This window comes from Nocardiopsis sp. L17-MgMaSL7 (genome assembly GCF_003182025.1).
Classification (GTDB): Bacteria; Actinomycetota; Actinomycetes; order Streptosporangiales; family Streptosporangiaceae; genus Nocardiopsis; species Nocardiopsis prasina.
This window is the reverse complement of the sequence record NZ_QGTF01000013.1, coordinates 1-99,677: the sequence shown is the minus strand read 5'-3', so window position 1 is coordinate 99,677 and position 99,677 is coordinate 1. Positions and strand designations below refer to the sequence as shown.

Annotated in this window: 97 protein-coding genes, 1 pseudogene and 2 CRISPR repeat arrays; of the genes and pseudogenes, 53 read left to right on the top strand and 45 right to left on the bottom strand. The window is 71.4% G+C overall.

What is annotated here, in order from left to right; all coding sequences use genetic code 11:
- Both BDW27_RS21475 and BDW27_RS21470 read left to right on the top strand, forming a co-directional pair.
- The coding region (locus BDW27_RS21475; RefSeq protein WP_233515871.1) for a sensor histidine kinase at positions 1 to 838 on the top strand (838 nt) is incomplete at its 5' end.
- Positions 790 to 1,437, top strand: coding sequence for a response regulator transcription factor (locus BDW27_RS21470; protein WP_017543193.1), 648 nt, complete (start codon positions 790 to 792; stop codon positions 1,435 to 1,437). The genes BDW27_RS21475 and BDW27_RS21470, both read left to right, overlap by 49 nt.
- Before the next feature lie 51 nt (positions 1,438 to 1,488).
- Here BDW27_RS21470 and BDW27_RS21465 read toward each other — a convergent pair whose 3' ends face one another.
- The 5 genes from BDW27_RS21465 to BDW27_RS21445 all read right to left on the bottom strand — a co-directional run bounded on the left by BDW27_RS21465 (position 1,489) and on the right by BDW27_RS21445 (position 7,453).
- Positions 1,489 to 3,492, bottom strand: a complete 2,004-nt coding sequence (locus BDW27_RS21465) for an AMP-binding protein (protein ID WP_110051355.1) — start codon at positions 3,490 to 3,492, stop codon at positions 1,489 to 1,491.
- A 142-nt stretch (positions 3,493 to 3,634) separates the two neighbouring features.
- Positions 3,635 to 4,891, bottom strand: a complete 1,257-nt coding sequence (locus BDW27_RS21460) for a multidrug effflux MFS transporter (RefSeq protein WP_233515870.1) — start codon at positions 4,889 to 4,891, stop codon at positions 3,635 to 3,637.
- A gap of 210 nt (positions 4,892 to 5,101) precedes the next feature.
- Positions 5,102 to 5,530: a DUF3037 domain-containing protein gene (locus BDW27_RS21455; protein WP_110051354.1), complete on the bottom strand. Its 429-nt coding sequence runs from the start codon at positions 5,528 to 5,530 to the stop codon at positions 5,102 to 5,104.
- Positions 5,527 to 6,294, bottom strand: a complete 768-nt coding sequence (locus BDW27_RS21450; protein ID WP_017543189.1) for a HipA family kinase — start codon at positions 6,292 to 6,294, stop codon at positions 5,527 to 5,529. Before BDW27_RS21450 ends, BDW27_RS21455 begins: the two co-directional genes overlap by 4 nt.
- A 442-nt stretch (positions 6,295 to 6,736) precedes the next feature.
- On the bottom strand, positions 6,737 to 7,453 hold the full coding sequence (locus BDW27_RS21445; RefSeq protein WP_110051352.1) for a hypothetical protein: 717 nt from the start codon (positions 7,451 to 7,453) through the stop codon (positions 6,737 to 6,739).
- Positions 7,454 to 7,637: 184 nt separating this feature from the next.
- On the opposite strand from BDW27_RS21445, the gene BDW27_RS21440 reads away from it, so the two are divergent.
- The 5 genes from BDW27_RS21440 to BDW27_RS21420 all read left to right on the top strand — a co-directional run bounded on the left by BDW27_RS21440 (position 7,638) and on the right by BDW27_RS21420 (position 12,372).
- Positions 7,638 to 8,705, top strand: coding sequence for a MoxR family ATPase (locus BDW27_RS21440; protein WP_026128999.1), 1,068 nt, complete (start codon positions 7,638 to 7,640; stop codon positions 8,703 to 8,705).
- Between the two features lie 21 nt (positions 8,706 to 8,726).
- Positions 8,727 to 9,695 (top strand): DUF58 domain-containing protein, encoded by a 969-nt coding sequence (locus BDW27_RS21435; RefSeq protein WP_017543187.1) that lies wholly within the window; start codon positions 8,727 to 8,729, stop codon positions 9,693 to 9,695.
- Positions 9,696 to 9,783: 88 nt separating this feature from the next.
- A complete protein-coding gene (locus BDW27_RS21430) occupies positions 9,784 to 10,731 on the top strand; it encodes a VWA domain-containing protein (protein WP_017543186.1) in 948 nt (315 codons plus the stop codon).
- Positions 10,732 to 10,861: 130 nt separating this feature from the next.
- On the top strand, positions 10,862 to 11,596 hold the full coding sequence (locus tag BDW27_RS21425; protein ID WP_110051350.1) for an HAD family hydrolase: 735 nt from the start codon (positions 10,862 to 10,864) through the stop codon (positions 11,594 to 11,596).
- Entirely contained in the window at positions 11,593 to 12,372 is a 780-nt protein-coding gene (locus BDW27_RS21420) for an NUDIX hydrolase (protein WP_110051348.1), read from the top strand. The genes BDW27_RS21425 and BDW27_RS21420 overlap by 4 nt, the downstream gene beginning before the upstream one ends.
- Positions 12,373 to 12,443: 71 nt before the next feature.
- Here BDW27_RS21420 and BDW27_RS21415 read toward each other — a convergent pair whose 3' ends face one another.
- Complete coding sequence (locus BDW27_RS21415; protein ID WP_110051347.1) at positions 12,444 to 13,706, bottom strand: APC family permease; 1,263 nt, start codon at positions 13,704 to 13,706, stop codon at positions 12,444 to 12,446.
- Between the two features lie 300 nt (positions 13,707 to 14,006).
- A complete protein-coding gene (locus BDW27_RS21410; RefSeq protein WP_017543182.1) occupies positions 14,007 to 14,510 on the bottom strand; it encodes a dsRBD fold-containing protein in 504 nt (167 codons plus the stop codon).
- Between the two features lie 138 nt (positions 14,511 to 14,648).
- On the opposite strand from BDW27_RS21410, the gene BDW27_RS21405 reads away from it, so the two are divergent.
- The 4 genes from BDW27_RS21405 (at position 14,649) to BDW27_RS21390 (ending at position 18,674) form a co-directional block, all read left to right on the top strand.
- On the top strand, positions 14,649 to 15,296 hold the full coding sequence (locus BDW27_RS21405) for a class I SAM-dependent methyltransferase (protein ID WP_110051345.1): 648 nt from the start codon (positions 14,649 to 14,651) through the stop codon (positions 15,294 to 15,296).
- A gap of 197 nt (positions 15,297 to 15,493) precedes the next feature.
- A complete protein-coding gene (locus BDW27_RS21400) occupies positions 15,494 to 16,054 on the top strand; it encodes a TrmH family RNA methyltransferase (protein ID WP_017543180.1) in 561 nt (186 codons plus the stop codon).
- Positions 16,055 to 16,284: 230 nt separating this feature from the next.
- The gene (locus BDW27_RS21395) at positions 16,285 to 17,667 is read left to right on the top strand and encodes a hemolysin family protein (RefSeq protein WP_017543179.1); all 1,383 of its coding nucleotides are present in this window, start codon (positions 16,285 to 16,287) and stop codon (positions 17,665 to 17,667) included.
- Complete coding sequence (locus tag BDW27_RS21390; RefSeq protein ID WP_110051343.1) at positions 17,664 to 18,674, top strand: hemolysin family protein; 1,011 nt, start codon at positions 17,664 to 17,666, stop codon at positions 18,672 to 18,674. Before BDW27_RS21395 ends, BDW27_RS21390 begins: the two co-directional genes overlap by 4 nt.
- A gap of 89 nt (positions 18,675 to 18,763) precedes the next feature.
- Here the strand turns inward: BDW27_RS21390 and BDW27_RS21385 are convergent, their stop codons facing one another.
- The 3 genes from BDW27_RS21385 to BDW27_RS21375 form a co-directional block, all read right to left on the bottom strand.
- Positions 18,764 to 19,192 carry an organic hydroperoxide resistance protein gene (locus BDW27_RS21385; protein ID WP_110051342.1) on the bottom strand — a complete coding sequence of 143 codons (429 nt, stop codon included), beginning with the start codon at positions 19,190 to 19,192 and terminating at the stop codon, positions 18,764 to 18,766.
- Between the two features lie 71 nt (positions 19,193 to 19,263).
- Positions 19,264 to 19,749 (bottom strand): MarR family winged helix-turn-helix transcriptional regulator, encoded by a 486-nt coding sequence (locus tag BDW27_RS21380; protein ID WP_017543176.1) that lies wholly within the window; start codon positions 19,747 to 19,749, stop codon positions 19,264 to 19,266.
- 157 nt (positions 19,750 to 19,906) lie between these two features.
- Positions 19,907 to 21,454 carry an aldehyde dehydrogenase family protein gene (locus BDW27_RS21375; RefSeq protein ID WP_017543175.1) on the bottom strand — a complete coding sequence of 516 codons (1,548 nt, stop codon included), beginning with the start codon at positions 21,452 to 21,454 and terminating at the stop codon, positions 19,907 to 19,909.
- Positions 21,455 to 21,688: 234 nt separating this feature from the next.
- Between BDW27_RS21375 and BDW27_RS21370 the strand changes: the two genes are divergently transcribed.
- The 3 genes from BDW27_RS21370 to BDW27_RS21360 all read left to right on the top strand — a co-directional run bounded on the left by BDW27_RS21370 (position 21,689) and on the right by BDW27_RS21360 (position 25,447).
- Positions 21,689 to 22,804 carry a pyroglutamyl peptidase gene (locus BDW27_RS21370; protein ID WP_110051340.1) on the top strand — a complete coding sequence of 372 codons (1,116 nt, stop codon included), beginning with the start codon at positions 21,689 to 21,691 and terminating at the stop codon, positions 22,802 to 22,804.
- A 178-nt stretch (positions 22,805 to 22,982) separates the two neighbouring features.
- Entirely contained in the window at positions 22,983 to 24,575 is a 1,593-nt protein-coding gene (locus tag BDW27_RS21365; protein ID WP_110051338.1) for a polysaccharide deacetylase family protein, read from the top strand.
- A 158-nt stretch (positions 24,576 to 24,733) separates the two neighbouring features.
- Positions 24,734 to 25,447, top strand: coding sequence for a polysaccharide deacetylase family protein (locus tag BDW27_RS21360; protein ID WP_110051337.1), 714 nt, complete (start codon positions 24,734 to 24,736; stop codon positions 25,445 to 25,447).
- A 5-nt stretch (positions 25,448 to 25,452) separates the two neighbouring features.
- Here the strand turns inward: BDW27_RS21360 and BDW27_RS21355 are convergent, their stop codons facing one another.
- A complete protein-coding gene (locus BDW27_RS21355) occupies positions 25,453 to 26,862 on the bottom strand; it encodes an aldehyde dehydrogenase family protein (protein WP_110051335.1) in 1,410 nt (469 codons plus the stop codon).
- Between the two features lie 59 nt (positions 26,863 to 26,921).
- On the opposite strand from BDW27_RS21355, the gene BDW27_RS21350 reads away from it, so the two are divergent.
- Complete coding sequence (locus BDW27_RS21350; protein ID WP_199560727.1) at positions 26,922 to 27,563, top strand: TetR/AcrR family transcriptional regulator; 642 nt, start codon at positions 26,922 to 26,924, stop codon at positions 27,561 to 27,563.
- 21 nt (positions 27,564 to 27,584) lie between these two features.
- Here the strand turns inward: BDW27_RS21350 and BDW27_RS21345 are convergent, their stop codons facing one another.
- The 4 genes from BDW27_RS21345 to BDW27_RS21330 all read right to left on the bottom strand — a co-directional run bounded on the left by BDW27_RS21345 (position 27,585) and on the right by BDW27_RS21330 (position 30,559).
- Positions 27,585 to 27,761 (bottom strand): hypothetical protein, encoded by a 177-nt coding sequence (locus tag BDW27_RS21345; protein WP_199560726.1) that lies wholly within the window; start codon positions 27,759 to 27,761, stop codon positions 27,585 to 27,587.
- 144 nt (positions 27,762 to 27,905) lie between these two features.
- Positions 27,906 to 28,583, bottom strand: coding sequence for a methionine ABC transporter permease (locus tag BDW27_RS21340; RefSeq protein WP_110051331.1), 678 nt, complete (start codon positions 28,581 to 28,583; stop codon positions 27,906 to 27,908).
- Positions 28,583 to 29,638: a methionine ABC transporter ATP-binding protein gene (locus BDW27_RS21335; RefSeq protein WP_110051329.1), complete on the bottom strand. Its 1,056-nt coding sequence runs from the start codon at positions 29,636 to 29,638 to the stop codon at positions 28,583 to 28,585. Before BDW27_RS21335 ends, BDW27_RS21340 begins: the two co-directional genes overlap by 1 nt.
- Positions 29,639 to 29,641: 3 nt before the next feature.
- Positions 29,642 to 30,559: a MetQ/NlpA family ABC transporter substrate-binding protein gene (locus BDW27_RS21330; RefSeq protein ID WP_110051327.1), complete on the bottom strand. Its 918-nt coding sequence runs from the start codon at positions 30,557 to 30,559 to the stop codon at positions 29,642 to 29,644.
- Positions 30,560 to 30,869: 310 nt separating this feature from the next.
- Here BDW27_RS21330 and glsA point away from each other — a divergent pair, with 310 nt between their 5' ends.
- Both glsA and BDW27_RS21320 read left to right on the top strand, forming a co-directional pair.
- Positions 30,870 to 32,144 (top strand): glutaminase A, encoded by a 1,275-nt coding sequence (gene glsA, locus BDW27_RS21325; protein WP_110051325.1) that lies wholly within the window; start codon positions 30,870 to 30,872, stop codon positions 32,142 to 32,144.
- 89 nt (positions 32,145 to 32,233) lie between these two features.
- Entirely contained in the window at positions 32,234 to 33,304 is a 1,071-nt protein-coding gene (locus BDW27_RS21320; protein ID WP_110051324.1) for an Rv2578c family radical SAM protein, read from the top strand.
- Positions 33,305 to 33,342: 38 nt separating this feature from the next.
- Here BDW27_RS21320 and BDW27_RS21315 read toward each other — a convergent pair whose 3' ends face one another.
- The gene (locus tag BDW27_RS21315; protein ID WP_110051322.1) at positions 33,343 to 34,581 is read right to left on the bottom strand and encodes an MFS transporter; all 1,239 of its coding nucleotides are present in this window, start codon (positions 34,579 to 34,581) and stop codon (positions 33,343 to 33,345) included.
- A gap of 124 nt (positions 34,582 to 34,705) precedes the next feature.
- Between BDW27_RS21315 and BDW27_RS21310 the strand changes: the two genes are divergently transcribed.
- Positions 34,706 to 35,251 carry a CGNR zinc finger domain-containing protein gene (locus BDW27_RS21310; RefSeq protein ID WP_110051320.1) on the top strand — a complete coding sequence of 182 codons (546 nt, stop codon included), beginning with the start codon at positions 34,706 to 34,708 and terminating at the stop codon, positions 35,249 to 35,251.
- Positions 35,252 to 35,556: 305 nt separating this feature from the next.
- Positions 35,557 to 35,862, top strand: coding sequence for a YrhK family protein (locus BDW27_RS21305; RefSeq protein ID WP_017543165.1), 306 nt, complete (start codon positions 35,557 to 35,559; stop codon positions 35,860 to 35,862).
- A gap of 38 nt (positions 35,863 to 35,900) precedes the next feature.
- Here BDW27_RS21305 and BDW27_RS21300 read toward each other — a convergent pair whose 3' ends face one another.
- From BDW27_RS21300 to BDW27_RS21250, 11 genes are all read right to left on the bottom strand, one after another.
- Entirely contained in the window at positions 35,901 to 37,706 is a 1,806-nt protein-coding gene (locus tag BDW27_RS21300) for a PASTA domain-containing protein (RefSeq protein ID WP_110051318.1), read from the bottom strand.
- A 407-nt stretch (positions 37,707 to 38,113) separates the two neighbouring features.
- Positions 38,114 to 38,788: a DNA alkylation repair protein gene (locus BDW27_RS21295; RefSeq protein ID WP_110051317.1), complete on the bottom strand. Its 675-nt coding sequence runs from the start codon at positions 38,786 to 38,788 to the stop codon at positions 38,114 to 38,116.
- Between the two features lie 121 nt (positions 38,789 to 38,909).
- Positions 38,910 to 39,295: direct repeats of the CRISPR family, unit length 29 nt; unit sequence CGGTCCATCCCCGCGTGCGCGGGGCTCAC.
- Positions 39,296 to 39,329: 34 nt separating this feature from the next.
- Complete coding sequence (locus BDW27_RS21290) at positions 39,330 to 40,727, bottom strand: hypothetical protein (RefSeq protein WP_110051315.1); 1,398 nt, start codon at positions 40,725 to 40,727, stop codon at positions 39,330 to 39,332.
- A 390-nt stretch (positions 40,728 to 41,117) separates the two neighbouring features.
- A complete protein-coding gene (locus BDW27_RS21285; RefSeq protein WP_110051314.1) occupies positions 41,118 to 41,909 on the bottom strand; it encodes an SAM-dependent methyltransferase in 792 nt (263 codons plus the stop codon).
- 129 nt (positions 41,910 to 42,038) lie between these two features.
- Positions 42,039 to 42,659 (bottom strand): TetR/AcrR family transcriptional regulator, encoded by a 621-nt coding sequence (locus BDW27_RS21280; RefSeq protein WP_110051312.1) that lies wholly within the window; start codon positions 42,657 to 42,659, stop codon positions 42,039 to 42,041.
- The gene (locus BDW27_RS21275) at positions 42,607 to 43,233 is read right to left on the bottom strand and encodes a hypothetical protein (RefSeq protein WP_110051311.1); all 627 of its coding nucleotides are present in this window, start codon (positions 43,231 to 43,233) and stop codon (positions 42,607 to 42,609) included. The genes BDW27_RS21280 and BDW27_RS21275 overlap by 53 nt, the downstream gene beginning before the upstream one ends.
- Before the next feature lie 136 nt (positions 43,234 to 43,369).
- On the bottom strand, positions 43,370 to 44,584 hold the full coding sequence (gene fahA, locus BDW27_RS21270) for a fumarylacetoacetase (RefSeq protein ID WP_017543158.1): 1,215 nt from the start codon (positions 44,582 to 44,584) through the stop codon (positions 43,370 to 43,372).
- 27 nt (positions 44,585 to 44,611) lie between these two features.
- Positions 44,612 to 45,457 (bottom strand): hypothetical protein, encoded by an 846-nt coding sequence (locus BDW27_RS21265; protein WP_110051309.1) that lies wholly within the window; start codon positions 45,455 to 45,457, stop codon positions 44,612 to 44,614.
- Positions 45,454 to 46,671 (bottom strand): homogentisate 1,2-dioxygenase, encoded by a 1,218-nt coding sequence (locus BDW27_RS21260; protein ID WP_110051307.1) that lies wholly within the window; start codon positions 46,669 to 46,671, stop codon positions 45,454 to 45,456. The genes BDW27_RS21265 and BDW27_RS21260 overlap by 4 nt, the downstream gene beginning before the upstream one ends.
- Positions 46,672 to 46,722: 51 nt before the next feature.
- Positions 46,723 to 48,363: an FAD-dependent monooxygenase gene (locus tag BDW27_RS21255; RefSeq protein ID WP_110051306.1), complete on the bottom strand. Its 1,641-nt coding sequence runs from the start codon at positions 48,361 to 48,363 to the stop codon at positions 46,723 to 46,725.
- A gap of 75 nt (positions 48,364 to 48,438) precedes the next feature.
- The gene (locus tag BDW27_RS21250) at positions 48,439 to 49,401 is read right to left on the bottom strand and encodes an MBL fold metallo-hydrolase (protein ID WP_017543154.1); all 963 of its coding nucleotides are present in this window, start codon (positions 49,399 to 49,401) and stop codon (positions 48,439 to 48,441) included.
- A gap of 260 nt (positions 49,402 to 49,661) precedes the next feature.
- On the opposite strand from BDW27_RS21250, the gene BDW27_RS21245 reads away from it, so the two are divergent.
- The 3 genes from BDW27_RS21245 (at position 49,662) to BDW27_RS21235 (ending at position 52,216) form a co-directional block, all read left to right on the top strand.
- Positions 49,662 to 50,201, top strand: a complete 540-nt coding sequence (locus tag BDW27_RS21245) for a MarR family winged helix-turn-helix transcriptional regulator (RefSeq protein ID WP_017543153.1) — start codon at positions 49,662 to 49,664, stop codon at positions 50,199 to 50,201.
- Positions 50,202 to 50,247: 46 nt separating this feature from the next.
- On the top strand, positions 50,248 to 51,084 hold the full coding sequence (locus BDW27_RS21240) for an aminoglycoside phosphotransferase family protein (RefSeq protein WP_110051304.1): 837 nt from the start codon (positions 50,248 to 50,250) through the stop codon (positions 51,082 to 51,084).
- Positions 51,085 to 51,160: 76 nt separating this feature from the next.
- Positions 51,161 to 52,216: an aminotransferase class V-fold PLP-dependent enzyme gene (locus tag BDW27_RS21235; protein WP_110051448.1), complete on the top strand. Its 1,056-nt coding sequence runs from the start codon at positions 51,161 to 51,163 to the stop codon at positions 52,214 to 52,216.
- Positions 52,217 to 52,254: 38 nt separating this feature from the next.
- Here the strand turns inward: BDW27_RS21235 and BDW27_RS21230 are convergent, their stop codons facing one another.
- From BDW27_RS21230 to BDW27_RS21215, 4 genes are all read right to left on the bottom strand, one after another.
- A complete protein-coding gene (locus tag BDW27_RS21230) occupies positions 52,255 to 52,713 on the bottom strand; it encodes a nitroreductase family deazaflavin-dependent oxidoreductase (RefSeq protein ID WP_017543150.1) in 459 nt (152 codons plus the stop codon).
- Positions 52,714 to 52,811: 98 nt separating this feature from the next.
- Positions 52,812 to 54,116 carry a GNAT family N-acetyltransferase gene (locus BDW27_RS21225; protein WP_110051303.1) on the bottom strand — a complete coding sequence of 435 codons (1,305 nt, stop codon included), beginning with the start codon at positions 54,114 to 54,116 and terminating at the stop codon, positions 52,812 to 52,814.
- 197 nt (positions 54,117 to 54,313) lie between these two features.
- Positions 54,314 to 54,463, bottom strand: coding sequence for a hypothetical protein (locus BDW27_RS27285; protein WP_158543594.1), 150 nt, complete (start codon positions 54,461 to 54,463; stop codon positions 54,314 to 54,316).
- Positions 54,464 to 54,799: 336 nt separating this feature from the next.
- Positions 54,800 to 56,083 carry a GNAT family N-acetyltransferase gene (locus BDW27_RS21215; RefSeq protein WP_110051300.1) on the bottom strand — a complete coding sequence of 428 codons (1,284 nt, stop codon included), beginning with the start codon at positions 56,081 to 56,083 and terminating at the stop codon, positions 54,800 to 54,802.
- Between the two features lie 169 nt (positions 56,084 to 56,252).
- On the opposite strand from BDW27_RS21215, the gene BDW27_RS21210 reads away from it, so the two are divergent.
- The gene (locus BDW27_RS21210) at positions 56,253 to 57,245 is read left to right on the top strand and encodes an N-acetylglucosamine kinase (RefSeq protein ID WP_110051298.1); all 993 of its coding nucleotides are present in this window, start codon (positions 56,253 to 56,255) and stop codon (positions 57,243 to 57,245) included.
- A 120-nt stretch (positions 57,246 to 57,365) separates the two neighbouring features.
- Positions 57,366 to 58,184: a siderophore-interacting protein gene (locus BDW27_RS21205; RefSeq protein ID WP_110051296.1), complete on the top strand. Its 819-nt coding sequence runs from the start codon at positions 57,366 to 57,368 to the stop codon at positions 58,182 to 58,184.
- A gap of 7 nt (positions 58,185 to 58,191) precedes the next feature.
- Here the strand turns inward: BDW27_RS21205 and BDW27_RS21200 are convergent, their stop codons facing one another.
- Positions 58,192 to 59,550, bottom strand: a complete 1,359-nt coding sequence (locus tag BDW27_RS21200) for an NAD(P)/FAD-dependent oxidoreductase (protein WP_110051447.1) — start codon at positions 59,548 to 59,550, stop codon at positions 58,192 to 58,194.
- 311 nt (positions 59,551 to 59,861) lie between these two features.
- Between BDW27_RS21200 and BDW27_RS21195 the strand changes: the two genes are divergently transcribed.
- Positions 59,862 to 60,494 (top strand): trimeric intracellular cation channel family protein, encoded by a 633-nt coding sequence (locus tag BDW27_RS21195; RefSeq protein ID WP_110051294.1) that lies wholly within the window; start codon positions 59,862 to 59,864, stop codon positions 60,492 to 60,494.
- 3 nt (positions 60,495 to 60,497) lie between these two features.
- On the opposite strand, the gene BDW27_RS21190 is transcribed toward BDW27_RS21195, so the two are convergent.
- Together BDW27_RS21190 and BDW27_RS21185 are read right to left on the bottom strand one after the other, a co-directional pair.
- Positions 60,498 to 60,947 (bottom strand): VOC family protein, encoded by a 450-nt coding sequence (locus BDW27_RS21190; RefSeq protein ID WP_233515881.1) that lies wholly within the window; start codon positions 60,945 to 60,947, stop codon positions 60,498 to 60,500.
- A 66-nt stretch (positions 60,948 to 61,013) separates the two neighbouring features.
- Positions 61,014 to 61,931: a LysR family transcriptional regulator gene (locus BDW27_RS21185; RefSeq protein WP_110051291.1), complete on the bottom strand. Its 918-nt coding sequence runs from the start codon at positions 61,929 to 61,931 to the stop codon at positions 61,014 to 61,016.
- Between the two features lie 125 nt (positions 61,932 to 62,056).
- On the opposite strand from BDW27_RS21185, the gene BDW27_RS21180 reads away from it, so the two are divergent.
- The 4 genes from BDW27_RS21180 to BDW27_RS21165 all read left to right on the top strand — a co-directional run bounded on the left by BDW27_RS21180 (position 62,057) and on the right by BDW27_RS21165 (position 64,780).
- Positions 62,057 to 62,980 (top strand): threonine/serine dehydratase, encoded by a 924-nt coding sequence (locus BDW27_RS21180; RefSeq protein ID WP_110051289.1) that lies wholly within the window; start codon positions 62,057 to 62,059, stop codon positions 62,978 to 62,980.
- Positions 62,981 to 63,132: 152 nt separating this feature from the next.
- Positions 63,133 to 63,804, top strand: a complete 672-nt coding sequence (locus BDW27_RS21175; RefSeq protein WP_110051287.1) for a 1-acyl-sn-glycerol-3-phosphate acyltransferase — start codon at positions 63,133 to 63,135, stop codon at positions 63,802 to 63,804.
- 287 nt (positions 63,805 to 64,091) lie between these two features.
- Positions 64,092 to 64,385, top strand: coding sequence for a helix-turn-helix transcriptional regulator (locus BDW27_RS21170; RefSeq protein WP_017543138.1), 294 nt, complete (start codon positions 64,092 to 64,094; stop codon positions 64,383 to 64,385).
- Positions 64,382 to 64,780, top strand: a complete 399-nt coding sequence (locus BDW27_RS21165; RefSeq protein ID WP_110051286.1) for a VOC family protein — start codon at positions 64,382 to 64,384, stop codon at positions 64,778 to 64,780. The genes BDW27_RS21170 and BDW27_RS21165 overlap by 4 nt, the downstream gene beginning before the upstream one ends.
- 16 nt (positions 64,781 to 64,796) lie before the next feature.
- On the opposite strand, the gene BDW27_RS21160 is transcribed toward BDW27_RS21165, so the two are convergent.
- The 5 genes from BDW27_RS21160 to BDW27_RS21140 all read right to left on the bottom strand — a co-directional run bounded on the left by BDW27_RS21160 (position 64,797) and on the right by BDW27_RS21140 (position 68,555).
- Positions 64,797 to 65,321, bottom strand: coding sequence for a copper chaperone PCu(A)C (locus BDW27_RS21160; protein ID WP_110051284.1), 525 nt, complete (start codon positions 65,319 to 65,321; stop codon positions 64,797 to 64,799).
- A 28-nt stretch (positions 65,322 to 65,349) separates the two neighbouring features.
- Positions 65,350 to 66,582 (bottom strand): Dyp-type peroxidase, encoded by a 1,233-nt coding sequence (locus BDW27_RS21155; RefSeq protein WP_017543135.1) that lies wholly within the window; start codon positions 66,580 to 66,582, stop codon positions 65,350 to 65,352.
- On the bottom strand, positions 66,579 to 67,190 hold the full coding sequence (locus BDW27_RS21150; RefSeq protein ID WP_110051283.1) for an SCO family protein: 612 nt from the start codon (positions 67,188 to 67,190) through the stop codon (positions 66,579 to 66,581). Before BDW27_RS21150 ends, BDW27_RS21155 begins: the two co-directional genes overlap by 4 nt.
- Positions 67,191 to 67,255: 65 nt before the next feature.
- Positions 67,256 to 67,822: an RNA polymerase sigma factor gene (locus BDW27_RS21145; RefSeq protein WP_017543133.1), complete on the bottom strand. Its 567-nt coding sequence runs from the start codon at positions 67,820 to 67,822 to the stop codon at positions 67,256 to 67,258.
- 166 nt (positions 67,823 to 67,988) lie between these two features.
- Complete coding sequence (locus BDW27_RS21140; RefSeq protein WP_199560725.1) at positions 67,989 to 68,555, bottom strand: hypothetical protein; 567 nt, start codon at positions 68,553 to 68,555, stop codon at positions 67,989 to 67,991.
- 121 nt (positions 68,556 to 68,676) lie between these two features.
- On the opposite strand from BDW27_RS21140, the gene BDW27_RS21135 reads away from it, so the two are divergent.
- Both BDW27_RS21135 and BDW27_RS21130 read left to right on the top strand, forming a co-directional pair.
- Positions 68,677 to 70,047, top strand: a complete 1,371-nt coding sequence (locus BDW27_RS21135) for a hypothetical protein (protein WP_110051279.1) — start codon at positions 68,677 to 68,679, stop codon at positions 70,045 to 70,047.
- 186 nt (positions 70,048 to 70,233) lie between these two features.
- Positions 70,234 to 71,199, top strand: coding sequence for an SDR family oxidoreductase (locus tag BDW27_RS21130; RefSeq protein WP_110051278.1), 966 nt, complete (start codon positions 70,234 to 70,236; stop codon positions 71,197 to 71,199).
- Here the strand turns inward: BDW27_RS21130 and BDW27_RS21125 are convergent.
- A complete protein-coding gene (locus BDW27_RS21125; protein WP_233515869.1) occupies positions 71,187 to 71,588 on the bottom strand; it encodes a hypothetical protein in 402 nt (133 codons plus the stop codon). The genes BDW27_RS21130 and BDW27_RS21125 overlap by 13 nt on opposite strands.
- Before the next feature lie 33 nt (positions 71,589 to 71,621).
- Between BDW27_RS21125 and BDW27_RS21120 the strand changes: the two genes are divergently transcribed.
- The 10 genes and pseudogenes from BDW27_RS21120 to BDW27_RS21075 all read left to right on the top strand — a co-directional run.
- Positions 71,622 to 72,239: a hypothetical protein gene (locus BDW27_RS21120; RefSeq protein ID WP_110051274.1), complete on the top strand. Its 618-nt coding sequence runs from the start codon at positions 71,622 to 71,624 to the stop codon at positions 72,237 to 72,239.
- Between the two features lie 71 nt (positions 72,240 to 72,310).
- Entirely contained in the window at positions 72,311 to 72,952 is a 642-nt protein-coding gene (locus tag BDW27_RS21115; protein WP_017543127.1) for a GTP cyclohydrolase II, read from the top strand.
- Complete coding sequence (locus tag BDW27_RS21110; protein WP_110051273.1) at positions 72,945 to 73,592, top strand: CDP-alcohol phosphatidyltransferase family protein; 648 nt, start codon at positions 72,945 to 72,947, stop codon at positions 73,590 to 73,592. The genes BDW27_RS21115 and BDW27_RS21110 overlap by 8 nt, the downstream gene beginning before the upstream one ends.
- A 3-nt stretch (positions 73,593 to 73,595) precedes the next feature.
- Positions 73,596 to 74,573, top strand: coding sequence for a zinc-binding alcohol dehydrogenase (locus BDW27_RS21105; protein WP_110051271.1), 978 nt, complete (start codon positions 73,596 to 73,598; stop codon positions 74,571 to 74,573).
- A gap of 45 nt (positions 74,574 to 74,618) precedes the next feature.
- Entirely contained in the window at positions 74,619 to 75,017 is a 399-nt protein-coding gene (locus BDW27_RS21100; RefSeq protein ID WP_017543124.1) for a 6-carboxytetrahydropterin synthase, read from the top strand.
- Positions 75,014 to 76,102, top strand: coding sequence for a glycosyltransferase family 4 protein (locus BDW27_RS21095; RefSeq protein WP_110051270.1), 1,089 nt, complete (start codon positions 75,014 to 75,016; stop codon positions 76,100 to 76,102). The genes BDW27_RS21100 and BDW27_RS21095 overlap by 4 nt, the downstream gene beginning before the upstream one ends.
- Positions 76,103 to 76,323: 221 nt before the next feature.
- A complete protein-coding gene (locus tag BDW27_RS21090) occupies positions 76,324 to 77,862 on the top strand; it encodes an MFS transporter (RefSeq protein ID WP_199560731.1) in 1,539 nt (512 codons plus the stop codon).
- A 111-nt stretch (positions 77,863 to 77,973) separates the two neighbouring features.
- Positions 77,974 to 78,774, top strand: coding sequence for an SAM-dependent methyltransferase (locus BDW27_RS21085; protein WP_110051267.1), 801 nt, complete (start codon positions 77,974 to 77,976; stop codon positions 78,772 to 78,774).
- 149 nt (positions 78,775 to 78,923) lie between these two features.
- Positions 78,924 to 79,784: a class I SAM-dependent methyltransferase gene (locus BDW27_RS21080; RefSeq protein ID WP_110051265.1), complete on the top strand. Its 861-nt coding sequence runs from the start codon at positions 78,924 to 78,926 to the stop codon at positions 79,782 to 79,784.
- Positions 79,781 to 80,611, top strand: a pseudogene (locus BDW27_RS21075) (YbhN family protein); the annotation flags it as partial. The gene BDW27_RS21080 and the pseudogene BDW27_RS21075, both read left to right, overlap by 4 nt.
- 15 nt (positions 80,612 to 80,626) lie before the next feature.
- Here BDW27_RS21075 and BDW27_RS21070 read toward each other — a convergent pair.
- Both BDW27_RS21070 and BDW27_RS21065 read right to left on the bottom strand, forming a co-directional pair.
- Positions 80,627 to 81,406, bottom strand: a complete 780-nt coding sequence (locus tag BDW27_RS21070) for a creatininase family protein (RefSeq protein WP_110051263.1) — start codon at positions 81,404 to 81,406, stop codon at positions 80,627 to 80,629.
- Positions 81,407 to 81,539: 133 nt separating this feature from the next.
- Positions 81,540 to 82,325, bottom strand: a complete 786-nt coding sequence (locus BDW27_RS21065) for a MurR/RpiR family transcriptional regulator (RefSeq protein ID WP_017543118.1) — start codon at positions 82,323 to 82,325, stop codon at positions 81,540 to 81,542.
- A gap of 198 nt (positions 82,326 to 82,523) precedes the next feature.
- On the opposite strand from BDW27_RS21065, the gene BDW27_RS21060 reads away from it, so the two are divergent.
- The 6 genes from BDW27_RS21060 to BDW27_RS21035 are packed head-to-tail and all read left to right on the top strand — an operon-like array spanning position 82,524 to position 89,032.
- Entirely contained in the window at positions 82,524 to 83,702 is a 1,179-nt protein-coding gene (locus BDW27_RS21060; protein WP_110051262.1) for a C45 family peptidase, read from the top strand.
- Between the two features lie 40 nt (positions 83,703 to 83,742).
- Positions 83,743 to 85,377 (top strand): ABC transporter substrate-binding protein, encoded by a 1,635-nt coding sequence (locus BDW27_RS21055; RefSeq protein WP_233515868.1) that lies wholly within the window; start codon positions 83,743 to 83,745, stop codon positions 85,375 to 85,377.
- On the top strand, positions 85,374 to 86,327 hold the full coding sequence (locus tag BDW27_RS21050) for an ABC transporter permease (RefSeq protein ID WP_110051259.1): 954 nt from the start codon (positions 85,374 to 85,376) through the stop codon (positions 86,325 to 86,327). Before BDW27_RS21055 ends, BDW27_RS21050 begins: the two co-directional genes overlap by 4 nt.
- Positions 86,324 to 87,193: an ABC transporter permease gene (locus BDW27_RS21045; protein WP_110051257.1), complete on the top strand. Its 870-nt coding sequence runs from the start codon at positions 86,324 to 86,326 to the stop codon at positions 87,191 to 87,193. The genes BDW27_RS21050 and BDW27_RS21045 overlap by 4 nt, the downstream gene beginning before the upstream one ends.
- 4 nt (positions 87,194 to 87,197) lie before the next feature.
- Entirely contained in the window at positions 87,198 to 88,193 is a 996-nt protein-coding gene (locus BDW27_RS21040; protein WP_110051256.1) for an ABC transporter ATP-binding protein, read from the top strand.
- On the top strand, positions 88,190 to 89,032 hold the full coding sequence (locus tag BDW27_RS21035) for an ABC transporter ATP-binding protein (protein ID WP_110051254.1): 843 nt from the start codon (positions 88,190 to 88,192) through the stop codon (positions 89,030 to 89,032). The genes BDW27_RS21040 and BDW27_RS21035 overlap by 4 nt, the downstream gene beginning before the upstream one ends.
- Before the next feature lie 68 nt (positions 89,033 to 89,100).
- On the opposite strand, the gene BDW27_RS21030 is transcribed toward BDW27_RS21035, so the two are convergent.
- Complete coding sequence (locus tag BDW27_RS21030; protein WP_110051252.1) at positions 89,101 to 90,489, bottom strand: NAD(P)/FAD-dependent oxidoreductase; 1,389 nt, start codon at positions 90,487 to 90,489, stop codon at positions 89,101 to 89,103.
- Positions 90,490 to 90,651: 162 nt separating this feature from the next.
- Here BDW27_RS21030 and BDW27_RS21025 point away from each other — a divergent pair, with 162 nt between their 5' ends.
- Positions 90,652 to 91,308 (top strand): TetR/AcrR family transcriptional regulator, encoded by a 657-nt coding sequence (locus BDW27_RS21025; protein ID WP_110051251.1) that lies wholly within the window; start codon positions 90,652 to 90,654, stop codon positions 91,306 to 91,308.
- Between the two features lie 15 nt (positions 91,309 to 91,323).
- On the opposite strand, the gene BDW27_RS21020 is transcribed toward BDW27_RS21025, so the two are convergent.
- Positions 91,324 to 92,754 (bottom strand): gamma-aminobutyraldehyde dehydrogenase, encoded by a 1,431-nt coding sequence (locus BDW27_RS21020; RefSeq protein ID WP_110051249.1) that lies wholly within the window; start codon positions 92,752 to 92,754, stop codon positions 91,324 to 91,326.
- A 194-nt stretch (positions 92,755 to 92,948) separates the two neighbouring features.
- On the opposite strand from BDW27_RS21020, the gene BDW27_RS21015 reads away from it, so the two are divergent.
- Positions 92,949 to 93,599: a maleylpyruvate isomerase family mycothiol-dependent enzyme gene (locus BDW27_RS21015; RefSeq protein ID WP_017543108.1), complete on the top strand. Its 651-nt coding sequence runs from the start codon at positions 92,949 to 92,951 to the stop codon at positions 93,597 to 93,599.
- 9 nt (positions 93,600 to 93,608) lie between these two features.
- Here BDW27_RS21015 and BDW27_RS21010 read toward each other — a convergent pair whose 3' ends face one another.
- Positions 93,609 to 94,616 carry an alpha/beta hydrolase gene (locus BDW27_RS21010; RefSeq protein ID WP_110051247.1) on the bottom strand — a complete coding sequence of 336 codons (1,008 nt, stop codon included), beginning with the start codon at positions 94,614 to 94,616 and terminating at the stop codon, positions 93,609 to 93,611.
- A 92-nt stretch (positions 94,617 to 94,708) separates the two neighbouring features.
- Here BDW27_RS21010 and BDW27_RS21005 point away from each other — a divergent pair, with 92 nt between their 5' ends.
- From BDW27_RS21005 to BDW27_RS20990, 4 genes are all read left to right on the top strand, one after another.
- Positions 94,709 to 95,281: a TetR/AcrR family transcriptional regulator gene (locus tag BDW27_RS21005; RefSeq protein ID WP_110051246.1), complete on the top strand. Its 573-nt coding sequence runs from the start codon at positions 94,709 to 94,711 to the stop codon at positions 95,279 to 95,281.
- 42 nt (positions 95,282 to 95,323) lie between these two features.
- On the top strand, positions 95,324 to 96,265 hold the full coding sequence (locus tag BDW27_RS21000) for an SDR family NAD(P)-dependent oxidoreductase (protein WP_110051244.1): 942 nt from the start codon (positions 95,324 to 95,326) through the stop codon (positions 96,263 to 96,265).
- A 225-nt stretch (positions 96,266 to 96,490) separates the two neighbouring features.
- On the top strand, positions 96,491 to 97,957 hold the full coding sequence (locus BDW27_RS20995) for an MDR family MFS transporter (RefSeq protein ID WP_110051242.1): 1,467 nt from the start codon (positions 96,491 to 96,493) through the stop codon (positions 97,955 to 97,957).
- Between the two features lie 38 nt (positions 97,958 to 97,995).
- Positions 97,996 to 98,874, top strand: coding sequence for an aminoglycoside phosphotransferase family protein (locus tag BDW27_RS20990; RefSeq protein ID WP_110051240.1), 879 nt, complete (start codon positions 97,996 to 97,998; stop codon positions 98,872 to 98,874).
- Positions 98,875 to 98,877: 3 nt separating this feature from the next.
- A CRISPR array of direct repeats spans positions 98,878 to 99,458; the repeat unit is 29 nt; unit sequence GGGTCCATCCCCGCGTGCGCGGGGAGCAG.
- Between the last annotated feature and the right edge of the window lie 219 nt (positions 99,459 to 99,677).

Genomic DNA, 99,677 nt, shown 5'->3' with positions numbered 1-99,677 from the left:
CGCCCTCTCCGGATTCATCCCCCCCCACCCCCCCACCGAAGCCCTCCTCGCACTCATCCCCGCCGCACTCACCCTCCTCCTCGCCCACTTCCTCCACCCCCTCACCACCAGCGCCCACCACAAACTCGCCCGCATCATCCTCGCCCCCTCCGAAAAAGCCCGACTCACCGCACGCGTCGCCCACCTCGCCACCAGCCGCGCCGACACCATCGACACCCAGGCCGCCGAAATCCGCCGCATCGAACGCGACCTCCACGACGGAGCCCAAGCCCGCCTCGTCGCCCTCGGCATGAACCTCGCCATGGCCGAACAAATCGTCGACACCAACCCCCACAACGCCAAACACATGCTCGCCGAAGCCCGCGAAACCACCCGCAGAGCCCTCACCGAACTCCGCGACCTCGTCCGCGGCATCCACCCACCCGTCCTCGTGGAACGCGGACTCGACGGAGCAGTCCACGCCCTCGCCCTCACCCACCACCTCCCCATCACCGTCACCACCAACCTCAACGGCAGACCCGCCGACCCCGTCGAATCCGCCGCCTACTTCGCCATCGCCGAACTCCTCACCAACACCGCCAAACACGCCCACGCCACCCACGCCTGGGTCCACATCAACCACGGCCGCCAACGACTCGTCGCCACCATCACCGACAACGGACAAGGAGGCGCCAAACCCACCCCCGAAAGCGGCCTCACCGGCATCGCCCGACGCCTCGACTCCTTCGATGGCACGATGAACATCACCAGCCCCCACGGCGGCCCCACCATCGTCACCCTGGAGATCCCATGCGCGTTGTCATCGCCGAAGACCTTGCCCTCCTCCGCGACGGCCTGATCCGACTCCTCGAAGCCCACACCTTCACCGTCGTCGCCGCCGTCGACAACGGACCCGACCTCCACACCGCCCTCATCGACCACAAACCCGACGTCGCCGTGGTCGACGTCCGCCTACCCCCCACCTTCACCGACGAAGGCCTCCAGGCCGCCATCGGAGCCCGCACCCAGATCCCCGGCCTGCCGATCCTCGTCCTCTCCCAGCACGTCGAACAGCTCTACGCCCGCGAACTCCTCTCCGACGACGCGGGAGGCGTCGGCTACCTCCTCAAGGACCGCGTCTTCGACATCAACCAGTTCATCGAGGCCATCCGCCGCGTCGCCGCCGGAGGCACCGCGATGGACCCCGCCGTCATCTCCCAACTCCTCGCCCGCCAGGACCAGAGCGGCCCTCTCGCCCAACTCACCCCCCGCGAACGCGAGGTCCTCGCCGAAATGGCCGAGGGCCGCTCCAACTCCGCCATCGCCGGACGCCTCTACATCACCGAAAAAGCCATCAGCAAACACATCAACAACATCTTCACCAAACTCGACCTGCCCCCCTCCAGCGACGACAGCCGCCGCGTCCTCGCCGTCCTCGCCTACCTCAACGGCCAATGAAAAAAGGCCGCGGCCCCCACCGGGACCACGGCCACACACCCGCCTCAACCACTACTCACGACGCACCCGATACAGCCCGTCGATCTCCTCAGAGAACGCACGCAACACCGCCTCACGCCGCAACTCCCCCGAAGGACGCACCAACCCCGACTGCACCGTGAACTCCTCGGCCAACACATGGAACGACCGCACCGCCAGATGCCGCGGCACACTCCGGTTGGCCTCGTACACCAACCCCTGCACCTCCCGCAGCAGATCACGGTCCCCCGCTATCTCCTCCGGCGCCATCGACAACGGCCGACCGTTCACCAGACGCCAGTACTCCAACTGATCACGCACCAGCGTCACCAGGGCACTCGCGAACGGCCGCCCCTCCACGATCACCAACACCTGACTGATCAACGGATGCGACCGCAACCGAGCCTCGAAACCCGCCACCACGTCGGCGTCCCGCGACCCGTCACCCACCGCCGCGAACTCACCCGTCCCCGACGACTCCCCCCGAGACCCCCCGGAACCCACCGCCGGAGCGACCTCCAACTCACGCGTCGGAGCCTCCACCACAGGCAGCGACGCCGTGGCCACCACCCCCGGAGCCACCTCCGTCTCCGGCTCGGCCACCACGTCGAGCACATTCGCCCGAGGCACGAACCGCCCCGGAACCTCCGCCACGGACGCCTGCGGACGCACCCGCCCCCGCACCCGGACGAACCCCTCAGCGTCCTCCTCGGCCAACACCCCCGTGGCCAACCAGCCCTCCCGGAACGCCGACCGCGAACCCTCACCGTCCGCCCAGTACCCCAGGAACACCGCACCGCCGCGCACGAACAACTCACCCTCGCGCGACACCCACACCTCACGCCCCGGCATCGCCTGACCCACCGAGCCCGCGACCCGCTCACCCGGCGCGTTCGCCACGAACACACCCGCCGTCTCAGGCACACCGAACACCTGCATCACCGGCACACCCACACCGCTGAAGTAGCTGTCCAACCGATCCGTCAGCCCACCGCCCCAGCACACCGCCAGATGCACCCGGCCACCCAGCATGTCCCGGATCTTCGAGAACGACCAGTCGTACATCGACCGCGACAACCGACGCCAGGCACCCTTCTTCGGTGACTGGTCGAACGACACCGCCGCGTCCATCGCCGCGTTGAACGTCCCCACCGAGTCCCAGTCCGTGGAGTGCGCCGTCGCCCGCTCCGAACCGTGCACCCGCTCGAACAGGTGCGGTCGGCACACCAGCACCGTCGGCCGGAACCGGTCCAGCTCACGCCGCAACCGCCCCGGGGCCACCAGACCCACCCGGACCCGGCCCACCACGCACGCCACCAACGACGCCAACCCCGGCAGCTCCGACATCGGCAGGTCCAGCACCGCGCTCGCCCGGCCCGGAGCCAGCTCCGACAACCGTGGCCACATCCGGTCAACCAGGTCAGCCGCCGCCGTCAGCAGCGCCCCGTGCGACAGCACCACACCCCGCGTCCGCCGCGAGACCGTGCTCATCGGGTACAACACCACCGCGGGGTCGTCGGCGACCACCTCGTCACGACGGAACCGCACCGCCGAGGCGTCCATGTACGTCCCCAGACCCGCCACCACCGGCAGGCCCTCCTCGTACCGCCACACCCGGCCCAGGTCCGGCAGCTCACGCTGCAACCCCACGGCCGTCCGGTACTGGCGCTCCCCCTCGACCACCGCGGCCGCCGGACGCGTCTCACGCACCACGTGCTGCACCCGCTCCGCTGACGCCGTCCTCGGCAGCGGCACCAACACCGCCCGCACCGACCACACGGCGAACGCGAAACGCACCCAGTCATGGTGCGAGTCGGCCACCAACAGCACCCGGTCACCCTCGGCGACACCGGCCGCGACCAGCCCCTTCGCCAGAGCCGTCACCTCGGTGGCGAACTCCCCGGCAGTCCGACGCTCCCAGTCCCGACCCTCCAACACGGAGAACACGTGCGCGTGGGCGTCCGTGGTCGCCACCTCGTAGATCAGGTCACTCAACCCGGAGTGTTCTCGAGCCAACGAACCGGGGGTCTCGCCCATACCCACTCATCCTCTGTCGCGTCAGTAGGCGGGCCCGACACGATCCCCACCCGCCTCAGTCGGGGAATTGTGCCCTACTGTGCCCATTTCCCCACCGAACGGCAACCTCGCCGTCCGGCCCGAAATCACCCGAGACCTGGGCTCATCGGACCTTCACTCGCGCGGCCCAGACGAACGCCAGCAACGACAGCACGGCCACGGAAGCCATCACCACGGCCATGCTCACCAACGAGGCCTCACCCGAAGGCGTCAACCCCGCCATGGCCGCGATCAAACCACCCAGAGCGAACTGCATCGAACCCATGAGCGCCGAGGCCGTACCGGCCACCGCCTTGGGCTGCCCGTCCAGAGCCGTCACCGTCGCGTTCGGCATGATGAAACCGACGCTGAACATCATCAGAGCCAACAGCCCCGACACCATCCACAGTTCGGCCAGCCCGGTCAGCGCCACCACCAACAGGCTCAACACCGCCACCAGGGCCAGCAGCAGACCCATCAGCAACCGCCGGGCCGTGTCCACACGACCCACCAGGAAACCGTTGCCCTGGGTGCCCGCCATCGACGCCAACGCGTTGACCGCGAACAACCACCCGTAGGTCTGCGGCGAGATCCCGAACTCGTTCTGCGAAACGAACGAGAACGCCGACACGTAGGTGAACAGCATTCCGAAGCTCAACCCCAGGGTCAGCACGGGACTCACGAACCGCGGGTTGCGCACCAACCCCCACACCGTCGAGGCCAGCTCACGCGGCCCCTGGGACCGTCGGGCCTCCGGCGGCAGGCTCTCCGGCAGCCACAGCAGCACCAGCACGAAGCTCAGCGCCGACATCGCCGCCAGCACCCAGAAACTCAACTGCCACGGGCCCACCAGCAAGAGCTGCGCACCCACCAGCGGAGCCAGCAACGGGGCCAGCATCATCACCAACGCCAGCCGGGAGAAGAACCGCACCGCGTCGTCACCCTGGAACATGTCGCGCACGATGGCCCGGGCCACCACGGCACCGGCCGCCCCCGCCACGCCCTGGAGGAAGCGCAGCGCGACGAACACCGCCACGTTCGGTACGAACACACACAGCACCGACGTCACCGTGAACAGCGCGACACCCACCAGCAGCGGACCGCGTCTCCCCCAGGCGTCGCTCATCGGCCCGATGACCAGCTGCCCCACGGCCATGCCGATCATGATCGCCGTCAGGGTCAGCCCGATCTGCCCCTCCGTCGCCCCGAGTTCCCGGGTGATCTGGGGAAAGGCCGGAAGGTACATGTCGGTCGCCAGCGGGCCGGTGGCGGTGAGCACACCGAGGACCAGCACCAGCAGGGCGACCGACTTGCGCGACCGCGTCGGTTCGGGGGCGACCCCCTGGTCGGGGGAGATGGAGGGGGACGATGGGGACTGCACAGGCACTCCAGTTCGCAGACAGGCCGATCCGCACACCGGCGTACCGGAGCCGCGACGGATCAGGGATGGTTGGGAGCGTGCCCAAAGGGATGGACCACTCCATACCAACACCGAAGGGGAGGATTTCTCTCCCCACCCAACCACCCGAAGGCCTGTGATGTCCCTTACGTCGGCGTTACGGTCATCTGCACCCCCGCCACCGACCGCCCGTCACCGCACCAGCCGGTCCAGCAGCCTCTCCACCTCAGCCTCCGGATTCTCCGTCAGACCGCCGTGGATCGGCCCCGGCTGCACGATGGTGCTCCTGGGAGCGGTCAGCCAACGGAACCGCTGCCCCGGCCTCTCACGACCGGCCAGCCCCGCCTCGGCACCACCCCGGCACATCATCTCGACAGCCTCCAGCGCCCGCCGCACGCCGACGACGTCCACCGCCGCGTCCACGGCCAGCAACCGGGCCTCGTCCAGGTCCGATCGCGACGCCAGGAACGCCCGCTCCTGCGAGTAGACGATCACCCCGGCGTTCACGCACTCACCGCGGTCCAGACGCGGGATCACCCGCAGCAGCGCGTACTCGAACACCGCCCGTTCACGTTCCACACCCACCTGCCCGGTGGTCACCGTGGTGTAGCGCTCGCTCACGAGGTCACCTCCGGCAGCCAGGAACGGTCCGCCACACGGGCCACCAGGTGCTTCACGTACGCCTCTCGTACTTCCTCCGGCGAGCCGAACCCAGGCTCGCCCTCCAGCCATTCGTCGGGCACCAGACGCACCACACCGCGCAGCAGGTCCTCGTCCACGAGCGGGGCCAGGGCGGCGTCGGCCGCCGCGAGGTCGGGGGCGGCCCCCGACAGCACGTGGTCGGAGGCGTCGTAGGCGCGCCCGACGAACCGGTCGGCGTTGGCCCAGCTGTGGTGGAAGATCAGCGTCGCCCCGTGGTCGATCAGGTAGGGCCGACCGTGCCACAGCAGCATGTTCGGGTTGCGCCAGGAACGGTCCACGTTTCCGGTCAGGGCGTCGAACCACAGCACCCGACCGGCGAACTCCGGGTCCACCTCGAAGGTCAGCGGGTCGAATCCCAGGGAACCGGGGAGGAAGTCCATCCCCAGGTTCAGCCCGCCGCTGGCCTTGAGCAGCTCCTGGACCTCGGGGTCGGGTTCACCGCGGGCGATGACCGCGTCGAACTCCACCTCGGCCAGTTCCGGGACCGGAAGCCCCAGGGCCCGGCCCAGCTCACCGGTGATGACCTCGGCCACCAACGTCTTGCGCCCCTGTCCGGCACCGATGAACTTGACCACGTACATTCCCAGGTCGTCGGCCTCGACCAACCCCGGGAGCGAACCTCCTTCGCGCAGCGGTAGCACGTACCGCGTCGCGATCACCTTTTTCAGCACGCTGGCCAGCATAGGCACCGAACCGACGACCGTGTTCACGCGCTCGTTCGCCGGCGACCGGTGCCGTCCGGCGCTCAACCGGACACAGGCGAGAGCTCCGACCAGGCCCACCCGGGGCCCGCACGCCCTCCTCCGCGCTCCCCTAAACAGGGCTGAACACGTTCTAGATACGGGCCCCACGGGGCCCGACACACCGCACCCCTCCGGAACGAGGAGTTGGGAGGCGGGCGGCGTAGCCGCGCGAATACGTTTTTTGGTAGGGCGGTTCGACAGAACGGCCGCGCCACCTTTACGACGTAGATTTATAAGTGGAACACCCGAACGTCTCGGAGTTCCTCGGGAGGATCCGGTGCCGGGCAGTCCGCAGACACGAAGCGGGTGGTGGGCCGGGGCCCACCACCCGCTCCTCCAAACGTCCTCGGCCCCGCCTCGGACCCGCGCTCCCCCGGTACCGCTAGAGGTTGTCCTCGGGGTCCTCTCCCCAGTCCCCGTCACCCTCGTCCCCCGGCGCGGGGAGCGTGGGCACCGGACTGGCCGGGTCCCCCTCCCCCTCCTCGGGGCCCGGGGCCGACCCCGGTTCCTCGGCCGGCTCGGACTGCTCCGCCCCGGGCTCACTCGGAGACGGCATCTCCGGAGGAGGGAACTGCATCATCCACAGGTACAGCGCGAACACCAACAACAGGAGCAACAGCAACAGCGCGCCCAGTCCGCCGATCAGCCACCAGTTGGCCTCCCCACGGGCCACCGGACTGTCCCGGCGCCCCGCCCAGGGCGCCCAACGCACCGCCGAACCGCCCCGCTCCCCCGCCCAGTACGGCATCACCACCGGTCCGCGCAGGACCACGGGACCACCGCGCCCGGCCTCCTCCAGGAACCGGCCCGCACCCGCGCCGCCCTCCTCGTAGGGAACCGCCACCCACAGGGCCGACCTCCCGCTCGTACGCGCCGCCGCCACGCCCTCGCCGTCGCGCACCGCGCGCGCGAACCGCTCCCGTGTGGGCTCGTCGATGCCCGCCGCGTCGTTGAGCATCGCCACGCTCATCCGCTCCCCCGCGGAGTCGCGGCCCAGGTAGACCACGCCCAGACGTGACTCGTGCAGTCGTCCGAGCAGCCGGTACCCGCCGAGCTGGCGCGGGTCGACGTCGTGGAGGCCCCTCGTGGGCGCCGTCATGTCACTTCCCCTCTCCGACACGTCGCGGTCCGCCACCCGTCGTCCCGCCGTCCGTCCCGGTCCCAGTCTCGCGTTGTCTACCGGCCCGAGAGCACCTAAACAGGTAGTGTCGCCACAGGTGATCCACAACCTACTCCTTACCGGCGCCCACGCACGGGGGTGCCGAGTCCGGGAAGGACGGGACATGGCAGAAACCCCACCCGGGAACGGCCCCGCGTCCGCGCCGGGGCCGGAGAGCACTCCGGGCGAGCCGACCCGCTTGCTGCGGGCGGCGCTGCACGAGGTGTCCACGGTGATCGTGGGCCAGGAGCGCATGGTGGAGCGCTCCCTCATCGCCCTGGTCGCCCAGGGACACTGCCTCATCGAGGGGGTCCCCGGCATCGCCAAGACGTTGGCCGTCTCCACTCTGGCCAAGGTCACCGGCGGGTCGTTCTCCCGCATCCAGTTCACCCCGGACCTCGTGCCCTCGGACATCGTCGGCACGCGCATCTACCACCCGTCCACCGAGCGGTTCGACGTCGAGCTGGGCCCGGTCTTCGCCAACTTCGTGCTCGCCGACGAGATCAACCGCGCGCCCGCCAAGGTGCAGTCCGCGCTGTTGGAGGTCATGGCCGAGCGGCAGGTGTCCATCGGCGGCACCACGCACCCGCTGCCCTCCCCCTTCATCGTCATCGCCACGCAGAACCCGGTGGAGTCCGAGGGGGTCTACCCGCTGCCCGAGGCGCAGCGCGACCGCTTCCTCATGAAGGTCAACGTCCACCACCCCAAGGCGCACGAGGAGATGGAGATCCTGCGCCGGATGAGTTCGACGCCGCCCACCGCCCACCAGGTGCTGGACCCGGTGACCCTGGGCGAGCTTCAGGCCGACGCCGAGCGCGTCCACGTGCACCAGTTGATCGCCGACTACGTCGTGCGCCTGGTCATGGCCACCCGCGAGCCGGAGAACCACCAGATGCCCGACCTGCGCCAGGCTCTGGAGGTGGGCGCCAGCCCGCGCGCCACCCTGGGCCTGGTCGCGGCGGCACGGGCGCTGGCCCTGCTGCGGGGGCGCGACTACGTGCTCCCGGACGACGTGCGGGTCCTGGCGCACGACATCATCGCGCACCGTCTGGTCCTGACCTTCGACGCCCTGGCCGACGGGGTCACGCCCGACCAGGTGGTCGACCGCATCCTGTCGACCGTTCCCGCGCCCCGGGTCATCTGGGACGAGCCGCCCTCGGGTGAGACCGCCTCCTTCGCCACGCAGAGGTAGGAAGGAACCAGAGGTGATCGTGTGAACACTCCCGCCATCGGTTCCGACCCGCGGCTCAGGGCCGCACTGCGCCGTCTGGACCTGCGCATCGTGCAGCGACTGGACGGTCTCCTGCACGGCGAGCACCTCGGGCTGCGGTTGGGCCCGGGGTCCGAGGCGGCCGAGGCCCGCCTGTACCAGCCGGGCGAGGACGACGTGCGGCACATGGACTGGGCGGTGACCGCGCGGACCGACACCCCCCACGTGCGCGACGTGGTCGCCGACCGCGAGCTGGAGAGCTGGACGCTGCTCGACCTGTCCCCGAGCATGGACTTCGGCACCGGGCTGAGGTCCAAGCGGGAGATCGCTGTGGGCGCGCTGGTGGCGACCAACCTGCTCACACAGCGGGTGGGTGACCGCTTCGGGGCGCACTTCCTGCACCAGGGGCGGGTGCGGCGCTGGCCCGCGAGGTCGGGCAAGGAGGCGCTGCTGTCGTTGTTGGCGACGGTGGCCGCCGCGCCACAGGAGGACGTGCGCACGCCGGACGAGAACCGGGCCGGTCTGGCCGACGCCGTCACCGACCTGGTGCGGACCCGGCGCAGGCGGGGGCTGCGCGTGGTGATCTCCGACTTCCTCGACACTCCGGCCTTCGGAGACGAGGTGCCCTGGGAGCGGCCGCTGCGGCAGCTGGGATCGCGCCACCAGGTGCTGGTGGTCGAGGTGCTGGATCCCCGTGAGCTGGACGTGCCCGAGGTGGGTGACGTGGCGTTGCGTGATCCGGCCACCGGGCGGGTACGTGACGTGCGTCTGACCCGGGCGGTCCGTGAACGCTACCAACGGGCCGCCTCGGCGCAGCGGGCGGCGGTGCGCGGTGCCCTGCGCCGCTGCGGGGTACACCATCTGGTGTTGCGCACGGACCGGGACTGGGTCCTGGACACCGCCAGGTTCGTGATCAACCAGCGCCGGACCGCGCACCACATGGCCCGGCACACGCCGGGGGTGCCCAGGTGAGCGGCTCCGGCAGAGTGGGGATCCCGGGCCGGGACGTGGGTGCGGGAGGTTCCCGTGCGGGTACGGGCAGGGGGGACGTGGGGCGGACATGACCTTTCTGGAGCCGCAGCGGCTGTGGTGGCTGCTGATCCTGGTGCTGCTCGTGGGCGCTTACGTGTTCACGCAGCGCCAGCGTCGTGAGTACACGGTGCGCTTCACCAACCTGGAGCTGTTGAACCAGGTGGTGCCGCACCGGCCGGACGTGCGCCGACACGTGCCCGCCACACTGTTCACACTGGCGCTGGGGGTGTTGATCGCCGCGATGGCGGTGCCCGCGATGCCGGTCGAGGCGCCCCGGGAACGGGCGACGATCATGGTGGCGGTGGACGTGTCGCTGTCGATGGCCGCCAACGACATCGAGCCGGACCGGTTGCACGCGGCCAAGGAGTCGGCCCGGGGGTTCGTGGAGACGTTGCCGGACCGGTTCAACGTGGGGTTGGTGTCGTTCTCCTCGACGGCCACGGTGGTGGCCCCGCCCACGCAGGACCACGAGTCGGTGACGGGGTCGATCGAGACGCTGCGGCTGGGTCCGGGGACGGCGATCGGTGAGGGGGTGTTCGCCTCTCTGGAGGCGATCCGCACCTTCGACGAGGACGCCGAGGAGGACCCTCCGCCCGCGGCGATCGTGCTGCTCTCGGACGGTGAGAACACGAGTGGTCGGGACATCCTCCAGGCGTCGGCGGAGGCGGCCGACGAGGAGGTCCCGGTGTCGACGATCGCCTTCGGCAGCGGGGCCGCGATGATCGAGATCGACGGCTACCAGGTGCCGGCCGACATCGACAAGGAGGCGCTCCAGGGGCTGGCCGAGGACACCGGCGGGCACTTCTACGAGGCCGAGAGCGAGACGGAGCTGGACGAGGTGTACGAGGACATCGGGTCCTCGCTGGGCTCGGAGATGGTGCATGAGGAGATCGTCACTCGGTTCGTCATGGCGGCGATCGTCCTGGCGTTGGCGACGGCATTGACCTCACTGCTGTGGTTCCAACGCCTTCCCTGATCAGCGGCGATTCAATCCCCACGTCCGGTGATGTTGGTCACATCCCTTTAGGTGGGGTTTATACCTTTTCCCGTTCGGCCACGGGTTAGCGTTGGCATGTTTTGTCATGCCCACCCCACTTCGAGGAACGATGCCGAACACACCCGCTCTCCCGGCCGCGATCTGTTTCGACCTGGACGACACACTCATCGACGACCTCGCCGCCTCGTCCGTGGGTCTGCGCACGGTCATGGAACGGCTCGGCCACCCCGACTTCGGTTCGGCCCGCGCACTGTGGGACACCCAGACCGAGATCTCCTTCAGCGCCTACCTGCGCGGCGACCTCACCCTGGACGAGCAGCGTCGCCAGCGCGTCCGCGCCCTGGCCCTCCAGGCCGGCCACTCCGACCTCGCCGACCACCACTGCGACGAGCTCTACCGCATGTACCTGGACGGCCACCGCAGCGGATGGCAGGTCTACTCCGACACCTTCCCGGTGCTCAACGCGCTCTCGTCGGCCGGATACCGGCTCGCCGTGCTCACCAACGGCATCGAGTCCCTCCAGCACGCCAAGCTCCAGGCCCTGGAACTCACCCCCTACTTCCACGCCGTGGTCTGCGCCGACACTGTGGGCGCGGGCAAGCCCGACCCCCGGATCTTCCACACCACCGCCCAGCGGCTGGGCGTGGACCCCGGCGCCTGCTGGCACGTGGGCGACCAGATCCAGGCCGACGCCGTGGGCGCCGTCGCCTCGGGCATGCGCCCGGTCATCGTCGACCGCCAGGCCCGCGAGCCCGTGGAGGGCGTCACCACCCTGAGCGACCTGGACGGCCTCCTGCGCATGGTGGGGCTGTCCAGCAGCATGGCCGCGACGGGTCTGCTGTGACCTCGATCGACGACTGGATGGCCCGTCGGGTCACCGTCCACCTCGTCACCTCCGGACCCACCGGCCCGGTCCTGGTCGGAGCGCGCGTGCTCTTCGGCGAGGACCCCGAGGAGGTGGCCCGCGGACTGGGCGACCTGCCCGAGGGGGCTCCGCTGGTGGCACTCGACGTGCTCACCGAGACCGTGAGCCTGCCGCGCGGGCGCGCCCTGCACGTGGACCGGATCGTGTTCGCCGAACCCGGCCTCGTCTCGGCCTGGCCAGCGGTCGTGCCCACCGAGGGTCTGATTCCCCCGGCTCCCGCCCTGGCGGCCGAGGAGGACCCCGCACCGGAGGGGGCGCGCCCCCGCATGCGCCGGTTCTCGTCCTACGGGATCGTCACCGACCCGGCCGGGCGGGTCCTGCTGAGCCTGATCGCCGAGGGCTACCCCGCCGCCGGTACCTGGCACCTGCCGGGCGGAGGCGTGGACACCGGCGAGGACGTGCGCGCCGCGCTGCGGCGCGAGGTGCTGGAGGAGTCCGGCCAGGCCGGTGTGGTAGGTGAGCTGATCACCGTGGCCAGTCACCGGCGGACCCAGAGCACCGGCACCGACATCTACGCGGTCTGGGTGTTCTCCCACGTGCACGTGGCCGAGCCGACCGTGCCCCGGGTGGTCGAGGTGGACGGCTCCACCGCCGACTGCGGATGGTTCACTCCCGCCGAACTGACGGAGCTACCGCTGTCCACCACGGCACAGCGCGGCATGGAGTTCTTGGTCCGGCACCGCCGTCGCGGCTGACCGGAACCGACCGGGCCGGGCCGGCGGCCCGGCGCCCGGTGGGGTGTGACCGCGGAGTCCGGGCCGTGCGGCTAGACGAGGACGCGGTGGCGCAGCCACCACAGTCCCGCTCCCAGGCCCAGGACCAGGACCCCGGTGCCGACCACCGGCAGGGGCAGGCTGGTCGCGAGCACCACGCACCCCACCAGGCCCACGACCGGAGCGATCAGCGGCGGGCGGTTCTCGTCCGGGCCCAGGCGCAGCGCCGAGGCGTTGGTGATGGCGTAGTAGACCAGCACGCCGAAGGCGGAGAAGGCGATCGCGCCCCGCAGGTCGGCGACCAGCACGAGGACGATCACCACGGCTGCCACCACGGCCTCGGCCCGGTGGGGGACTCCGTAGCGTTCGCTCATGGCCGCCAGGGGACGCGGCAGGTGGCCGTCCGAGGCCATCGCCGCGGTGGTGTGCGAGATCCCCATCAGCAGCGGGAACAGGGCGCCCAGGCTGGCCAGGGCCGCACCGGCCACCACGAACGGCACGAGCATCGGGAACCCGGCGACCTGGACCGCGTCGGCCATGGGCGCCTGGCTGGTGGTGAGCTTCTCGCGGCCCAGCACGATGAGCAGGCCGGTGCCGATCGTCAGGTACACGACCAGGACCGTCCCCAGGGAGAGCGTGATCGCGCGGGGGATGGTGGTGCGGGGGTCGCGGACCTGACCACCCAGGGTGGCGATGCGCGCGTACCCGGCGAAGGCGAAGAAGATCATGCCCGCCGCGCCCAGGACGCCGAAGGAACCGGGCCAGGGCCCGAGCCCGTCCACCTCCGCGACCGCCGCCAGGCGGCCACTCATGAGCATCGCGACGAACACGGCCGTCAGGACGGCCAGCACCATCAGGAGCAGCACCTTGATGACCAGGGTCGAGCGGCGCACGCCCCGGTAGTTCACCGCCGCCAGGACGACCACGGCGGCCACCGCGACCGGTTTCTGCCACTCGGGGAGGGTGTAGGCGGCGAAGGTCATGGCCATGGCCGCGCAGGAGGCGACCTTGCCGACCACGAACGACCAGCCCGCCAGGTAGCCCCACAGGTCGCCCAGGCGTTCGCGTCCGTAGACGTAGGTGCCGCCGTCCTCGGGGTGCTGGGCGGCCAGGCGCGCCGAGGAGATCGCGTTGCAGTAGGCGACCAGACCCGCGATGAGGATGGCGACGGGCAGCCAGGCCCCGGCGCCCAGCGCCGCGGGGGCGAAGACCGTGAACACTCCGGCGCCGAGCATCGCCGCGGCGCCGATGGCGGCCGCGTCGACGGTTCCCAGCGTCCGGGCGGGTCTGGCCTGCGGTCCGGAAGAGGTGGCCAACGGGGTCTCCTTGCGTGGGTGTCTCCGGTCGTCGACCGGTGGACGCCCCTCGTCACCGCTGGTGGAGGCCGTGGCCCGAGGGGGCCGGGACCTCCGGAGGCGCGGCGAGGGTCGCGTCCGACTTCCGAGTGTGCCCGATACCGGTGACCGACGAGAGCGAACCCCCAGTACGGGGGTGGCCGGTTCCGGACCGTCGCCCGCTCCGCCCCGGGGGAGGCGCGGGCGCGGGTCGGGGTCCCCGGCCACGGCCGGGGACCCCTTCGGTTGCTGGGTTTCTCGATGGGTGCGGGCGCTACCGGGTCAGGTGGGACGCCAGGGTGAGCCCGCGTTGTCGTTGATGTCCTCGGCCGCCACCTGACGGAGCTGGCGTGAGAGGTCTGACAGTGCCCGGGAGACGGCGAGCTCCTCACCGATCTCCGGTACGTCCAGGTCGGTCGGGTGCTTGCGGGCCATTCCGTGACCGCGCAGGGCCGTGCCGTCGTCGGCGACCAGGCCGACCTCCGCCCACGTGCGGGCGGCGTCGCCCTCGCTCTCCTCGGCGACGACCACGTCAACGTTCCAACGCTTCATCGTCTGCATGGCATCCGCTCCCTCTCCGGCCGCGCCCGGGCCGGGCGTGTGTTCGATGTGCGCGTCGGGTCCCGGGTGGACCAGAGCCACGTGCTCCGGTTCGGTACCGATCCAGTGCACCTGATAGGGCGGTGACCCCTCCGCTCCCCGGACTCGGGTGACCACCCCCGTGCGACGGTGGGTGTCGGCGTTCGGACTCTCGACGACCAGTCGGTCTCCTACCTCTGCTCGCATGGGTTCCCCCACAAACCTCGCTTATCTCCATCATCGGTGCTGTTTCGGCGCTCTGCGAGGGGTTGGTTGTTTCGTTCCCGGTGGTATGCGAGGTTTTTGCCGTCCCGTCACCCGCTCCGTGCCTGGTAGCGTCACGGCGTGGCCCAGCACTACTTCGACTCCGATCCGGGCACCGCCAGTCGGCCCTCCACCGCCGACCTGGTCCTGCCCGACCTCCACCTGCGCCTGCGCACCGACCGCGGCGTGTTCTCACCCGACAGGGTCGACCTGGGCACCCGGGTCCTGTTGGAGAGCGTGCCCGCGCCTCCCGCCGAGGGGCGGCTGCTCGACCTGGGCTGCGGATACGGGCCGATCTCCCTGACAATGGCCTCGCGCGCGCCTGGGGCCCGGGTGCTGGGGGTGGACGTCAACTCCAGGGCCGTGGGGCTGGCCCGGCGCAACGCCGACGACCACGGGCTCGACAACGCCTCGTTCGGTGTGGTCTCCCCCGAGGGAGAGCTGGCCGGGGAACAGGGCGAGGGCCGCACCCCGGCGCCCGAGGACCTGCTCGGCCCCTTCGACGCGATCTGGTCCAACCCGCCGATCCGCGTGGGCAAGGACGTGTTGCACTCGATGCTGCGCACCTGGCTGAACCGGCTCACCCCCGAGGGTGTCGCGCACCTGGTGGTCCAGCGCCACCTCGGCTCGGACTCCCTCCAGAAGTGGCTGGACGCCCAGGGGCTGCCCGCCGAGCGCGTGGCCTCCCGGTCCGGTTTCCGGGTCCTGGCCGTGCGCCGCGCCGCGTAGTTCCGCCCACGTCCACCGGACCGGGGACGCGCGCGAAGCCCGGACCTGCACGGACTCCGAACACGCCCGAACCACACCCCTCTGTCCGAACTTGCCGGTATGTGTCCCGGGTCACGCGTGCGCGAGCGACCCCCGACCGGTAGCCTGTACCGACCACGCCGGACCGCCCGGCCCCCACCACGAGGAACACACCGCAGTTGAGCACGCAGTTGCGTCCCACGGACGTCAAACGCCTGAACCGCCAGTGGCGCAGGCGCACCGAGGGGCGTCTGGCCCTTCTCGTCGAATCGGTCACCCAGCCCTACAACCTGGGGTCGATCCTGCGCACGTGCGCGACCTTCGGCGTGGACCAGCTCTGGCTCACCGGTAACAGCGCGGACCCCGACGACCCCAAGGTCGGCAAGACCGCCCTGGGTACCGGCGCGAAGGTCCCGCACACCCGCCTGTCCGGCACGGCCGAGGCTCTGGCCGCCGCCCGCGCCGACGGCTACAAGATCGTCGCCGTGGAGCTGGCCAAGGGCGCCGTGCCCCTGCACGCCGCGCCGCTGGAGCCCGACGTGTGCCTGGCCGTGGGCGCCGAGGACCACGGCTGCTCCCCCGCCCTGCTCACGGGCGCGGACGCCGTCACCTACATCCCGCAGATCGGCCGGGTCGGATCGCTGAACGTGGCCGTGGCCACGTCGATCGCCCTGGCGGAGGCGCGACGCCGCGAGTGGGCCACCTTCGACGACGAGGCCAACGCGCCCGTCGGAAGCTGAGCCGCCGGGAATCTTTCTTCCCCGCTGGACGTCCCTCCTGTGACACACAGACCACTCCATTCACACCCGACGCGCAAAGGCGCAGAGAGAGGAACAGTGGACCCGTCCCGAAGTACCAGCAGCATCCCCAAGGGATGCTGTGACCCAGACTCCGACGAGCCCCCTTCTGTGAAGGGCGCGCACCTTCGTAGGATCCCTGCCCACAGGCGGACCCAGGCGGTGTGTGCCCGATGATCAGCACCGTTCTCAGTATCGCCTTCGGTGCCCTGGTGGTCTTCCTGATCACCGTGGCGACGGGTTACTTCGTCGCCCAGGAGTTCGGCTACATGGCCGTGGACCGTTCGCGACTCAAGTCGCGGGCCGCGGCAGGTGACGCGGGCGCGAAACGCGCCCTGTCCATCACGAACCGAACCTCGTTCATGCTCTCCGGTGCCCAGCTGGGCATCACCGTCACCACTCTTCTGGTCGGTTACGTCGCCGAACCGATGATCGGTCAGGGTGTCGGTGAGCTTCTCGGCGGCGCGGGCGTGCCCGTCGGCACCGGCCTCGCCATCGGCACCGTCCTGGCCCTGTTGTTCTCCACCGTCATCCAGATGGTGTTCGGCGAGCTCTTCGCCAAGAACCTGGCCATCGCCCACCCCGAACCAGTGGCCCGTTGGCTGGCCCTGTCCACGGGGATCTACCTGAAGGTCTTCGGACCGGTGATCTGGCTGTTCGACCAGGCGGCGATCTGGTTGCTCAGGCTGGTGAACATCACCCCGGTGGAGGACGTCCAGCACGCGGCGACCCCGCGCGACCTGGAACGCATCATCGCCGAGTCCCGTGAGACCGGTGACCTTCCCGCCGAGGTGTCCACCCTGCTGGACCGCACCCTCGACTTCCACGACCGCACCGCCGGGCACGCGATGATCCCGCGTCCCGAGGTGACCACCGTGGAGGAGGGCGACCCGGTCAGCCGGGTCGTGGAGCTGATGGCCTCCGACCACTCCCGTTTCCCGGTCCTGGGTGAGGGCGTGGACGACATCGTGGGCGTGATCTGCCTGCGCGACGTGCTCGCGCTGGGCGACCGCGACCTGTCCGGTGTCCGGGTCAGCGAGGTGGCGCGGGCGACCGTCATGGTCCCGGCGTCGCTTCCGCTGCCGGGCGTGCTGGACCAGCTGCGCGAGGCGGGCGAGGAGTTCGCCTGCGTGGTGGACGAGTACGGCGGCCTGGCCGGCGTGATCACCACCGAGGACCTGGCCGAGGAGCTGGTCGGCGAGATCGCCGACGAGCACACCCCGGAGGAGGAGGCCCCGGCCCACCTCGACGGGGAGAACGGCTACGTCGTTCCGGGCGCCCTGCACATCGACGAGGTCGAGCGGCTGATCGGCCACGACCTGCCCGAGGGCGACTACGAGACCATAGGCGGTCTGGTCATCCACGAACTCCACCGGCTGCCGCAGGTCGGCGACCGGGTGGAACTGCCGCTGCCCCGGCCCTCCAGCGCCCATGACGGCGATCCCGACATGGCGCTGACGCTGACCGTGAACGCGGTCCAGCGACACGTTCCCAACACGGTGGAGCTGCGGCTGCGTGAGGTTGTCGAGGACGGCGCACGGGAGGTGCGGGCATGAGTGACATGAACGTGTGGTTGGCCATGGGGCTGACCGTGGTGTTCATCGCGCTGAGTGGCTTCTTCGTGGCGATCGAGTTCGCCCTGGTGGCGGCGCGCCGCTACCGGCTGGAGGAGGCCGCGCACACCAGCGCGTCGGCGCGCGCGGCGCTCAAGAGCGCCCGCGACCTGTCGTTGCTGCTGGCCGGTTCGCAGCTGGGCATCACCCTGGCCACGCTGGCCCTGGGTGCGATCTCCAAGCCCGCGTTCCACCACATGCTGGAGCCGTTGTTCGGCGGTCTGCCGGACTCGGTGGGGTACGTGCTCTCGTTCACGTTCTCGCTGATCATCGTCACGTTCCTGCACCTGGTGATCGGTGAGATGGCGCCGAAGTCCTGGGCGATCTCGCACCCGGAGAAGTCGGCGACGATGCTGGCGATCCCGATGCGGGCGTTCATGTGGCTGACCCGCCCGCTGATCGTGATGCTCAACGGCATGGCCAACTGGGTGCTGCACCGGTTCGGTGTGCAGGCGGTGGACGAGCTGGTGAGCGGACACAACCCGGAGGACGTGCGCGAGCTGGTGGAGCACTCCGCCAAGGCGGGCGCGCTGGACTCCGAGCGCCGCGACCAGCTGGCCACGGCCCTGGAGGTCAACTCCCAGCCGTTGGACGAGCACTTCACCCCGCGCGAGGAGATCGCGTGGGTGGAGCCGGGCGCCGGCGTGGAGGAGGTCAAGCGGGTCTCGCGCGAGTCCACGCACCTGCGGCTGGTGGTGATGGAGGCGGGTGAACCGGTCGGGGTGCTGCACGTGCGTGAAGCGCTGAACAGCCCGGACGGGACCACCGCGGCCGACCTCATGCGCCCGGTGCTGACGTTGTCGGTGGGTACGCCGATGTACGCGGCGATGGGCATCATGCGGGACAGCCGCAGCCACCTCGCGCTCGTCGAGAGCGATGGCGAGCTGGTGGGTCTGGTGACCCTCCAGGACATGCTGGACCGGTTGCTGCTGCTGGACACGGCGGCCTAGCGCCCGGAGCGGTAACGAACACGGCGGGGGCCGGTCACGTGAGTGACCGGCCCCCGCTTCGTGTGACCCCGTGGGGTCTGACTGTGACCTCAGGCGGTCTTCGTGGTCAGGGTGACCTCGATGTTGCCGCGGGTGGCCCGGGAGTAGGGGCACATCTGGTGTGCGGCCTCGACCAGCTTCTCCGCCTCGTCCTGCTCCAGGCCGGGGATGGTGACGACGAGCTCGACGGCGATGTCCAGGCCCTCCTCGGACTTGCCGAGGCTCACCTTGGAGTCGACGGTGGAGCCGTCGACCTTGGCCTTGGCCTGGCGGGAGACGTTCTTCAGGGCGCCGTGGAAGCAGGCGGCGTAGCCGATGGCGAAGAGCTGCTCGGGGTTGGTGCCGAGGCCGTCGTCGCCGCCAAGGCCCGCGGGCACGGACAGGTCGACGCCCAGACGGCCGTCGTCGGTCTTGCCGGTGCCCTTGCGGCCCTCGCCGGTGACACTGGCGTTGGCGGTGTAGAGAACGTTGTAGGCCATGTTCGATCCCTCTCTGTGGCCCGGCGAGGCCGGGCCCGCGTGTGTCGTCGTGGAGTGGTTCGGGTGCGTTCTCAGGTGTCCGGGTCCGGGTCGGGCACGGAGGTCCGGCCCGCGGCTCCGGTCACCGAACGCGTGACGTGGTCGAGCAGGCCCCGGAGCTCCTCGATCCTGGCGACCGGGAGGCCGGTGGCGCGCAGGACCTGGTCGGGGACTCCCTGGGCCAGTTCGCGCAGGCGGCTGCCCTCGTCGGTGACGCTGACGTGCACGATCCGTTCGTCCTCGGGCCCGCGCCTGCGGGTGAGCAGACCGGCTCCCTCCATCCTGCGCAGCAGGGGTGAGAGCGTGCCCGAGTCCAGGCTGAGGGCGATTCCGAGCTCCTTGACCGGCAGGGTCCCGCGTTCCCACAGCACGAGCATCACCAGGTACTGCGGGTAGGTGAGTCCCATATCGGCCAGGATCTCCCGGTAGAGCCCGGTCAGGGCCCGGGAGGCCGTGTAGAGGGAGAAGCACAGCTGCCGGTCCAGGGCGAGGGGGTCGCCCTCGTCGGTTCCCGCCATGGTCACTCCTCCCCTCGTCGTCCCGCCCACGGTAGCAGGAAACGGTTGTGCACAACAGTGTTGTCCACAACTGTTGTGGGGCGGACGCACCCCGCATACCCCGGGAACACACGGGGCCCGGGTCCCACGGACCCGGGCCCCGCCACTCGCCCAGCGCCTACAGGAAGCGCACACCCTGGGCCAGCGGCAGCTCGCCGCCGTAGTTCACCGTGTTGGTGGCCCGGCGCATGTACGCCTTCCAGGAGTCCGAACCCGACTCCCGGCCGCCGCCGGTGTCCTTCTCCCCGCCGAAGGCACCGCCGATCTCGGCGCCCGAGGTGCCGATGTTGACGTTGACGATGCCGCAGTCGGACCCCGCCGCCGACAGGAAGCGCTCGGCCTCCGCCTGGTCCTGGGTGAAGATCGCCGAGGACAACCCCTGCGGAACACCGTTGTGCAGCTCCACCGCCTCCTCCAGAGTGCGGTAGGTGAGCACGTAGAGGATGGGCGCGAAGGTCTCCGTGCGCACGACCTCCGTCTGCGCCGGCATGCGCACCACGGCGGGCTCGACGTAGAAGGCCCCGTCGGCGTCCTTCTCCAGCCTCCGCTCACCGCCCACCAGCACGTCGCCGCCGTCGGCCCCGGCCTGCTCCAGCGCCTCACGCATGCCCGTGTACCCGCGCTCCCCCACCAGCGGACCCACCAGGGTCGCCTCGTCGTAGGGGTCGCCGATCCGCTCGCGCAGCTGCTGGTAGCCGTCCACCACGCGCTCGACCACCTGGTCGACCACGTCCTCGTGCACGATCAGGCGGCGCAGCGTGGTGCAGCGCTGTCCGGCGGTCCCCGCCGCGGCGAACACGCTACCGCGCACCACCAGGTCCAGGTCGGCCGAGGGCGCCACGACAGCGGCGTTGTTGCCACCCAACTCCAGGAGGTACCGGCCCATCCGGGCGGCCACCTTCGGGGCCACGGTCCGACCCATGGCGGTGGAGCCGGTCGCCGAGACCAGCGCCACCCGCTCGTCGTTCACCAGCACGTCGCCGACCTCAGCGCCGCCCAGGACCACCCGGTGGACGTCTGCGGGGGCACCGACGTCGGCGGCCGCGCGCATGAGCAGGCCGTGACAGCCCAACGCCGTCAACGGGGTGAGCTCGGAGGGCTTCCACACCACGGTGTCACCGCACACCAACGCCACACAGGTGTTCCAGGACCACACGGCGACCGGGAAGTTGAAGGCGGTGATGACGCCGACCACGCCCAACGGATGCCAGGTCTCCATCAAACGGTGACCGGGGCGCTCGGAGGGCATGGTGCGGCCGTAGAGCTGGCGCGACAGGCCCACGGCGAAGTCGCAGACGTCGATCATCTCCTGGACCTCGCCCAGGGCCTCCGAACGGATCTTGCCCGCCTCGATGGTGACGAGCTCGGCGAGGTCGGCCTTGTGCTCGCGCAGCAGCTCACCGAGCCGGTGGACGAGCTGCCCGCGCACCGGGGCGGGGGTGTCCCGCCACACGGAGGTGAAGGAACCGTGGACTTCGGCCACCGCCCGCTCGGCGGAGGCGGGGGTGTCGAACTCGACCGGGAAGAGCGTCCCACCGGTGATCGGCGAGCGGGCCTGACCGGGTGCCCCGAGGGGTTCGGGCAGACGGGTCGCGCCGCACCGTTCCAGGGCGGTCCGCGCGCGTTCGGCGAGGACCTCGGTGTCGGGGAGGGCACCAGTGTGCATGTGTGTTCTCTCTCCGTTGAGAGGGGAGGCGGTCATCACACACCTTGCCAACTCCGGGCCCGGCGGTCCACCCCCGGCGCCCGGATCGCGGGGCGTGGCGCCCGCACCTGGACCGGGCCCCGAACGGGCCCCCCGAGGCCCGCACCTGGGCGGGCGCCGGTCCGCGCGGAGTGTCGTGGGGGACCGTTAGAATCGCGGAGCCGCTCCCCCGTCCCCGACCCAGACAGCTGGCCCGTGCACCCCGACACCACCCTCGAAGAGGCCCGCGCCGACCGTCCCGAGCCGCGCCAGATCCTGGCCCGCTCCGGTTTCGGCGCCGCCGACCCCCTGTTCGCCGCGGACCTGCGCGCGAGCACCGACCTCGGACAGGCCCGGGAGGTGGTCGCCTCCCACGCCTCGCGGCTCTGGACCGAGTCCACCCGCACCGGCCCCGGCCCGGTCGACGACCGCCCCCTGTACTGGGCGCGACTGGTCCTGCGTTCCCGGCTGCGTGCCTGGGAGCCGTCCTTCCCCCTGACCGAACCGGAGCGCGCCGGACTGCTCCACCTGTGTGAGACCGCCTCCCGGGGCATCACCGACCTCGACTTCCCCCCGGGCGACAGGTGGGTGCGCGTGGTGGTCACCGGGTTCGACCCCTTCCACCTGGACACGGACCCGGGCTGCTCCAATCCCTCCGGCGCCGCCGCCCTGGACCTGCACGGGTGGACCTTCCCGGTGGGTGAGCGCACCGCGGTGGTGCGCGCCGCCGTGTTCCCGGTGCGCTGGGGCGACTTCGACGCGGGGCTCGTCGAGGAGGCGCTGGCCGACCAGTACGGGGTGGCCGACGCGGTGATCACGCTCAGCCGTGGCCGCGGCCGGTTCGACCTCGAGGTCTGGAACGGGGTGTGGCGCGGCGGCGGCACGGACAACCTCGGGGTGTCGCGGACCGGACGCGCCCCGGTGCCCGGGCCGGACGCCCCGGAGTGGACCCGCACCTCCCTCCCGCTGGATCGGATCGTCGCCGAGACGACCGGCCCGGCCGCGATGGTCGTCAACACCGAGGTCACCGAGGTGCCCGAGGGCGGTGACACTCCCGTGACACGCCCGAACGGGCCCAGCGCCGATTCCTCTTCCAGAAAGGGGGGTGACGGCGACTATTTGTCCAATGAGATCGCCTACCGCAACACACTGCTGCGGGACCGGGCCGGTTCGAACGTGGCTGCCGGGCACGTCCACCTGCCCAACACCCGGCGTCCTGCCGAGCACACCGACACCGTGGCGCGCACACGCGCCCTCGTGGCGGTCGTGGCCTCCGAGGCCCTGACGGCCCCGACCCCCGAAACCGACCCGGAGGCCCCCCAGGGGGGCTGAGGTTCGGCGGGGCCCGGTGGTGCCGGGGTGGCCGGGAGGGCGGTGGTGACACGCCCGAGCGCGGGCCGGGTCCGCAAAATTCGCCTTCCGGCCACAGAGGGGCAATTCGTCACCCTGCGAGCACGTTCCGTCACTCCGGGGTCGCCTGGCGGGCGTGTGGCTTCGATATGGTCCCCACGTGGCTGACACCTCACTGCGAAGAAATCTCACTGTCAGTGCCGCTCTGGGTCTGCTACTGGTCCCGGGCTGCCACTCCGCGGAACAGAGCCTGCCCTACGCCGAGGCGATCCAGTTCTCTCCGGACACTCTGGAGAAGCTGGTCACGCGCACGGTGGCGGTGCAGGACGACCACAGCACGGTGAGCTACCGCTATCCCATCCTGGGCGAGTCCCATCCGCTGACGGCGGAGATCCGCACCGGGATGGCCGAACGCCAGACCGCGTTCCTGGAGGAGCTGCCCGACCACGGCAGCCCCGAACTGGTCCAGGACGTGGAGCTGCTGGCCGCCTCCGAGGACGTGATCGGGGCCAGGACGACCGCCCTCACCTCGGGTGTGCGCGGGGCCGGCACCGAGACATCGACTCTTTGGTACGACGCCGGCACAGGCGAGGTCCTGCCCTGGACCTCGCTCTTCAGGGACGAGGGTTCCCTGGAGGCGGCGCACCTGGCCGTGGCCCAGGTACTCAAGGACGGTTACCAGCTCTCCGTCGACCAGATGCCCGGGCTCCTGGGCGAGATCGCCACGCGAGCGGAGGCCGACCCGGACTCCGTCTCGGCCGTGGCCTCCGAACCGGCCGCGTCACCGGAGGCGCACCCCGAGGAGAACGGGGAGGAGGCCGGGACGGACGGTGCGGCTCCCACAGCCGGTGACGCCGATCTGACCGACCCGGAACAGGCCTGGGAGGCCGCCGAACGCTGGGCGGCCTCGCCGCTGGCCGACCTGGCCTTCAGCACAGCGGGCGGTCTGGCCGTGCGGCTCGACCCGTCCGACGTCCCGAGCGCGGGCCGGGTGAGCGAGGTCCTCCTACCGGTGGAGCCGGAGGAGACCGAGGAGGTCCTCTCCGAACTCGGTTACCACGCCCGGAGCGCCGCCGTGGGAGCCAACTCCGACCCGGAGGACTTCCCGTTGGACGGCACCCTGACTGCCGAGGGCAGCAGTCTGGACTGTGAGCGCCTCAAGTGCGTGGCGCTGACCTTCGACGACGGCCCGGGCGAGCACACCGAGGAACTGCTGGACCACCTGGGCGAGTACGACGCCAGGGCCACCTTCTACGTGATGGGCTCCCTCGTGGGCGAGTTCCCCGAGATCGTGGAGCGCACGCACGCCGAGGGCCATGAGATGGGCAACCACACCTGGAAGCACGACGACCTCACCACGCTCTCCGCCGAGGGGGTGGCCGAGGACCTGAAGCGCACGGACGAGGCGATCCAGGAGGTGACCGGGGTGGCACCGCCCACCCTGCGCCCGCCCTACGGTGCGATGAACAGCACCGTGAGCGATGCCACCGAGCATCCCATCATCCTGTGGGATGTGGACACGATGGACTGGCAGAACCGGGACACCGGCGCGGTGGCCAAGCACGCGCTCGACGAGTCCAAGCCGGGCAGCGTGGTCCTGTTCCACGACATCCACAAGTCCACTGTCGACGCCATCCCGGACGTGCTGGAGGGCATGCACGCCGAGGGGTTCCACTTCGTGACCGTGAGCGAGATCTTCGGTGAGGACGGCCTGAAGCCGGGCCAGCCCCACACGGACGCCCGGGTCGACTGACCCACCGGTCCCGCACGGGCCCCGGTCGCCGCGCTGGCGACCGGGGCCCTCGACGTTCCGGGTCGGCGTCTCCCTGGTCACCCCCACCCCCTGAGACGCGCCGCATATTGCACCTGTTGTCTGATTCGTCTAAATTTCGACGCGTGAAAGTTACCTCTTTGACGCGCAGGGTCACCGTTGGCGCCGCCGGGGCGACACTGATCACCTCCGGCCTCCTGCTCGGAGCAGCGCACCCGGTGACGGCCGCGCCCTCCGAGGAGGCTCCGGACTGCGACGAGGTCGCGTGCGTGGCGCTGACCTTCGACGACGGCCCCGGGGAGTACACCGACGCGCTCCTGGACACCCTGGCCGAGCACGACGCCAGGGCCACCTTCTACCTGCTCGGGTCCAAGGTCGGCGACCACCACGAGGAGGTCCGGCGCATGGCCGAGGAGGGCCACGGGATCGGCAACCACACCTGGAAGCACGACGACCTCACCACGCTCTCCCACGACCAGATCAGGGACGACCTCGCCCGCACCGACCGCGCCGTCGCCGAGGTCACCGGCGAACGCCCCCGGAGCATGCGCCCGCCCTACGGCGCGCTCGACGACACCGCCCGCGAGACGATCCCCCACCCCATGGTGCTGTGGGACGTGGACACCCTGGACTGGCAGCACCGCGACGGCGAGCGGATGCGCGAGATCGCCCTGGACGGGGTCGGCGACGGCAGCGTGATCCTGTTCCACGACATCCACGGGACCACCGTGGAGGCGATCCCCGCCCTCCTGGACGACCTCACCGAACGGGGCTACCACTTCGTGACCGTCAGCGAGCTGTTCGGGGACGACCTCGAACCGGGCACCGCGCACACCGACGCCCGGTCCGGGTAGTCCGCTCAGAGCATCCGGCGCAGGATGCGCTCCTTGACCTGGCTGATCGGCGCGTAGGCCACGCGCATGGTGTCCATCAGCAGCGACTTGTCGAGCACCGCCTTGGTGTGCGAGAAGGTGTCGATGGAGGCAGCCGAGTGGTAGGCGCCCATGCCGCTCTCGCCCACTCCCCCGAAGGGCAGTTCCGGAACGGCCAGGTGCGCGATCGGCAGACCGAAGCCCAGACCGCCCGAGGAGGTCTCGGTGGTCAGACGGCGCTTGGTGGTCTCGGAGTCGGTGAACCCGTACAGCGCCAGCGGCTTGTCGCGTTCGTTGACGAACCGGATCGCCGCGTCCAGATCGGGCACCCGCACGACCGGCAGGATCGGCCCGAAGATCTCCTCGGCCATCACGGGCGAGTCCGGGTCCACGTCGGCCAGCACCGTGGGGGCGATGTAGAGGTCCCCACGGTCGGTGCTCCCGCCCGCGACGACCTTGCCGCTCTCCAGCAGGGCGCTGAGCCGGTCGAAGTGGCGTTCGTTGACGATGCGCCCGTAGTCCGCGCTCTGAGCGGGGTCGGAACCGAACATCTCGGTGATGGCGGCGGCCAGCTCCCTCTGGAGCCTGTCCGCCGTGTCACCGATGGCCAGCACGTAGTCCGGGGCCACACAGGTCTGCCCCGCGTTGGTGAACTTGCCCCAGGCCAGACGGCGGGCCGTGGTGGCCAGGTCCACGCCGGGCTCGACCACCGCCGGGCTCTTGCCGCCCAGCTCCAGGGTGAGGGGGGTCAGGTGTTTGACCGCCGCGGCCATGACGATCCGGGCCACCGCCGAGTTCCCGGTGTAGAAGATGTGGTCGAAGCGCTGCTCCAGGAGGGCGGTGCTCTCGGCGACACCGCCCTCGACCACGGCGACGGCCTGGCTGTCCAGGTAGCGCGGGATCAGGTCGGCCAGCGCCGCCGAGGTGGCCGGGGAGAGCTCGGAGGGCTTGACCACGGCCGAGTTGCCGGCGGCGATCGCCCCGACCAGCGGGGACAGGGCCAGGTTGACGGGGTAGTTCCACGGGCTGATGATCAGCACCGCGCCCAGGGGCTCGCGGACGCGGCGGGCCTTGGCGGGGGCCAGGGCCATCGGGACGGGCACCCGCTGGGGGCGCAGCCAGGAGGCCAGGTGTCTCAGGGTGTGGTCGATCTCGTTGACCACGAACCCGATCTCGGTGGTGTGCGCCTCCACGGGGGGCTTGCCCAGGTCGGAGCGGAGCGCCTTCTCCAGGGTGGGGCGCTCTTCGGTGAGCAGACGGCGCAGCGCGCGCAGCTGGGCGCGACGCCAGGAGAGCGGCTTGGTACGCCCGCTGTCGAAGGTGGCACGCAGCCGGGCCACGATCTGGGGGATCTCGGTGATGAGCGTGAGCGGTTCGGAGGCGTTCGTGTGAGCCATGGCCCAAGAATAAACGAAAACGTTTCGTTTCCAAGTGCCCTCTCGCATACGATTCGGGTATGACGACGGACCATCTGCCGGAGGCGTCCGCTGGTTCCGCTCCAAGGGGACGGCCCCGCGACGCCAGCCGGGATCGCGCGCTGATGGACGCCACCCTCACCGAACTCCAGCTGCACGGCTACAGCGGGCTGACCACCGCAGCCGTCGCACGTCGGGCGGGGGTCTCCACCGCCACCCTCTATCGCCGTTGGCGCTCCAAGGAGGACCTGGTGGTGGGGGCCGCCCGGGCCTGGGCGGAGAACCTGGGCCCCGACCACGACCACGGAAGCCTCGCCGCCGACCTCGGTGTGCTGCTCCGGGACAAGGCCGCCGCGCTGGAGGGCCCCTCCGGCCGTCTGCTGCGTGCGGTGCTGGGCGAGGCCGCCCACAACCGGGCCCTGGCCGACGTGCTCTTCGACGCCTTCGTGATCCCCCTCCAGGGCCGGGTGCTCGCCCTGCTCGACCGTGCGGTCGAGCGCCGGGAGATCCCCGAGGTGGAGGACCCCCTGGTGGTCGCGGAGCTGGTCATCGGCCCGATGGTCAGCCACACCTTCCTCGTGCCCCCGGAGACGGGCGGCGGCCACGCCGCCACCCCCGGCGCTGACATCGCCGAGCGCCTGCTCCCCTACCTGCTCAGGGCGCTGGGCGCACGGAGAGCGTGAGGGGCGCGTCGCCGCCCCGGTTCAGCTCACGGCCTTCCTGACCAGTTCGGCGATGGTCTGCTCCGCCCGTTCGCCCAGCTCGGTCACGGCGTAGGCCGTGGGCCACAGGCCGCCCTCGTCGTCGAGGTCGGCCTCCGTGGTGAACCCGGGACTGGAGTAGCGTTCCTTGTCCGTCTGACCGCTCCGGAAGAGGCACACGGCCCTGCCCTTCCTGGCATGGGCGGGCTGCCCGCACCACGGGCCTGGGTGGCAGCTCCGGGGCGCGGGTGGTGACGATCGCTCTTGCCGGACACCCTCACCAGCCGGGGCCTCCGCGCCGACGTGAGGTGACCAGGGTCGGCCCTAGCGGCGCATCACCCGGCGGGCCAGCCTGTTGCCCACCACCTGCAACGTCTGCACGAAGACGATGACCACGAGTACGGCCAGCCACGTGACCTCGGGGCGGAACCGGTTGTAGCCCTCGACGATCGCGAAGTTGCCGATCCCTCCCCCGCCGATGATGCCCGCCAGGGCGGACATGTCGGTGATCGCGATGACCACGAACGTGTAGCCGAGGATGAGCGGTCCCAGCGCCTCGGGCAGCAGCACGGTGAGGACGACACGGCTGCGGGAGGCACCCATGGAACGGGCCGCCTCGATCACCCCAGGGTCGACCGAGACCAGGTTCTGCTCCACGATGCGGGCGATCGCGAAACTGGACGCGCAGATCATGACGAAGACGACCGCGTCGTTTCCGATACCGCTGCCGACCACCTGGATGGTGACCGGTTGCAGCGCGGCGATGAGGATGACGAACGGGACGGGGCGGACCAGGTTCACCAGGACGTTGGTCAGGTGCCAGACCGGCCGGTTGGCGAACAGCCCGCCCTCGCGCGTGGTGTACAGCGCGAGCCCGATCACCAGACCGGCCAGGCCACCGATCAGGAACGCCCAACCGACCATGTACAGCGTGTCGAACATCGCCCGGACCAGGGTGGGCCCGTAGTACTCCCAGTCCAGGTCACGGTAGGTCTCGAACATCAGTCCACCTCCTGTACCGGGCTGGCGGCGGCCAGTTCCGCGATCAGGCGCTCCGCGGCTTCGGCCGGTCCGCCGACCGCCAGGGTCACCAGGCCGTAGGACGAGTCCTTGGTGGTGCTCATCCCGCCGTGCACGATCTCGAAACTGGCGCCCAGGCGGTCCGCGCGGCCCAGCACGGAGCCGACCGCCACGGAGTCCTTCAGCGACACCGTGACCAGCCGCCCGGACGTGCCCTTCCTGATCCGCTCCACGTCCTCGGGGGTGGGCCGCCCCTTCAGCGCGGACGCGACGAACCCGGGCTCCTCCCCGGAGTACGGGTTGGAGAAGAGGTCGTGGACCGATCCGGTTTCCACGATCCGACCCCGGTCCATCACGGCCACCCGGTCGGCGATGGCACGGATGACCTCCATCTCGTGGGTGATGGCCACGATGGTGATGCCCAGCTCCTCGTTGGCCCGCCGCAGCAGGGCGAGGACCTCGGCGGTGGTGGCGGGATCCAGGGCCGAGGTGGACTCGTCAGCGAGCAGGATGTCCGGCTCGGCGGCCAGCGCGCGGGCGATCCCCACGCGCTGTTTCTGCCCGCCGGAGAGCTGTTCGGGGTACTGGTCGGCCTTGTCCGTCAGCCCGACGAACTCGAGGAGCTCGCCCACCCTGTGCCCGCGCCGACGCCGGTTCCACCCGGCGATCCGCAGCGGATAGGCCACGTTCCCGGCCACGTCGCGGGACCCGAACAGGTTGAACTGCTGGAAGACCATCCCGATGCGGGAGCGGACCTTGGTGAGCCGTCGTTCGGGGAGGGCGGAGATCTCCTGGCCCAGCACGTGGACGGAGCCCGAGGTGGGCTTCTCCAGCCCGTTGACCAGGCGGATCAGCGTGGACTTGCCCGCGCCGGAGAAGCCGATGACGCCGAGGACCTCACCACGGTGGACGCGCAGGGACACGTCGTCGACCGCGGTCACGGCCCGTTCCCCCTCACCGAAGGTGCGCGTGACGCCCCGGAACTCGATCAGCGGTGTCTCCGGCGGCCGGGCGCCGCCGGGGTGTTCCGAGCCCACGTCTCAGGCTCCGTCGCCGATGGCCGCCTCGTACTCGGCCAGGGCCGTGCGCAGCTCCTCGACGTCGACGTCGGCGGGGACGGAGGTGCCCTCGGACAGCTCCGAGGCGATCTCCACAACCCGCTCGTCGTGGTAGAGCGCGGCGATCGCGGCCAGGGCCTCGTCGTCGCGGTCCTCGTCGCGCACCACGAAGGCGTTGACGAACGGGAACGCGGCGGGGTCCTCGGGGTCGTCACCGAACAGGGCGGAGGTCGGGTCGATCCCGGCGTCGTTCAGGAAGCTGTTGTTGATGACCGACCCCTGCACGGACTGAAGGGCGTTGACCGTCTGCTCGGCCGACAGCGGCGTGACCGTGACGGTGGAGGCGTCCTCGTCGACGTCACGGGGCTGCGGTTGCGGGGAGTCCCCGGTGAGTTCCACCAGCCCGGCCAGGACCAGCACGTTGATGGCGCGGCCCTGGTTCACGGCGTCGTTGGGAACGGCGATCTCGTCGCCCTCCTGGAAGTCCTCGATCGAGTCGTACTCCTCCGAGAACAGGGAGAGGGGGACGATCTCGGTGGGTCCGACCGGGGTCAGGTCGTCCCCGGAGGCGACGTTGTAGTCGGCCAGGTAAGCGATGTGCTGGAACCAGTTGGCGTCCAGGTCGCCGCTGGACAGCGCCGGGTTGGGCTGGTTGTAGTCGGTGAAGTTGACCAGTTCGACCTCGTGGCCCAGCTCCTCCTCGGCCAGCTGCGCCAGCAGCCGGTGGGTCTCGTTCTCACCCACGACGCCGATCCTGTAGGCCTCCCGTTCGGGCCCGGTGGAACCCTCGTCCCCCTCGGTTCCGCAGCCGGTCAGGGCGAGGGCCAGCGCCGAGACGGCGGCGACCGTGGTGAGGGCGTGACGGCGCCGGAGGGGGTGGGAGCGTGCGGAGGTGGGCATGGGGCTTCTCTTTCGCGTGTGGTGCGTGCTTTCCGCAGCCGGGTGCGGCCGCGGAAACCGCCCCGGATCGGACGGCAGGGAATTCCGGAACCATTGGAGAATAGCCCACAAAGGAAATCTGCAATGCTGAAATATTTCATCAACAAAACAGGAGTCGACCACTGTTAACAAACGTTGAACGGAATTCTTGAAGCGCGGTTCACCTTGCTTCTTAGGCCGAGATCAGGAGGGTTGTGGGCATGGTGAGCTGGGGAGAACCGTGAGGCGACTCACATCGCGAGACCGGCCGGAGAAGACGGGGGAACCTTTGTTGCGCTCACCGATCCTCGACTACCTCGACGCCATCATCGGCGACACCGACGACGTGCTCTCGGGCGCACGGGCCGACTACATCCCGGAACTGGCCACCGCCGATCCGGACCGGGTCGCGGTGGCGCTGTGCACGGTGAACGGAACCGTCTACGCGAGCGGGGACGCCGACCACGAGTTCAGCATCCAGTCGATGTCCAAACCCTTCGCCTACGCGCTGGCGATCGAGGACCACGGCCTGGAGTTCGTCCTCGACCGCGTCGGGGTGGAGCCCAGTGGCGAGGCCTTCAACGAACTGTCCCTGGATCCGGAGACCGGCAGGCCCCGCAACCCGATGATCAACGCCGGGGCCATCGCCACCCACACACTGGTCCGCGACGACGAACGCCCGGCCGTCGAGCGCGTCCTCGGCCTCTTCTCCGACCTCGCGCAACGACCGGTGGTGATCGACGAGGGGCTGGCCGCCTCCGAACTGGAGACCGGCGACCGCAACCTCGGGCTCGCCTACCTCCTGCACGCCTCCGGACGCCTGGGCCAGGACCCCGCCGCCGCCGTGGCCGGGTACGTCCGCCAGTGTTCGGCCAACGTCACCGTGCGCGACCTGGCGCTCATGGCCTGCACGCTCGCCAACGGCGGCGTGCAGCCCAACACCGGCCAGCGGCTGTTCAGCAGGCGCACCACCCGGCACCTGCTGAGCGTGATGACCTCCTGCGGGATGTACGACGCCGCCGGGGACTGGCTCACCAGCGTGGGCATCCCCGCGAAGAGCGGCGTGGCCGGGGGGATCCTCGGCGTGCTGCCCGGACAGGTGGGGGTGGCGGTGTTCTCCCCGCGCCTGGACGCGCACGGCAACAGCGCACGCGGCGTGGCCATGATGGAGCGTATGTCGGAGGATCTGGGGCTGCACCTGATGGAGGCTGGCAGACCCGCCCGTTCGTCGCTGCGCGAGACCCGCAAGGAGATCGTCGACGGGGAACCGGCGACGGTCTACGTGCTCCAGGGCGACATGGTGCTCAGCAGCATCGAGGCCCTGGTGCACGAGCTGGTCGGGAACCCGCCCTCCACCCACCCGGTGGTGTTCGACATGAGTCGGGTCGACGAGGTGCTGCCCGTGGCCCGCCGCACGTCAGCCGCGATGGCCGCCAAGCTCATCGACACCGGCCACCGGATCATCCTGGTGGACCCGGAGGAGACCGTCCCCGACTTCCAGGACAGCCGGGGGCGCGGAGTGGAGCGGTGGACCCCCGAACACCTCACCCGGAGTCAGGCCCGGTAGCCGCTCGACGCCTCGGGTCCCACCGAACGTGATCCACAACCCCACCGCACCACTGGACAGGCGTTCGAAGACATGTTCGAATTGACCCCATGCGCTGGGAGAACCTCCGAGAGGGAACCAAGGACACCGGGCAGGAGTCACTGTTCGAACCCGCACCGCCGCCACCCGAACGCGGCACCGGGCGGGCCGGTCTGGGCGCGCCCGCGCCCGGGCCGGTGCTGGCCGGACAGGACGGCGAGGCGGTGGCCATCGAGATCCGGGCCCGCAGCATCATCAACCGCGTGCCCGGAGACGACCCCATGTTCCGGTGGACCATCAACCCCTACCGGGGCTGTTCGCACGCCTGCGTGTACTGCTTCGCCAGACGCACCCACGAGTACCTCGACCTGGACAGCGGCCGCGACTTCGACACCCGCATCCTGGTCAAGGTCAACGCCGCCGAACGGCTGCGCGCCGAACTCGCCCGCCCCTCCTGGCGCGGCGAGCACATCGCGATGGGCACCAACACCGACCCCTACCAGCGAGCCGAGGGCCGCTACCGGCTGATGCCGGAGATCATCGCGGCGCTCCGCGACACCGCCAACCCGTTCTCGATCCTCACCAAGGGGACCCTGGTCCTGCGCGACCTCCCCCTCCTGGAACAGGCCGCACGGGTCACCCGGGTCGGCTTGGCGGTGTCCGTGGGCTCCGTGGACACCGGTGTCTGGCGCACCGTGGAGCCCGGGACCCCGAGCCCCCGCGCCCGCCTGGGCGTGGTCCGCGCGCTGAGCGAGCGCGGACTGGAGTGCTCGGTGCTGATGGCCCCGATCCTGCCCGGGCTCACCGACTCAGCGGAGCAGATCGAGGCGACCGTCGCCGCCATCGCCGAGGCCGGGGCCACCCGCGTGTCCCCCGTCGTGCTGCACCTGCGCCCGGGCGCGCGCGAGTGGTACCGGGCCTGGCTGACCCGGGAGCACCCGCGCCTGCTGCCGCTCTACCGCGAGCTCTACGGGCGCGGTTCCTACGCCTCCGACTCCTACCAGCGGATCGTCACCACGGCCGTCCGCGAGGTCGCGGCCAGGTACGGCCTAAACAGACCCGGGACACCCCGGGACGCGGGCCGCGAGGCGCCTGCGGAGGACGAACAGCTGCGCATCGACCTCCCCGTGGCCCAGGGCTGAACCCGAGGGCGACCGCGATGCCCGGCACCACCGCGGCATCAGTGCCGGGGCACGGCGGCCAGGGCGGCGGGGGTGACCACGCGCAGGAAGGGGACGACCGCCAGTAGGGCCGCCACGGCGAAGACCCCGAAGGCCGCCCGCACCCCGACCACCTCCGCGAGCACACCCACCAGCGCCGCACCCAACGGCATCGCACCCCAGCCGAACAGGCGGAACACGGCGCTGAACCGGCCCAGCATCGCACCGGTAACCATCCTCTGGGTGATGGTGCGGGTGTTGACGGCCCACAGGGTCCCGCCCATGCCGCCGAGGAACGCGGCCGCGCCCACCACCCACACGTTCGAGCTCAGGACGGGGGCGGCCATCATCGCGGCGGTGCCCAGCAGGTCCGCGAACATCGCCCAGCGCCGCCCCAGCAGCCGGTTCACCCAGCCCACGGTGAGCGCGCCGACGATGCCGCCGGCACCGAGGGCGCTCATCAGCGCGCCGTACTCGGCGGCGCTCAGGTCCAGCAGGTCCGTCGCCACCAGAGGCATGAGGGCCAACCAGGCGCCCCAGCAGGCGCACAGCACGGTGAGCAGCAGGGCCATCCCGCGCAGCATGGGCTGCCGCCACAGGTAGGCCAGCCCCTCACCGATGCGCCCGTGCACCGAGCCGACCGGCCGCTCTCCCCCCGGGTTCGGCGCGAAGCGTCCCACCAGGAACAGCAGCACCAGCATTCCGACCACGTACGCGGCTCCCGTGACCCCCAGGGCCAGCCCGGCGCCGACCGCCACCAGCACTCCGCCGACGAAGGGGCCGGTGAACTCCCCGCACGCGGTCTCGGCTCCGGCCATCCACGCGTTGGCCTGCTCGCGCCCAGGGGGCGTCACGGCCGAGGGGACCAGGGCGACCGACGCGGTGGTCGCCACGACCTCGGCCACCCCCATCAGCGCGGCAGCGGCGTAAAGCAGGGGAAGCGAGAGCGCGCCCGTGAGCAGGGCGACGGCCGTTCCGGCCATCGTGGCCACCCGCACGAGGTTGGCCGCCAGCAGCAGCGCGCGCCGGTCGAAGCGGTCCACCAGCACGCCCACGTGCAGCGAGGTGAGCAGCCAGGGCAGCGTGAGCACGGTCGCGACCGCCGCGATCATCCCGGGCGACGTGGTCAGGGTGGTGGCGACCAGGGGCAGGGCCACCTTGAGCACACCGTCAGCGAGGTTGGTGAGCGCGGTGAAGACGACCAGCACGCCGGTGTTGCGCGTGTCGGTCCGGGGGCGCGCAGTCAGGAGCTGCGTCATAACTAACCACCTTAAGCCGTTTGATGGATAGTATCCCGGAATGCACGACCGCGACAGAGAGGTTGATCCAGTAAGAGGCAACCAACCGATAACCTTGGCACACCAGTTACCTACGGGAGGGGCCATGGAACGACCACCAGCCGCCGAGCGCGTCGAGCTGTTCACCAACACCTTCGATCTGGAGAGCGGCCGCGACGATCTGTCCACCCCCGAGGAGCTGACGCACTGGCTCCGTGATCAGGGGCTGGTCGGCGGCGGAACCCGCGCCGACGAGGCCGACCACCGGGCGTTCCTGGACCTGCGCGCCGGGCTGCGCGCCGCGCTGGACGGCCCCGACGCGGATCCGCACGCGCTCGCCCGGGCCGACACACTCCTGGCCGGACTCCCGCTCCTGGCCAGCCTCTCCCCCGGCCGACGGGCCCTCGTTCCAAACCCGGAGCTCGGCCCGGTGCGCGCGGCGTGCGCCGCGCTGGCCCTGGACTGGGTGCGACTGGTGACGACCGGGGATGTGGCCCGACTCAAGAGGTGCGCCGAGCACACCTGCCTGTGGGTGTTCTGGGACGGGTCCCGGAACCAGAGCCGCCGCTGGTGCTCGATGCGGGTGTGCGGGAACCGGACCAAGTCGCGGCGTCACTCCAAGAAGGAGCGCCGAGCGCGGGAGGAGGGTTGACGGCGACCTCCATGAGCGACGCACCGAACCAGAAACGGTTTCGCGCGAAGCGGCGGATCGGGCCGGACCTGTCGATCGAGGCCCAGGAGTGGCCACGCACGAAAAGCCCCCTCCCGCCGAAGCAGGAGGGGGCGACAGGCCCAGGGAAGGTCAATCCCCCAGCGCAGAGAACTGGTTCACCGTGACTCGGCCCAGGGAGACCGTCTCCGGGCAACGCGCCGCAGGACACGGGTAAGCGGCGGCAGCGGGTTCGCGACCGCATGATGGCGGATGGAGCCAGGACCCCGGACCCGGAGGAACCGCACATGCGCGACCGCGATCCCGACCAGCCTCTGACCGTGCGCGTCGGTCACCGAGAACTCGTCATCCGACGGCGTTACGAGGTGTTCAGCATCCTCAACGACGTCCTGATCGCGCTGTGGTTCATCGCGGGCAGCATCATGTTCTTCTTCCAGGAACTGATGACCGCGGGAATCTGGTGCTTCCTCGCTGGCAGCCTGGAACTGCTGATCCGGCCGCTCATCCGACTCGGCCGCCACCTGCACCTGTCCCGGGTCCGGGCGGGCAGGCGCCATGCCGGGATGGCCGCCGAGACCTCCATGGACTTCTGAGCGCGGCCGGGCACTCGGGGCGCACGAACCAGGAGCCGTCAACACGAGGTGACCGGGCGCCACGGACCCCACTCGTTGGACTCCGAGGGAGAGCTCTCCGAGTTCCACCACGCGGCTTCGTACTCCTTGCCCTCGTGCACGACACGGGCGCCCTCCGGGTAGGTGGCGCCCTCGGACCAGCTGCCGGAGGTACAGGGAGCGGGCTGCTCCTGCTCCTCCTGCCGGGGCTCCTCGGAGTGCTCCTGGGCCGGCGGAGCGGCGGCCTGCCCCTCCTCGCGATCGTCCTCGGTACCCGTGTCCTCCTCCTGCGCGGCGTCCTCCTCGTCCTCCGTCGGCCCCGCGGAGACCGCGAGCACCACGAGTGCGCCCTCCTCGACCACGGCCCCCGGACCGGGGGTGTGGTTCTCGACCTCGCCCGAGGGCCGCTCGGACCCAGCGGCCTCCTCGACCCGGGACTCCAGGCCGAGTTCGGCCAGCGTGTCGACGGCCTCCTGTTCGGAACTGCCGACCAGGTCGGGAACAGTGACGCCCTCCACGACGGTGAGCACCACGGCGGCGTCGTGGGGAACGGTCTCGCCCTCCTGTGGGTCACTCTCGGTGACCGTTCCGGCGGGCAGGCCCTCGGACGGTTCCTGCACGACCTCGACGTCGGTGAACCCTTCCTCTTCCAGGGCCTCGCGCGCGTCCTGTTCCAGGGAACCGACCACCTCGGGCATCAGGACGGTCAGCGGTCCCGCCGCCACCGACAGCCGAACGGCGGCCCCCTCCACCAGCTCGTGACCGCTCTCCGGACTGGAGGCGGTGACCAGCCCGGCCTCGACGTCGTCGCTGCGTACGTCCCTGTAGGTGACCTCCAGGGCGACCGGTAGTTCCGCCAGAAGGTCGGATGCCTCTTCTGGGGAGAGCCCGACCAGGTCGGGCATGAGCGCGCCGCCGGGCTCGGCGCCCTGCTGGGTGACGGCCCACAGCGCCGCTCCCCCGACCAGGGCGACGACGAGAGCCAGGGCGGCCCACAGCAGCGCGCGGCGGCGCGGCGGCGTGCCTTCGGCGGCTCCCCGTTCGGCGGGGGCCGCACGTGCCACGTGCCTGCCCTCGGCCGGGGGCAGGGATCGGACGGTCTGACCGAGCAGGGCGCGGTACTCGACCGCGTCGGCCGGACGTTGCCGGGGGTCGGGGTCGCTTCCCCGGGCCACCAGGGCGCTGATCGCCCTGCCCACGGCGTCGCGGCCAGCGTGGGAATCCCCGGCGTCCGCTGTGGCGTCCCCGGCGACCATGGCCTCCAACAGGGCGGCGATGGCGGCGACGTCGTCCTGAGGGCCGAAGACGGCCCCGCCCTGGCCCGGGCCGGTCGGCGCGGCCAGGAGCAGGAGGCCGACACCGCCGTCGTCGGCCAGGGTGACGGTCCGGGGTCCGATGTGCCCGTGGACCAGGTCCTGTCCGTGCAGGACCTCGAGCGCTTCAAGCAGGACGTCGACGATGTCGAGCGCCTCTCGGCGGGAGACCCTCTCCTGGAAGCGCTCACCGATCAGGTCGTCCACCCAGGCACCGTGGTGGGGCTCGGTGACCGCGTACGCGGTGCCCTCGCGCATCCCCCCGGACAGGACGGGAGAGAGGACCGGGTGGTCGAGTTCCTCGAAGGCCCGCAGGCGCTCCCGGAAGCCCTTGGTCAGGTCCGCTCCGTCCGTGCCGCCGACGTCGAACAACTCCACACGGACGGGGTCGCCGGTCTCGGTGTCGTCCGCTTCCAGCAAGGTGGTGCGCGCGGAGAGCTGACGCTCGTCGTGCACACGGAAACGGCGCCGGAGCGTCTCGTTTCCGGGGGTTTCGGGGGAAAGGGTCACCATAGGAGGATTTTAGTAACCCTGCGAAGCCTCGAAACCCTGACCCGACCGGCACCGGGGCCCCCTCCCCAAGCTGCCTGAGGGAGAGTCCCTCTCTTCTTGTTCCGCGCGAAATGCCGTATCGGCACTTCAGGGTGCAGATGGACGCCCGGGACGGACACAACCGGGACGCGGACGGGAAGGGGTGCGCGGTGGCGACGCCGACCGGCACTCGAGTGAACAACACGCGAGGAGCCAGGCCGTGCACAACTCCTCGGGCCACGCGCACCGCGACCATCTGCGAGAACAACCCCTCCGAACAGAACCCCGGAGCGATCGGTGGGCCCTTGGTCACTTCTTTCGGCACGCGAGGCTTCTGTTCTCGGAGCGAGAGCGCCGTGCTTGTCGAAATGCACGACGTCGGCGCACCTTTACGTTGTAGATTTCTGGCGACGCACCATCTCGTTGATCCACACCGGCGCGAACGGGGTCAGGCAGCCGGGTGAGGTCGGGTAGTCCTTGAGCACCTCCAGGCGCTCCCCGATCCCCACGGCCCGCTCGCGGTACTCGGCGTGGTCGATGCCGATCCGCGCCAGACAGTTGTTCATCTCCCACTGCAACCGGTCCGGAGCCGACCCCATCTCCTCCTCGATGGTGTCCAGCAGTCCCGACAGGTCCAGCCCCTCGGACCGCTTCCCCACCCGTTCGGTGGTCAGGGCCCAGCCCGCGCTGGCGACCACCGGATCCGGATCGTCGAACCAGGTCAGGCGCAGCTCCTCAGCATGCGGCCCCTTCTTGACCACGTAGTTCACCAGCCAGTCGTGCGCCTTGGGGGTGCGGGCCCCGCGCAGCATCACGTCCAGCTGGTCGCGGCCGAACTCCCTGGGCCGACAGATCAGCAGCGCCAACAGCCGAGCCGAACTGTCCCCCGTCTCCCAGAGCTCCACCGCGAGGTCCTGCTGCTTCCCCAGCCGTTTGGCTACGGCGCGCAGCTTGCCCAGGTTCACCCCGTGGTCGTCGCCGTGCCGCGCGTTCACCTCACGGATCCGGGCGTCCTCCAGCCCGGCCAGCTCGGCCATCACCTCGTCCACCGTCGTCTCCGTCATCACCGGCTCCCCTCCCCCACTCGACGCGTCCAATCTATGCCGCAGGTCAGACCACTCCTGGAGCAAGAAGCCGAGGTCAGCGCCAGGCCGGGGGTGGTCATCTGTGTGTACTGAGAAAGTGCGGTCCATCCCCGCGTGCGCGGGGCTCACGATGAGGTGTGGACGGTCACCAGCCCGGCCTTCGGTCCATCCCCGCGTGCGCGGGGCTCACGGGCATTTCCCAGGTGATTTCGGTGCGCATTCCGGTCCATCCCCGCGTGCGCGGGGCTCACCAGGTCCAGCCCTTCCACCCCGGGATGCTGCGCGGTCCATCCCCGCGTGCGCGGGGCTCACTCACGATCCACCACGAGTGGACGTGTCCCTGCGGTCCATCCCCGCGTGCGCGGGGCTCACCGGGGCCAGGCCCTGGCGGAGCTGGCCCATGGCGGTCCATCCCCGCGTGCGCGGGGCTCACGGCAAATTACCTGCACAAACGCGAGGCGTGATCCCCGCGTTATCTCTGGGGCGAGATGTGGAAAGCAGCACGGCAACCGCCGTCCTGTCACGCCCTGACGAGTCGCCGTCCGCTCGACTGCCGAAGCGACGACCTCTCCGGAGTGCTCTGACCTCGCAGCCGATGGCGTGCGTTGTCGATAACGGTCCTGCTTCTGGGGGAGATTCCGGATCCGAAGTGCTTTCGGGGGCCGTCATGCAGCGACGGAACCCGGGAAAGGCCACCTTCACCGAGTGAGGCGGTCATCCGCTCCCACAGCTTCGGGTCCAGGGCGGCCTGCTGCACCGCCGGGGAGGCTGCGTCCGGATCGACGGCGGGCTTCGGCTTCGGCTCGTGCACGAGTTCGTCGGGCACCGAGCGGCAGAGCCGTCCGCAGATCACGCAAGTACCGCCGGGGGTGTTGCGCACGGTCGGATGGTGCGGGCAGGTACCAGCGGCTCTTCCCTGGCCGTCGACCAGGAACCGCTCCGGACGGGCGAACGAGTCGGCGTCGTCCATCACCGGCCACGCGGGTGGGGAGGCCTCCACCCCGGCGATTCCCCGGCCCAGCGCACCGTCCAGGAACGCGCGTGCGGCCCGCATGTCGCGCAACCGCCGCATCAGCGCGGGGAAGGGACGCCGTAAGCGTTCCGCACCCGAGAGCAGCACCCTGATGTCGGCCACACGCAGCCCCTGGCGCAGGAGTCTCTCCGCCGACCTCGCCAACCTGTTCCGATCCGTCACCGGGTCGGCGAGCAGCGAACCGGGAATGTGGTCGATCATCTCGAACACTCCACCCCTGGGCCTTTGTCGCTTTTGTTCACCTGTGCCTGAGGTGCCACGGACGGAATCGCCCACCCCCTCATCAGAACCGTTCCCAGGGGAACGGTCTGTGGGTCGATCTGAACCGGGGGTGGGCTCAACCTGAGCTGGGGTACGGCGCCCCCTCAACGACGGCCGGGTCTGCGGGGTGAGCGGCTCCTCCCCCAACCGGGCCCGGCAGGCGTTGATCTCCTCCAGCACCAGATCGGGGTAGTCCTCAGCGGGAACCAGGAGCTCCAGGACACACGGCAGGTGATGGGAGGAGCGGCCCCGGGCGATGTCCCCGGCGAAGAACTCGACGGTCTCCGCACGGGTCAGCTTGCGGACCACACCGGCCTCGACCAGGTCGTCGATGGCTCGCTTGAGACTGCTGACGCTGAGAGTGCCGCCAGAGCGTTTGGCCAGGTTCTCCAGCAGGAAGTAGCACCACCGCCCGTCGGCGTCCACCACGTCCGCGATGGCCATCAGAGCGGGCAACGAGCGCAATGTGGGCAGCACTCCCCTGCGGAAGACCTGCTGGACCCAGATAGCGAGGATGAAGCCGATCCCCTTGAGGGCGCCCTGGGGGCGTTTGCGTGGCGGGAAGAACCCGACCGGGTTGCGGGAATCGGATGTGCGGGAGGGAGGTGAGGCGTTAGACTCCATGATGAGTCGCCTTCCTTGTTAGAGGGGTGGGGTGGCTCAGTCGACCAACCTGTTTGTGCAGGCGTCGGCCACGACCCGACCTGGTGTTGTCGCACCGGGTCGGGTCTTTTCTTGTCGTGACCCACGCTAGCGAGTCGAACAGGAGTTCGCGGGGCTTTCTCTCAAATCCACAGAGGCGAGAGAAGCAAGGAACGACGCGCGAAACCACAAAGTGCGATTCGCGCAATTGTGGGCAATTACGCCAGTTCTTCTTTCTCGCACGAAGAAACGGCGCCCCGCCACACGCCCGAACCGGTGCTCCGTCGCGGTGCTGGCTCCCTGGCGGCGCGGCCGTGGGTGCCCCGACAGGTGGTCCCACGAGCTCCCAGGGGTGAAGAACCCAACGACTCCTCAGGGCTTGCGGGCCACTCCGCAGTACTGGTCCACCTCGGTGGCCTCCCCCACCTCGGCCTTCGCCGGGCGCCAGAAGGGGGCTGAGACGACGCCGGGCTCCAGTAGTTCGAGCCCCGCGAAGAAGCCCTCGATCTCCTTGGGGCTGCGGAGGTGGTAGGGGATCGCGGCGGTCTCGTTCCAGCGTTGGGCGGCCTCCACCATCGGTTCGCTGGTGTCCGTACCGTCGCACAGGGCCAGGAAGCTGCCCGAGGGCAGCGCGTCCACGTAGGCCCGCACCGCCGCGTAGGCCTGTTCGGTGTCCGGAGTGTGGCCCATGGTCCCCAGGATGGTCAGACCGATCGGTTCGGAGAAGTCCAGGTGCTCCCGGGCGGCGGAAAGGACGGCCGCGGGCTGGTGCAGGTCCGCGTCCACGTAGTGCACCTCGCTGAGGGCCTCGCCGGTCAGCAGGGCACGGGCGTGGGCGAGCACCATGGGATCGTTGTCGACGTAGACCACCCTGGCATCCGGGGCCACGGCGTGGGCGACCTCGTGGGTGTTGTTGTGGGTGGGCAGCCCGGTGCCGATGTCCAGGAACTGGCGGACTCCGCACGCATCGGCCAGGTGGGTGACGGCCCTGATGAGGAACTGCCGGTCGGCACGGGCCGCACCGACCATCTCGGGGTGGGCCCGGAGCACGTAGTCACCGACCTCCCGGTCGACGGGATAGTTGTCCTTGCCTCCCTGCCAGTAGTTCCACACCCGGGCGGAGTGGGCCTTGGTGGTGTCGATCTCGGGGACGTGTGCGTTCATCGAGGGTGCCTTCCTCGGGGGGGTGGATGCCCGCATTCTTCCGTCTGCTCCTGGTGCGGACAAACCTGGAGCTCGGCACAGGAAACGACGAGATCCAGGGCCGCCACAAGGATTCGTGCGATCGGGTCGTCAGTCAGGGAGCGCGGCCGCCACCAGGTCGGCCGTGAACCGTTCGAGGGGAGGGAAGTCCTCCGTGCCACCGGAGAAGGCCTCGAAGAAGCCTCGTTGGAAGCACGCTCCGACCAGCAGGGAGGCCACGGAGTCGGGATCGGTGTCCGGCCGGATCCGCCCGAGGTCGCGCTCGGCCCTGAGGTAGTCGGCCAGGGCCCGGTTGACGTTGAGCGGACCGGCGCCGCGCTGGGCCAGACCCTCACGGTGTCGCCGGAGCAGTTCCGGATCGGCGAACAGGGAGCCCATGAGCGCAGACCCGTGCTCGAAGAACCTGACCGCCCTCGTCATCACCTCGGTGAGAGTCTCGCGCACCTGGCCGTGGCCCACCCGCGTGGGCAGCTCGGCGATCACGTCGACGAAGGGAGGGAACCTGTGGCGCATGACCGCCAGCAGCAGGTCGGTCTTGTCCTCGAAGTGTTTGTAGAGGGTGGCCTCGGAGTACCCGGCGACCCGAGCGATCTCCTTGGTCCTGGCCTGCGCCAGACCGGAACGGCGCAGGACCTCGGCCGCGCTGTCCAGGATGTGCTCACGCGTCTCCTCCGCGCTCGCGCGGCGCCGCTTCCCGGGTCGCTCGTCCATCCGTCTCCAAGCGTGTCGGCTGCGGCACCGTTCGCACGTGGCCGTACGAGGACAGCAGCCGATGGCAGCGCACCAGTTCCCCCGCGACATAGGACCCGACGAAGAAGGCGAGGATCACGGCTCCGAAGGCGATCCACGCCAGCACGGCCACTCCGGGGTCGGCGATGTCCGATGCACGAGTGTACAGCCACCACGCGGACGCGGACGTGCACGCCAGCACGGCGAGCAGGGCGAGGGCGCGCGACCGCCCCAGAGCGGCGGCGGTGTAGAGGGCGACCATCGGGGCCAGGAACATCCCGAGTTCGAAGTCACGGAGGACGAAGGCCGAGTAGGCCACGGTCGTGATCGCGAGGGTGACGACCGGGTGGGTACGGCGCCAGTAGAGCGCACCGCAGCCCACCACGACGAGGACGAAGGCCCACGGGTCGGTGTGCTGCGCGGTGTTCCAGCCGGCGACGGGGTTCAGCGGTTCGCCGTCCAGGGACCCGTAGGCGTCGAGGAGTTCGACGGCGAGCACGACCCCGGCGATGAGGGCGTCGACGAGGGGGCGCGTTCTGGTCGGTTCGGGTGCCATGACTTCCTTAATTAGTAAGTACTTACTCACCAAGGTAGAAGCGGAGTGGTCCCCTGACAAGCCCCCGTCGACCACCGGGACGGCGAAGGGGGTGGCGGGCCCCGCAGGCCCGCCACCCCCTCTCAGCTCCCCGTGCCTACCTCGCCGGGAGGATGCGGCCCGTGACGTCGCCGAAGTCGATCCTCGCGCCGTCCGGTCCGGGCGCCGTGGCCGTGATGGTGACCTCGTCACCGTCCTCGAGGAAGGTGCGCTCCGTGCCGTCGGGCAACCGGAGCGGCTCCTTCCCGGACCAGGTGAGTTCCAGGAAGGAGCCGCGCTGGGTCGGCTCGGGGCCGCTGACGGTCCCGGAGGCGTACACGTCACCGGTACGCAGGGAGGCGCCGTTGACGGTCATGTGCGCGAGCTGCTGCGCGGCGGTCCAGTACATCTCGGAGAACGGCGGCGTGGAGACCAGGTGCCCGTTGAGCCGCACCTCCAGGCGCAGGTCCAGACCCCACGGCCGCGACCCGCGCAGGTAGGGCAGCGGTTCGGGGTCCTGGGCGGGCTGCTCGACCCGGGCGGACTCCAGGGCGGCGACGGGCACCACCCACGGTGAGACCGACGTGGCGAACGACTTCCCGAGGAACGGGCCCAGCGGCACGTACTCCCAGGCCTGGAGGTCGCGGGAGGACCAGTCGTTGAGCAGGAACACACCGAACACGTGGTCGGCGAACTCGTCCACCGCCACACGCTCCCCCATGGGGCTCGGCGTACCGACGACGAAGCCCACCTCGGCCTCGATGTCCAGGCGCACCGACGGTCCGAACACCGGGACGGGCTCCGTCGGGGGCTTGCGCTGGCCGGTGGGACGGACGATGTCGGTGCCCGAGACCACGATGGTGCCCGACCGACCGTGGTAGCCGATGGGCAGGTGCTTCCAGTTGGGGGTGAGCGGTTCCTGCTCGGGGCGGAAGATGCGCCCCACGTTGGTGGCGTGGTGCTCCGACGCGTAGAAGTCCACGTAGTCGGCGACCGTGAACGGCAGGTGCAGGGTCACGGCGGCGCGGTCCACCAGGTGCGGGCGCACAGCGGCCTCGTGCGCCGGGTCGGTGACCCACGAGGTGAGCGCGGCACGGACCTGGTCCCACACGGGGCGCCCGGCGGCCAGGAGCGGATCCAGGTCGGACCCGGAGACGGCGGCGGTGAAGGGGGCGTCGAGGGCGCGGGCGAGGGACCCGAGGTCCAGGACGTGGTCGCCGATGGCCACGCCCACGCGAGTGGCGGGGTCGTCCTCGGTGGAGAACACACCGTAGGGCAGGGTGGCCGGGCCGAACTGCGTGTCCGGGGCGATGTCGAGCCAGCTGTCGGGCATGGAGTGTGCTTTCTGCGAGTGGGTGTGTCAGGCGTGGAGCGCCCCGAGGACGACGAGGTCCTCCAGGGGTTCGGCGATGCTGCACGTGCCGAAGGAGCGGAAGCTCGCCCGGACCCGGGTGGCCTCGGCGGGGGTGAGCTCCCGGGCGCGGCTGGCCAGGGCTGGCCCGTCCCGGTCGCCGAGGACCTTCACGGCCACGCCCTCGCCCCCTCCGGTGAGCAGGGCGTGGGTGGCGAGCAGCACGTTGAGGAACCCGTGCTGTTCGAAGCCCTCCGGGGTGGTGTGGCGGACCGCGTGGTGGAGCCCGGCCGTACACTTGAAGGGCACCCCCGCGGTGACGGCGGCGTCCAGGAGTGCGGCGAGTTCGTCCTCGTCGGGGTGTGCCTCGGGGGTGAGCCCCCCGGTGCGGAACTTGGCGTGGGCGCCCGTTCCGGCGAGGGCCGCGACGTCGGCGGCGGCGTCCCCGCCCCGGGTGACCTCCACGTAGCCGTCGGTGTCGGGCCCCAGCGCACTGACCAGGGTGTGGGCGGTGGAGGCGGACCGCCCGGGGGCGGCAGCCACCTCGACACCGGCGAGGTACAGGGCCGGATCGGAGCGCACGGCCTCGACGGCGGGTGCGACGCCCTCAGCCCCGCCGGGGACGGTGACCACGAGCGCGAGCGGAGCGTGGTCACCGTCCTCACGGGAGAGCACCGTGCGCAGCTCGGCCACCCGGGCGTCCGCGACCAGCAACGGGCCCACGTAGGGCGCCCGTCGGGACTCCCGGTGCGCCCGGTGCGCCGGGATCGCCTCGCCCATGGGCGCGTTGCCGGGCGGGAAGAGCGCCGCGTCGTCGAACAGGGTCCCGTAGAGGGTGTGGCGGGGTTCGGTCATGCCTGCTCCCGCCGCGCCCGCTGGCCCCTGGCCCAGGTCCAGGCGTAGCTGCCGTCGTCGACGGCGGTGCCGCCCTCACCCAGGTCCAGCGGGCGGAAGGTGTCCACCATGACGGCGAGTTCGTCGAAGGCCTCCGCGCCCACGCTGCGCTCATAGGCGCCGGGCTGCGGGCCGTGCGAGTGGCCGCCGGGGTGCAGGGAGATGGAGCCCTGACCGATCCCGGAGCCCTTGCGGGCCTCGTAGTCGCCGCCGCAGTAGAACATGACCTCGTCGGAGTCCACGTTGGAGTGGTAGTACGGCACCGGGATGGCTCCCGGGTGGTAGTCCACCTTGCGCGGCACGAAGTTGCAGATGACGAAGTTGTGGCCCTCGAACACCTGGTGCACGGGCGGCGGCTGGTGGATACGGCCGGTGATGGGCTGGAAGTCGTCGACGTTGAACACGTACGGGTACAGGCAGCCGTCCCAGCCCACCACGTCGAAGGGGTGGGTGGGGTAGGTGTAGCGGGTGCCGGAGATCCCGCCCGGACCGTCGCCCCGGTGCTTGATGAGCACGTCCACGTTCTCACCCTCGACGACCAGGGGTCCGTCGGGTCCGCGCAGGTCCCGCTCGCAGTACGGGGCGTGCTCCAGCAACTGGCCGTAGCGGGACAGGTAGCGCTTGGGCGGGGCGATGTGGCTGTTGGCCTCGACCACGTAGGCGCGCAGCGGCTCGTCTCCGGTGGGCACCCAGCGGTGCGTGGTGGCGCGCGGCAGGATCACGTAGTCGCCCCGGCCGACGTCCAGCACGCCGAACACCGTCTCCACCCGGGCGGTGCCGGACTCGACGTACACGCACTCGTCGCCGATGCCGTTGCGGTACAGCTCCGAGGGGGCTCCGGCGACCACGTAGGAGATGCGCACGTCTCCGTTGCCCAGCACGAGGCGGCGGGACGCGACGACGTCGTTGGTGCGCCACTCCTCGCCCTGGAAGAGGTCGTGGAGTTTGAGGTGGCGCGGCACCATCGGGGCGTTGCGCCGCAGGGACTGGTCGGGGACCTCCCACTCGGAGGCGTCGACGATCGCCGAGGGGATGGCCTTGTGGTAGAGGAGCGAGGAGTCGGCGGAGAAGCCCTCCTCCCCCATCAGCTCCTCGTAGTACAGGCCGCCGTCGGGGTTGTGGTGCTGGGTGTGGCGGGTGCGGGGCACCTCGCCGACCTTGCGGTAGTAGGCCATCTCCGGTCTTCCTCCTTGGTTGGGGTCCGGTGGTCCGTCGGGAGCGCGCCTCTAGGCCGGGACGGTGTCGGCGGCCGGGTGGCCCAACGCCGTGCGGACCGCCACGCGGACGGCGTCGGTGTCCGCACCTGGGACGACGGCGGCCACGTGGGCATCGGGGCGCACCAGCCAGACCTGCCCGGGCAGGGGTTCCAGGGCGCGGCGCAGGGCACCGGTGGTGTCGATCTCGTCGAGGTGCAGCGTGGTGACGGGTGCCCGTGTGGCGCGCGTGGCGACGGCGTGCACGGTGGCGCGTTCGGCGCCCTCGCCGAGCAGCAGGGTGAGTCCCTCCCGCAGGAGGGGGCGCAGGCGGGCGAGTTCGGGGCGTCCGGGCACGCTCACGGGGACGTCGGGCAGGATCACGCCGGGGCAGGGCGCGGGGGCCAGCCCGCGTGGCGGACGGCCGCCGAAGGGACGTTCGGGGCAGGCGGTGGTCAGCGCGGAATCGGTGTACCAGAACGGTTCGGCCAGCCTCCCGGAGTCCACGTCCGGGTGCGCCGCGGCGTCGGTGACCGCGCGCTCCAGGACGCTGACGCGCCGCTCGTGCTCGGCGTCGTCCCGGGGCACGAGGAAGCGCATGGTGGCGCTCGTGACGTCGGCGTTCTCCAGGGCGGCGGCGTGGCGTTCGGTGTGGTAGCTCTCCAGGAGGTCCTCCCCCGCCCAGCCGTCGCGGACGTAGGCGAGCTTCCAGGCGGCGTTCTCGGCGTCCTGGACCCCGGAGTTGAGGCCGCGCGCTCCGAAGGGCGCCACCAGGTGGGCGTTGTCCCCGGCCAGCAGGACGCGTCCGGCGCGCATGCGGTCGGCGACGCGGGTGTGGAAGCGGTAGACGGAGTGCCACACGATCTCGTAGGGGGTGTCCCCGATGATCTGCCGGATGCGGGTGTCCAGGCGGCCGCTGGACTCCTCGGCGGGGAGGTCGAAGTCGGAGGGCACCTGCCAGTCGATGCGGAAGACCGAGTCGGGGCAGGGGTGGATGAGGACCTGGCGGCCCGGGTTCCACTCGGGGTCGAAGTAGAAGCGGCGTTCGCGGGCCCAGTCGCCGAGGTCGGCGCGGATGTCGCAGATGAGGAAGCGGTCGTCGAAGCTGGTGCCGGAGAAGTCCAGGCCCAGGTCCCGGCGCACCACACCGCCGTGGGCGCCCATACACGACAGGGCGTGGGTTCCGCGCAGGCGCACCGGGCCCCGCGGGGTGGCGCACTCGACGGTGACCCCGTCGGCGTCCTGCTCGATCCCGGTGACCTCGTGGCCCCAGCTGGTGAGGACCCCCGCATCGGCCAGGAGTTCGTCGAGGATCTCTTCGGTGCGGGACTGGGAGATGTTGACGAAGGAGGGCAGGGACGAGGCGCCGGGGTCGGGCAGGCGCACGCTGAACAGCTCGTGGTCCCGGTAGAAGGTGCGGGCCGTGTCCCAGGTCAGCCCCTCCTCGATGATCCTTCCGCCGCCGAGCCAGTCCCAGACGTCGAGGACGTCGCGTTGCTGGCAGATGGCCTTGGAGCCGACGGCGTCGCGTTCGGGTCGGCTGTCGACGACCAGCACGGGGACCCCACGGCGGGCCAGCAGCAGGGCCGCGGTCTGTCCGACCGGTCCCGCGCCGAGCACCAGGACGGGGTCGGTGCCGGTGTCGGCGGGGGTGCGGGGCGCAGGGGGGCGCATGGTGGACTCCGTTCGTGGGGCGCCCCGTGCGGGCGCGGTCGTGGGTGGGAGCGGGGTGGTGGGGCCCCGGGCCGGTCAGCCCTGGAGCTGGGCCCAGACCTCGCGGTCCCGTTCGGCGGTCCAGATGACGGGGCGCTCGATGCCGGAGAACTCGTCCCACAGGCGCGAGACGTCGAAGGGCAGGCAGTGCTCGAAGATCGGCCAGTGGCCGTAGTCGTCGACCAGGGCGGCGTGGGTGGCGGTGAAGGCCTCCTTGAGGGTGCCGCCGCGCTCGTGGACGGCGCCGACCTCGCGGATCATCACGTCGAGGAAGTTGCGGGTCTGCTCGATGGCGGCGTCGACCTCCTCGCGGCCCCGGCTCACGGCGCCGCGCCCGCCCACGAGCATCTCGGCTCCGAGGGCCTTGACGCGGTCGAGGGTGGCTCCGGCCCAGTCCCTGTGGAAGGCGTCGCCGGTGTAGAGGGCGGCCTGGGCCTCGACGAGGTCGCCGGCGAAGAGGATCTTCTGCTTGGGCAGCCAGGCGACGATGTCGCCCTCGGTGTGGCCCCGGCCGAAGTACTCCAAGACCAGTTCGCCGCGATCGCCGCCGAGGTCGATGGTGGTGCGGTCGGCGAAGGTCTGGGTGGGCCAGGTCAGGCCGGGGACGGAGTCGGCGTCCTTGGCCAGGCGCGGCATGCGGCCGAACTCGCTGGCCCAGTCCTCCTTGCCGCGCTCGCGGATGAGCTCGTGGGTCAGCTCGTGCGTGAGGATGACGGTGGCGTCGAAGGCGCTGGCGCCCAGGACGCGGACCGCGTGGTAGTGCGAGAGCACCAGGTAGCGGATGGGCTTGTCGGTGTGCTCGCGGAGCTTGGCGAGCCACTCCTTGGCGGCGGTGGGGGTGGCCAGGGCCTCGAAGGCGACCACGAAGTCCTCGCCCTCGATGGCGCCCACGTTGGGGTCCCCCTCGGCGGTGAGGGCGTAGACGCCGTCGGCCAGGACCTCCAGGGTCTGTTCCTTGACCTCGGTGTCGGCGGATGAGGCGAACGGCTTGGCTGCCATGGTCAGACCCTTCACTCGTCGCGGGCGACTGCCGCCGCCCAAATGATCAAACGTTTGATGAACCAGACCATAACGTGCTCCACGCCACAGGGCCAAGAGGCCCACGTCCACCGGGGTGGTGATGCAGATCACCCCAACAGGCTACTCGCCGTGCCCGTCATGTCACGGGCCGAACCTCCCTCGACGGAGAGCGACCGGGCAGCGACGGAGAAGTCACGACGGGACGAACACCGAACCCGCCCCGTACTAGGCTGGTCGGCGTGACTCACAACACGGCACCCCCCGACGAGCTCACCTTCTGGTCGTTCGTGGACTACGCGGTGCACAAGGCCGAACGGGAACTCCCCACGGTCAACGCCGAGGCCATGCGCATGGTCCTGACCCTCAACAGGGCGACGAGCATGGTGGTCTACGACCTGGAGTCCTCCGTCCACCGCCCCCGGGGATGGACCTGGCCGGGGTTCCGGGTGCTCTTCGCCCTCTGGCTGGCCGGACCCATGGAGGCCAAGACCACCGCCGAGATCTCCGGCATGAGCCGCGCCGCGCTGTCCGCCCTGCTCAACACCCTCGAACGCGACGGCCTGCTCACCCGCGAACGCGCCACGCACGACCGCCGCGCCCTCCAGCTCAGCCTCACCGAGTCCGGGTACGGAGCGATCCTGGGGGTCTTCCGCGCCCACAACCGCCGGGAGAGCGCCTGGGCGGAGGCCCTCGAACCCGAGGAGCGCCTCGAGCTGGTCCGCCTGCTCAACAAACTGATGGCCGGGTCCACCGACGCGCAGGCCAAGTTCCGCAACTGACTCCTCCCCCAGGCCGGGACGGCACACGTAGAGAGGACCCACCACGATGCGGGAGCCGCAGTTCGGGCGGGCGGTGGCCGCCGCCACCTCCGTCGCCACCTCCCTCGGGCTGGACGCCGACGAAGCGGTCGTCCTCCACGACTCGAACAGGCTCACCCTGCGCCTGCTGCCCTGCGACGTCCTGGCCCGGGTGGCTCCGGCGGAGCACGGCGTGGCGCGGTACGAGGTCGAACTCGCCCTGCGGCTCGCCGCCACCGGGAGCCCCGTGGCCGCGCTCGACCCCCGCGTGACCCCCGGCGTCCACGAACGCGACGGCTTCGAGGTCACGCTGTGGACCCACCACGCGCCGGTGCCCGCCACGAAGGTTCCCCCACCCGACTACGCCGACGCGCTCGCCCGCCTGCACCACGGCATGCGCGCGGTCGACCACCCCTCGCCCCGGTTCACCGACCGCGTCGCCAGGGCGCGGGGCCTCGTCGCCGACCGCGACCGCACCCCGGAACTGACCGCGCCGGACCGGGAACTGCTCGCTCGGGCCCTGGACGACCTCGAACGAGAGGTCACCGGGCACGGCGCACCGGAACAGCTCCTGCACGGCGAGCCGCACCCCGGCAACCTGCTCGCCACCGCCGAGGGACCGCTCTTCGTCGACCTGGAGACCTGCTGCCGCGGGCCAGTGGAGTTCGACCTCGCCCACGCCCCCGACGAGGTCGCCGCCCACTACCCGGGTACCGACCCCGAACTGCTGCGTGCGTGCCGACTCCTCGTGCTGGCGATGATCACGGCCTGGCGCTGGGACCGGGACGACCAGTTCCCCGACGGCCGTCGGTGCGGCGCGCAATGGCTCGCCCTCCTGAGGGAACAGGTCAGCGCCCCGGGCTGAACCCGACGGCGGAAAGAGTCCAATCTCGGTGAAGTGGCCCTTGCCCCACCCCACCGCGCCTGTGAGCATGCGGAACATGGACCAGACCGCACGCACGCGCCTCAAGCAGGCCCAGGGCCAGTTCTCACCCGAGGGCACCTACCTCAACTCCGCCACCCACGGTCTGTTGACCCACCGGGCCCGGCAGGACCTGGAGCGCAACCTTCGGGAAGTGGCCTCCGGGCGGTTCTCCCCCGGCTCCGTCGACGGGGTCGTCGACGCCGCGCGCTCCACCTACGCCCGGCTGGCGGGGGTCGACGCCGACCGGGTCGCCGTGGGCACCCACACCTCGCAGTTCGTCGGGACGGTCGCCGCGAGCCTGCCGCCCGGCGCGGAGGTCCTGCTCGCCGAGGGGGAGTTCACCTCGGTGGTCTTCCCGCTGATGGCCCGGCAGACGGACGGCGTCCGGGTCCGCGAAGTGCCCTTGGAGCGCCTGCCCGACGAGGTCGGCCCGAGCACCACCCTGGTGGCGGTCGCGGCCGTGCAGTCGGCCACCGGGCTGATCGCCCCGCTCCAGGACCTGCGCGCCGCGTGCGCCGACCACGGTGCCCGCCTCCTGCTCGACACCAGCCAGTCGGCGGGGTGGCTGCCCGTTCCCCTGGACGGCGTGGACTACGTCGTGTGCAGCACCTACAAGTGGCTGCTGGGACCGCGCGGGGCGGCCTTCCTCACCGGGACCGACGAGGCCCTGGCCGCACTCTCTCCCCTGGCGCCCGGCTGGTACGCGGGGGCGGAGCCGTGGGACGCGCTCTACGGTGGGCCGCTGCGGCTGGCCTCGGGGGCGCGACGCCTGGACCTGGCCCCCGTGTGGCCCGCGTGGATCGGTCTGGCACCGGGCCTGGACCTGCTCGCGGAGGTCGGACCGCAGACGGTGCACGAGCACGACGTCGCCCTGGCCGACCGGTTCCGCGACGCGATGGGACTGGAGGGCACCGGTTCGGCGATCGTGTCGCTCCCCGTGCCGGAGGGGACGGCCGAACGCCTCGGTGAGGCGGGGATCGCCGCCGCCGTCCGGGACGGTCGGCTCAGGGTGGGGTTCCACCTGTACAACACGGATGAGGACGTGGACCGCCTGGTCAGCGCACTGACCTGAGAAGCCGGCGCCCCTCCGGGAGGGGCGCCGGCCCGGAGTCAGCCGGTTCGTTCGACCACGAACACGGGGATGACCCGGTCCGTCTTCTTCTGGTAGTCGGCGTAGGGCGGGTAGGCCTCCACGGCGCGGTCCCACCACCGCTGCCGCTCCTCGCCCTGGACTTCCCGGACGCGGGCGGCGAAGGGGGTGGGGCCGTCCTGGAGCGCGACCTCGTCGGGGGCCGCCCGCAGGTTGGCCACCCACGCGGGGTCCTGGGGCGCCCCGCCCTGGGAGCCGATCACCGCGTAGGCGCCGTCGTGCTCCACCCGCATGAGGGCGGACTTGCGGACCTTTCCGCTGCTGCGGCCGCGTGTGCTCAGGATGATCACCGGCATGCCGGTGTCCATCAGCGTGTTGCCCTCCTGACCACCGGTGCGCTCGTAGAGCTCCACCTGGTCTCGGACGAACTTCGACGAACTCGGCTCGTACTCGCCCTGGAGTACGCCACTGGCGGTCATCGCTCTCCCCGGTGTTCGGCTACGGAGTCCACCCCCGATCGTGCCATGCCCGTCCCCCGCGGTGGAGGCCGACTCGCCTCCCTTCCCGAGGGCCCCCGTCAGAAGCCCTGGTCGCAGAAGGGGGCCTCAGGCCGGAAGAGGGCCGTGTCCAGGCCGAACACCGATCCCGGGGTGTGTTCGGTGATCAGCCCGGTGCGCAGGTAGCCGGAAAGGGTGTTCGCGCCCAGATGGACGGCGCCCAGGTGGGACACGTCCAGCGACAGGTCCGGGGCCCGCGAGGTGCGTTCGCAGGTGGCTCCGTTCCGGTCCGCGCGCAGCCTCCAGCGGCCCTCGTTCCAGGGCGCGTGCCGGTCCGAGACCTCCAGGACCACGTCCGCCGGGACGGCGTAGGAGCGCTCCGCGAGGGCCCCGGGCACGTCCACCAGCCGCACCCACAGGGAGTCGTCGAACCGGGTGACCAGCCGCTTGGGATCCGCGAGCAGGAAATGGAGCGGGTCGTCCTGCGCCATGCTCTCGAAGACCAGCTGGGTGACGAGGTCCCGGCTGAACAGGTGCTCGTACAGGGCGGTCCAGGCCTTCGGTGTGGTGGCCACAGCCTCCTCCACGTGCAGTCGGGCGCAGGGGTTGGCGTTCTCCCAGCGGTCCCGGGTGCGGTGGAGCGCGTACCCCAGTGGTCCTTCCGGACCGTGTACCACGGCCGCCTTGAGAGAACTCCTCCCCGCGCGGTCGTCGGGGGTGTCCGCCAGAGCGCGCTCCCAGAACGCCGGGGAGCGCTGGAGTCGACCGACCTGCCGAGCGGTCGCGGCTGCGTGGACGCGCTCCAGGTCCGAACGGGCCCGCGAGGCGCGGACGAGCTCCACGGAGAGATCGGCGCCGCGAGGCGCGTCGGGGCGCAGACGAGCGTGGGCGTAGGCCAGTTCGCCCTTGTACTCGCTGTTGGCGGGACCATAGCCGAAGCGGCCGTAGATAGAGCCCTCGGAGGCCCACAGGATCGCGAGGTTCTCGCCCCGGTCGCGGATGTCCGCGAGCTGGCGGCGGATCAGGGCCGTGAGCACACCCTGGCGACGGCGGGTGGGCCACACGCCGACCCCGGTGATCCCCGCGACCGGCCGGGAGCCACCAGGGAGCGTCATCCGGAAGGAGAACGCGTTGACCGAGCCGATGACCCGGCCGTCCCTGACGGCACGTTCGTCCTCAGCGTCCCGTTCGGACCGGCCTGACTCGATGGCCACCAGCAGGCGCCCGAAGTCGTCTTCGGCCAGCAGCGGTGTGAGACGTGCCAATGAGGTGGCACGGTCATCGGAGACCACGAGTGCCTCCCCCACGGTCTCGACGACAGCGGAGAAGTCGTCCTCGCCACCGGAGCGAATGCTCCAGTCACGCCCCAAGGCGGCCTCGTCCATGTCGTCGTTCCCTCCGATGTGCGTCCCGCGCCCGATCAACCAGCGTGGGCTCGTTCTACCAGTCGGCCGGGGAGGGCAGCCAGTGGATTTACGCGGCGCAGGACACAAGCGTGTGAAGAGGCGAACCGGCCCCCGGGACCCCACGCCACGTGTTCGCGCGGGGTCCCTTTCACCGTTGCGCACAGGACGCGTTCGGGTCAGAGGCTGACGTAGATGGGATCACTGACCAGACCGACGAGGCTGCCCCCGACCCCGATCCCGATGAGAGATCCGGCGGCGGTGGCCGGTGCGGAGAGCCCTGCGGTCAGGGCGGCGATCAGGGCCAGCACGGTGATGATGCGGCGCATCGGTCTCCTCAAAGGTCGTTCCGGGGTTCCTTCAGCCCCAGAGTTCCCCCGCCACACAGGCATGAAAACACTTTGACCTGCAACAACACCTCACCTTGACCACAAGGTGAGTCAGGCCGCGAGTCGCCCGGGGCCCGGTTGCCCGGCCAACGGAGGAAGGACCGCGGCGCGGAGGTTCACCTCGATGGGCCGGATCATCGACCCGCCGTGGGATCGGCCTCTCCCGTCCACGCCCGGTGGGCTCACGAGGACCGCGCGCTCGCCGTCCAGGTGGACGATGGGGTGCCCCGGCGCGCACAGTTCGCTCGACCAGGGCACCCGTGTCTCATCGGCCCTCTAGAAGATGACCCCGCAGAAGGGTGCGTCGATCCGGTGCAGGGCCGTGTCCAGACGGGCCACGGCGCCCGGGGTGTGTTCGGTGATCAGGCCCGCGCGCTGGAAGCTGGTGAGCGTGGTCTGGCCGAGGTGCGCGGCGCCGAGGTGGGACACGTCCAGGGACAGGTCCGGGTCCGCGTCGGTGAGTTCCACGCGGGCGCCGTCGGTGTCGGCCTTGATCCGCCATCGTCCCGCGTTCCACGGCGCGTAGCGGTCGGTGACGGCCACGACCCCCTCGAAGGGCGCCGCGTAGGGGCGCTCGGAGAGGGCCCCGGCCAGATCCACCAGCCGGACCCACAGGGAGGTGGAGTGCTTGGCGACCGCACGGCCACGGTCCGGGAGGAGGTGGTGGAGCGGGCAGTCCACGGGCAGGAACGGGAAGTACACCTTGGCGACGAGGTCCCGGCTGAACAGGTGCTCGAACAGGGCGGCCCAGGCGGCGGGGGTGGTGGCGGTGATCTCCTGGACGTGCGCCTCCCCTTGAGCGCCGTCCTCCTCCCACCTGGCCTTGACCCGGTACAGGGCGTACCCGAGGGGCCCGTCCGGGCCGCCCACGACAGCCGCCATCAGCGGGGCCTTGTCGCCCCGTCGGACGGGGCCGTCGAACAGCGCGCGGTCCCACCAGGGCTTGGTGCGGCGGAACTGGCCGACCTGGACCTCACAGACCGCCTCGTGCACGCGTTCGAGGTCGGTACGCACCCGCTCCGGTTCGCGCAGGACCACGCGCAGGTCCGGGTCGCGGGGCGCCTCGGCGCGCAGCGCGCCGTAGGGGCGGGTGAGGGTCGTGTCCAGTTCCGTGCAGGCGTTGCCGTAGCCGAAGCGCTCGTAGATGGACCCCTCGGAGGCCCACAGCGCGGCGTAGCGCACGCCCGCCGCGTGGATGTCGGCGAGCTGGCGGCGCATGAGGGAGCTGAGCACCCCCCTGCGGCGGTGGGTGGGCCACACTCCCACGCCGGTCACCCCGGCCACGGGGACGCGGCCGGACGGCATGGTCATCTCGAAGGGGAAGTGGTTGGTGGTGCCGATGACCTCGCCCTCGGCCTCGTCCACGGCGATCAGGGCCCGTTCGTAGCCCAGCTCGTCGTGCAGCGGTCTCATCCGCTCCAGCAGGCTGTCGACGTCCTCCGGGAACAGCAGGCTCTGCCCGAAGACCCTGGCCGCCTGGGCGAATTCCTCGGCGTCGGTGTGGCGTACGGTCCAGCCCTGGTGGGGTGCGGATGAGTCCGCCCTCGTCTTGTCGCTCATGGCTCAGGCTTACCAGTGGTCACGAAGCCGCGGCCACTGGTTTTGGGCGTGGTGTGGGCCTCCTCCGACGTAGTGGGGTGCGGTGTGAGTAAGGCGGGCGGGGGTGGGGCACGCTCTGGTCGTGACGACACGACGAAACCCCTCCCCCTCCCCCACGCTGGTCGTCGGGGTGGACGCGGGGGGCACCACCACCCGTGCCCTGGTGACCACACTGACCGGCGAGCGCCTGGGCGAGGCCAGGTCCGGGGGCGCCAACCCCAACACGCACGGCCCCGAGGTGGCCGCGGAGCGGCTGACCGAGGCGATCGGCTCCGCGCTGGACCGGGCGGGTCCCGGGGCACGCGACGCCGTGGCCGCCAGCGTGGTCGGGCTGGCCGGGTACTCCGGGCTGCGCGACGTCAGCGTGCGCGCCCGGCTGGACAAGGCCCTCGCCAAGGCGGGACTGAACCCCACCGGTGAGGAGTTCTCCGGCGACGACACCGTGGCCTTCGCCTCGGGGACCTCCGAGCGCGACGGCACGATCCTCATCGCGGGGACCGGGGCGATCGCCACCCGGATCGAGGCCCGGACCCGCAGCAGGTCGGCGGACGGCATGGGCTGGCTGATCGGCGACGAGGGCTCGGCGTTCTGGATCGGCCACCAGGCGGCCCGGGAGACCGCGCGCCAGTTGAGTCGCGGTGGCGACCTCAGCCCCCTGGCCCGCACGGTGGCCAAGCGGGTCATCCCCGGTCAGCGGCCGAGCGGCCCCGACCAGTGGCCCGAGGAGCACGCCCGCAACTTCGCGCGCACCCTCACCGCGGCCCCGCCGATCAGTCTCGCCGAGCTCGCTCCGTTGGTCTCGGAGGCGTTCCTGGTCGACGACCCGGCGGCCGTGGTGATCGTGAACGCCGCCGCCGGTCACCTGGCGCAGTCCGTGCACCAGGTGCGGGTACCCGGGGAGCACCTGCCGGTGGTCCTGTCCGGGGGCGTGCTCACCCGTTCGGGTCCGGTCAGGGAGGCGCTGACGCACAAGCTCACCATGGGGACCGGAGCGCCGGTGCTCCAGGCGGGGAGCACGTCGGGTGGCGCCGCCTGGTTGGCGGCCCTGCGTGCGGGCGCCAGCGAGCGCGACGTGGACCTGCACGGTGCGTTCACCCGTCCGGAGGGGTGGTCCGGGGACTGAGTCCCACCCCGGTTTGCCCGACGCTGTCACGGCACCCTACTGTGTGTCCGGTTAGGTTTACCTAACCCAAACAGAGGGGGCGTCGTGACGGAGCGGCAGGAGAGTCCGAGAAGGACGACCGTGCACACGGGACGGGTCGAGCGTGTGGAGCGGCTGACCCCGCACATGGTGCGGGTGGTCCTGGGCGGTGAGGGGTTGTCCGGCTTCGCCACGAACGGCTGGTCGGACAGCTACGTGAAGCTGCTGTTCCCGGCTCCGGAACCGGGCGACCCCGAAACCTACGACCTCGACGCGATCCGGGCCGAGCGCCCCCGCTCGGAGTGGCCGGTCACCCGTACCTTCACCGTGCGGTCCTGGGACGCCGGGACCCACGAGATGACCATCGACTTCGTGTACCACGGCGAGGTCGGTCTGGCCGGGGTGTGGGCCGCCGGCGCCCGCCCCGGCGACCGGCTGCGCCTCCTCGGTCCCGGCGGCGGTTTCGCCCCCGACGCCGAGGCCGACTGGCACCTGCTGGCCGGGGACGAGAGCGCCCTGCCCGCCATCGCCGCCAGCGTCGAGGCCCTGCCCGAGGGCCGCCCCGCGCACGTGTTCGTCGAGGTCGACAACGCGGCCGAGGAGCAGCACCTCACCGATCGCCCGGACGTCCATGTGACCTGGCTGCACCGCGACGGCGGCGTCCCGGGATCCCTGCTGGTCCCGGCCGTGCGCGGGCTGGAGTTCCCGTCCGGGGAGGTGCGGGCCTTCGTGCACGGCGAGGCGAACTTCGTCCGCGACCTGCGCCGCCTGCTCCGCGTCGAGCTGGCCCTGCCCAAGGAGCACCTCTCGGTCTCCGGTTATTGGCGGCTGGGCCGTGACGAGGACGGCTGGCAGGCCTCCAAGCCGGAGTGGAACCGGAGTGTGGAGGCCGAGGAGGCCGCCGCTCTCGGCGCGCCCTGAACCCGGTTCACAGGTCCAGGGCGTCCAGGGCGATCAGGTAGCCCTCGTTGAAGGTCGGGAACTGCGGGATGGTGTCGCGCAGGGCGGCGATCGGCAGGCCCAGTCGGATCGCGAGCGCGGCGGTGTGGATCCACTCCGAGGCCTGCGGCCCGAACGCCCAGGCCCCCACGAGCACACCGTGTTCGCGGTCGGCGACCAGCCCCAACGAGCCGCGCGGGTCGGTCTCCATGGTCCAGGGACGGGCCAGCGCGGCGGTCAGGTCCGTCTCGGAGGTGGCCACGTCGATCCCCCGGTCCCGGGCCTGCGCGGAGGTCAGGCCGACGGCGGCGATCTCCGGGTAGGAGAACACCACCCGGGGGACTCCGGTGTAGTCGGCGACGTGGTCGGTGCCGAGGACGTTGTCGCTGATCACCCGCCCCTGGTACTTGGCCACGTGGGTGAACATCGAGCGGGCCGTGACGTCCCCGGCGGCCCACAGCCCGGGCGCGACCCGGCAGTGGTCGTCCACCGGAAGGGCCTTTCCGTCCAGTTCGACGCCGAGCTCGGCCAGCCCGAGCTGGTCGCCCCGGGGTTCCCGCCCGGTCGCCAGGACCATCACGTCGGCCCGAACCCGTTCACCGCCGGACAGCACGGCGAGGACTCCGTCGCCGTCCCTCGTCACGGAGGTGACCTGGCTGCCCAGGTGCACCGTGGTGCCGTCCCGTTCGAACTGGTCACTGATCAGCTCGCACAGCCGGGGTTCCTCGCGGTCCAGCAGCCGGGGTCCGCGCTGGACCACGGTGACGCGGGCGCCCATACGCGCCAGGAAATGGCCCAGTTCGACACCGACCGCGCTGCCCCCGACCACCAGCGCGCTGCCGGGGATCTCGGTGAGGGTGGTGGCCTCCCGGTTGGTCCACAGCACGTCCGGGCCCAGGTCCTCCAGGCCCCCGATCGGCGGGACCAGGACCCCCGATCCCGTGGAGACCACCACGTGGTCGGCGGTGTACTCGGCGTCGCCGACCGCCACACGCCAGGGGTCTCGGCCGACGATCCGCGCGTCGCCGCGCAGGACCAGGGCACCGCGTTCCTCGTAGCCCTCCGCCTGCTTGGAGTCGTCCAGGTGGCGGATCATCTGGTCGCGGTAGGCGCGCAGGGCGGGCCACTCCAGGGCCGCCTCTCCGACCCCGGCGGCCCCGTCCGCCTCGGCGCGCACCTCGGGTGGGCGCAGCAGGGTCTTGGTGGGGACGCAGGCCCAGTAGGCGCACTCGCCTCCGATGAGGTCGCGTTCGACCACAGCCACCCGCTGACCGGCGGTGAGCAGACGGTCCGTGACCGTCTCCCCTCCGGGCCCCATGCCGATCACGATCGCGTCCAGGTGTTCCATGTTGCTCGCTCCGCCCGTGGTCCGGTGGTTCACTCCCCGATGGTGTCCGGCCGCGCCGGGCCGGAGGGGAACCGACACGCGTGTCGGTTCCCCGGACGGAGCGATCCCACTCCGGATCGCGCCGCCTGATCCGTCCGGCCCCGGCTCCGGTGGTGCGGCGCGCCGTTCCCGGCCGCGCACGCGGGACCCTCCCGGGCGTGATGGAATAGCCGATCGGCGCAGACCTCCTCCGCGTCTGCTCGCCCCGCACCTCACCTCGTCACCCCGTACCGCGCTTCGTCGCGCACCGCACAAGGGACCTCCGCACGGCCATGTCCACGCTCGACCTGCTTCTCCTCCTCGACCTCCTCGGTGTTTTCGCCTTCGCGCTCGATGGATCGTTGACGGCGATCCGCACCGCGCGGGTGGACATCGTCGGGGTCATGGTGCTGGGGATGGTGACCGCCCTCGGCGGCGGCATCATCCGCGACGTCCTGCTGGGCGAGACCCCGGCCACCTTCCAGGACTGGCGGTACCTGGTGACGGCGCTGGCCGGAGGGACCCTGGCCTTCTTCCTCAGCCGTCAGCTCACCCACCTGAGCAAGCCCATCCTGGTGTTCGACGCCGCCGGGCTCAGCCTGTTCGCCGTGATCGGGGCGACCAAGGCGCTGGAGTTCGGCTTCGGACCGCTCCAGGCCGTGCTGTTGGGCGTCATCACGGGTGTGGGCGGCGGCACCATCCGGGACGTGCTGCTCAACCGCGTGCCCACGGTGCTCAGCGCCAACTCGCACCTGTACGCGATCCCGGCGATGGTCGGGGCGTCGTTCGTGGTGCTCGTGGACCTGACCGGATTCGGCCCGGGCTGGATCGCGGTGATCGGTTCACTGCTGTGCCTCACCCTGCGCCTCCTGGCCCTGCGCTACCGCTGGAACGCCCCGAACCCGCCCGGCGCTCCCCCGCTGTAGGGGTCAGGACTGGACGGTGACCTGCCACAGGTGCCCGTCGGGGTCGGCGCAGACACCGTCGTAGCCCCACGGCCGCCGCTCGGCCGCGTTGACCACCTCTCCTCCCGCCTCGCGGACGCGGTCCAGCAGCGCGTCGACGTCCGCCTCGGTGGGCAGCACCCTGGTCATCAGGCACTCGCTGGTCCCGGGCCGGGCGACCTGGCGCGTCTCCCCCAGGACCCAGGCGAGGCCGTCCGTGGGGATCAGTGTCAGCACGGCGTGGTCGTTGACCCGGATCCGCAGCGGTTCGGGCACTCCGTCCTCGGCGGGCTCCCCCAGGGCCTCGAACCCGAAGGCCTCGCGGTAGAAGACCATCGCTCGCCACCGGTCGGCGATGGGGAGGGCGATCTCGAAGGGGTTCGTGGTCATGGTCGTCCGTTCGTCGGGCTCGGCGTCCGTGGTGTCACGGAGCATGGTCACCGGTACCGACCCCCGGTGTCGTCGAAACTCATCGGGCCGGAGCCGCCCCCTTCTGGCGGATCAACGCGGAAGTCGGGTCCGGAGGCTGCGGGCGGCGGTGCGGCGCAGGGTGGCGACCATGCCGGGGACCGGTTCGGGCGGGCGCGGACGGTGCACGGTGTAGATCTCCCGAGCCAGCCGGGCGCCGTGCAGGGGTCGGCTGACCCAGCCTCCGCCGTACGACGCGTCGAGGATGCTCTGGGGGATGAGGGCGATCCCCACCCCGGCCGTGATGAGCGCCAGGGCCACCTCGTAGTCGCGGGTCTCGTAGGCGACGGTCAGGCGCACCCCGGCCGCCGCCGCGGCGGTGTCCAGGCTGACCCGGTTGTGGATGCCGGGGGCGCCGCAGATCCACTCCTCGTCGGCCAGGTCCGCCAGGGAGGGTTCGGTGTCGGTGACGGGGTGTCCGGTGGGCGCCACCACCAGGAGGGGGTCCACCAGGAGGCGTTCGCGGTGCAGACCGTCTGCGCGCGGCAGCGGCACCCCGGGGTAGCGGTGGGTGATGAGCAGGTCGAGGTCGCCGGAGGTGACCAGCCCGAGGCCGCCCGGCGGTTCGATGTCGGACAGCGACAGCCGCACGTGGGGGTGTTCGTGGCCGAAGGCGGCGAGCGCCCCGGGGAGCAGGACCTTCCCCGCGCTGGCGAAGGCCCCCAGGGACAGGCGGTCGGCGCGGTCGCCCGCGACGGCGCGGACGGCGGCCTCGGCGTCGCGGAGTTCGCCCAGGACCCGTTCACCGTGTTCGAGCAGGACCTCGCCCGCCCTGGTCAGGGTGGCTCCGGTGCGGCCGCGTTCCACCAGGCGGGTGCCGACCTCGCGTTCCAGCTTGGTGAGCTGCTGGGACAGGGCGGGCGGGGTGAAGGAGAGCCGGTCGGCCGCGGCCGCGATCGACCCGGCGTGCGCGATCTCCACGAGTACGCGCAGACGGTTGGCGTCCAGCACGCGACCACCTCTTCCCTCCAGGCACGACGCGGAACGTACAGGACAAAGTCTGACACAAAGGTCCGCTTAGCCTTCCTTAGCAGCCTCCACTTTGCGTTCCTGGTCAGGAGCGGCAGAGTGGGAGCATGAGCACCACGACCGCGCCCGCCGTACCCACGGCCACCGACGTCCGAGCCGCCGCCGAACGCATCGCGCCGTACGTCCGACGAACCCCGGTCATGCGTGCCGAGATCGACGGTCGTCCCCTGACCCTGAAGCTGGAGCACCTCCAGCGCACGGGAGCGTTCAAGCTCCGTGGCGCTCTCAACGCCCTGCTCGGCGGTGAGCCCACCGACCGGGTGATCACCGCCTCCGGTGGCAACCACGGCCTCGGCGTGGCCACGGCCGCGAGCATGCTGGGCGTGCACGCCACGGTGTACGTTCCCGAGACGGTGCCCGAGGCCAAGGCGGAGCCGCTGGCGGCCACCGGCGCGGAGATCGTCCGGGTCGGCGAGCAGTTCGCGGTGGCGGCCGAGGCCGCCGTGGCCCGCGCGGAGTCCGAGGGCGTGCGCTACCTGCACGCCTACGACGACGCGCTGGTGGTGGCCGGTCAGGGGACCGTGGGTCTGGAGATCACGGCCGACGCGCCCGAGTGCGACTCGATCGTGGTCGCGGTGGGCGGTGGCGGGCTGGTCGCGGGGGTGCGGCTGGGCGCCGGGGACCGCCGTGTGGTCGGGGTCGAGCCCGAGGGCTGTCAGAGCCTGGGGGCGGCGCTGGCGGCCGGACAGCCGGTCCGGACCCCCGTGGACTCGGTCGCCTCCTCGGCCCTGGGCGCGGCCATCCTGGGCCGGGTGCCCTTCGAGGTGCTGCGTCAGCATCCGGTGACGCCCGTGCTGGTCAGCGACGCCGAGATCATCAGCGCCCAGACCCGTCTGTGGCAGGAGTTCCGTATCGCCGCCGAACCCGCCGCGGCCGTCCCCTTCGCCGCTTGGCTGGCCGGACGCGTGCCCGGCGACAACCCCTGCCTGGTGGTGTGCGGAGCCAACGCCGACTGGCGCCCGCACGGCTGAACTCCGCGTCCGCGCGACGCCTCCAACCTCCCAATTCGTCACGATTTGGCCCGATACGTGACGTGCGGCACTCTGTGTGCCGCCGGTCATCATTACCGGCGAGTCACCCTTACATTGAGGTCGGCCACGTCCGACAACACAAGGGAGAACACGTGCTCTACGGTGCGTTGCGGCAGACCGCGGCGGTACTCGCCCGGACCCTGTGCCGACCGACCATCGAGGGCCGTGAGAACGTCCCAGCCACCGGTGCGGTCCTGCTCGCCAGCAACCACCTGTCGTTCGTGGACAGTGTCGTCATCCCCCTGTCGGTCACCCAGCGCCCCGTGCGCTTCCTCGCCAAGTCCGACTACTTCGAGGGCACCGGGATCAAGGGGCGGGTCACCCGGACCGTGTTCGGTTCCCTGGGCGCCATGCCGGTCCAGCGCGGCAACGCACGCGACGCCATGGTGTCGCTGGAGATGATGCTGGACCGCCTCAACGAGGGCGAGGCCTGTGTGGTCTATCCCGAGGGCACCCGTTCCCGTGACGGCCGCCTGTACCGGGGCCGCACCGGAGTCGCCCACCTGGCCCTGGAGTCCAAGGCGCCCATCGTGCCGGTCGCGGTCTCGGGCACCCAGCAGGTCCAGCCCATCGGCGCCAACATGCCGCGCCCCCGCCCCTTCACCGTGCGCTTCGGCGAGCCGATGGACTTCTCGACCGGCTTCGACAGCATGGCCCCCGGCAAGGCCCGCCGGGTGATCACCGACGAGGTCATGGACGCCATCCACGCGCTGTCCGGCCAGGAGCGGGCCAACGAGTACAACAGCTACGGCGGCGACGAGTAACGAGCGGGGTCGGGCGAAGGCGAAGCGGGTCCCGACAGGGTCCCTCCCGCCTTCTTGTCACCGCGTCCTCAGTCACGCGCGAGAACCCGCCCCGCTGGCGGAGGGGCTGACCGCATCCAGCCAACTGGGCCTGGTTCTGGCGCACGGACGGTTCCACGCCGCGGTCGACCGCCCCGCCCGAGCTCCTGGCCGGGGTCCACGGGGCGTAGGACACCAACGGTTCAAGAAATCGCAAAACACCAGTCCACGACTTGATAGGCAAGTAAGCACTTGCCTATAGTGGGCGCGTGTCCGACGAACTGTTCAAGGCCCTGGCCGATCCGACCCGGCGACTGATCCTCGACGAACTCGGTGAACGGTCCGGGCAGACCCTGTTCGAACTCTGCACCCGGCTGATCACCAAGCACCAGCTCAACATGTCGCGCCAGGCGGTCTCCCAGCACCTCGCGGTCCTGGAGGGTGCCGGACTGGTCGAGAGCAGGCGCGAGGGGCGCTACAAGTTCCACACCATGAACCCGGCACCGCTCACGCACATCGTCGAGCGGTGGCTCGGGCCGGACCGACCGGAGAGCGACTCATGAGAATCCACATCAACAGCGTCTTCGTGGACAGCCAGGTCAAGGCTCTGGACTTCTACACCAACGTCCTGGGCTTCCGGAAGAAACACGACGTACCACTGGGCGCGCCCGAGGAGGAGAACCGCTGGCTGACCGTGGTCTCGCCCGAGGCCCCCGAGGGTGCCGAGCTCCTGCTGGAGCCCTCCGGCCACCCCGCCGTGGGCCCGTACCGGGAGGCCCTGGTCAACGACGGCATCCCGGTGACCCAGTTCCAGGTGGACGACGTCCACGCCGAATATGAGCGACTGCGCGCGCTCGGGGTCACCTTCACCCAGGAGCCGCTCACCATGGGCCCGGTCACCACCGCCGTGCTGGACGACACCTGCGGGAACCTCATCCAGCTCGTCACCCCCGCCTAGTTCCCGCGCGGATCCGTCAGTGGTGGGCGCCGTGGTCCGCCTCGTCCGGGGTCGGGCCGGTCATCTCCTGCACGGGGACGTCCAGCTCGATCTCGGTTCCGCTGGCGAAGCCCAGCGTGACGGTGACGGAGTCCCCGACGAAGAGGGGTTCGGGGATGTCGTTGACCATGACGTGATAGCCGCCGTCGACGAAGGTGGTGGTACCGCCCGCGGGGACGGGGATCTCGTCGAGGGTCCGCATCACGGCGGCGCCCGAGTCGGAGGTCTCGGTCGTGCACAGTTCGGCGTCGGGCGAGGCGTCGGTGCGCACGTCGACCACGGCGTCCGCGGTGGAGGCGTCGGTGTTGGTGATCGCCATGTAGACGACACCGACCTCGGGGTTGGCCGGTTCGGGCATCCAGGCGTCCTCGACGATGAGCGCGTCGACCTCGGCGCCGCCCCGTTCGGGCGTCTCGACGACGGCCTCCCGCACGGCGGTGTCCGTGGAGCAGCCCGTGACGAACAGTGCCAGGGCCAGCAGGGTCAGGGTGTGTGTCTTCATGATGGTGTCCTGTGTGTCGGTCGGCCGGTCACCAGAGGGTGTGGGCCGGGTGGGAATCGAGGGCTGGCGGCACCGCGAAGACGGCGCTCCCCTCGTGTCGGACATAGGTGTTGAGGGCGTCCCCGCCCCGGTCGAGTTCGTTCTGGACGGCGGTGAAGCCCGTGCGCGGGTCGGCCTGCCAGGCGGTGAACAGCAGCCCGGCCTCGCGCTGACCGCCCCTCCAGCCGAGGTCGTAGTTGAACCCGCGCCGCAGCATGCGTGCGCCGAGGGTGCGTTCCGGACTGGCCAGGCGGATGTGGGCGTCGGCCGGGACCACCGGGTGACCGTCCGCGTCCCTGGCGGCGAGGTCGGGGAGGTCGTCCTCCCGATCGCGCCCCAGGGGCGCGCCGTCCGACAGGCGTCGGCCGATCACGCGCTCCCGGGCCTCGGGCGCGAGGTCGAACCAGTCGTCCAGCAGCATGCGGACGCGCCGCACCACCACGTAGCTCCCGCCGTCCATCCACGCGGTGTCCGGCTCGGGGTGCGCGGCCAGGACCTGGGGGCCGAACGCCGCCTCCGAGGGCTCGGGGTTGACCGTGCCGTCGACCTGGCCCATGAGGTTGCGCGGGGTGGCCGAGGCGTCCCGGGCGGTGGCGGCGGCGCGCTGGAACCCGGGCAGGGACCAACGCACGGCGGCCCGGTCGCGGACCAGCCCGAGCAGGTGCTCCACGGCGGCGCTGACCACGAGCGGGTCCTCGGCTCCCACGTGCAGCATCAGGTCGCCCCCGCACAGGGCGGGGTCGAGCCGGTCCGACGCGAACGCGGGCAATTCCTCCAGGGGTGCGGGTCGCCGGTCGCCCAGACCGGCCCGGTCCAGCAGGGCGCCGCCCAGGCCGAGGGTGACCCCCAGTGAGGCGGGGCTCAGTCCCTGGGTGGGCGCGCCGGGCGCGAGTGCGGCCAGCCCCCTCTCGTGCAGTTCACGGGCGTGCTCACCCCAGAGGGCCAGGACCTCGCGGGCCTGTTCGGAGACCTCTCCGGGTTCCTCGGCGCGCAGGTCCACGGCGACCACGTGGACGTGGGCCGGTGTGGGGGTGAGCAGCGCGGGCGGACGCCCGTCCTCCGGTCCGCTCCGGGACAGCGTCAGGTCGCGGGCCGGGTCCTCGCCTCCGGGAACGCGCGCGGCCCCGGCACCCAGCAGCCCCCCGGTGGTCAGGCCCACGGCACCGGCGGCGCCCAGGCCCGCAAGCAGGCCGCGCCGGGAGACCCCCGTCCTGGGGCTCACAGCAGCTCCGAGCGCAGAACGGGCAGCAGCGGGGCGATGTCGTCGGCGCCCACGCCCTCGTCGAACATGCCCGCCGCCTCACCGCCGGGGGTCAGCACCAGGATGCGGCCGCCGTGCGAGACGAGGTACTCGCCCTCGGTGACCTCGGGGGCATCGATGGGCACGCCGTAGTCCAGGGCGGCCTGCACGGTGTCGTCCACGTCCCCGCGCACGCCCTGGAAGTCCGGGTCGAAACGGTCCAACCAGGAGCGGAGCTGGGCGTCGGTGTCGCGCTGGGGGTCGCTGCTCACCATCACCACGTCGAACCCGTCGGCGTCCTCTCCGGCCTGCTCCAGGGCGACGTTGATCTCGGCCATGGTCATCGGGCACACGTCCGGACAACTCGTGTAGCCGAAGAACAGCAGGGTGAGCCGGTCGTCGGCGACGTCGGTGAACCCCCAGGGCTCCCCGTCGACGGTGGCGAGCTCGATCCCGGACGCGGCCATGGGCTGGTCGGAGAGGTCGAGGTAGTGCTCCGCCTCCGCCAGGTCGGGCCCTCCGCAGGCGGTGGCGGCCACCAAGGCGGCCGTTGCGACCGCGAGGGCGCGGATCGGGTGTCGGGTTCTCATCGGGTGGTTCCTCACGGGACGGTGGTTCGAACGGGTGGGACACGGGGGGTCGGCGAGCGCGGCGCTCACGCCGCCTCCCGCACCAGGCGGGCCAGGTCGCGGCGGCCCCGGGCCACCCGCGAGCGGACCGTGCCGATCGGGACGCCGGTGAGCGCCGCGACCTCGGCGTAGGGCAACCGCTGGACCTGGGTGAGGACGAAGGCGGTGCGCCGGTCCTCGGGCAGGTCCTCCAGCAGGGAGACCAGGGCGAGGTACTCGTCGAACCGCCCGGGCTCAGCCGAGTCGGCGCCGAGCACCCGCTCCCAGTCGTCGACCGGTTCCGTGCGGGGTGAGCGCTCGCGGCTGCGGTAGCGGTCGGCGACGGTGTGGCGGGCCACGGACAGCAGCCAGGCCCGCACGGGGGCCCGTCCGGCGTATCCGGGCAGCCCGCACATGGCTCTGTGGAAGGTCTCTTGAGTGAGGTCCTCGACCCAGGCGGGTTCGACCCTGCGCGCGATGTAGCGGACCACGTCGGCGCGGGTCAGGGTGAACAGGGCGTCCATCGCCCCGGGAACCCCCGCTCTGGCGCGCTGGGCCAGCGGGGCCAGGTCGGGGGGTGTGTGGACCGTGGTGAAAGCGTCACTACGGGTCATGGGTCTCGTGCTTTCTGTCACCGCCCGCGCGGCCGCCCCGCCGTCTCTGGACAGCGGGGGCCGCGGGGTGTTCTGGGCAGGTGGCGCCGAGGGCACCACGGGGGACACCGGGAGGACGGCCTGACGACGCCGGGTGCTCCATGCCCCGGCGCGGTGGAAACCTCGGTCAGGCGGCCAGAACGGGCGGTGGTCCGCGCAGGACGCGGGAGTGGCACAGATAGGGCGGGCGCGTGCGCGGGTGCTGGTCGGCGGAGGAGAACCGCACGGACGTGGTGGCCCGTGTGCTCGGAACGGCGCCGACCACCAGCAGCAGCGGGATCAGCGAGAGCGCCATGAACCGCAGGAAGGCGAAGAGGGCGTTCTCACCCAGGTGCAGCCACCAGGCACTGACCAGGGCCATCACCAGGTGCATCGAGATCATCGCCCAGGCGGGCATCGGGTCCTGGACCAGGACCGCCCCGGTGTGGTCGGCGTGGCCCGCCGCCTGGGTGTAGGAGAAGGTCACGTGCAGGGCGAGCTGGCCCCACAGCATCCACGCGGTGAGCATGCCGGGGCCGTGCCTGCGGCCCGACAGCACCCACGCCACGGCGAGGACCACGGCCGTGCCCAGCAGGAGGCCGGTGAGGGGGACGTCGTGCCCCGAGCTCACCACATGGCCGACCGCGGACAGGCTCACGCACACCAGGGTGAACACCCCGGTGCGCAACGGTCGGCACAGTTCGCTCTCGGACATGGTCCCCACATCGTCGCACCCGTCGCCGCGCGGCCGCCAGGGGGGTGGGGATCGCCGGGCCCCTGCGCGAGGTCCTCCACTATGCTCGCTTGCGTCCCCGGAGTCAGAACAGAGGTCGCCCGTGTCCGTCTCCCCGCTCACCCTGCTGAACGAGTGGAGTGCCCGCACCAACGAGGCTCCGCTGCGTGAGTTCCTGCTGGTCGGGACGGTGATGGATCTTTCCGCCCTGGAGTCGGGGCTGGTGCCCGCCGCCCAGGACCTGGGGGCGTCCGTCACGGTGCTCGGCACCGCCGCCGAGGAGGCCTCCGTACGGCGCCCGGACCGCGCCTACGCGCTGACCGACCGGCCCGTGCCCGATCTGGCCCTGCTCCTGGGTGACGAGCACGTCGTGGCTGCCTTCGGTTCCGGTGCCCCCACCACCGAGGACCGCGTCTGGACGGTACTGCGCGGCGGCCCCGACGGGGTTCCGTGGGCGCTCGCCGAACTGGGCGCGTGGCTCGCCTCCTGCGCGAGCCGGATCACCCTGCCCGTGTCCCTGGCCGAGCGACTGGCCGCCCTCGCCGAACGGCTGGAGGACCTGCTGCTCACCAACCCGACGGAGACTTCCGTCCGGGTGGTGCACAACCTGGACGCCCCACTCCTGTCACACCTGCCCGAGGGGCCGGTCGACGAACTCACCCTGCACGCGCCGCTGCGCGGCTACGACGCCCCGGCCCTGGCCGCCCTCACCGAGCGTCTGTCCCCGGCCCACGTGCGCCTGGGCGTGCCCGGATCGTGGGCGGTGCAGGACCGTGAGGACGCGGCCCGTTCCCTGGCCGAGGCAGGGACGGAGGCGGCCGTGAACCCCGTGGCCGAGGGGTTCCCCGAGCACGGCGGGCTGGTCGAGTGGCAGGTGGGCGACCAGCGCTCCGCGCTCACCTGCGGCGCCAACCTGGCCGCGCTCACCGGAACGGCCTCCTCAGGGGCGGGTCTGGAACTGGGCCTGGTCGTCCCCGCCGTCCCCTCCCCCGAACCCTCCGAGGTGGCCGCCCCCACCGGGGACGACGGCCACCTGTCGCGCGTGGCCGCCGAACTGGAGGCCTCGGGCTGGACCCTGGAGTACGACTCCGGCACGTACAGGGTCCGCGGCGCCTTCACCAACCCGGTGCCGGTCGCCGCGCAGGTCGTCGAGTTGCTGGAAGCCCAAGCGGACCCCCTCTTCGTGCACGCCGAGGGGCCCAAGGGGTGGGCGCTCATCGTGTGGAAGCGGCCGAGTCTGCTGCTGGCCTCCGCCCCCAGGGGCAGCGCCTGGCGCCTGTACCGGGTGGACCCGCCCGCCACCCCGTCCTCCCGTCTGGGCGGTGGCGAGGGGTTGTCGCGGGTCGGTCTGACCCGCACCAGCGCCCCGCTGCACCGGGTCCCGCACCGGGACGTGATCGCCTTCCTGGAGTCCCTGGGCACCGACCACATCTCGCTGCTGGAGAGCGTCGGCCACCTCACCAAACCGCTCTGAGCGCCCGCCCGGCCCGGGTTCGTTCCGCTGAGACGGGATTTGGGCTCATCCGAGAAGGAACCTCCGGAACCGTCGCCACGGTGGGCCACATCCCCGCTGTGGCGTCGGTCCTGGCTCACTGACCTCCCCGTTCGAAGCCGTGAGGGTGCTCGAAGCTGGTGGGAACGGGCGCTAGGCTCTGGGCTCATGCGGATTCTCGTGTTGGGCGGTACCTCGTTCGTCGGTCGGGCGATCGTCGACGACGCGCTGCGGCGCGGACACGAGGTCACGCTCTTCAACCGGGGACGGACCGCGCGGGGACTCTTCCCCCGGGCCGGGCTCCTTTTGGGGGACCGCGAGGAGGGCGACCACACCGCCCTGGCCGAGGGCTCCTGGGACACGGTCGTCGACGTCAGCGGGTTCGTGCCCAGACACGTGCGGCAGGCCCATGAGGTGCTGGGCGATCGCGTGGGCCGGTACCTGTTCGTGTCCAGCAACGCCGTCTACGCTCCCGGCGCCGGTCCCGGGGCGGACGAGTCGGCTCCCCTCCACGTTCCCGAATGGGACACCGAGGAGGTCGGCCGGGAGACCTACGGTCCGCTCAAGGTCGCCTGTGAGCAGGAACTGGGCTCCCGGTACGGCGAGCGCGCCACCATGGTGCGGCCCGGGATGCTGGCCGGACCGCACGACAACGTCAACCAGTTCACGTACTGGGTGCGCCGGGCCGCGCGCGGCGGCAAGGTCGTCCTGCCCGCGGACCCCGGGCAGCCGGTGCAGCTCCTCGACGTGCGGGACCTGGCCCGACTCGTCGTGCTGTTGGCTGAGGACGACCGCGGCGGCGTGTTCAACGCCATGGGACCGGCCGAACCGCTCACCCTGATGGAGATGCTGCGCACCTGCGCCCGAGCTGCGGGGAGCGAGGTGGAACCGGTTCTGGTGCCGCCGGAGACGATCAAGGCCCGTTTCCCGCTGGTACGGCCCGATCCGGTGTGGGAGCAGACCTTCCAGCGCGACTTCGGTCGGGCGCGGGAGGCCGGGCTGCCCTCGACCCCGCTGGCCACCACCGCCGCCGACGTACTGGCCTGGGACCGTCAGAGCGGCGAACCGCCGCTGGGCGTGGGCCCCTCGGAGCAGGTCGAACGCACCCTGCTCTCCTACGTTCAGGGCGCCTGACGCCCACGGCGACGCGGCGGCAGGGTTGGGGAGGGGCCCCGTTCCCGACCGAGCGGCGCACTCTGGCGCTTCGCCGCGTCCCGCTCGCCCTTTCGTGTCCTTCGTGCCAGGCGGCCGATTGTGGCCACGGGGCGCGGTCTCCAGGTCCGGAAACCGGCCAGACGCGCACGCAGGGCGCCCACCGGGCCGCTCGGGGCCACGGCCCCGTGTTCGGGCTCCCCCACCGGCCGCTGAGCGGCGCGGTCGACCTCGGCCACACGTGCGTGCAGGCGGTCCCTGACCTGTTCGGGGGTGTAGGCGCGGCGCTCGCGTTCGGCACGCGCTATCGCCACTCCGGTGGCCGCCACACCCACGAAGGCGGCCACTCCCAAAGCCTTCCACCACTTCATGCTCATAGGCTAGTGCCTGTGGCAGACACGAGCATGGACCTGGACACGGCGGTCGAGCTGACCAGAACCGGTGACGTGTGGGTGTTCCGGGGCACGAGCGTGCCGGACCGGGCCATCCAGCTCACCACCAACAGCCCGGTCAACCACGTCGGCATGTCCGTCGTGGTGGACGACCTCCCACCGCTGATGTGGCACGCGGAGCTGGGCAGGTCCCTGGTGGACATGTGGACCGGCACCCACCAGCGCGGGGTCCAGCTGCACGACCTGCGCGACGCCGTGCTGGTGTGGGGGCGCCGCTACGGGCAGCAGGCGTGGCTGCGGCAGTTGGACCCGTTGACCGACCGCGCGATGGAGGACGCCGCGCTGCGGATGGTGGCCCGGCTGAACGGCACCCCGTTCCCCTCCACCGCGCAGCTGGCCGGGCGGTGGGCGCTGGGCCGGATGCCGTTCCGGAACAGGGCGCGCGAACGCCGGTTGGAGACCGCCTACTGCGCGGAGGTCATGGCTCTGACCTACGAGGAGATGGGGCTTTTGACCCAGGCCAGGCGTCCCGGGTACTACGACCCGGGACGGTTCTGGAGCGGGGACTCCCTGGAGCTGGAGGGCGGCTTCGCGCTGGGCGGGGAGATCCGGGTCGACCTGCCGGAATAGTCGTCCGGCCCGTGTATCGGACCGTTGGGATGGGCACGCACTGTTCAGGTCGCATCCGCATCGGAGGACACATGACGGAGCATTCTCTGGACGGCGCGGCCGTCGCCGAGTCCGACCTGGTCGTGCGCAGGGGCACGTTCCGCTGTGTGGCCTTCCGGGATCCGGTCGACGGCCAGGAGCACATGGCCCTGGTCCTGGGTTCGCTCGGGGACGGCGAGGAGGTCCTGGTCCGGGTGCACTCCGAGTGCGTCACGGGGGACGTCTTCGGCGCGCTGCGCTGTGAGTGCGGTGACCAGCTCGGCGCCGCCCTGGACACGATCCTGACCGAGGGCCGTGGCGTGCTGGTGTACCTGCGCGGCCACGAGGGTCGCGGGATCGGACTGGTGAACAAGGTCCGCACCCAGCTGCTCCAGGACGAGCGCGGGCTGGACACCGTGGACTCCGCGACGAGCCTGGGGCTGCCGGTGGACGTGCGGGACTACGGCCCGGCGGCGCGGGTGCTGCGGTACCGGGGCGTGCGCTCGGTGCGGCTGCTGTCCAACAACCCCGCCAAGGTGCGGGCGCTGGAGGACCACGGGGTGAAGGTGGCCTCACGGGTACCGCTGCTGGTTCCCGCGCACGAGAACAACTCCCGCTACCTGGTCGCCAAACGGGACCGCCTGGGGCACGACCTGCCGCACCTGAACGGGGACGCGAGGCGGGCGGGTGGCTGACCCGGCCTCCTGGCTCGGGCCCCGGGGCTGGGGCGCGGCGCTGCTCTACGCGGTGTTGGTGACGGTGGCGCTGGTGGCGGCGATCCGCCGGTACGAGCGGTGGCCCCTGGGTCCGGCGGACCTGGTGACCCTGGTGCGGGTCGGCCTGATCGGCGTGGTGACGGCGCTGGTGGCCGAGGGCGGACCGGTCGGGCCGCTGGTGTCGGTGGCGACCCTGGCCCTGGTCCTGGACTGGGTGGACGGGCTGGTGGCCCGGGGGACGCGCACGGAGTCCGACTTCGGGGCCCGGTTCGACATGGAGGCCGACGCGTTCCTCATCCTGGCCCTGAGCGTGTACGTCTCCGGGTCCCTGGGACCCTGGGTCCTGGCGATCGGTGCGATGCGGTACCTCTTCTGGGTCGCCGCCCGCGTGGCGCCGTGGCTGCGCGGCCCGCTGCCGCCGAGCGTGGCACGCAAGGGCGTGGCCGCGGCACAGGGGATCGTGTTGACGGTGGCCGCGGCGGGGGTCCTCCCCCGGCCGGCGGGGGCCGTCGTGGTGGCGGTGGCACTGGTCGCCCTGCTGTGGTCGTTCGGACGTGACGTGGTGGGACTGTGGCGGGCGCGTGTTCCCGTGCCCGGTGCCGCCGAGAGGAAGAGGTGAGGGATGGCGAGGACGGCTCGGGCGTTCTGGGTGCGCTCCCCGGGCGTGGGCGAGGTCCGGGAGGTGGAGCTGCCCGAACCCGGACCCGGCGACGTGGTCGTGCGCGCCCTGTGCTCGGGGATCAGCCGGGGCACGGAGACGCTGGTGTTCGGCGGCGGGGTGCCGCCCAACCAGTACGGGGTGATGCGCGCGCCCTTCCAGGAGGGCGACTTCCCCGGCCCCCTGAAGTACGGGTATCTGAACGTGGGTGTGGTCGAGGAGGGGCCGGGGGAACTGGTGGGGCGGACGGTGTTCAGCCTGTTCCCGCACCAGACCCGGTTCGTGGTGCCCGCCTCGGCGGTGTCGGTGGTCCCCGAGGGCGTCCCCGCCGCCCGGGCGGTGCTGGCGGGCACGGTGGAGACCGCGATCAACGCGCTGTGGGACGCCGCGCCGCTGGTGGGCGACCGGGTCACGGTGGTCGGCGCGGGCATGGTGGGCTGCTGTGTGGCGCGCCTGCTGTCCCAGGTACCGGGGGCCCGCGTCCAGCTGGTGGACGTGGACCCGCGCCGGGCCGCGACCGCCCGACGCCTGGGGGTGGACTTCGCCCGGCCAGAGGAGGCCGAGGGCGACCGCGACCTGGTCTTCCACACGAGCGCCACCGAGGCGGGCCTGGTCTCCTCCCTGCGGCTGCTGCACGTGGAGGGCGAGGTCGTGGAACTGAGCTGGTACGGCGACCGGAGGGTCATCCTGCCCCTCGGGGAGGACTTCCACTCCCACCGGTTGACGGTGCGGGCCAGCCAGGTCGGCATGATCTCTCCGGCCCGCCGCTCGCGCTACGACCACGCCGAGCGCCTCCAGCTGGCGCTGCGTCTGCTGGAGGACCCCGCCTTCGACGCCCTGCTCACCGGGGAGAGCCCGTTCGACGAGCTGCCCGCGGTGCTCCCGAGGCTGGCCAGCGGCGAGCTCGCGGCCCTGTGCCACCGCGTCGTGTACGAGAACTGACAGAACTGACAGAACCGACCGGTCCCGACACCCTGGGGAGTCCTCTTGTTCAGTGTCACCGTCCGCGACCACCTGATGGTCGCCCACAGCTTCCGGGGCGCGGTCTTCGGCCCCGCCCAGGCCCTGCACGGGGCAACGTTCGTGGTGGACGCCACCCTGCGGCGCCCCGAGCTGGACCCCGACGGCATCGTCGTGGACATCGGCGCCGCCACCCAGGAGCTGGGCGCGGTGGTGGCCGAGCTGAACTACCGCAACCTGGACGAGGTGCCCGAGTTCGCCGGGGTGAACACCTCCACGGAGTTCCTGGCCAGGGTGGTGGCCGACCGCTTGGCGGAGCGGATCGCGGCGGGGGCTCTGGGGGCGCACGCCGACGGTCTGACCGCGCTCTCGGTGACCCTGCACGAGTCGCACGTGGCCTGGGCCTCCTACGAACGCGAGCTGTGACCGGGGCCGCGCGGCCCCCGGCGCTGTTCGTCGTTCCGGAGGCGGGAGCGCCCAGCGGCGGGCACACCTACAACCGGCGGATCGCGGACGTGTTGGGCGGGGAGGGTGCGCCCGACGCCCCGCGCGGCCCCGGACGACCGGTACGGACGGTGACCGTGCCCGGCTCGTGGCCGCGGCCGGGACCACTCGGTGCCGGTGCGCTCTCCACGGTGCTGGGCGGGGCTCCCGATGGCGCGTGCGTGCTGGTGGACGGCCTGGTGGCGTGCGGTGTGCCCGAGGTGGTGCTGCCCCACGCGGGGCGGCTGCGGCTCCACGTGCTGGTGCACCTTCCCCTGGCCGACGAGTCGGGGCTGTCGGCGCGGGAGGCCCGGGACCTGGACGCGCGTGAAGGGGCCGTCCTGCGATGCGGGGTGACGGTGGTGGCCACGAGCGCGTGGGCGGCCCGGCGGCTGGCCGCGCACCACGGTCTGGCCGAGGCGGGCGTGCCCGTGGAGGTGGTGCGGCCGGGGGTGGACACGGCGCCGCTGGCGCGCGGCAGCGGGTTCGAGGAGGTGCCGGGCCGCGTCCCCCGGCTGGTGTGCGTGGCCTCGTTGACTCCGCGCAAGGGCCACGACCTGTTGCTGCGCGCCCTCGCCTGTCTCGTGGAGCTTCCGTGGGAGTGCGTGTGCGCGGGCCCGGGTTCCCCTCCCCCGCTCCCGGCCCCGCTGGCGGAGCGGGTGCGGTTCACCGGTCCGGTCGTCGGCGCGGAACTGGAGGGTGTGTACGCCTCCGCCGACCTGTCGGTGCTGTCCTCCCGCGCGGAGACCTACGGGATGGTCGTGACCGAGGCGCTGGCGCGGGGTGTGCCGGTGGTGGCCACCGAGGTGGGCGGGGTTCCCGAGGCGTTGGGCCGGGCCCCCGACGGACGCGTGCCCGGTCTGCTGGTGCCGTCGCGGGACGCTGCGGCACTGGAACGGGCGCTGCGGGACTGGCTGACCGACCCCGACCTGCGCGCGTCCCTGCGCGACGCGGCTCGACTGCGCCGTACGGATCTGGCGGGGTGGCCCGAGTCCGCCCGGGAGATGGCGCGCGTGCTCGGTCTTTGAGCGACTCGGGTACAGGTGACCGCGTGTGACCGGGTTCTCCGGAGGCCGCATGGTCCCCATAGCAGGCCCGGTGGTATCGTGCATAGGGTGCAAAAATTCTTACAATGCATTTTTGCCGCCGCGGCAGATCTCTTCCGCCCGCGCACCCTCACCCGTTTCTCCTTCACCAGAGGCCAGCCTTGAGTACTCCTCAGTCCCAGGGCACCGCACGTACACCGATCATGCGCACCCTGAGCGGGCTGCTGATCGTCCTCGGCGTGACGATGCTCAGCGGCACGATCGTCTCGGTCGCGCTACCCCAGATCCTCGGGTCCCTCCAGGGCACCCAGTCCCAGTACACCTGGGTGGTGACCGCGACGCTCCTGGCGTCGACAGCGTCCACCCCCGTCTGGGGCAAACTCGCCGACCTCTTCCCGAAGAAGCGGCTGCTCCAGATCTCGATCGTGCTGTTCATCGTGGCCTCGCTGCTGAGCGGGTTCGCCCAGAACACCGAACAGCTCATCGCCTTCCGCGCCCTCCAGGGACTCGGTATGGGCGCCTCCCAGGTCCTGGTCCAGGCCACCATCGCGGCTCTGGTGAGCCCCAAGGAACGCGGTCGCTTCAACGGCATCATCGGCGCCATCATGGCGGTGGCCACCGTCGGGGGTCCGCTGATCGGCGGGGCCCTCACGGACGCCTCCTGGCTGGGCTGGCGCTGGTGCTTCTTCATCGGCGTCCCGTTCATGCTGGTCGCGCTGGTGGTGCTCACCCGCACGCTGCACCTGGTGGAGGAGCACCGCACCAACGTGCGCGTGGACTACCTCGGCGCCACACTGATCGCCGCCGGGGTCAGCACCATCCTGCTGTGGGTGACCTTCGTCGGCGGGAGCTTCGCGTGGGTCTCCTGGCAGAGCGGCGCCATGGTCACCGGCGGTCTCGCGCTGCTGGCCGTGGCCGTGTGGGTGGAGAACCGGGTGGCGGAGCCGGTCATCCCGCTGCACCTGGTACTCCGCCGCGAGCCCATGATCGCGATCGTGGCCAGCGTCGCGGTGGGCATGGCGATGTTCGGCGGAGCGGTCTTCCTGGGCCAGTACTTCCAGCTGGCCCGGGGCTACTCGCCGACCGCCGCCGGGCTGCTCACCACCCCGCTGATGCTCGGCATGATGGTCTCCTCCACCATCTCCGGATGGCTGGTCTCCCGCTCGGGCCGGGTCAAGGCCTACGTCGTCACCGGCCTGGTGTTCCTGTCCCTGGGGTTCCTGCTGCTGTCCACCATCGACGCGACCACCTCGCTGTACGTCGTGGCCCTGGGCATGCTGGGAGTCGGGGTGGGCGTGGGCATGTCCATGCAGAACCTCGTGCTCGTCGTGCAGAACTCGGTCCCGCTGCGTGAGCTCGGGGCCGCCAGCGGAGCGATCACCTTTTTCCGGTCCCTCGGCGGCACGATCGGCGTGTCCGTGCTCGGGGCGATCCTGGCCAACCGGGTGAGCACGAACGTGACCGACGGCCTGGCGTCCTCGGGCGTGGAGGTCCCCGCCGGAGGCGCCGACGGCACCACTCTCGATCTGGCGGGCATGCCTCCGTTCCTGCGCGAGATCGTCGAGGGCGCCTACGGCTCCTCCACCGGCGACATCTTCCTGGTCGCCACCGGCATCGCCGTGGTCGGCCTGATCGTCGCGCTCTTCCTTCCGCGAGTCCAGCTGCGCGACACCGTGGACATGGCACCGCCCGAGAAGGAGGAGCGGCCGGAGCCCGGGGAGCGGGCGACACTGTCCTCCTGATCCGGAAGGCCCCGTGGCACGGGGCCTTCCGGCTTGCGCGGGGGTGGTTCGGGACTGGAGACTGCGGAGTGGTCCCCCGACCCCCCACACCCACAGGAGCGCGAGACCCCCATGACGCACCCCCCGATCGACGGCACCGTCGCCCACACCGCCCGTGTGTGGAACTACTGGCTGGGCGGAAAGGACAACTACCCCGTCGACCGCGAGGTCGGTGACCGGGTCAGGTCCCTGTTCCCCCAGGTCGCGGAGGCGGCACAGGGAGACCGTCTCTTCCTGCGCCGCGCCGTCAGCCACCTGGTCAAGGAGGAGGGCCTCACCCAGTTCCTCGACGTCGGTACCGGGCTGCCCACCGCCGGCAACACCCACGAGGTGGCCCAGACGCTGGATCCCTCGGCCCGGGTGGTGTACGTCGACAACGACCCCCTGGTCCTGGCCCACGCCCGCGCGCTCCTGGTGGGAACCGACGCTGGCCGGACCCAGTACGTGGACGCGGACCTGCGCGACGTGGACGGGGTCCTGGAAGCCGCCGGCGAGACGCTGGACCTGGAGCGGCCCGTCGGGCTGACCCTGATGGGCACCATGGGCCACTTCGAGATCGGCGAGGCGGTCCGCCTGGTGCGCTCCTACGTCGACCGCCTGGCCCCGGGCAGTTTCTTCGCGGTGTGCGACGGCGTGCTGGCGCACATGGAGGTCGAGGACGCCGAGCGGGCCGCCGAGGGCATGCGCGTCTGGGAGCAGCACGTGGCCCAGAAGTACCACATGCGCACCGTGGAGGAGTTCCGGAGCTTCTTCGACGGCTACGAGGTGGTGGAGCCGGGCGTGGTCTCGGTGTTCCAGTGGCGGCCGGAACCCACCGAGGTGGGCACCGTGCGCCCCATCCCCCAGTACGCGGGTCTGGCCCGGAAAGCCTGACCGGCCCGGGCGCCGGGAGGGGCCCGGGAGACAGATCCGGGCAAAGGCTTCCTGGATCGGACCTCCCGGACGCACCCGAGCTGGCACTCTGGGAGGAGGCGTCCGCACGTTGGCGGTCGCACCCACCGGGAGGAGTCCCGTTGAGCTCTGTGTCCGAGAACCCACCGCCCGCCTTCGATCCGGGCTGGTTGGCCCTGCGGGAGGGCGCCGACTCCGAGGCCCGCGCCACCGCGACGCTCGAGGCGCTCCGCGCCTTCCTGGAGCGACGCGGCGGCGGATCGCGGAGCCCGGTCAGGATCGCCGACCTCGGGTGCGGCTCCGGTTCCCAGGGGCGCTGGCTGGCTCCCCGGTTGGCCGGGGCCCAGCACTGGACCCTCTACGACGTGGATCCCGGCCTGCTGTCCCTGGCCGGGGCGTACCTGCCCGCGACCTCGGCGGACGGTGCGCAGGTCAACGCGCGGATGTGTCTGCGGGACGTGGGTACGATCACCGCACAGGACCTTTCCGGGGTCGACCTGGTCACCGGTTCGGCCCTGCTCGACCTGCTCACACACGCGGAATTGGAGGCCATCGTGCGAGCGGTGACCGGTGCGGGCTGCGCCGCCCTGTTCACGCTGTCGGTGGCGGGCCGGGTGCAGCTTTTCCCGGACGACCGGGACGACCCCGCGCTGACGGAGGCGTTCAACGCCCACCAGCGCCGGGGCGGGCGGTGGGGGCCGGAAGCGGCCCGGGCCGCCGCGGGGTCGTTCGGCGAACACGGGTACCGGACCCTGATCTCGGCGAGCCCCTGGCGGTTGGGGCCGGAGAGCGTTCCGCTCGTCCGTTCCTGGCTGCGGGGGTGGGTGGACGCGGCCCTGGAGCAGGACCCCGACGCGGCCGTGGGCGGGTACCTGGAGCGTCGGCTCGGCGAGTGCGATCGGGGGGAACTGGGCGTGATCGTCCACCACGACGACCTGTTGGCGCTGCCCGAGGAGCAGTCGCCACCCGAGGGGGCCGTGCCCCACCCATGAACGGCACCGGAGGACGGTGGTCCAGGATCGTGCGCCCGACGGTCGGGGTCGCGGTGCTGGCCGGGGTGGTGTGGTGGTTCCCGCTGGAGGCCTTCACCGCCGCCTTCGGCGCGGTCGACCCCGCGACGGTGGCGGCGGCGTTGGGGATCGGACTGTTCACGACCCTGTTGTGCGCGGCCCGCTGGATCCTGGTGGCGCGCGGGGTGGGCCTGCGTCTGCCCTGGCCACGGGCGGTGGGCGACTACTACCGCGCGCTGCTCCTGAACGCGGTCCTGCCCGCCGGTGTGCTCGGGGACGTGCACCGGGCTTTCAGCCACGGACGCTACGCCGGTGACCTGGCCCGTGGGGTGCGCGCGGTCCTGTTGGAGCGCATGGCCGGGCAGGTGGTGCTCGCCGCGACCTGCGCGGTGCTGCTGTTCACCCTGCCCGCCGCCCTCCTGGGCCCGGGGCTGCTGGCGGTGGCCGCCTCCCTGGGCGTGTTCGCCGTGCTGGCGCTGGTGGTCGCGGTCGGCTGGGTGCTCGGGCGCCGACACGGGTCGGCCTGGTGGCGGACGCTGTCGGCGACGGTCGCGGACACCCGGGCCGGTCTGTTCACGGTGTCGACCGGCCCGGGGGTGATCCTGCTGTCGGCGGCCGCGCTGGCCGGACACCTCACCCTGTTCCTGGTGGCCGCCCGGGCGGTGGGGATCGCGGTGCCCGCTCCGGCCCTGCTCCCGTTGCTGGTGCTGGCGCTGGTGGCGATGAGCGTCCCGGCCAACGTGGGCGGATGGGGGCCGCGCGAGGCGGTGACGGCGCTGGCCTTCGGCGCCGCCGGACTGGGCGCGCAGGCGGGTGTGACGGTGTCAGTGGCGTACGGACTGCTCGCCCTGGTCGCCGCCCTTCCCGGCGGGCTGGTGCTGGTGTGGCGGCTTCTGCGGGTCGAGCACGTTGAGGTACCCGGCGAACACCTGCACCAGGTGCGCCAGAAGATCACGGCCCTCGGCGGCCGTGGCGCGTGAGGGCTGACCCACCACACCGGAGCGCGTGTAGCGGGACAGCCCGGTGGTGAGCATGTGGTCGCGCCGGTCGGCGAGGTGGTCCGCCTCCTCGTAGCCGGGCCGGACCAGGTCCGGACGCACGTGGAGCAGGACCGAGGTCTCCAGCTCCCCGGCGTGCATGTCCCGGTCGTTGGTCGTGTTCATGCCCGACGCCCGGCGGGCGGCCTCCCAGTCGTGTGGGCCGGGGAAGAGTGCCATGTCACCGCGCGAGGCCTGGACGAGGTTGGCGAGCACGTGGTTGCCGCCGTGCCCGTTGACCAGGACCAGCTTGGTGGTGCCCGCGGCCCGCAGGGACGCCGCGATGTCAGAGGCCATCGCGTACAGGGTGGGCGCCGTGACGCTGACGGTACCCGGCCAGGCATCGTGTTCGTGCGAGCAGCCGAAACTGATCGGCGGCAGTACCCGCAGCCCGGGGTGGGCGTCGGCCAGGCTCCGTGCCAGGGCGCAGGCGATGACGGTGTCGGTGGTCAACGGCAGGTGGGGGCCGTGCTGTTCGAGACTGCCCACGGGCAGCAGCGCCACCCGGGCGCCCCGTGCGCGCTCGTCCTGGCTGGTGTCACCGGGGAGGGGATCGGAGAAGTCCATGGGCCCATCCTCCCCCGTGGCCACGACGGAACGCGGCGCCCTCCGCCTCCGGGCGCGCCGGGCCCCCGCCCCGGCTTCGGGGGCTCTCCGGCCCCGCCCGCTGGAGGCGGGGCCGACCTGCCTCCCTCGCCCGTCAGTGACCCAGGCGTCCGCGCCAGGCGGTGAGTTCGTGTGAGGTGCGCACGGCCCTGTCGGGGTGGATGGTGGCCACGGCCTGCACGAGGGCGTCGGCGACGATGATGCCGGTCAGGGCCTCGGCCGTCATGCCGGTGGGGGTGTGCGGGGCGGACAGGACGATGTCCACGCTGTCGCGCAGTTCCTCGGTGAGTTCGTCGGTCACCAGAACGGAGTGGGCGCCCACCGCGCGGGCCCGTTCGAGCAGCACCTCCACCTCCGGCAGGACGCGCCCGGGGGCGAAGACCACGACGGCGTCGCCCCGGTGGATGCCCAGCAGGTCGTCGGCCAGTCGGAAGCCGTCGGTGTCTATGGTGCGGGCGCGGGCGCCGGTGCGGTTGAGTTTGAGGGCCAGGTGCTCGGCGGCGATGTTGGAGGAGCCGACTCCGTAGGTGACGGTCTGCCCGGCCTCGGCCAGGACCTGCACCGCGCGGGTGAGCTCCTCGGATGAGGTGGCCGTGCGCACGTGTTCGACGCGGTCGCGGGCCTCGTCCACGACCCGGTCCCAGAGCGAGGTGAAGTCCCGTCCCATGCGGTCGATGCGTTCGCGCAGGCGTACGTCTGGGGCGACCTCGGAGGTGAAGGGGGCGGCGATCTCCTGTTTGAGGGCGGGCAGTCCGGAGTAGCCCAGGCGGCGCAGGGTGCGGATGACGCTGGCGTTGCTGGTGCCGCTGGCGGTACCGAGCTCCTGGGCGTTGGAGTAGAGGATCTGCTCGACCGGCGAGGCCGTGAGCAGGCGACACACCGATCGCTCCGCTGGCGAGAGGCTTTCCCAGTGAGTGCGCACCAGGGTGTGGAGGCGTTCCAGCCCCGGATTCGAAGAACTATTTGTTACAGCTCTTGACTGTGGCGTAGCACTCATTACACTCCTGAGGAAACAGTCGTTTCAACTATGCGCGTCTTCGTAATGGATGTTACATGACGTGATCGGGGGACCACCATCATGACCACCACCTCGTCGCGAACGCCCTCGGGCCTGCCGCTCATCGAGATCAGCGGCGGCCCACGTGAGCGCGGCGTCGCCTATGGAGAGGCCGCCCGGGACCAGATCACCGCGGCCATGGGCTTCTACGAACGCGCCTTCCACCAGCAGACCGGCCTGAGCTGGGGCGGCGTCCTGGACCGCGCCCGCGGGTGGCTCGACACCTGCCGCGCCTTCGACGCCGACATGGTGACCGAGATGGAGGGCATCGCCGAGGGCGCCGGGGTCGGTCTCCTCGACGTCCTGGCCCTCAACGTGCGCGGGGAGATCATCTACGACTCCTCCTTCCGCGCCATGCCCACCGTCACCGAGGCCGACGACCGCGAGGCCTCGGACGGCTGCACCTCGTTCGCCCTCGCCGAGGGCGCGACCGGTGACGGCCACGTCTACGCGGGCCAGAACTGGGACTGGCGGCACGGCACCGCCGACACCGTCCTCATGCTCCGCGTGGTCCAGCCGCCCCGGCCCACGCTCATCATGCAGGTCGAGGCGGGCCAGGTGGGCCGGCACGGCGCCAACTCCGCCGGGATCGCCCTCAACGCCAACGGACTGGGCGGGCGGTTCGGGTCGGCCGTCGGCGTCCCGCAGACCCTCGTCCGCCGTCGGGTCCTGGACTCCTCCCGGCTCTCTGACGCCCTGAACGCGCTGGTCAGGACGCGTGCCCACATCGCCAGCAACGCGCTGCTCACCCACCGCTCCGGATACGCCATCGACGTCGAGACGACCCCCGGCCCGTGCCAGTGGATGTACCCCGACGACGAGGGTGTGCTCGTCCACGGCAACCACTACCAGGCCGGTGTCCCGCCCCAGCTGGCAGAGTCCTACCGCCCGCTCGCCACGGACTCGCTCATCCGCGTGCCCCGCGCCCGGCGCGGCCTGGCCGCCGTCCGGAACGCCGGCACCTCCGAGGAGGTGCGCACCGCCGTCCACGAGGCCATGTCCGACCACCTCGGCCACCCCGAGTCCCTGTGCACGCACCCCGACCCCGCCGCTCCCGAGGTACGCCGCTGGTCCACCCTGCTCTCCAGCCTCGTCGACCTCACCAGCGGCGAGTACCGCGTCGCCGCCGGGAACCCCTGCGAGCACAAATACGAGCTCATGCCCTGGAACCTCTACGACGGCCCGGGCGCCCAGGGCTGACCCACCGTCCGCATCCCCCTCTTTCCTGGAGAAGACCGTTGTGAAGGACAGACCACCACGCCGCGCCGGAGCGGTGATCCCCGCCGCCGTCCTGGCGCTCGCAGTGACCGCGTGCACGGCCCCGCCCGCGGGCCCGGAGCTCGAACTGACCCCCACCACCGCCCCCGCCGCGGGTGAGCTGGACTCGGTGACCTGGATGCTCCCCTCCGAACCCACCTCGCTCGACCTGGACGCCAACGGCGGCACCGCGCAGAACACCGTCCTGGCCAACGTCTGCGAGCGGCTCATGCAGGTCGCTCCCGACCTCAGCGTCGGCCCCGGGCTGGCCGAGTACGCCGAGTGGGAGGACGACTCCACCGTCGTCTTCCGTCTGACCCCTGAGGCCGCCTTCCGCGACGGCACCCCGATCACCGCCGACGACGTGGTGTGGAGCATGGAACGGCACGCGGCGGAGGGCGCCGAGGAGTCCGACGAGTACACGAACGTCGAACGGATCGAGGCCACGGGAGACCGCGAGGTCACCGTCCACATGGGCCAGCGCGACGCCGTGTTCGTGCCCGCCATGGCCGGGAACGGGGGCATCGTCTACGACCGCCGCGCCCTGGAGGCCGACGGCGACGCCTATGGCACACCGCAGGGCACCGACGCCTGCACGGGCCCCTACCGGCTCACCGAGTGGAGCTCGGGCAGCCGGGTCGTGCTGGAGCGCGACGACGCCTACTGGAACACGGCCCGCGCCGCGCGCGTGGAGCGGGTGGAGTTCCGCTGGGCCGTCGAGAACGCCGTGGTGAACACCCTGAACACCGGCGAGTCCGACGGCGCCTACCTCGACACCGCGTCGGCCGCCGTCCCGCTGCTGCGCGACGAGACAGTGCAGGTGTACCAGGGTCCCTCCACCAATGTGTGGTCCCTCATCACCACCGAACGCGGCGGCCTGGCTGACCCCCGGCTGCGCCGCGCCCTGTCCCTGGCACTGGAACGCGACGGCATCTCCCGGGCGGCCTTCGGCGGCCTGGCCGAGCCGTGGTCCGCTCCCCTGGGCCCGGGCGGCTGGGGGTACGAACGCGAACGGTTCGAGGAGGCCTACGCGGCGATCGACGCCGCCCCCGCCGACCCCGACGAGCCCGAACTGGAACTGGCGCGCGCCCTGGTCGAGGAGGCCGGGGTCCCCGACGAGCCCATCGTCATCGCCAACGACGGTGAACCCGCCCGCACCATCATCGCCAACGCCTTCGTGGACGCGGCCGCCAGGATCGGGCTGGAGGCGCGGATCGCCACCGTGCCCCGGCAGCAGTTCGGCAGCTACTACGTGGACCCCGAGCTGCGTTCCCAGGTCGACCTGTTCTCCGACGAGTACTGGGTCTCGAAGAACGACCCCGTGGGCTTCTACAAGAACGGCGCCTCCGACGCCGGGGTGAACTACTCCGGCTTCGCCGACGAGGAGTACGACAGCCTCGTCAAGGAGGCCCAGGCCGCGACCGACGACGCCGAACGGGCCGAACTCGCCGTGGAGCTCCAGGACCGCTGGACCGAGGCCATGCCGTGGATCCCCGTCGTCCAGGTCCCGACGACTCTCGCCATGGGACCCGGGGTGACGGGGGCGCCCGCCTCCTCCGCGTTCCTCTTCTACCCGTGGGCCGCCGACCTCGGCGCCCGAGAGGACGAAGGCCGATGACCACGCACGTGCTGCGCCGCCTCGGCGGCATGCTGCTCACCCTGGCCGTCAGCTCGGCGCTGATCTTCGGCGCCATGTACGCCGCACCGGGTGACCCGGTGTCGTTCCTGGTGGGCGACCCCGAGAACGTCACCCCCGAGCGGATCGCCGCGGTCCGCGCCGAGTACCACCTGGACCAGCCCCTGCTGGTGCAGTACTGGCTCTGGCTGAGCGGCGCCGTCACCGGAGACCTCGGAACCTCGTTCCAGTACAACGCGGCGGTGAGCGACCTCATCCTCACCCGCCTGCCCGCCACCGTGTCCCTGGTGGCCTACGCGGCGGTGCTCTTCACCGTCCTGGGCATCGCTCTGGGCGCCCTGTCCGCGGTGCGCCGCGGGCGCCGCACCGACGCCGCCGTCACCGCGGGCACCACGCTGGCCGCCTCGGTACCGTCGTTCGTCCTGGCCATCGCGCTGATCTCCCTGTTCGGGGTGCGTCTCGGATGGTTCCCGGTGACCGGCCTGGGCGAGGGGTTCCTCAGCCGGGTCCACCACCTGACGCTGCCCGCGATCGCCCTGGCCACCGGTGCCCTGGCCATCGTCTCCCGGGTCACCCGGCAGACGATGGTGGAGCAGTTCGACCTGGAGCACGTGGCGGCGGCGCGGGCGTCGGGGATCGCCGAACGGCACGTGGTCCGCCGCCACGTGCTGCGCAACTCCCTGGGCCCCGTCGTGACGATGTGCGGCCTGGTCACCGCCAGCATGCTCAGCGGGACCGTGGTCATCGAGTCGGCGTTCGGTCTCAGCGGGATCGGCGCGCTGCTGGTGGACGCCATCAACAACCTCGACTTCCCCGTCGTGCAGGCCGTCCTGCTGTGCATGGTGGTCGCCTACATGGGGGTCACGACCCTGATCGACCTCGTCCACCCGCTGCTGGACCCGAGGGTCCGTATCGAAAGGAACCGGGTATGACCGCCCAGACGCCCACCACGGCCGTCACCGTGAGCACCGACCTCGGGCGTGCCCGCGGTTCCGGGGGGCGCGGCGCCCTGTGGGTCAGCGGAGGGTTCCTCGTCGCGGTGGTCCTGGCCGCCGTGTTCGCCCCACTGGTCGCTCCGGCCGACCCCAACGCCATCGACTTCGGCAACATCTGGGCGCCACCCGGCGCCGACCACTGGCTGGGCACCGACCAGATGGGCCGCGATCTGCTGTCCCGGGTCGTCCACGGCGCCCGGGAGAGCCTGCTCGGCCCGCTGGCCCTACTCCTGCTCGCCTCCGCGCTGGGTGTGGCGATGGGCACGCTGGCCGCCTGGCGGCGCGGCTGGGTGGACGTCCTCCTCGCCCGTGTCACCGACGTCATGTACGCCTTCCCCGGACTGCTGTTCGTGGTGCTCGTGATCGCGGTGTTCGGCAGCGGCATGACCACGGCCGTCGTGGCGCTGGGGCTGGCGTTCACTCCGATCATCGCCAAGTTCACCCGCAGCGTCGCGTTGGCGGAGTGCGCCAAGCCCTACATCGACGCCTACCGGGTGCAGGGGGTGAGCGGGCTGGTCATCTGTCTGCGCTACCTCATCCCCAACATGGCACCCGCCCTGCTCGGGTACCTGGTGGTGCTCTTCGGTGAGGGCCTGATGAGCCTGGCCACCCTCAGCTTCCTCGGGTTCGGCGCACAGCCGCCCAGCTCCGAGTGGGGCCTGATGGTCCAGGAGGGGCAGTCCGCGCTGATCCAGGGCGTGCTGTGGCCCGCGCTGGTCCCCGGCGCGGCCATCGCCCTGGTCGTGGTCGCGTTCAACATCGTCGGGGTGCGTGTCGCCGACCAGCTGAACTCACGGAGGTAGGCCCATGCTGCTCGACATCGAGAACCTCACCGTCACCCTCCCCGGCGCCGAGACGCGTCGGCCCGTCCTGGACGAGGTCGGCCTCACCGTGCGGCCCGGCGAGGTCGTCGGCCTGGTCGGCGAGTCCGGGTCGGGGAAGTCCACCACCGCCCGCGCCGTCCTGCGGCTGCTGCCCGAGGGCGCCGCCGTCGACGGCCGGGCCCGCGTCGGCCGGACCGACGTGCTCAGCGCCGCCCCGGCGGAGCTCACCGAGCTGCGCTCCCGCCGGGTGTCCATGGTGTTCCAGGACCCGCGCTCGGTACTCAACCCGGTCCGCCGCGTGGGCGACTTCCTCACCGAACGCCTGGTCCTGGCCCTGGGCACACCGAAGGCCGAGGCCCGCGCCAGGGCCCTCGACCTCATGGCGGAGGTGGGCCTGAACCGGCCCGAGGAGCGTTTCCGCCAGTTCCCGCACGAGATGTCCGGGGGCATGCTGCAACGGGTCGTGCTCGCCGCGGCCCTGGCCACCGAGCCCGAACTCCTGCTCGCCGACGAGGCCACCAGCGCCCTGGACGCCACCACCCAGGCGGAGGTGCTCTCGGTCCTGCGCGACCTGCGTGAGACCCGGGGCATGGGAGTCCTGTTCATCACGCACGACCTCCACCTGGCCGCCGCCTACTGCCATCGGGTGCACGTCATGTACGCGGGCCGGGTGGTGGAGTCCCGCGAGGCGTCGGCGCTCTTCGCCGACCCGCGCCACCCCTACACACGCGGGCTGATCGCCTGCAACCCGGGGCTGGACTCCGACCTGGCCCCCGAACCCATCCCAGGGGCGCCGCCCTCGCTGTCCACGGCCTTCACCGGTTGCCCCTTCGCGCCACGGTGCGCCGACGCGACACAGGTCTGCGTGACCTGGCGTCCGGAGACGTTCCCGCTCGACGACGGCGGAGTCGCCTGTGTCAGGGCCGACACGACGAGCCGTGGAGCGGACCCGTCCCGCACCGAGGAGGAGATCCGATGACCCCGAACGAAGCGGCGCTGTCGGTGAGCGGACTGCGCAGGGCCTACTCCATGGGCCGGCGCGTGCCGGAGCTGGTGGCCGTGGACGACGTCTCGTTCGAGCTCGCGCCCGGTGGCTCGCTGGGCGTGGTCGGCGAGTCCGGGTCCGGCAAGAGCACCGTGGCCAGGATGCTGGTGGGCCTGGAGCGGCCCGACTCCGGGGAGATCCGGGTGTCGGGCCGGGTGCGCGGCGTCCGTGAGCGCGGACGCGCCGCGCGCCTGCGCCGGGCGAGGGAGGTCCAGCTGGTCTTCCAGAACCCCTTGGAGTCCCTGGACCGCCGTCTCACCGCCTCCCAGTGCCTGTGCCACGTCCTGCGGCTGCACGGCGCCGACCGGACCGAGGCGGAGCGGCGCGCGCTGGCACTCCTCGAACAGGTGGGGTTGGGCGCGCGGGAGGCGGAGGCGAGGCCGCACCGGCTCAGCGGCGGTCAGCGGCAGCGCCTGGCCATCGCCCGCGCGCTGGCGGCCGACCCGTCCGTGCTGGTGCTCGACGAGGCGGTCTCCGCACTGGACGTGTCCGTGCAGGCCCAGATCCTGCGGCTGCTCACCGGTATCCGGGAGGAGTCGGGGGTGTCCCTGGTGTTCGTCTCGCACGACCTGGCGGTGGTCGGGCAGGTCACCGACGAGGTCCTGGTGATGTACCGGGGTCGGGCCGTCGAACACGGGCCGACCCGCCGCGTGCTGCGCGAGCCCGAACACCCCTACACGCGCATGCTGGCCTCCAGCGTGCCGGGACCGGGCTGGGACCCGGCCGAGGTGGTCCGGCTGCGCGCGGAGTTCGCGGCGGCCTCGGGGGCGTGACGCCACGGAGCTGACGGAACGAGGCCCGGCCCCGCGAGTGAGCGGGGCCGGGCCTCCTGGCGTCGAGGTCAGCCGACGGCGTCCGTGAGGACCTCCTCGGCGGCGCGGCGGCCCTGGCGCAGCGCGCCGTCCACGTGCTGGTAGCCCTCGGCCGCCAGGTCCGAGCAGGCCCAGCCGATCGGCCCCACGGGTGCGCGCTGGTCGGCCCCGTAGCGGTGCAGTCCGCCGAGGTCGTAGCTGGCGGCGTAGGCTCCCCGGGTCCACTCCTCGGAGGCGAAGTCCGACTCGAAGTAGACAACCGGTTCCAGCGCCTCCTCACCGAGATAGTGGGAGAGGGAGCGCAGGACCGCGGCCCTGCGCTCCTCGGCGGACCGGCGCAGGAGGTCGTCGGCGGGCTCGTCGGAGACGAAGGCCACCAGGGTGCCGCGCTCGTCCCCGTGGTTGGTGTTGTCGTAGACCTCCTGGCAGAGCTCCCTGGCGCCGAACCCGGTTCCGGAGAGCCCCCGGTCCCGCCAGAACGGGCGGTCGTAGACCGCGTGGACCTTGATGACCAGGCCCATCGACGAGTGCTGGTGCATCTGCTGCTGGAGCCACGGCAGGGCGGGCTCGAAGGTGATCCGTGAGTACAGGGTGGGCGGGACGGCCACGATCACGCGGCGGGCCCGTACGGTCGCGCGATCGGAGAGGACCGTGACCCCCTCCTCGCTCCAGCGAACGGTCCGGACCGGGGTGTCCAGGAGGACCGTGCCCTCCTCCAGGGCGTCGGCCATGGTCCGGGAGACCGACTGCATGCCCCCGACCACCCGGCGGTCCAGGATGAAGTCCTCGTCCACCAGGTGGGAGAACGACCCGGCGGAGGCCGCCATGAGGACCGCCTGGAGCGCGGAGAAGGCGTGGGCGGGTTTGGTGAGCATGCCCCCGGCCATGAAGATGCCGATGTTCTCGCGGGCGGCCTCGTCGTCGGTCTGCCGCCGCAGCCACTCGGTGAAGGTGACGGTGTCCAGCTCACGGGCGAGCGGGTGGTCCCAGGGGCGTTCGACGCCGATCTCCTCGACCAGACCGTCCAGGGTCGCGATGACCCGCGTCATCTCCGCCTCGGTCCGCTCCCCCGCCGGGAACATGTCCCCGGTGTACTCGTGCCGGGAGCCGTCGGGGGCGAGGTAGACGTTGGCGCCCTCGCGGTGGCGCGGGTAGGTGTCCAGCCCGAGCTCGTCCAGGAGGCCGAGCAGTTCGGTCTGGTCGGGCGAGACCCACTGGCCGCCCAGCTCCAGGAAGGCCCCGTCAATCTCCCGTGACCAGGTACGGCCGCCCACGCGGTCGCGGGCCTCCAGGACGGCGACGGTGCGTCCGGCCGCCTGGAGGGTGCGTGCGGCCATCAGCCCGGCCGGGCCCGCGCCCACGACCACGACGTCACGGTCGATGACCTCGTCGCTGCCGATGACGTGTGTGCCACTCATGGGTGCGCTCCTTCGAACCATTAAATGAATACCGTTCATTAACGGACACGGAGTCCCCCGGTGTCAAGCGGGACACTCCCGCGAGCAGCACCGATACGGGCGCGGGCGCGCCGCTCCTAGACTGGTGGCGACCTCGTCCGGGCCGACAGGAAGCAGGCGCCAGTGAGTCAGGGAACGCGCAGTGGGCGGGGCAGGGGCAGACCCTCCTCACCGGTGCTCTCACGTGAACGCGTCACCCTGGCCGCGATCCGGATCGTCACCGAACAGGGCTACCGGCACCTGACCATGGCCGCTCTGGCGAAGGAGCTCGGCGTCGCCGCCTCGGCGCTGTACAACCACGTCGCCTCCAAACGCGACGTACTCATTCTGTTGCAGGAACGCGTGAACGAGCGGATCGACGACTCCGCCTTCGGCACCGAACCCTGGGACCGGGCGCTGCGGCAGTGGGCGCGTTCCTACCGGCGGTGCTTCATGGAGCACACCGCGCTCATCCCGGTCATGGCGGTACTGCCCGTCGCCGACTCCCCCCGGACGCTGCGCATGTACGAGCGCGTGACCCGGGCCCTGGAGGACGCCGGGATCGTCGGCGCGGACGCGGTGGACATCATCGTCGGCGTCGAGGCACTGGTCTTCGGCGCCGCATACGACGCCTCCGCCCCCGAGGGGATCTTCGACCCGGGCGGCATGGAGGAGGTCGCGCCCACCTTCACGCGGTTTGCCGCGCAGCGGTCGGCGGACCCCCGCGCGGCCGCCGACCGGGCCTTCGAGCTCGCGCTCGACGCGCTGGTCAGCGGCCTGCGCCAGAGGTACACGGGCTGAGCCCTGAGGACCGGTTCACCCCTCCAGCGCGTGCATCACGTGCTTGACCCGGGTGTACTCCTCCACCGAGTACAGCGACAGGTCCTTGCCGTAACCCGAGGACTTGAAGCCGCCGTGCGGCATCTCCGCTGTGAGCAGCACGTGGGTGTTCACCCAGACACAGCCGAAGTCGAGGTCGCGGGTGAGGCGCATCGCGGCGGCGTGGTCCGAGGTCCACACGCTGGAGGCCAGCGCGTAGTCCACATCGTTGGCGAGCTCCACGGCCTCCGCCTCCGAGGAGAAGGTCTGGACGGTCAGGATCGGACCGAAGGTCTCCTCCTGCACCAGCTCGTCGTCCTGGCGCACGCCGGTGATCACCGTCGGCTCCACGAAGTAGCCGTCGCCCCCGACCGCCCGGCCCCCGGTGACCACGGTGGCGTGTTCGGGCAGACGCCCGAGCTTGTCGGTGACCGACGCGAAGTGGCGGGCGTTGTTCAGCGGACCGTAGTCGTTGCGGGACTCGTCGGCGTCTCCCGTCCGAGTGCCACGCGCGGCCTCGGCGAGCAGCTCCACGAAGCGGTCGTGGGCGCTCTCCTCGACCAGGACCCGGGTGACGGCGGTGCAGTCCTGCCCCGCGTTGAACGTGCCGAACTCCACCAGGGCCTTGGCGGTGGCGGGCAGATCGGCGTCGGCGAAGACCACCGCCGGGGCCTTTCCGCCCAGCTCCAGGTGGCCGCGCTTGAGCCCCTTGGCTGCCGAGGCGGCGACCTGACGGCCCGCGCGGACCGATCCGGTGATGGAGACCATGGCCGGTTCGGGGTGCTCCACCAGGAGCCGTCCGGTCCCGGCGTCGCCCAGGACCACGTTGAACACGCCCGCCGGGAGGATCTCACCCATCAGACGGGCCAGGACCAGGGTGGACTCGGGGGTGGTGTCGGAGGGCTTGAGCACGACGCAGTTGCCCGCGGCCAGGGCGGGGCCGATCTTCCACACCGCCATGAGCAGCGGGTAGTTCCACGGCGTGACCTGGGCGACGACCCCGACCGGCTCGCGGCGGACGTAGGAGGTGTGGCCCTCCATGTACTCGGTGGCGGCGCGGCCCTCCAGGGTGCGGGCGGCACCGGCGAAGAAGCGCAGGTGGTCCACGCCCATGGCGATCTCCTCCTGGGAGATCATCCACCGGGGCTGGCCGGTGTTGCGGTGCTGGGCCTCCACGATCTCCTCAGCGTTGGCCTCGACCGCGTCCGCGATCCTGAGCAGCAGCCGCTGCCGCTCCCCCGGGGTGACGCGCCGCCAGGTGGTGAAGGCGGCGCGCGCCGCGTCGAAGGCGGCGTCGACGTCGGCCTGGTCGGAGACGGGTGAGACCGCGACGGTGTTCCCGTTGGTGGGGTTGACGACGTCGAGCCGGTCCTGACCGTGGGCGTCGACGAAGGCGCCGTTGATGAAGTTCTGGAGGGGGCTGCTCATGGGGTCGCTCCTGGGACGCCGGTTAATGATTGGCGTTCATTTTAGAGGCCGAGGGAGTGAGCGGCAACACACCGGGCGGGTTTCGGAGGCGAGGGGAGCCACAGCCTTTACGTCGTTGCTTTCCCATGGGAGTGGGGACACGGTGTCGGCGCGGCCCTTCCGGAACTGTCGGAGCGGGTCCGTAGAGTGCGCCTATGGAGACGACCGACCCCAGGCGACTGCTCGCCGTCGAACACGCGGCCCTCGTGTCCGACCTGCGTGAACTCACCGACGAGCAGTGGAACCAGACCTCACTGTGCACTGAGTGGAACGTGCACGAGGTGGTCGCGCACCTCGGTTCGGGCATGACCATCGGCCAGCTCGGATGGATCGTCTCCATCCTGCGCTCGGGCCTGCGCCCCGCGGCCCACAACCGCAGGCAGATCGCCCGTTTCGCCCGGTCCGAGCCCGCCGCCACACTGGCCAGGTTCGCCGCCCTGGGCACCGAGGGCGGCGAACCCGTCCGACTGCCCTCCGGCGACCCCTCCCCCTGGCTCGGCGAACTCGTCGTGCACGGCCAGGACGTGCGCCGTCCGCTCGGGATCGAGCGCGAGCCCACACCCGAGGCGGTGGCCGAGGTGGCGCGGTTCCTCGCCTCCCGCGACTTCGCCGTGAACAGCAGGTCCCAGGTCAAGGGATTGCACCTGCGGGCCACGGACGCGGACTTCACCACGAACGACCCCGGACTGCCCGTGGTGGAGGGTCCGCTGCTCGCGCTCGTCATGCTCATGGCGGGCCGTCCCGCCTACCTGGACCAGGCGGGCGGCACGGGCCTGCCGGAACTGCGCAGCAGACTGGAGGGCTGACCCGGGGGCTCAGCCGTCGTGGGCGGCCCAGTACGCGGCGAGTTCCGGACCCAGCGCGTCGGCGGCCTGCATGGGCAGGGAGTGGGTGGTCTCCGGCCAGACGGTGACGGGTTCCCTGCCCAGATCCCGGGCACGGCCCCCGGCCTCCTCGCCACCGGCCAGGGAGCTGTCGCTGGCCAGGTCGATCCGGACCGGCATCGACATGGACCGCCACTCCTCGTCCGAGAGGGTGCGCGGCACCAGGGTGACCGAGTCGTAGTGCCGTGAACCCTGGTCGATCATCGACGACATCGGAGTGCGCTCGCGGACCTCCTCGACCGTGACCCCACCGATCTCCGCCATGCCCCGGTCCTTCCACGACTGCGGCACGGGGAGCAGCAGCAGCGAGGACCACAGGTAGGTGGAGGCGGGCAGCCCCCGCAGGACCATCACCGGTTCGAGGAGCGTCAGCGAGGCCACCCGACCGGGATGTTCGAGCGCGTGGACGGCGGCGATGGCACCGCCGAAGGAGTGCCCCACCACGTGGACGCGTTCCAGCTCCAGACCGGCGAGCACCTGTTCCACCCAGGCCGCCTGGTCGTCGAACGAGGTGAACGGCGTCGACTGCGTGGACATCCCGGCGTCACCGATCGCGTCCATGGCGTAGAGGGTGCGCTGGCCGACCCAGTGGGTGATGTTCGCGCCCCACATCGGTGCCCCGGATCGGATTCCGGGCAACAGCACGACCGGCGGATCCTCCTCGGCCCCCTCCTCGGTGGCGGTCCACTCGTACACCCGCACGGAGCCGTACTCGGTGGCCACGTCGTGGGAGCGGGTGGGCTCGGGCAGGGTCGCCATCACGTCCTCGTAGGCCTCCCGGTAGGAGGCGTACCCCTCCGAACTGCGCCAGTGCCCCACGGTGGGCTCGGGCGCGACGACCGCGACCGCCTTGTCGACGACCAGCCAGGCCACCGCCAGCACCGCCAGGACCTGGAGCGCGCGGCGAAGCCGGTGACGTCGGTTCTCGTGGTCGCTCATGACCCCTCCAAGGAAAATACGATCGTATTGACCGCACTCCGAGTGTACATCCATCTCAATACGATCGTATTTTCCTTGGTTAGGATGGGGGGATGAACAACCCGGAACCCGACCCGAGACGGACCGAGATCTTCCATGCGGTGTGGCAGGTGATCGCGGAGAACGGCATGGGAGCCGTGTCCATGCGCAACGTCGCCGCGGCCGCCGGGGTCTCGGTCGGACGCATCCAGTACTGGTTCCACAGCAAGGACGAACTCCTCCAGGCCAGCCTGGAGGCGATGCTGTCGAGCGCCGCACGGCTCCACGACGAGTCCACCAGGGAAACCGACGACCGTGAGACCCTCTGGGAGCTGGTCGGGCACCCCATCCCCCGCGCCGAGACGGCCCGCGCCGGGGTGTCGGTCTTCCACCAGTACGTCGCCGCCGGGTTCAACCACCCGACCCTCGCCCGCCTGCTGGCCGAGGCCAAGGACGGGGAGGAGGCCGAGGCCGCCCGACTCCTCGCCAGGGTCGCACCCGAACTCCCCGACCCCCGCGCCGCCGCGCGGGGCCTCATGGCCACCGCCGACGGCCTGTCCATGCGCGTCCTGATCGGCGGTCTGTCCTCACTGGAGGCCGAACGGACCCTGCGCGGCCAACTGGACCGGCTCCTGGCCCGCCCCTAGGCTGCCGGACCCGAGGACCATCCACAGAAGGGGACAGAGCACATGGGCTGGCAGGCGCCGAACATGGACGGACGCACGATCGCGGTGACGGGCGCGACTTCCGGGATCGGGCTGTGGATCACCCTGTTCCTAGCCCGAGCCGGAGCCGACGTCGTGCTGCTGTGCCGCGACACCCGGCGCGGTGAGCGGATCGCCTCGGCGCTGCGCGCGGAGGTCGAGGGCGCCCACACACGGGTGGTGCGGATCGACACCTCGGACCTGGGCAGCGCCAGGGCCGCCGGAGCCGAACTCGCCGGGCTCCCACGGCTGGACGCCCTGGTCAACAACGCCGGACTGGTGGGCGCACCGGCGCGGCGCGAGGTCAGTGTGGACGGGCACGAACTGACCCTGGCCACCAACGCGCTCGGCCACCACGTCCTCACCCACGAGGTGTTGGAGTCACTGGATCGGACCTCCGGCCGCGTCGTCTGGATGGGGTCGATGAGCGCCAAACTGGTCCGCCCCTCCCCCGACGACCTCGAACTGGAGCGCACGTACTCACCGTGGCGGGCCTACGCGCAGTCCAAGCTGGTCACCCACGCGCTCGGGTTCGAACTGCACCGAAGGCTGGCCGAGCGCGGATCGAGGGTGCGGAGCCTGGTCGTGCACCCCGGTTACTCGCTGCCGGTGCTCTCACCGAGCGTGGGAGAGCTCTTCACCCCGCCCCGACCCACGGCCCTGGACCGGCTCCAGTACCCGTGGGCCCAGGGAACCGACCGGGGCGCGCTGCCCGCCGTGTTCGCGGCCACCTCCCCCGACGCGCTGAGCGGCCAGTTCCACGGGCCCCGCGGTGGTCTGCGCGGTGAGCCCGCTCTGTCCGGAGGGGTGGCCGGGGTGGAGGGCGCGGGTTCGCGCGGAACCGGCGGACCGGGACGCAGGAGCATCGACCCGTTGGTCGGGGCGGCCGTGTGGTCGTTCGCGACACGGGTCTGCGAGCTGCCCTGACCAACGTGGGGAAGGGCACATGGGGAAGTTGGTTGCACAGCGCGCAAAATCGGGCGAGACGGGACGTTCCGTCGCCTAACCTGGAGGACACAGTGGCGTTCTCGGCGGAACATCCCCTTCCGCCCCGGAATACTGCCGTGACCAGCGGGGTTGACCCTTCGACGGCACAGCCCGCACCCCGCTCATCCCCCGGATCCAGGCCACCCCAAGCGCGCAAGGAAGTATGTGACCAGGCAACCCGACGTGACAAACTCCGACGAGGTCGCGGACCAGCGCGCGACCCGACTCGTCATCCCGCTCCTCCTTGTCTCGGCCTTCGTCGTCATCCTCAACGAGACGATCATGGGTGTGGCCCTGCCCGCGCTCAACCGCGACCTCGGCATCTCGGTCTCCACCGGACAGTGGCTGACCTCGGCCTTCATGCTCGTGATGGCCGTGATCATCCCCGTGACCGGGTTCCTGCTGCAACGGTTCCACCTGCGGCAGGTGTTCATCGCCGCGATGACCCTGTTCACCCTCGGCACCCTGATCTGCTTCCTCGCGCCGAACTTCACGGTCCTCCTGCTGGGCCGGATCGTGCAGGCCAGCGGAACCGCCATCATGATGCCGCTCCTCATGACGACCATCCTCAACACGGTCCCCGCTGACCGCCGCGGCCGCGTGATGGGCAACATCTCCATCGTCATGGCGGTGGCGCCCGCCGTCGGCCCGACCCTGTCCGGGCTCATCCTGAGCGTGCTGGACTGGCGTTGGCTGTTCGGACTCGTGCTGCCGATCGCCCTGCTCGCCCTCGGACTGGGCGCCGCCTTCATCCGCAACGTCACCGAACCCCGCGCCGCCCGTATCGACGTGCTCTCGGTGATCGTGTCCGCCTTCGCCTTCGGCGGTCTGGTCTACGGCTTCTCCAGCCTGGGCAAGGCGGCCGACGCCGACGCGGCCATCCCGCCGTGGGCGGCGCTCCTCGTGGGTGCCGTCGCCCTGGTGCTGTTCGTGTGGCGCCAGATCGGGCTCCAGAAGGAGGATCGGGCCCTGCTCGACCTGAGGGTGTTCCAGTCCCGCCAGTTCTCGATCTCCATCGGGCTGGTGCTGGTGAGCTTCATGGCGCTGTTCGGCACGATCATCCTGCTGCCGCTCTACATGCAGAACGTGCTCGGCCACGACACACTCGCGACCGGTCTCACCCTGCTGCCCGGTGGTCTGGTGATGGGTCTGCTGGCCCCGTTCGTGGGTCGGCTGTACGACCGCTACGGGCCCCGCCCCCTGGTCACCCCGGGAGCCGGTGTGGTCACGCTCGTGATGTGGAGCATGACCTTCTTCGGCACCGAGACTTCGCTCGGGTACGTCGTCGCCGCGCACATGGCGCTCAGCGTCGGGCTCGGACTCATGTTCACCCCGCTGCTCACCGGTGCGCTCGGTTCCCTGCGTCCCTCGCTGTACTCCTACGGCAGCGCCGTGGTGGGCACCGTGCAACAGGTGGCCGGTGCCGCCGGCACCGCGACGTTCATCGCCGTGATGTCCGCCGTCGCCGCCAGCCAGCTCAACGACGGCGCGGACGCCGTCGTCGCCGAGGCGGGCGGTATCCACATGGCGTTCGTCCTGGGTGCTGTGATCGTCACCCTGGCTTTCTTCGCGACCTTCCTGGTGCGCCGGTCCGAGGCCGGTCAGGAACCCGAGAGCCTTCCAGTCCACTGATCCCGAGCTGTAGGGGGCGGCGACCACCGCCCCCTACAGTGGGCTCCGTGAACGAGTCGCTCGTACGATCCCTCCTCGAAGAACAGCACCCGGATCTCGCTGACCTGGACCTGCGTCCCGTCGAGGGCGGCTGGGACAACCAGATGTGGCGCCTGGGCGAGGATCTCGCTGTCCGGATGCCCCGTTCTCAACGCGCACCCGACCTCCTGCGTATGGAGTACCAGTGGTTGCCAACGCTGGCCCCAGGTCTCCCTCTGCCCGTCCCTGTCCCCGTGCGCCTCGGCAGGCCTTCCCCACACTTCCCCCACCCCTGGCTGATCACCACGTGGATCACCGGTGATCCTGCGGACCTCTCTCCTGTCACCAGAGACCCCCACACGCTCGCGGACTTCCTGACCGCGCTCCATCGCCCAGCCCCAGCCGACGCCCCGGTCAACCCCCAGCGCGGCATGCACCCGCTCGACCTCATCGAGGACCTCGATGCCTTCGAGCGGTACGCCCGTAGCACCGCGGACCCCGACCAGATTCCCCGAATCCTGGAGGTCTGGCAGGCCGCAACTGACGCACCCCACTGGCACCACGCCCCGGTGTGGCTGCACGCGGACCTGCACCCGGCCAACGTCGTCACCACCAACGGAGCCCTCACGGGTGTCGTGGACTTCGGCGAACTCTGCTCAGGTGATCCCGCCACGGATCTCTGTGCCGCGTGGGTCCTGCTCCCCAACGCCACCGAGTTCTTCGCCGGATACCCCACCGACGAGGCCACCATCCAACGCTCACGAGGCTGGGCCGTCCTTCGGAGCCTCGGCCTCATCGAGATAGGCCGTGCCGGTGAACAGGGCCTCCCAGGAGGCAAACCCACCTGGAAACCAGCAGGTGAGAAGGCCCTTTCCCGAGTGCTCGCGTCATTCCCCTAGCCAACGCACTATCCCGCGTGCGCGGGGAGCAGCACTGCTGGGTGTCCTTGTTGAGCTTGCGGCTGGGTCCATCCCCGCGTGCGCGGGGAGCAGGAAGCGCTCCACGCGGCAGGGGAGAAGTGGGAGGGTCCATCCCCGCGTGCGCGGGGAGCAGCGACCGGGCGTACTCCATGGTGCGCGACGGCACGGGTCCATCCCCGCGTGCGCGGGGAGCAGTCGCCGTGACGCCCGGGTCGTTCGACCTGGGCGGGTCCATCCCCGCGTGCGCGGGGAGCAGAGCTACGGCACGGCGTGGTTCATCGAAGCCGAGGGTCCATCCCCGCGTGCGCGGGGAGCAGAGCTACGGCACGGCGTGGTTCATCGAAGCCGAGGGTCCATCCCCGCGTGCGCGGGGAGCAGATGGACGCCTGTGGGTGCTTGACCTGTCACGGGGGTCCATCCCCGCGTGCGCGGGGAGCAGCACCAAGCCTCTCGGGATGCCGGAGATCGACCGGGGTCCATCCCCGCGTGCGCGGGGAGCAGCCCAGGAGTGGCCACCAGGCGCGCGGGAGTTTGGGGTCCATCCCCGCGTGCGCGGGGAGCAGACTTTTTCACCTGCGAACTTACCGGTGGCAAGCGCTCGTTTTTCCAACTTGTCGAGAAACAGACAAAACCGACATCCACCTTCGTCGTTGCTGTCACGGGTGAGCCTACGGCCACAGCGATGTTTTTCTCCATGCCTGCGCTGACCGGGATTCGTGTCGCGGCCGGTCACGCTTCCCGACGCAACAGCGGCAGCGAAGGAGAGCGCGGGACCAGGACTG

Coding starts and splice junctions, on each gene's coding strand:
- BDW27_RS21470 (WP_017543193.1), top strand. CDS start 790: ATGCGCGTTGTCATCGCCGAAGACCTTGCCCTCCTCCGCGACGGCCTG.
- BDW27_RS21465 (WP_110051355.1), bottom strand. CDS start 3,492: ATGGGCGAGACCCCCGGTTCGTTGGCTCGAGAACACTCCGGGTTGAGT.
- BDW27_RS21450 (WP_017543189.1), bottom strand. CDS start 6,294: ATGCTGGCCAGCGTGCTGAAAAAGGTGATCGCGACGCGGTACGTGCTA.
- BDW27_RS21445 (WP_110051352.1), bottom strand. CDS start 7,453: ATGACGGCGCCCACGAGGGGCCTCCACGACGTCGACCCGCGCCAGCTC.
- BDW27_RS21440 (WP_026128999.1), top strand. CDS start 7,638: ATGGCAGAAACCCCACCCGGGAACGGCCCCGCGTCCGCGCCGGGGCCG.
- BDW27_RS21430 (WP_017543186.1), top strand. CDS start 9,784: ATGACCTTTCTGGAGCCGCAGCGGCTGTGGTGGCTGCTGATCCTGGTG.
- BDW27_RS21425 (WP_110051350.1), top strand. CDS start 10,862: ATGCCGAACACACCCGCTCTCCCGGCCGCGATCTGTTTCGACCTGGAC.
- BDW27_RS21410 (WP_017543182.1), bottom strand. CDS start 14,510: ATGCGAGCAGAGGTAGGAGACCGACTGGTCGTCGAGAGTCCGAACGCC.
- BDW27_RS21395 (WP_017543179.1), top strand. CDS start 16,285: ATGATCAGCACCGTTCTCAGTATCGCCTTCGGTGCCCTGGTGGTCTTC.
- BDW27_RS21390 (WP_110051343.1), top strand. CDS start 17,664: ATGAGTGACATGAACGTGTGGTTGGCCATGGGGCTGACCGTGGTGTTC.
- BDW27_RS21385 (WP_110051342.1), bottom strand. CDS start 19,192: ATGGCCTACAACGTTCTCTACACCGCCAACGCCAGTGTCACCGGCGAG.
- BDW27_RS21380 (WP_017543176.1), bottom strand. CDS start 19,749: ATGGCGGGAACCGACGAGGGCGACCCCCTCGCCCTGGACCGGCAGCTG.
- BDW27_RS21375 (WP_017543175.1), bottom strand. CDS start 21,454: ATGCACACTGGTGCCCTCCCCGACACCGAGGTCCTCGCCGAACGCGCG.
- BDW27_RS21355 (WP_110051335.1), bottom strand. CDS start 26,862: ATGGCTCACACGAACGCCTCCGAACCGCTCACGCTCATCACCGAGATC.
- BDW27_RS21350 (WP_199560727.1), top strand. CDS start 26,922: ATGACGACGGACCATCTGCCGGAGGCGTCCGCTGGTTCCGCTCCAAGG.
- BDW27_RS21340 (WP_110051331.1), bottom strand. CDS start 28,583: ATGTTCGAGACCTACCGTGACCTGGACTGGGAGTACTACGGGCCCACC.
- BDW27_RS21330 (WP_110051327.1), bottom strand. CDS start 30,559: ATGCCCACCTCCGCACGCTCCCACCCCCTCCGGCGCCGTCACGCCCTC.
- BDW27_RS21320 (WP_110051324.1), top strand. CDS start 32,234: ATGCGCTGGGAGAACCTCCGAGAGGGAACCAAGGACACCGGGCAGGAG.
- BDW27_RS21315 (WP_110051322.1), bottom strand. CDS start 34,581: ATGACGCAGCTCCTGACTGCGCGCCCCCGGACCGACACGCGCAACACC.
- BDW27_RS21310 (WP_110051320.1), top strand. CDS start 34,706: ATGGAACGACCACCAGCCGCCGAGCGCGTCGAGCTGTTCACCAACACC.
- BDW27_RS21305 (WP_017543165.1), top strand. CDS start 35,557: ATGCGCGACCGCGATCCCGACCAGCCTCTGACCGTGCGCGTCGGTCAC.
- BDW27_RS21300 (WP_110051318.1), bottom strand. CDS start 37,706: ATGGTGACCCTTTCCCCCGAAACCCCCGGAAACGAGACGCTCCGGCGC.
- BDW27_RS21295 (WP_110051317.1), bottom strand. CDS start 38,788: ATGACGGAGACGACGGTGGACGAGGTGATGGCCGAGCTGGCCGGGCTG.
- BDW27_RS21290 (WP_110051315.1), bottom strand. CDS start 40,727: ATGGAGTCTAACGCCTCACCTCCCTCCCGCACATCCGATTCCCGCAAC.
- BDW27_RS21285 (WP_110051314.1), bottom strand. CDS start 41,909: ATGAACGCACACGTCCCCGAGATCGACACCACCAAGGCCCACTCCGCC.
- BDW27_RS21280 (WP_110051312.1), bottom strand. CDS start 42,659: ATGGACGAGCGACCCGGGAAGCGGCGCCGCGCGAGCGCGGAGGAGACG.
- BDW27_RS21275 (WP_110051311.1), bottom strand. CDS start 43,233: ATGGCACCCGAACCGACCAGAACGCGCCCCCTCGTCGACGCCCTCATC.
- fahA (WP_017543158.1), bottom strand. CDS start 44,584: ATGCCCGACAGCTGGCTCGACATCGCCCCGGACACGCAGTTCGGCCCG.
- BDW27_RS21265 (WP_110051309.1), bottom strand. CDS start 45,457: ATGACCGAACCCCGCCACACCCTCTACGGGACCCTGTTCGACGACGCG.
- BDW27_RS21260 (WP_110051307.1), bottom strand. CDS start 46,671: ATGGCCTACTACCGCAAGGTCGGCGAGGTGCCCCGCACCCGCCACACC.
- BDW27_RS21255 (WP_110051306.1), bottom strand. CDS start 48,363: ATGCGCCCCCCTGCGCCCCGCACCCCCGCCGACACCGGCACCGACCCC.
- BDW27_RS21250 (WP_017543154.1), bottom strand. CDS start 49,401: ATGGCAGCCAAGCCGTTCGCCTCATCCGCCGACACCGAGGTCAAGGAA.
- BDW27_RS21240 (WP_110051304.1), top strand. CDS start 50,248: ATGCGGGAGCCGCAGTTCGGGCGGGCGGTGGCCGCCGCCACCTCCGTC.
- BDW27_RS21235 (WP_110051448.1), top strand. CDS start 51,161: ATGGACCAGACCGCACGCACGCGCCTCAAGCAGGCCCAGGGCCAGTTC.
- BDW27_RS21230 (WP_017543150.1), bottom strand. CDS start 52,713: ATGACCGCCAGTGGCGTACTCCAGGGCGAGTACGAGCCGAGTTCGTCG.
- BDW27_RS21225 (WP_110051303.1), bottom strand. CDS start 54,116: ATGGACGAGGCCGCCTTGGGGCGTGACTGGAGCATTCGCTCCGGTGGC.
- BDW27_RS27285 (WP_158543594.1), bottom strand. CDS start 54,463: ATGCGCCGCATCATCACCGTGCTGGCCCTGATCGCCGCCCTGACCGCA.
- BDW27_RS21215 (WP_110051300.1), bottom strand. CDS start 56,083: ATGAGCGACAAGACGAGGGCGGACTCATCCGCACCCCACCAGGGCTGG.
- BDW27_RS21200 (WP_110051447.1), bottom strand. CDS start 59,550: ATGGAACACCTGGACGCGATCGTGATCGGCATGGGGCCCGGAGGGGAG.
- BDW27_RS21195 (WP_110051294.1), top strand. CDS start 59,862: ATGTCCACGCTCGACCTGCTTCTCCTCCTCGACCTCCTCGGTGTTTTC.
- BDW27_RS21190 (WP_233515881.1), bottom strand. CDS start 60,947: ATGCTCCGTGACACCACGGACGCCGAGCCCGACGAACGGACGACCATG.
- BDW27_RS21180 (WP_110051289.1), top strand. CDS start 62,057: ATGAGCACCACGACCGCGCCCGCCGTACCCACGGCCACCGACGTCCGA.
- BDW27_RS21165 (WP_110051286.1), top strand. CDS start 64,382: ATGAGAATCCACATCAACAGCGTCTTCGTGGACAGCCAGGTCAAGGCT.
- BDW27_RS21160 (WP_110051284.1), bottom strand. CDS start 65,321: ATGAAGACACACACCCTGACCCTGCTGGCCCTGGCACTGTTCGTCACG.
- BDW27_RS21150 (WP_110051283.1), bottom strand. CDS start 67,190: ATGAGAACCCGACACCCGATCCGCGCCCTCGCGGTCGCAACGGCCGCC.
- BDW27_RS21145 (WP_017543133.1), bottom strand. CDS start 67,822: ATGACCCGTAGTGACGCTTTCACCACGGTCCACACACCCCCCGACCTG.
- BDW27_RS21140 (WP_199560725.1), bottom strand. CDS start 68,555: ATGTCCGAGAGCGAACTGTGCCGACCGTTGCGCACCGGGGTGTTCACC.
- BDW27_RS21130 (WP_110051278.1), top strand. CDS start 70,234: ATGCGGATTCTCGTGTTGGGCGGTACCTCGTTCGTCGGTCGGGCGATC.
- BDW27_RS21125 (WP_233515869.1), bottom strand. CDS start 71,588: ATGAAGTGGTGGAAGGCTTTGGGAGTGGCCGCCTTCGTGGGTGTGGCG.
- BDW27_RS21120 (WP_110051274.1), top strand. CDS start 71,622: ATGGACCTGGACACGGCGGTCGAGCTGACCAGAACCGGTGACGTGTGG.
- BDW27_RS21115 (WP_017543127.1), top strand. CDS start 72,311: ATGACGGAGCATTCTCTGGACGGCGCGGCCGTCGCCGAGTCCGACCTG.
- BDW27_RS21105 (WP_110051271.1), top strand. CDS start 73,596: ATGGCGAGGACGGCTCGGGCGTTCTGGGTGCGCTCCCCGGGCGTGGGC.
- BDW27_RS21090 (WP_199560731.1), top strand. CDS start 76,324: ATGCGCACCCTGAGCGGGCTGCTGATCGTCCTCGGCGTGACGATGCTC.
- BDW27_RS21085 (WP_110051267.1), top strand. CDS start 77,974: ATGACGCACCCCCCGATCGACGGCACCGTCGCCCACACCGCCCGTGTG.
- BDW27_RS21070 (WP_110051263.1), bottom strand. CDS start 81,406: ATGGACTTCTCCGATCCCCTCCCCGGTGACACCAGCCAGGACGAGCGC.
- BDW27_RS21060 (WP_110051262.1), top strand. CDS start 82,524: ATGACCACCACCTCGTCGCGAACGCCCTCGGGCCTGCCGCTCATCGAG.
- BDW27_RS21050 (WP_110051259.1), top strand. CDS start 85,374: ATGACCACGCACGTGCTGCGCCGCCTCGGCGGCATGCTGCTCACCCTG.
- BDW27_RS21045 (WP_110051257.1), top strand. CDS start 86,324: ATGACCGCCCAGACGCCCACCACGGCCGTCACCGTGAGCACCGACCTC.
- BDW27_RS21040 (WP_110051256.1), top strand. CDS start 87,198: ATGCTGCTCGACATCGAGAACCTCACCGTCACCCTCCCCGGCGCCGAG.
- BDW27_RS21035 (WP_110051254.1), top strand. CDS start 88,190: ATGACCCCGAACGAAGCGGCGCTGTCGGTGAGCGGACTGCGCAGGGCC.
- BDW27_RS21030 (WP_110051252.1), bottom strand. CDS start 90,489: ATGAGTGGCACACACGTCATCGGCAGCGACGAGGTCATCGACCGTGAC.
- BDW27_RS21020 (WP_110051249.1), bottom strand. CDS start 92,754: ATGAGCAGCCCCCTCCAGAACTTCATCAACGGCGCCTTCGTCGACGCC.
- BDW27_RS21015 (WP_017543108.1), top strand. CDS start 92,949: ATGGAGACGACCGACCCCAGGCGACTGCTCGCCGTCGAACACGCGGCC.
- BDW27_RS21010 (WP_110051247.1), bottom strand. CDS start 94,616: ATGAGCGACCACGAGAACCGACGTCACCGGCTTCGCCGCGCGCTCCAG.
- BDW27_RS21005 (WP_110051246.1), top strand. CDS start 94,709: ATGAACAACCCGGAACCCGACCCGAGACGGACCGAGATCTTCCATGCG.
- BDW27_RS21000 (WP_110051244.1), top strand. CDS start 95,324: ATGGGCTGGCAGGCGCCGAACATGGACGGACGCACGATCGCGGTGACG.